This window comes from Emcibacter sp. (assembly GCF_048269205.1).
Lineage (GTDB): Bacteria > Pseudomonadota > Alphaproteobacteria > Sphingomonadales > Emcibacteraceae > Emcibacter.
This window is the reverse complement of sequence record NZ_JBLXJC010000001.1, coordinates 568,063-683,405: the sequence shown is the minus strand read 5'-3', so window position 1 is coordinate 683,405 and position 115,343 is coordinate 568,063. Positions and strand designations below refer to the sequence as shown.

General features: G+C 53.3%; 105 protein-coding genes, 1 tRNA gene and 1 pseudogene (2 of these 107 only partly in view). 30 read left to right on the top strand and 77 right to left on the bottom strand.

What is annotated here, in order from left to right:
- From ACN0YD_RS03240 to ACN0YD_RS03225, 4 genes and pseudogenes are all read right to left on the bottom strand, one after another.
- Nucleotides 1–1,864: the 5' portion of an OsmC domain/YcaO domain-containing protein gene (locus ACN0YD_RS03240; protein WP_417317205.1), read on the bottom strand. 308 nt of this gene lie to the left of the window's left edge; the window shows 1,864 of its 2,172 coding nt (coding positions 1–1,864); it begins with the start codon at nt 1,862–1,864; its stop codon lies off the left edge, out of view.
- 421 nt (nt 1,865–2,285) lie between these two features.
- Nucleotides 2,286–2,378, bottom strand: a pseudogene (locus ACN0YD_RS03235) (hypothetical protein); the annotation flags it as partial.
- A gap of 108 nt (nt 2,379–2,486) precedes the next feature.
- Complete coding sequence (locus ACN0YD_RS03230; RefSeq protein ID WP_417317204.1) at nt 2,487–3,782, bottom strand: OprO/OprP family phosphate-selective porin; 1,296 nt, start codon at nt 3,780–3,782, stop codon at nt 2,487–2,489.
- Between the two features lie 106 nt (nt 3,783–3,888).
- Nucleotides 3,889–6,042, bottom strand: a complete 2,154-nt coding sequence (locus tag ACN0YD_RS03225; protein WP_417317203.1) for a TonB-dependent siderophore receptor — start codon at nt 6,040–6,042, stop codon at nt 3,889–3,891.
- Nucleotides 6,043–6,377: 335 nt separating this feature from the next.
- Between ACN0YD_RS03225 and ACN0YD_RS03220 the strand changes: the two genes are divergently transcribed.
- Entirely contained in the window at nt 6,378–7,355 is a 978-nt protein-coding gene (locus ACN0YD_RS03220; RefSeq protein ID WP_417317202.1) for an alpha/beta hydrolase, read from the top strand.
- Nucleotides 7,356–7,361: 6 nt separating this feature from the next.
- On the opposite strand, the gene proC is transcribed toward ACN0YD_RS03220, so the two are convergent.
- From proC to ACN0YD_RS03145, 15 genes are all read right to left on the bottom strand, one after another.
- Complete coding sequence (gene proC, locus ACN0YD_RS03215; protein ID WP_417317201.1) at nt 7,362–8,210, bottom strand: pyrroline-5-carboxylate reductase; 849 nt, start codon at nt 8,208–8,210, stop codon at nt 7,362–7,364.
- Between the two features lie 32 nt (nt 8,211–8,242).
- Nucleotides 8,243–9,067 carry an AraC family transcriptional regulator gene (locus ACN0YD_RS03210; protein WP_417317200.1) on the bottom strand — a complete coding sequence of 275 codons (825 nt, stop codon included), beginning with the start codon at nt 9,065–9,067 and terminating at the stop codon, nt 8,243–8,245.
- A gap of 37 nt (nt 9,068–9,104) precedes the next feature.
- Nucleotides 9,105–10,643 carry an amino acid permease gene (locus ACN0YD_RS03205; protein ID WP_417317199.1) on the bottom strand — a complete coding sequence of 513 codons (1,539 nt, stop codon included), beginning with the start codon at nt 10,641–10,643 and terminating at the stop codon, nt 9,105–9,107.
- 26 nt (nt 10,644–10,669) lie between these two features.
- A complete protein-coding gene (locus ACN0YD_RS03200) occupies nt 10,670–11,296 on the bottom strand; it encodes an FMN-binding negative transcriptional regulator (protein ID WP_417317198.1) in 627 nt (208 codons plus the stop codon).
- Between the two features lie 146 nt (nt 11,297–11,442).
- Entirely contained in the window at nt 11,443–14,628 is a 3,186-nt protein-coding gene (locus tag ACN0YD_RS03195) for an amidohydrolase family protein (RefSeq protein ID WP_417317197.1), read from the bottom strand.
- Between the two features lie 14 nt (nt 14,629–14,642).
- The gene (locus ACN0YD_RS03190) at nt 14,643–15,875 is read right to left on the bottom strand and encodes an amidohydrolase family protein (RefSeq protein WP_417317196.1); all 1,233 of its coding nucleotides are present in this window, start codon (nt 15,873–15,875) and stop codon (nt 14,643–14,645) included.
- Nucleotides 15,868–17,250 carry an amidohydrolase gene (locus ACN0YD_RS03185; RefSeq protein ID WP_417317195.1) on the bottom strand — a complete coding sequence of 461 codons (1,383 nt, stop codon included), beginning with the start codon at nt 17,248–17,250 and terminating at the stop codon, nt 15,868–15,870. Before ACN0YD_RS03185 ends, ACN0YD_RS03190 begins: the two co-directional genes overlap by 8 nt.
- A 34-nt stretch (nt 17,251–17,284) precedes the next feature.
- Nucleotides 17,285–18,352: a PepSY-associated TM helix domain-containing protein gene (locus ACN0YD_RS03180; RefSeq protein ID WP_417317194.1), complete on the bottom strand. Its 1,068-nt coding sequence runs from the start codon at nt 18,350–18,352 to the stop codon at nt 17,285–17,287.
- A 294-nt stretch (nt 18,353–18,646) separates the two neighbouring features.
- Nucleotides 18,647–19,528, bottom strand: a complete 882-nt coding sequence (locus tag ACN0YD_RS03175) for a hypothetical protein (protein WP_417317193.1) — start codon at nt 19,526–19,528, stop codon at nt 18,647–18,649.
- 260 nt (nt 19,529–19,788) lie between these two features.
- Nucleotides 19,789–20,232 carry a hypothetical protein gene (locus ACN0YD_RS03170; RefSeq protein WP_417317192.1) on the bottom strand — a complete coding sequence of 148 codons (444 nt, stop codon included), beginning with the start codon at nt 20,230–20,232 and terminating at the stop codon, nt 19,789–19,791.
- A gap of 178 nt (nt 20,233–20,410) precedes the next feature.
- Nucleotides 20,411–21,442, bottom strand: coding sequence for a transporter (locus tag ACN0YD_RS03165; RefSeq protein ID WP_417317191.1), 1,032 nt, complete (start codon nt 21,440–21,442; stop codon nt 20,411–20,413).
- Nucleotides 21,443–21,522: 80 nt separating this feature from the next.
- Nucleotides 21,523–22,590, bottom strand: a complete 1,068-nt coding sequence (locus ACN0YD_RS03160; RefSeq protein WP_417317190.1) for a multicopper oxidase domain-containing protein — start codon at nt 22,588–22,590, stop codon at nt 21,523–21,525.
- 43 nt (nt 22,591–22,633) lie between these two features.
- A complete protein-coding gene (locus tag ACN0YD_RS03155) occupies nt 22,634–22,960 on the bottom strand; it encodes a c-type cytochrome (RefSeq protein ID WP_417317189.1) in 327 nt (108 codons plus the stop codon).
- Between the two features lie 32 nt (nt 22,961–22,992).
- A complete protein-coding gene (locus ACN0YD_RS03150) occupies nt 22,993–23,658 on the bottom strand; it encodes a c-type cytochrome (protein WP_417317188.1) in 666 nt (221 codons plus the stop codon).
- Nucleotides 23,659–23,818: 160 nt separating this feature from the next.
- A complete protein-coding gene (locus ACN0YD_RS03145) occupies nt 23,819–24,763 on the bottom strand; it encodes a multicopper oxidase domain-containing protein (RefSeq protein WP_417317187.1) in 945 nt (314 codons plus the stop codon).
- Between the two features lie 225 nt (nt 24,764–24,988).
- Between ACN0YD_RS03145 and ACN0YD_RS03140 the strand changes: the two genes are divergently transcribed.
- Nucleotides 24,989–25,426, top strand: coding sequence for an RrF2 family transcriptional regulator (locus ACN0YD_RS03140; RefSeq protein ID WP_417317186.1), 438 nt, complete (start codon nt 24,989–24,991; stop codon nt 25,424–25,426).
- A 19-nt stretch (nt 25,427–25,445) separates the two neighbouring features.
- On the opposite strand, the gene ACN0YD_RS03135 is transcribed toward ACN0YD_RS03140, so the two are convergent.
- The gene (locus ACN0YD_RS03135) at nt 25,446–25,868 is read right to left on the bottom strand and encodes a DUF488 domain-containing protein (RefSeq protein WP_417317185.1); all 423 of its coding nucleotides are present in this window, start codon (nt 25,866–25,868) and stop codon (nt 25,446–25,448) included.
- 141 nt (nt 25,869–26,009) lie between these two features.
- Between ACN0YD_RS03135 and ACN0YD_RS03130 the strand changes: the two genes are divergently transcribed.
- Nucleotides 26,010–26,393, top strand: a complete 384-nt coding sequence (locus ACN0YD_RS03130) for a group III truncated hemoglobin (RefSeq protein ID WP_417317184.1) — start codon at nt 26,010–26,012, stop codon at nt 26,391–26,393.
- A gap of 122 nt (nt 26,394–26,515) precedes the next feature.
- Here ACN0YD_RS03130 and ACN0YD_RS03125 read toward each other — a convergent pair whose 3' ends face one another.
- Nucleotides 26,516–27,529 carry an amidohydrolase family protein gene (locus ACN0YD_RS03125; RefSeq protein ID WP_417317183.1) on the bottom strand — a complete coding sequence of 338 codons (1,014 nt, stop codon included), beginning with the start codon at nt 27,527–27,529 and terminating at the stop codon, nt 26,516–26,518.
- A 39-nt stretch (nt 27,530–27,568) separates the two neighbouring features.
- Entirely contained in the window at nt 27,569–28,783 is a 1,215-nt protein-coding gene (locus tag ACN0YD_RS03120) for an NnrS family protein (protein WP_417317182.1), read from the bottom strand.
- A gap of 171 nt (nt 28,784–28,954) precedes the next feature.
- On the opposite strand from ACN0YD_RS03120, the gene ccoN reads away from it, so the two are divergent.
- The 5 genes from ccoN to ACN0YD_RS03095 all read left to right on the top strand — a co-directional run bounded on the left by ccoN (nt 28,955) and on the right by ACN0YD_RS03095 (nt 33,407).
- On the top strand, nt 28,955–30,610 hold the full coding sequence (gene ccoN, locus ACN0YD_RS03115; RefSeq protein ID WP_417317181.1) for a cytochrome-c oxidase, cbb3-type subunit I: 1,656 nt from the start codon (nt 28,955–28,957) through the stop codon (nt 30,608–30,610).
- A 6-nt stretch (nt 30,611–30,616) separates the two neighbouring features.
- The gene (ccoO, locus tag ACN0YD_RS03110; protein ID WP_417317180.1) at nt 30,617–31,354 is read left to right on the top strand and encodes a cytochrome-c oxidase, cbb3-type subunit II; all 738 of its coding nucleotides are present in this window, start codon (nt 30,617–30,619) and stop codon (nt 31,352–31,354) included.
- On the top strand, nt 31,351–31,515 hold the full coding sequence (locus ACN0YD_RS03105) for a cbb3-type cytochrome oxidase subunit 3 (protein WP_417317179.1): 165 nt from the start codon (nt 31,351–31,353) through the stop codon (nt 31,513–31,515). The genes ccoO and ACN0YD_RS03105 overlap by 4 nt, the downstream gene beginning before the upstream one ends.
- Nucleotides 31,515–32,396 carry a cytochrome-c oxidase, cbb3-type subunit III gene (gene ccoP, locus ACN0YD_RS03100; RefSeq protein WP_417317178.1) on the top strand — a complete coding sequence of 294 codons (882 nt, stop codon included), beginning with the start codon at nt 31,515–31,517 and terminating at the stop codon, nt 32,394–32,396. The genes ACN0YD_RS03105 and ccoP overlap by 1 nt, the downstream gene beginning before the upstream one ends.
- Before the next feature lie 204 nt (nt 32,397–32,600).
- Entirely contained in the window at nt 32,601–33,407 is an 807-nt protein-coding gene (locus tag ACN0YD_RS03095) for a DUF2189 domain-containing protein (RefSeq protein WP_417317177.1), read from the top strand.
- A gap of 25 nt (nt 33,408–33,432) precedes the next feature.
- On the opposite strand, the gene metB is transcribed toward ACN0YD_RS03095, so the two are convergent.
- From metB to ACN0YD_RS03075, 4 genes are all read right to left on the bottom strand, one after another.
- Nucleotides 33,433–34,602, bottom strand: coding sequence for a cystathionine gamma-synthase (gene metB / locus ACN0YD_RS03090; protein WP_417317176.1), 1,170 nt, complete (start codon nt 34,600–34,602; stop codon nt 33,433–33,435).
- The gene (locus ACN0YD_RS03085; RefSeq protein ID WP_417317175.1) at nt 34,595–36,310 is read right to left on the bottom strand and encodes an NADPH-dependent assimilatory sulfite reductase hemoprotein subunit; all 1,716 of its coding nucleotides are present in this window, start codon (nt 36,308–36,310) and stop codon (nt 34,595–34,597) included. The genes metB and ACN0YD_RS03085 overlap by 8 nt, the downstream gene beginning before the upstream one ends.
- A gap of 10 nt (nt 36,311–36,320) precedes the next feature.
- A complete protein-coding gene (locus ACN0YD_RS03080; protein ID WP_417317174.1) occupies nt 36,321–38,117 on the bottom strand; it encodes an assimilatory sulfite reductase (NADPH) flavoprotein subunit in 1,797 nt (598 codons plus the stop codon).
- A 200-nt stretch (nt 38,118–38,317) separates the two neighbouring features.
- On the bottom strand, nt 38,318–39,166 hold the full coding sequence (locus ACN0YD_RS03075) for a LysR family transcriptional regulator (RefSeq protein WP_417317173.1): 849 nt from the start codon (nt 39,164–39,166) through the stop codon (nt 38,318–38,320).
- 163 nt (nt 39,167–39,329) lie between these two features.
- On the opposite strand from ACN0YD_RS03075, the gene ACN0YD_RS03070 reads away from it, so the two are divergent.
- Complete coding sequence (locus ACN0YD_RS03070; protein WP_417317172.1) at nt 39,330–39,959, top strand: peroxiredoxin; 630 nt, start codon at nt 39,330–39,332, stop codon at nt 39,957–39,959.
- Between the two features lie 243 nt (nt 39,960–40,202).
- On the opposite strand, the gene ACN0YD_RS03065 is transcribed toward ACN0YD_RS03070, so the two are convergent.
- From ACN0YD_RS03065 to ACN0YD_RS03025, 9 genes are all read right to left on the bottom strand, one after another.
- Nucleotides 40,203–40,451, bottom strand: coding sequence for a hypothetical protein (locus ACN0YD_RS03065; RefSeq protein WP_417317171.1), 249 nt, complete (start codon nt 40,449–40,451; stop codon nt 40,203–40,205).
- Nucleotides 40,448–41,290 (bottom strand): universal stress protein, encoded by an 843-nt coding sequence (locus ACN0YD_RS03060; protein WP_417317170.1) that lies wholly within the window; start codon nt 41,288–41,290, stop codon nt 40,448–40,450. The genes ACN0YD_RS03065 and ACN0YD_RS03060 overlap by 4 nt, the downstream gene beginning before the upstream one ends.
- A gap of 157 nt (nt 41,291–41,447) precedes the next feature.
- The gene (locus tag ACN0YD_RS03055; RefSeq protein WP_417317169.1) at nt 41,448–41,834 is read right to left on the bottom strand and encodes a hypothetical protein; all 387 of its coding nucleotides are present in this window, start codon (nt 41,832–41,834) and stop codon (nt 41,448–41,450) included.
- A gap of 111 nt (nt 41,835–41,945) precedes the next feature.
- Nucleotides 41,946–43,136 carry a potassium/proton antiporter gene (locus ACN0YD_RS03050; protein WP_417317168.1) on the bottom strand — a complete coding sequence of 397 codons (1,191 nt, stop codon included), beginning with the start codon at nt 43,134–43,136 and terminating at the stop codon, nt 41,946–41,948.
- Between the two features lie 192 nt (nt 43,137–43,328).
- A tRNA-Met gene (locus ACN0YD_RS03045) sits at nt 43,329–43,405 on the bottom strand.
- A 127-nt stretch (nt 43,406–43,532) separates the two neighbouring features.
- Complete coding sequence (gene mnmA, locus ACN0YD_RS03040; protein WP_417317167.1) at nt 43,533–44,663, bottom strand: tRNA 2-thiouridine(34) synthase MnmA; 1,131 nt, start codon at nt 44,661–44,663, stop codon at nt 43,533–43,535.
- 151 nt (nt 44,664–44,814) lie between these two features.
- On the bottom strand, nt 44,815–45,738 hold the full coding sequence (locus ACN0YD_RS03035; protein ID WP_417317166.1) for a flagellin: 924 nt from the start codon (nt 45,736–45,738) through the stop codon (nt 44,815–44,817).
- 48 nt (nt 45,739–45,786) lie between these two features.
- Nucleotides 45,787–47,901: a flagellar hook-associated protein FlgK gene (flgK, locus tag ACN0YD_RS03030; RefSeq protein ID WP_417317165.1), complete on the bottom strand. Its 2,115-nt coding sequence runs from the start codon at nt 47,899–47,901 to the stop codon at nt 45,787–45,789.
- Nucleotides 47,888–48,127, bottom strand: coding sequence for a hypothetical protein (locus ACN0YD_RS03025; RefSeq protein WP_417317164.1), 240 nt, complete (start codon nt 48,125–48,127; stop codon nt 47,888–47,890). The genes flgK and ACN0YD_RS03025 overlap by 14 nt, the downstream gene beginning before the upstream one ends.
- Before the next feature lie 270 nt (nt 48,128–48,397).
- Between ACN0YD_RS03025 and ACN0YD_RS03020 the strand changes: the two genes are divergently transcribed.
- The 15 genes from ACN0YD_RS03020 to ACN0YD_RS02950 all read left to right on the top strand — a co-directional run bounded on the left by ACN0YD_RS03020 (nt 48,398) and on the right by ACN0YD_RS02950 (nt 66,229).
- Nucleotides 48,398–50,314, top strand: a complete 1,917-nt coding sequence (locus ACN0YD_RS03020; protein WP_417317163.1) for a flagellar hook-length control protein FliK — start codon at nt 48,398–48,400, stop codon at nt 50,312–50,314.
- A gap of 13 nt (nt 50,315–50,327) precedes the next feature.
- Nucleotides 50,328–51,032, top strand: coding sequence for a flagellar hook assembly protein FlgD (locus ACN0YD_RS03015; RefSeq protein WP_417317162.1), 705 nt, complete (start codon nt 50,328–50,330; stop codon nt 51,030–51,032).
- A 114-nt stretch (nt 51,033–51,146) separates the two neighbouring features.
- Nucleotides 51,147–52,505, top strand: coding sequence for a flagellar hook-basal body complex protein (locus ACN0YD_RS03010; RefSeq protein ID WP_417317161.1), 1,359 nt, complete (start codon nt 51,147–51,149; stop codon nt 52,503–52,505).
- A gap of 181 nt (nt 52,506–52,686) precedes the next feature.
- Nucleotides 52,687–52,986, top strand: coding sequence for a DUF1153 domain-containing protein (locus ACN0YD_RS03005; RefSeq protein ID WP_417317160.1), 300 nt, complete (start codon nt 52,687–52,689; stop codon nt 52,984–52,986).
- 320 nt (nt 52,987–53,306) lie between these two features.
- Nucleotides 53,307–55,037 (top strand): flagellar basal-body MS-ring/collar protein FliF, encoded by a 1,731-nt coding sequence (gene fliF / locus ACN0YD_RS03000; protein WP_417317159.1) that lies wholly within the window; start codon nt 53,307–53,309, stop codon nt 55,035–55,037.
- Nucleotides 55,038–55,052: 15 nt separating this feature from the next.
- A complete protein-coding gene (fliG, locus tag ACN0YD_RS02995; RefSeq protein WP_417318838.1) occupies nt 55,053–56,072 on the top strand; it encodes a flagellar motor switch protein FliG in 1,020 nt (339 codons plus the stop codon).
- Nucleotides 56,073–56,105: 33 nt separating this feature from the next.
- Nucleotides 56,106–56,753: a hypothetical protein gene (locus tag ACN0YD_RS02990; protein WP_417317158.1), complete on the top strand. Its 648-nt coding sequence runs from the start codon at nt 56,106–56,108 to the stop codon at nt 56,751–56,753.
- A 72-nt stretch (nt 56,754–56,825) separates the two neighbouring features.
- The gene (gene fliN, locus ACN0YD_RS02985; protein WP_417317157.1) at nt 56,826–57,164 is read left to right on the top strand and encodes a flagellar motor switch protein FliN; all 339 of its coding nucleotides are present in this window, start codon (nt 56,826–56,828) and stop codon (nt 57,162–57,164) included.
- Between the two features lie 19 nt (nt 57,165–57,183).
- The gene (locus tag ACN0YD_RS02980; RefSeq protein WP_417317156.1) at nt 57,184–57,945 is read left to right on the top strand and encodes a motility protein A; all 762 of its coding nucleotides are present in this window, start codon (nt 57,184–57,186) and stop codon (nt 57,943–57,945) included.
- A 22-nt stretch (nt 57,946–57,967) separates the two neighbouring features.
- Nucleotides 57,968–59,344 (top strand): sigma-54-dependent transcriptional regulator, encoded by a 1,377-nt coding sequence (locus ACN0YD_RS02975; protein ID WP_417317155.1) that lies wholly within the window; start codon nt 57,968–57,970, stop codon nt 59,342–59,344.
- Nucleotides 59,345–59,370: 26 nt separating this feature from the next.
- A complete protein-coding gene (gene flhA, locus ACN0YD_RS02970) occupies nt 59,371–61,470 on the top strand; it encodes a flagellar biosynthesis protein FlhA (RefSeq protein ID WP_417317154.1) in 2,100 nt (699 codons plus the stop codon).
- 113 nt (nt 61,471–61,583) lie between these two features.
- Nucleotides 61,584–62,708, top strand: coding sequence for a hypothetical protein (locus ACN0YD_RS02965; RefSeq protein ID WP_417317153.1), 1,125 nt, complete (start codon nt 61,584–61,586; stop codon nt 62,706–62,708).
- On the top strand, nt 62,705–63,472 hold the full coding sequence (locus ACN0YD_RS02960; protein ID WP_417317152.1) for a MinD/ParA family protein: 768 nt from the start codon (nt 62,705–62,707) through the stop codon (nt 63,470–63,472). The genes ACN0YD_RS02965 and ACN0YD_RS02960 overlap by 4 nt, the downstream gene beginning before the upstream one ends.
- Nucleotides 63,473–63,551: 79 nt before the next feature.
- On the top strand, nt 63,552–65,825 hold the full coding sequence (locus ACN0YD_RS02955) for a hypothetical protein (protein ID WP_417317151.1): 2,274 nt from the start codon (nt 63,552–63,554) through the stop codon (nt 65,823–65,825).
- Nucleotides 65,826–65,863: 38 nt separating this feature from the next.
- Nucleotides 65,864–66,229 (top strand): hypothetical protein, encoded by a 366-nt coding sequence (locus tag ACN0YD_RS02950; protein ID WP_417317150.1) that lies wholly within the window; start codon nt 65,864–65,866, stop codon nt 66,227–66,229.
- An 18-nt stretch (nt 66,230–66,247) separates the two neighbouring features.
- Here the strand turns inward: ACN0YD_RS02950 and ACN0YD_RS02945 are convergent, their stop codons facing one another.
- Both ACN0YD_RS02945 and fliI read right to left on the bottom strand, forming a co-directional pair.
- Nucleotides 66,248–66,676, bottom strand: coding sequence for a flagellar FliJ family protein (locus ACN0YD_RS02945; protein WP_417317149.1), 429 nt, complete (start codon nt 66,674–66,676; stop codon nt 66,248–66,250).
- Nucleotides 66,677–66,990: 314 nt separating this feature from the next.
- Nucleotides 66,991–68,337, bottom strand: a complete 1,347-nt coding sequence (fliI, locus tag ACN0YD_RS02940; RefSeq protein ID WP_417317148.1) for a flagellar protein export ATPase FliI — start codon at nt 68,335–68,337, stop codon at nt 66,991–66,993.
- Between the two features lie 345 nt (nt 68,338–68,682).
- Here fliI and ctrA point away from each other — a divergent pair, with 345 nt between their 5' ends.
- Nucleotides 68,683–69,387, top strand: coding sequence for a response regulator transcription factor CtrA (ctrA, locus tag ACN0YD_RS02935; RefSeq protein WP_139939950.1), 705 nt, complete (start codon nt 68,683–68,685; stop codon nt 69,385–69,387).
- Nucleotides 69,388–69,502: 115 nt separating this feature from the next.
- Here the strand turns inward: ctrA and ACN0YD_RS02930 are convergent, their stop codons facing one another.
- From ACN0YD_RS02930 to ACN0YD_RS02905, 6 genes are all read right to left on the bottom strand, one after another.
- Nucleotides 69,503–70,339, bottom strand: a complete 837-nt coding sequence (locus ACN0YD_RS02930) for a CheR family methyltransferase (RefSeq protein ID WP_417317147.1) — start codon at nt 70,337–70,339, stop codon at nt 69,503–69,505.
- The gene (locus tag ACN0YD_RS02925; RefSeq protein WP_417317146.1) at nt 70,336–71,424 is read right to left on the bottom strand and encodes a protein-glutamate methylesterase/protein-glutamine glutaminase; all 1,089 of its coding nucleotides are present in this window, start codon (nt 71,422–71,424) and stop codon (nt 70,336–70,338) included. Before ACN0YD_RS02925 ends, ACN0YD_RS02930 begins: the two co-directional genes overlap by 4 nt.
- An 84-nt stretch (nt 71,425–71,508) precedes the next feature.
- Nucleotides 71,509–71,874, bottom strand: a complete 366-nt coding sequence (locus tag ACN0YD_RS02920) for a response regulator (protein ID WP_321394071.1) — start codon at nt 71,872–71,874, stop codon at nt 71,509–71,511.
- A 44-nt stretch (nt 71,875–71,918) separates the two neighbouring features.
- Nucleotides 71,919–72,377: a chemotaxis protein CheW gene (locus tag ACN0YD_RS02915; RefSeq protein WP_417317145.1), complete on the bottom strand. Its 459-nt coding sequence runs from the start codon at nt 72,375–72,377 to the stop codon at nt 71,919–71,921.
- 12 nt (nt 72,378–72,389) lie between these two features.
- Entirely contained in the window at nt 72,390–75,263 is a 2,874-nt protein-coding gene (locus ACN0YD_RS02910) for a chemotaxis protein CheW (RefSeq protein ID WP_417317144.1), read from the bottom strand.
- A 151-nt stretch (nt 75,264–75,414) separates the two neighbouring features.
- On the bottom strand, nt 75,415–76,053 hold the full coding sequence (locus tag ACN0YD_RS02905; RefSeq protein ID WP_417317143.1) for a histidine phosphotransferase family protein: 639 nt from the start codon (nt 76,051–76,053) through the stop codon (nt 75,415–75,417).
- Nucleotides 76,054–76,159: 106 nt separating this feature from the next.
- On the opposite strand from ACN0YD_RS02905, the gene cysQ reads away from it, so the two are divergent.
- On the top strand, nt 76,160–76,957 hold the full coding sequence (cysQ, locus tag ACN0YD_RS02900; RefSeq protein ID WP_417317142.1) for a 3'(2'),5'-bisphosphate nucleotidase CysQ: 798 nt from the start codon (nt 76,160–76,162) through the stop codon (nt 76,955–76,957).
- Here cysQ and ACN0YD_RS02895 read toward each other — a convergent pair.
- A complete protein-coding gene (locus tag ACN0YD_RS02895; RefSeq protein ID WP_417317141.1) occupies nt 76,952–77,578 on the bottom strand; it encodes a LysE family translocator in 627 nt (208 codons plus the stop codon). The two genes, cysQ and ACN0YD_RS02895, sit on opposite strands and share 6 nt — an antisense overlap.
- Nucleotides 77,579–77,727: 149 nt before the next feature.
- On the opposite strand from ACN0YD_RS02895, the gene ACN0YD_RS02890 reads away from it, so the two are divergent.
- Nucleotides 77,728–78,069 (top strand): DUF3253 domain-containing protein, encoded by a 342-nt coding sequence (locus tag ACN0YD_RS02890; RefSeq protein ID WP_417317140.1) that lies wholly within the window; start codon nt 77,728–77,730, stop codon nt 78,067–78,069.
- Here ACN0YD_RS02890 and ACN0YD_RS02885 read toward each other — a convergent pair.
- On the bottom strand, nt 78,058–78,462 hold the full coding sequence (locus tag ACN0YD_RS02885) for a Mov34/MPN/PAD-1 family protein (protein ID WP_417317139.1): 405 nt from the start codon (nt 78,460–78,462) through the stop codon (nt 78,058–78,060). The two genes, ACN0YD_RS02890 and ACN0YD_RS02885, sit on opposite strands and share 12 nt — an antisense overlap.
- 4 nt (nt 78,463–78,466) lie before the next feature.
- Nucleotides 78,467–78,862 carry a hypothetical protein gene (locus tag ACN0YD_RS02880; protein ID WP_417317138.1) on the bottom strand — a complete coding sequence of 132 codons (396 nt, stop codon included), beginning with the start codon at nt 78,860–78,862 and terminating at the stop codon, nt 78,467–78,469.
- Here ACN0YD_RS02880 and ACN0YD_RS02875 point away from each other — a divergent pair.
- Both ACN0YD_RS02875 and rpoH read left to right on the top strand, forming a co-directional pair.
- Nucleotides 78,861–79,904 carry an RluA family pseudouridine synthase gene (locus tag ACN0YD_RS02875; protein ID WP_417317137.1) on the top strand — a complete coding sequence of 348 codons (1,044 nt, stop codon included), beginning with the start codon at nt 78,861–78,863 and terminating at the stop codon, nt 79,902–79,904. The two genes, ACN0YD_RS02880 and ACN0YD_RS02875, sit on opposite strands and share 2 nt — an antisense overlap.
- A gap of 145 nt (nt 79,905–80,049) precedes the next feature.
- Complete coding sequence (gene rpoH / locus ACN0YD_RS02870) at nt 80,050–80,952, top strand: RNA polymerase sigma factor RpoH (RefSeq protein ID WP_417317136.1); 903 nt, start codon at nt 80,050–80,052, stop codon at nt 80,950–80,952.
- Nucleotides 80,953–81,031: 79 nt separating this feature from the next.
- Here the strand turns inward: rpoH and ACN0YD_RS02865 are convergent, their stop codons facing one another.
- Nucleotides 81,032–81,604 carry a GNAT family N-acetyltransferase gene (locus tag ACN0YD_RS02865; RefSeq protein WP_417317135.1) on the bottom strand — a complete coding sequence of 191 codons (573 nt, stop codon included), beginning with the start codon at nt 81,602–81,604 and terminating at the stop codon, nt 81,032–81,034.
- 162 nt (nt 81,605–81,766) lie between these two features.
- Between ACN0YD_RS02865 and ACN0YD_RS02860 the strand changes: the two genes are divergently transcribed.
- A complete protein-coding gene (locus ACN0YD_RS02860) occupies nt 81,767–82,240 on the top strand; it encodes a DUF6265 family protein (RefSeq protein WP_417317134.1) in 474 nt (157 codons plus the stop codon).
- 134 nt (nt 82,241–82,374) lie between these two features.
- Here the strand turns inward: ACN0YD_RS02860 and ACN0YD_RS02855 are convergent, their stop codons facing one another.
- The 30 genes from ACN0YD_RS02855 to ACN0YD_RS02710 all read right to left on the bottom strand — a co-directional run.
- Nucleotides 82,375–82,821 carry an acyl-CoA thioesterase gene (locus tag ACN0YD_RS02855; RefSeq protein WP_417317133.1) on the bottom strand — a complete coding sequence of 149 codons (447 nt, stop codon included), beginning with the start codon at nt 82,819–82,821 and terminating at the stop codon, nt 82,375–82,377.
- 152 nt (nt 82,822–82,973) lie between these two features.
- A complete protein-coding gene (locus ACN0YD_RS02850; RefSeq protein WP_417317132.1) occupies nt 82,974–83,999 on the bottom strand; it encodes a hypothetical protein in 1,026 nt (341 codons plus the stop codon).
- A gap of 137 nt (nt 84,000–84,136) precedes the next feature.
- Nucleotides 84,137–85,021, bottom strand: coding sequence for an agmatinase (gene speB, locus ACN0YD_RS02845; RefSeq protein WP_417317131.1), 885 nt, complete (start codon nt 85,019–85,021; stop codon nt 84,137–84,139).
- Between the two features lie 14 nt (nt 85,022–85,035).
- Nucleotides 85,036–86,085 (bottom strand): 1,9-bis(guanidino)-5-aza-nonane synthase, encoded by a 1,050-nt coding sequence (locus ACN0YD_RS02840; RefSeq protein ID WP_417317130.1) that lies wholly within the window; start codon nt 86,083–86,085, stop codon nt 85,036–85,038.
- Complete coding sequence (locus tag ACN0YD_RS02835; RefSeq protein WP_417317129.1) at nt 86,082–87,305, bottom strand: type III PLP-dependent enzyme; 1,224 nt, start codon at nt 87,303–87,305, stop codon at nt 86,082–86,084. Before ACN0YD_RS02835 ends, ACN0YD_RS02840 begins: the two co-directional genes overlap by 4 nt.
- Nucleotides 87,306–87,527: 222 nt before the next feature.
- The gene (locus tag ACN0YD_RS02830; RefSeq protein WP_417317128.1) at nt 87,528–88,835 is read right to left on the bottom strand and encodes an adenylosuccinate synthase; all 1,308 of its coding nucleotides are present in this window, start codon (nt 88,833–88,835) and stop codon (nt 87,528–87,530) included.
- Between the two features lie 32 nt (nt 88,836–88,867).
- On the bottom strand, nt 88,868–90,019 hold the full coding sequence (locus ACN0YD_RS02825; RefSeq protein ID WP_417317127.1) for an ATP phosphoribosyltransferase regulatory subunit: 1,152 nt from the start codon (nt 90,017–90,019) through the stop codon (nt 88,868–88,870).
- 137 nt (nt 90,020–90,156) lie between these two features.
- On the bottom strand, nt 90,157–91,707 hold the full coding sequence (locus tag ACN0YD_RS02820; RefSeq protein ID WP_417317126.1) for a sensor histidine kinase: 1,551 nt from the start codon (nt 91,705–91,707) through the stop codon (nt 90,157–90,159).
- Nucleotides 91,708–91,933: 226 nt separating this feature from the next.
- Nucleotides 91,934–92,692, bottom strand: a complete 759-nt coding sequence (locus ACN0YD_RS02815; RefSeq protein WP_417317125.1) for a substrate-binding periplasmic protein — start codon at nt 92,690–92,692, stop codon at nt 91,934–91,936.
- Nucleotides 92,693–92,926: 234 nt separating this feature from the next.
- The gene (gene serA / locus ACN0YD_RS02810) at nt 92,927–94,504 is read right to left on the bottom strand and encodes a phosphoglycerate dehydrogenase (protein ID WP_417318837.1); all 1,578 of its coding nucleotides are present in this window, start codon (nt 94,502–94,504) and stop codon (nt 92,927–92,929) included.
- 82 nt (nt 94,505–94,586) lie between these two features.
- Nucleotides 94,587–95,741, bottom strand: coding sequence for a phosphoserine transaminase (locus tag ACN0YD_RS02805; RefSeq protein ID WP_417317124.1), 1,155 nt, complete (start codon nt 95,739–95,741; stop codon nt 94,587–94,589).
- A 262-nt stretch (nt 95,742–96,003) separates the two neighbouring features.
- On the bottom strand, nt 96,004–97,173 hold the full coding sequence (locus tag ACN0YD_RS02800) for a serine hydrolase domain-containing protein (protein WP_417317123.1): 1,170 nt from the start codon (nt 97,171–97,173) through the stop codon (nt 96,004–96,006).
- Nucleotides 97,174–97,238: 65 nt separating this feature from the next.
- Complete coding sequence (locus ACN0YD_RS02795) at nt 97,239–97,742, bottom strand: DUF6702 family protein (protein ID WP_417317122.1); 504 nt, start codon at nt 97,740–97,742, stop codon at nt 97,239–97,241.
- On the bottom strand, nt 97,742–100,093 hold the full coding sequence (locus ACN0YD_RS02790) for a M1 family metallopeptidase (RefSeq protein WP_417317121.1): 2,352 nt from the start codon (nt 100,091–100,093) through the stop codon (nt 97,742–97,744). Before ACN0YD_RS02790 ends, ACN0YD_RS02795 begins: the two co-directional genes overlap by 1 nt.
- A gap of 78 nt (nt 100,094–100,171) precedes the next feature.
- Nucleotides 100,172–101,017 (bottom strand): bifunctional hydroxymethylpyrimidine kinase/phosphomethylpyrimidine kinase, encoded by an 846-nt coding sequence (gene thiD / locus ACN0YD_RS02785; RefSeq protein WP_417317120.1) that lies wholly within the window; start codon nt 101,015–101,017, stop codon nt 100,172–100,174.
- 2 nt (nt 101,018–101,019) lie between these two features.
- On the bottom strand, nt 101,020–102,381 hold the full coding sequence (gene glmM / locus ACN0YD_RS02780; protein ID WP_417317119.1) for a phosphoglucosamine mutase: 1,362 nt from the start codon (nt 102,379–102,381) through the stop codon (nt 101,020–101,022).
- Between the two features lie 152 nt (nt 102,382–102,533).
- Complete coding sequence (gene folP / locus ACN0YD_RS02775; protein WP_417317118.1) at nt 102,534–103,634, bottom strand: dihydropteroate synthase; 1,101 nt, start codon at nt 103,632–103,634, stop codon at nt 102,534–102,536.
- A gap of 18 nt (nt 103,635–103,652) precedes the next feature.
- A complete protein-coding gene (ftsH, locus tag ACN0YD_RS02770) occupies nt 103,653–105,584 on the bottom strand; it encodes an ATP-dependent zinc metalloprotease FtsH (RefSeq protein ID WP_417318835.1) in 1,932 nt (643 codons plus the stop codon).
- A gap of 124 nt (nt 105,585–105,708) precedes the next feature.
- Nucleotides 105,709–107,028, bottom strand: a complete 1,320-nt coding sequence (gene tilS, locus ACN0YD_RS02765) for a tRNA lysidine(34) synthetase TilS (RefSeq protein WP_417317117.1) — start codon at nt 107,026–107,028, stop codon at nt 105,709–105,711.
- A 27-nt stretch (nt 107,029–107,055) separates the two neighbouring features.
- Nucleotides 107,056–107,922, bottom strand: a complete 867-nt coding sequence (ybgF, locus tag ACN0YD_RS02760; RefSeq protein ID WP_417317116.1) for a tol-pal system protein YbgF — start codon at nt 107,920–107,922, stop codon at nt 107,056–107,058.
- 112 nt (nt 107,923–108,034) lie between these two features.
- Nucleotides 108,035–108,580 carry a peptidoglycan-associated lipoprotein Pal gene (gene pal, locus ACN0YD_RS02755; protein ID WP_417317115.1) on the bottom strand — a complete coding sequence of 182 codons (546 nt, stop codon included), beginning with the start codon at nt 108,578–108,580 and terminating at the stop codon, nt 108,035–108,037.
- Nucleotides 108,581–108,746: 166 nt separating this feature from the next.
- Nucleotides 108,747–110,102, bottom strand: a complete 1,356-nt coding sequence (gene tolB, locus ACN0YD_RS02750) for a Tol-Pal system beta propeller repeat protein TolB (protein ID WP_417317114.1) — start codon at nt 110,100–110,102, stop codon at nt 108,747–108,749.
- Nucleotides 110,103–110,107: 5 nt separating this feature from the next.
- Nucleotides 110,108–110,947: a hypothetical protein gene (locus ACN0YD_RS02745; protein WP_417317113.1), complete on the bottom strand. Its 840-nt coding sequence runs from the start codon at nt 110,945–110,947 to the stop codon at nt 110,108–110,110.
- A gap of 12 nt (nt 110,948–110,959) precedes the next feature.
- Entirely contained in the window at nt 110,960–111,400 is a 441-nt protein-coding gene (gene tolR, locus ACN0YD_RS02740; RefSeq protein ID WP_417317112.1) for a protein TolR, read from the bottom strand.
- On the bottom strand, nt 111,400–112,116 hold the full coding sequence (gene tolQ, locus ACN0YD_RS02735) for a protein TolQ (protein WP_417317111.1): 717 nt from the start codon (nt 112,114–112,116) through the stop codon (nt 111,400–111,402). The genes tolR and tolQ overlap by 1 nt, the downstream gene beginning before the upstream one ends.
- Nucleotides 112,117–112,141: 25 nt before the next feature.
- The gene (gene ybgC, locus ACN0YD_RS02730) at nt 112,142–112,612 is read right to left on the bottom strand and encodes a tol-pal system-associated acyl-CoA thioesterase (RefSeq protein ID WP_417317110.1); all 471 of its coding nucleotides are present in this window, start codon (nt 112,610–112,612) and stop codon (nt 112,142–112,144) included.
- The gene (gene ruvB, locus ACN0YD_RS02725; protein WP_417317109.1) at nt 112,605–113,666 is read right to left on the bottom strand and encodes a Holliday junction branch migration DNA helicase RuvB; all 1,062 of its coding nucleotides are present in this window, start codon (nt 113,664–113,666) and stop codon (nt 112,605–112,607) included. The genes ybgC and ruvB overlap by 8 nt, the downstream gene beginning before the upstream one ends.
- Entirely contained in the window at nt 113,663–114,295 is a 633-nt protein-coding gene (gene ruvA, locus ACN0YD_RS02720) for a Holliday junction branch migration protein RuvA (RefSeq protein WP_417317108.1), read from the bottom strand. Before ruvA ends, ruvB begins: the two co-directional genes overlap by 4 nt.
- On the bottom strand, nt 114,292–114,879 hold the full coding sequence (ruvC, locus tag ACN0YD_RS02715; RefSeq protein WP_417317107.1) for a crossover junction endodeoxyribonuclease RuvC: 588 nt from the start codon (nt 114,877–114,879) through the stop codon (nt 114,292–114,294). Before ruvC ends, ruvA begins: the two co-directional genes overlap by 4 nt.
- Nucleotides 114,876–115,343, bottom strand: partial view of a YebC/PmpR family DNA-binding transcriptional regulator gene (locus tag ACN0YD_RS02710; RefSeq protein ID WP_417317106.1) — the 3' portion only. 282 nt of this gene lie beyond the right edge of the window; 468 of the gene's 750 nt are visible here — the last part of the coding sequence; its start codon lies off the right edge, out of view; its stop codon occupies nt 114,876–114,878. The genes ruvC and ACN0YD_RS02710 overlap by 4 nt, the downstream gene beginning before the upstream one ends.

Sequence of the window (115,343 nt, the reverse complement as noted above, 5' to 3'; positions counted from 1 at the left end):
CTTCTTCATATTGTTTGAGGGCCAGGTAAAGCATTATTTTCAGCTCCCCCACATCGAGCTTGCCCCACACGGTATTTTCATCAAAGGCGATGCCAATCAGGGTGGAGATGACCGTATAATGATCCAGCTCCGACTGTTCCAAACGCTCCAGCAGGTCCTCCAGCTCTTCATCACCCAGGGCATGGATATTGAGAATATCCTCCCTGAACATCAGGGCCTGGTTGGTATTATCCCAGATCAAATCCTCCACCGGATAAACTTCCGAATAGCCCGGCACCAGAATGCGACAGGCGGAGGCGCCAAAGTCCTCATAGGTTGCCACATAAACCTCTTTACCAAGGCCCAAGAGAATATTCATCAGGCACTCATTTTCCTCTTCGGTCGTGCCGCTGAAATCCCATTCGCAAAAGTCATAATCATGTTTTTCGCTGAAGAATTTCCAGGAGATAACACCGGTTGAATCAATGAAATGCTCGACAAAATTATGTGGCTCCGAGACGGCATGGCTGCTGAAGGTCGGCGGCGGCACATCATTCAGACCTTCAAAACTGCGGCCCTGCAACAACTCCGTGAGGGAACGTTCCAGTGCCACCTCAAAGCTTGGATGTGCGCCGAAGGACGCAAAAACGCCGCCGGTTTTGGGGTTCATCAGGGTCACGCACATGACGGGATATTTCCCGCCCAGGGAGGCATCCTTGACCACAACGGGGAAGCCTTTGTTTTCCAGCTCCTCTATACCGGCCAGAATGGCGGGATATTTGGCGAGAACCTCTTTCGGCACATCGGGCAGAATGATCTCTTCTTCGATAATCTGCCGTTTGACGGCCCGCTCAAATATTTCAGACAGGCACTGCACCTGTGCTTCATACAAATTATTGCCGGCACTCATCCCGTTGCTGACAAACAGGTTTTCGAGCAGATTGGACGGAAAATAGACGGTTTCCTGGTCCGAATGGCGGGTGAAAGGCAAGGCACAAATACCCCGGTCCACCCGTCCGGAATTGGTATCAATCAAATGGGACGCCCTGAGCTCCCCATCCGGGTTATAGAGCTTAAGGCATTTTTCATCCATCAACCCCTCCGGCAGGGCATCATCCGGGCCGGCTTCAAACCATTTTTCATTGGGGTAATGGACAAAGGGGCTGTTGGCGATTTCTTCCCCAAAATAATAATCGTTGTAAAAGAAATTACAGCTCATCCGCTCGATATATTCGCCAAGCGCCGAACAAAGGGCGCTTTCCTTCGCCGCCCCCTTGCCGTTGGTAAAACACATGGGGGATGCTGCTTCCCGGATATGCAGAGACCAGACATTTGGCACAATGTTACGCCAGGAGGCGATTTCGATTTTAATGCCCATATCAGACAGGATCGACGTCATATTGGATATGGTTTTCTCCAGCGGCAGGTCCTTGCCCACAATCATCGTATTGCCGTCGCCGCCATAGCCCTGCAGAAGTGACGTATCCTCCAGACTTTCCACGGCCTCGATTTTAAACTCCGGGGCTTCCTGAATGACTTTTTTCACGGTGCAGCGATCCGCCGCCCTTAGAATGCCGACCCGGTCCTGTTCGGAAATGCCGGGCGGCAACTCAACCTGGATCTGGAAGGTCTGGTTATAGCGGTTTTCCGGATCGATAATGTTATTTTGCGACACCCGGATATCATCTGTCGGGATACCCCGCGCCAGGCAATAAACCTTAATGAAATAGGCGGCGCACAGGGCGGACGAAGCAAGAAAATAGTCAAACGGGCTTGGCGCGGTGCCGTCGCCCTTATAGCGAACAGGCTGATCGGTCGTTATGGTAAAATCATCAAACCTGGCCTCCAGCCGAAGGTTATCCAAAAAATTTACAGTGATTTCCATATGCCCATTCTTTCCTGAAAAGGTGACTTCAATAATGCGTCATCATTCATATCCGGTATTTTGTCAAGGTGAATAGCCGTTTTGAGGTAGCCGGAAAATCTGACTTTCAGCGCCCGATAGCCCCGAGCAATGATCTGAATAATCTGAAAGATAAGATTGGTCGCGGAGGTGCGCTACCAATGGAAACCCTAAAATTCTATACACAAATGCTCCAGCAAAGGGTGTGACATTTAAGTTGGCTACGAGGACGGGATTTGCAAGAAACCTTGGAAGAATATGAACTTAATCATACAGCCCATCAACACCGGCAAGTTCGTTACATAAGTTATATTTTCTTTTTTATAATTCCCGCGAACCAAAGTAAGGAAAATTTTGAAATTTAGGCGCCATATTTGGCGCCCAAATCTCTGTCTACACGAATTTATTCACACTTGAAACTCTCTGCTTTTTCTTCAGCCCCCCCCTGATAGCGAGCTACCAGAGGGTAAGGACACAGCGGCCTTTCTATTCCAGGAAACGGACTGCGGACTTGTCTTAAAAAAGTGGACAGGACCGTGCTCTTTAGGCGGTTAATTTCTCACAGGCCGCAAGCCTTCATTGGACAATGCCAAGAAATCAAGAGCTACCAGTCCGCCTGGGCACGAAACCCAATACCCTGGCCGGACCAGGACTCTGCCCCCAGTGTTTTGAAATAGAGATAATTCACCATCAATCTTACATGATCCACAGGAATCCAGTTGATGCCGAGGGTAATGTCCTCAAGGCGCTGCCCCTGCCCTGCATCTTCAAGATCGAGATAACTGAACCTGGCCGCCAGCTCCAGGGCACCGGGACCGCCATCCTTCACATCCCGCGCAGGCACAGTCCGCCCAAAAGCGCCACTGCCGGCAGAATAAGTGCGAGGCTCACCCGTCAAGCTGTATGTTGCCGCCACTGAACCGCCCCAGAATTCCGGGTTTTCTTTGCTGCCGAGCGCCATAACATCAGCCCGGTTATATTCCCCCTGCAGGGAGGCGGGACCGGCAACCGCGGCGAATTCCAGCCCCGCCACCCTATAGGATGACATGGGAATGCGGCCACTGCCGACAATTGCGCTGTTGCCAACCTTAAGTCCTGGACCGGCGGAAAAGCTAACCGCCTTTTCGCTTTCTTCACGGTAATAATAGGAGGCGCCAAAATGGAGAACCCTCCCGCTTTCGTGAAACGGAGACCAGGTTGTCCGGGCATTCAGCCCCCATCCGTCCTCTTCTTGTGCGGTCCGGTTGGCGCTGTCCGTCATAAACCCAATGTGGAGTGTCCAGTCCGTGCCCTTTGAGAATGCGGAAATGCCGAGCTTTCCCCCGGCCCCGGCCTCGAAAGCGTTGGAGACGATGGAACGTTCCATAAAGGGCACATAAATATCGCTGGTAGCGGAATCGAGAGAATGATAGACCTTGTGCTGTCCGGCAGTGAGATCAGCGTACTTCCAGCCCTTGTAGCGAATAAAACTGTCGTCAAATTTCACCTTTTCACCGTCAGCAAAATCGAGGAGAAGCTGATAGTCAAATTCCCCGGGCAATGCCCCCAACACACCAATCCTGGACCGGCGGAAGGCCATACCGCTGTTCAGTTCCCGACTAACCTCTGTATCAAAAAATGTACCCCCGTCCACCTGCAGGCGCCCGCGAAAGCGAAGAGAGGGAGACACCTGCCCTGTTGCTGTTGCTTTCACAGAGGCAGGCTGAGTCACCTCTGGTTTTTGCAGTGCCTCGCTGGAGACAGTTTGGGATCTGGCGTTTTCCAGGGCCAGAACCCGCTTTTCAAGTATTCTGATTAGCTCTGCCTGTTCATTGATGATCCGAATAAGGTCTTCATTCTCAGCCCGGACTGGTGAAGTGACCAGGGACAAAAGAGCGAAACAAAGGAGAAATTTGCACATAAGAACCCCCCTCCCTTTCAAAATGTCAAGGGAACCTGAATGCCAAAGGTTAGAGAAAATTGCCCGGAGGGGACAATCCTCTCCAGGCTTTACAGGTTGTCAGATCCTAGAAATTATACCTGATCTTGAAGTTGAAGTTACGAGGCGCCCCGTAGGCAAGCTGATCGAAGAAACCGATCTGGCTGAAATAGGTTTCATCCAGCAGGTTCTCCACGTTAACCTGGGCGGACAGATTTTCACTGATGTCATAACGCGCCATCAGGCTGACCAGGACATAGGAATCCTGCTGCAGGCGGTCCGGCTCCCAGTCGAACGGATTTGTGGTATCGGTATAGTTTTTATCCTGCCAGTTTGCCCCGCCGCCAATGGTCAGGCCGTCCAGGGTATCCTGGAAGCTGTAGGTGGTGAACAGTTTCAGCAGCTTGCGCGGATGATCTGTGTTGACATCGCTGCCTGCGGCATCTTCCGCCGTGAACTGGGTATAGCCAAGGCTGACATTCCAACCCGGCAGAAGTTCACCAACCACTTCCAGTTCAAAGCCCTTGCTTTCCGTGCCCTTGGCCGCGGAATAGGCCTGGAAGATGGTGCCAGGAATCAATCCATCAGGCTGGGCCAGGTTATCCTGTTGAATCAGGAACAAAGTCACTGTCGTATGCAGGGCACCGTCCATATAGCTGCTTTTCAGGCCAATTTCATAGTTTTTGCCCACCAGCGGATCCAGAAGATCGCCGTTGCGATCCTGGAAATTCTGCGGATTGAAGATCTCCGTGTAGCTGGCGTAGAGGGTGTGGTTTTCCACAACATCATACAAAACACCCGCATAAGGCAGGAAAACCCCGCTGTTGCCATAGTTCAGGCTGGCACCGTAGCTGGCGCCTTCCTGGTCCCATTTGGCAATACGCCCCCCGGCGACCACTTTCAACTGATCAGTGACGTTCAGCCGTGTAGCGGCATAGAAACCTGTCTGCTTGGTTTTATATTCCGACACAATACTTGTCGGCTCATCAGACCAGGTCGGCTCCGGGAAGGACCCATCCCAGGCATTGAAATCACCAACAGTGGCAACGCCGCTGGATGAGTAGGCCGGTGTTATGGATTCCTGATCACTATACAGGGCCCCAAAAACCAGCTCGTGATCACGGCCGAACAATTCATATTTACCCTTCACCTGCAGGTCAAAACTGTCCTGTTCGCTGCTGACATTGGCCCGGTAAGGGAATGGTCCCATACCAAGACCAGACACTTGATCAGGTACACCAAAAAGGTATAGCAAGCGATAATCGGCTGAATTTTTGTTGCGGTTATAGTTGACCTTGGCGATCCAGTCTTCACTGAACTCATGCACAATGTTCACATAATAGTTTTCATTTTCAGATGCCCAGTAGGTCCAGTCCGCCGCATTGGTTTTGCTGCGGTCCCAGCTGGCCTTGCTGCCATCGGCATACCATGCTGGCAGGCCGCCCCATGTGGAAGCCGTTGGATTATTCTCCTGATAGCTGGCGCCAACACGGATCAGGGTTTGCTCTGTAATATCCGCTTCCAATACGCCATAGAGGACAAAAGTCTCATTTTCAGCCAGGTCACGGAAAGATTCCTCATCTCTGTAGCTCGCCACAAAACGTCCGCGGATCGAACCGCTCTCGTTCAGGCCGGAACTGATATCACCCATGATACCATAGCTGCTCCAGCTACCGACTTCCGCGGCGACATTGCCCGTCAGCTCTTTATCATCCGCATGCTTGCGAACCAGGTTGATGGAGGCGGACGGGTCCCCTGCGCCAGTCAAAAGACCTGTCGCCCCGCGAACAATTTCCACCCGTTCGTAAAGATAGGTGTCCAACTGGGTTTCCCCGGCATCCCCTTCCGGGCTCCAGGCCAGCGGCACACCATCCACCTGGTAATTCTGGATATCGAAACCGCGGGCGGAGAATTCCGCGCGGGAGCTGTCCAGTTCACGGGCGGAAACGCCAACCGCATTATAGACAACGGCCGCGAGGGATTCCAGGTTCTGGTCTTCGATCCGCTGAAAGGTCATTACGCTGACGGACTGTGGTGTTTCCTGCAGGGAAAGTCCAAGGCCAGTCGCCGTATCCAGGCGGTCATTAATGGTATAGGAGCCCGTTACAGTAATCTCTTCAAAAATCAGTTCTTCCGAGCTGCCTGCTTCCTCCTGTGCCTTTGCCGCTGCGGTGACCATCATGGAAACTGCGAGCACGCTGCTGCTCAATAACTGTGTCTTACGCTTGAACATCATGTTCATGTTAATCCTCCCGGCGGATTAGATTGAGGTATCTGGACCTCCCTGAACGCAGGAAGTCCGCTTATTTTATTAAGAATGATAACCGGTCTAACCGGCCGTGAATAAATCGACAGGGTCAGTTAGTTGCCGGATCAGGCCATCTTTTGATCCAGTCCCCTGGTGCAGGCGAGAGATATTTCGGTAAGGCCCGATCAAAATAGACATCGGCCCATATAGAGGAGACCCAGTCCTTTGTAAAACAGTAGATTCATCTCGATTGTTGATTCACAGGGAGCAGACTTGGGAATGCGCCCTTCCTGAAAAAAGATAGACTATTAAAACCGGGACAGACTCACATGCCTCGAGAAAGCACACCTACAGCCCGCGCCGACAGGAGCCTCAGGCCAGAAATCGAACAGTTCCTGATAAAAATGGCCGAGGCCGGTGAAAATTTACCGCCACTGACAGACGTTCCGTTCCCCGAGGCCCGCAGGCTGACCGAAGAAGCCCGCAAACCCTTTTACGAGGGTGGCCCTGATATGTGCTCAATTGAGGATAAAATCCTGCCGCTTTCATGTGGAAATGTGAGAATTCGCATCTATAGCCCTTCGACGGAAACCACTACGCCTGCCCTGTTCTATATTCACGGTGGCGGGTGGGTTCTGTTCAGCCTCGATACGCACGACAGGCTAATGCGTGAATATGCCGCCCGCACGGGCTTCCGGGTGATCGGCATCGACTATAGCCATGCGCCGGAGAAAAAATACCCGGGCCAGCTCATCGAGGTCGCAGAAACCATTCTCTGGTGTCAGCAGCATGCAGACGAGCTTGATATCGACCGCGAGCGCTTAACCCTCGGCGGCGATTCCGCTGGCGGGAACCTGACTATCGCCGCCTGCCTGAAACTCCGGGAAATGGGCCACCTTGATCTTATCAAGGCATTGGTTCTGAACTATGGCGCTTTCGACGGCCGTCGCTGTCACGCATCCTATAAAAAATTCGGCAGCGGCGAATATTTGCTGAGCGGCGAGGAAATGGACTGGTTCTGGGGATGCTACCTCGAGAGTGAAGAACAGGTCCTTGATCCGATGGCGAGCCCTATCCTGGCAAATGTGACCGGGCTGCCCCCGGTCTACATGGTTATCTCCGATTTTGACGTCCTTTATGACGAAAACATGGAGATGAAAAAGAACCTGGAGCAAGCCGGTGTCGCGGTAACTGCGAAAGTCTGCACCGGAACCACCCATAGTTTTCTTGAATCCATGATGTTCGGGGGAATCGCCGAAGAGGCTCTGGACGAAACCGGCGCCTGGCTTTTAAATACCCTTAACTAGCAGCGCTCACTCTCCGGCCAGTTGTCTCGACCTTGCTGCTGCCGCCGAAATCGCCACTTTCAGAGAATCATACAGATTCCCCTGCCCCTCCATAAGTGGCGCCAGTCCAGCAACTGTCGTCCCTTTCGGACTGGAAACCTGCCGTCGTAATTGCTCGGCTGGCAAATGCGTCTCTACCGCCATGTTCCCGGCCCCGGCGACTGTCGCCACAGCAAGTTCCCGGGCAAGCGATTCCGGAAGTCCTTCCGCTACGGCGGCGGAGGTAACGGCTTCAATAAACAGGAAAATATAGGCCGGTCCCGAACCTGCGAGCGCGGTCACCGCATGCATCTGCTCTTCTTTTTCAATCCAGAAAACACGGCCAATAGCCTGAAACAACAGTGCAGCCTGACGTCTCTGGAAGTCACGACATTCTGACGAAGCAAACAATGTACTTGCCGATTGACCGATTGAAGCCGACAGGTTCGGCATGACCCGCATAACAGCTTCCGTGTTGGGGAAAAAGCCTTTGAGGGTTTCCACAGTTACCCCGGCGGCGACAGACAATAACAGGGTGACGGGCGATATCAGCGCACCCGCCCATTGGCTGAGCTGCTCTATCAGCCCCGGCTTTACTGCCAACACAACTATGTCAGCTGGATCAAACCCCGATCCGTCGGTGCTGACATTCCTGGCCGGGATCCCGGTCCCGGGCAGACCAGCCCCTAACCCGGGATCAACAATAAAGATACTATCAGGATCAACGCCAGAGGAAAGCCAGCCATTCAGTATCGCCTTGCCCATATTGCCGCAGCCGATCAGCAATATCCTCTTGCCGGACAAACAATCCGTTTCCAGAATTGAACTATTCATCATCTTCTCGCTCGCAAAAACCCGTGATTGCCGGGTTATTGGTCCTTGAAATATTTGCTTGGCGGAACTCCGAAGGTTTTCCGGAACATGGAGGTAAAAGCGCTTGAACTGTTATAACCCACATCAAAGGCCACGGTAGTGATGGGCTCCCCTTCCGACAGGCGGGACAAGGCCTCAACCAGTCTTGCGTGTTGCCGCCAGGCGGAGAAGCTCATACTGGTCTGCTGACGAAACAGCCGGGTAAATGTCCTACGGCTCATCCCCGCATCAGAAGCGCAGCAGGTCAGGTCCTTCTCCTGTGTCGGGTCCGAAAGAAAATCCTGACAGACCTGAGCAAGCCGCTTGTCATCGGGCAAGGGGATTAGAAGGGGTTCGATCGGCATCAGCTCGATTTCATCCAGGATCAGGCGCATGATCCTTCCTTCCCGGCTGTTGTCGTCATATTTGCGGGGAATTTTCATGGCCTGAAGGATCAGGGCGCGCAGAAGCTCGGACACTTCGATAACCCGGCATTTACCGGGAAGGTTTGTCCGCACCACAGGATCGATGTACAGGGTACGCAGGGAGACATCGCTTTTACAGGTTGCCATATGGGAGATGCCGGCGGGTATCCACAAGGCCCGCTGAGGAGGGAGAACGTAACTTCCCTCTTCTGTCATGACGTTGATAACACCCTTGGCAGCATAAACCAGCTGGCATCTTTTGTGATGATGCCAGTCATCTATAAATCCTTCCGGATATTCATCTTCCAGGGCGGTGACCGGCCGGTCGATATACTCCAGGGCTGCGCTGCTTTTTGCCTTCATGTGCATCCTGTCCAAAACATGGATATCTGACGCGTAATATTGCAATCCAACCATAATCGGCTCCTCAAAACAACAGCATTCGGCACCCGGTTTAACGGGCTTCCACTTCTTCCCCTTTACCCAGGGTGGAATTCCTGTGGCCAAACGACATGTATACGTAAACCCCCAACAAGATATAGAACCCCAGGAAGATTGCGGGAATGATGTCCCCATAAAATGCTTTCAGGAAGATATCCAGAATGACCGGGCCAATCATGACCAGGCAAAGAAGTATGCCGATCATCGGTACATAGCCGAGCCATATGCCTTTGTACCAGATCCCGCCAAGCGGCACCCGGAACGGACGCTCCAGGTCCGGCTCGATAGTGCGCAGCCACATGGTGCTGAGACATACAATCGAAAAGGCAAAAGCCGTTCCCAGGCTTACAAAATCCGCCAACAGGGTAATTGGGAAAAGACCGGCGGCGACCGCCGAGATCGTACCAAGGATAATGGTCCCATACATAGGCGTTCTGAATTTTTCATGGAGCCGGGAAAAAATGGGCGGAAGAAGACCGTCCCGTGACATGGCAAAACTGATTCTGGATTGACCGTAAGCGTTGACCAACAATACAGAAGCCAGGCCGGCAATAGCACCGATCTTGATCAAAGCCGCAAATTCGGGTTTGCCCAGCCTGTCCACTACCAGAGCGATCGGATCAGGTACACCGAGTTCGCGAAATGGTACTACACCGATCATAATGACCACCACACACATGTAAATAATGGTACAGAATATCAGGGCACCGACAATGCCAAAGGGCATGTCCTTTTGAGGATTGCGTGCCTCGGAGGCCGCCGTTGAAACAGTCTCGAAACCAAGATAAGCAAAAAAGAGTGTGGAGGAGGCCCGGAGGATACCTTCCCAGCCATACTTAAACCCTCCCTCATTTTCCGGAATAAACGGAACATAGTTGGCCGGTTCCACCGCATCGAAAGCAATAATGACAAAACCAGTCAGTACACTGACCTTAATCACGACCAGGATATTGTTCACCAGGGAGGAGGTAGAAATTCCCACCACCAGAACCAAGGTAACCAGCGCAATCATTACTACTGCCAGAAAATTGAACCCTCCCGTTAACTGGAAGTCAGAAATTCCATCATGGGAAGCTGCTTGGACCGTCGCCGAAGCAAGCGATGCAGGAATGTCAAAACCAAACTGCGCACAAAGACTACTGATATAGCCGGAAAGCCCCACCGACAAAGCAGAAGCGGCGAGCCCGTACTCCAACATCAAAAGCCAGCCCAGCGACCAGGCGAATATCTCGCCGATCGAGGTATAGCAGTAGGTATAGGACGATCCCGACACCGGCAGGGTCGATGCCAGCTCAGCGTAACAAAGTGCTGTAAATCCGCAGGCCGTACCCGCAAGGACAAAGGAAAAAACAACCCCGGGTCCGGCAAAGTTTGCGGCGGCATTTCCGCTCATCACGTAAATGCCCGCACCGATGATGCATCCCACCCCGAGCAACAGAAGATTGAATTTGCCGAGATGCCTTTTCAGGCCATGGTTATTGGCTTCATGTTGAATGCGGCTTACTGACTTCCTGAGGTAGAGCCTTCCCCTGAATCCCTGATTCCCCTGCACCTGACTCTCCTTTATTTATTTAAGTCTTATTGATTACCGACGGCCATTTTCATTTTAATCATCATATTCGCCACGTGGCGTTCAGCCGGTGAGCCCTGTATAAGAGATGAAAAAACAGCTTTCCGGTCCGCATCCGTATTGGTTTGCAATAGACGAACCTGACTCTGGAAATCACTGGCCTTGATCTCAAAGCCAACAATGGCTTTCAGCAGTTTTTCTTTATATTCCTCCACCTGGGAGATATGCCACGCGCTGCCTTCCTGTTCGAGAAAACGACTAAGATCCGACACAATCTTGTCCACCCCATTGGCATCCTCAATCAATTGCGGACGTCCGGTGACGTGAACCGTGGCATAGGCCCAGGTAGGCACTCTAGGCTTGGAGGTATAGTAGGATGGTGAGATATAACTGTTCGGTCCCCAGAATATGACTATGACCTGCCCATGATCTTCCATGCGCTGCCACAAGGGGTTTGCCCGGTCCATATGACCGACAAGACAAAGGGTGCCATCGCTGTCCACCCTGGCCATGAAAGGAACAGGGCTCCCCTCGATCTTATCACCCCCAACCAGCAAGGTTCCCATGACAATCTCGTCAATCAGCAGTACCGCTGTATCAACATCTGTAAAATTAAAAGGTTCGGGCGCATACATGGGATTATCCCTTTTGGATCAATCACTGAGGATAGATATCATCCTGAGTATGCATGAAGCCTATCACCTGCGGATACGGCCCGAATTCGAAGATAGGCCAACAATTACTCCCTTTGGGCCATACCCAAAAGAATAAAAGTCTGGTTTTAATTGGCTCGCTCTGCCCTGAACCATTGTCCAACGAAAGCTTTCTGGCGGGGCCAGATTTCGTCCAGGCTTTCCCCCTTGTACAGCCGGCCGTTTTTCATCACCATGTCGATGGCCCGGGTATGCCGGATGTTCTTAAGGGGGTTCTCCGTCAACACGACCAGGTCCGCCAGTTTCCCGACTGTCAGGCTGCCGAGGTCACCGGACCGACCAATAGCCTCCGCCCCGCCCAATGTCGCGGCATTCAGGATTTCTTCTGGCGTCATGCCGCCCATAGCATATGCCTCCATTTCCCAATGGGTGCCGATACCCGGGGCCTCACCATGGGCGCCAACACCAAGCAACCCGCCAGTCCGCTGGATACGGGCAGCACTCTCTGCTGTTTGCGGAAAGCGGTACAACTCCGGCGCGAACCATTCCTTGCTGAGAAATTTCCCGTTAATCATGTCGCGGGGCCAGAAACGGTTGAGTTTCCCCTCCCCGGCCGGATTATCCCGGGTGATAAAATAATTCTGCCCTTCGTAGCTGCCGTTGGTGATCAGAAGGGTAAGCGTGTAAGCAACCCGGCTCTGGCTCATAAGCTCAACCACATCCTTGTACAGCGGGGCAGTTGGCAGGGCATGCTCATGACCGGCAAAACCATCTATCACCTGGGTCAGACCATGCTTCAGGGCAAGTCCGCCTTCACTGGTTACCATCATGTCCATTTCAGCGGCGATCTGGGCGAACCACTGGCGTACCCTGCGGTTGCCTGTTTTGTACATTTTCAGATTTCTGATGCGGTAATGGTCCCGGTAACGCTTGAATACTTCACGGATTTCATCGGGGGAGCGAAAATTATTGAAGGAAAAGATCGCGGGCCCGGTTGAATAAAGCCGTGAACCGGTAATCAAACCGGCCTCCACCAGGTCAGCATAATCCAACGGATCCAGGGTCAGGCTGGACGGATCAAACAAGGTTGTAACGCCATAGGCAAGGCTCGCAGACAATCCCCAGCTTTCGAAGTCCAGAAGGTCGCGGCGCACCTCCCCCACATGATGATGGGTATCAATCAGGCCGGGGATTATATATTTGCCCTTGAGGTCTAGAATGCGGGCATCCTTCGGAACCGCAAGACTGCCGCCGGAACCAATGGCTGCAATCTTGTTGTTCTGGATATGAATCTCCCCGTTCTCCAGCACACCCTGACGATCCATGGTCACCAGGGTCGCCCCGCGGAGCACAAGTGTGCCCTTCGGCGTGTCGCGCGGCAGCTCAACGGGCGCCTCGAATACTTCCGCCTCTCCGCCTTCAAGCGACCTGCGGTAGATGCTGGAACCAATGGACCAGATAATGCTCTGCCCACCGTCTGCCCAGTCGAAATAATCCGCCCCGACCGTGGTGAGCTTTTGCGCCGCCGTCTTTTCATCAAACAGGTCCAGCGTCATGCCAGTGGTCTTTTCCGAAACGGGCACGAGATAAAGCTGCTGGCGGCTCTGTACCAGAAGCCAGTTGCCGTCCGGATGGATTTTCATGCTATCCACCTGCGCAGATCCCTCAAGGAAATACCAGTTTGTACCAACTACATTGAGGGGCTCTTTGAGCTGCCGGCCTTCCTGGTCCAGGGCAATAAGCCCATCGTGGGTCATCAGATAGAAGGTACTTTTCTTGCTCTGAAACTGAACGCCCCCGGCAAAGTTCCCCTGGTAGATCACTTTGCTTTTTCCACTGACGAGGTCTATGCGCAGCAGGCTCGCATCCTTCAGATTGCCATACTCAAAATGGCTGAGAAGCCTATCGTTATGCGAAGTGCGCTGGACATAAATATATCTACCTTCCGGACCAAAAGCCGGATAGCGATAAACATCAGCTTGATCTGTAAGTTTGCGTGCTTTGCCTGCTCCATCCAGAGGGCGCAGCCAGACATGCCCGCCTTCCCGTGCCGACCAGGTTACATAAGCCAGCGACTTTCCGTCTTTAGACCAGACCGGATGATAGGAGGGACGAGACCGGTCCGTAAGTGCAGCCGGCCGAGCTCCGTTTTCCAGATCCATCACATAGATCGCGCCAAGGGCGGAAAAGACCAGTTTTCGGCCATCAGGCGATTGCCTCGGCGTATGAATAATGCGGACGCTCACAGGGCCTTCTTCCTGCCTTATCTCTGCAGTAAGACGGGGACCAAGACCAATCGAAACATCCGCGGTAAAAGGAATAGTGCGTTTCTCTCCGGTCTTCACATCGATTTTGACGATCCTGCCACCGTCGGTAATCAGTATCTCTTTGCCGTCCGGTGTGAAACTATACCGCGGAAGGATGTCCTGCACGTGCGTGGCCTGCAACTGGTCGTTCAGAATGGGAAAGGCCAGCCATTTTTCAGTGCCCTTCTCCATATCCCTTACCTTGAGCCCGGTCATTCCGTTATGACGGACACCGTAGGCAAGTTTTTGGCCGTCCGAGGAGACAACTGGCCTGAAATAGCTCCCGCCGTCACGATCAGCCTGCCGGGTCGATACCGCCTTGACCAGGGTTTCCTCTTCTCCCGTCTCCAGATGACGGCGGCGAATACTCCATTTGACCGGGAGGGCCAGGTCCAGTCCCTCCCCCAGATAGGCGTAATAGAGATATTTTCCATCCCGACTTTCCATGGCGCCGGTCACGCTTTGGGGATGCCCCCCCACTTTTGCCGCAGAGAGCTGCACGCCCTTACCATTGCCGGACGCAGGAAATTTCCACAGGGCATGACCATTCTGGTCCGGCCGGAACACTGAGACATAGAGATGACTGCCGTCTGCAGACCATTGCGGGGAAAAATAAGCCCGTTCGCTGTCCTGAAAGCTGACCTGCCGGGGCTCTCCTTCCCTCAGGTCCAGAACCCACAGGTTTTCCGCACCGGATCGGTCGCTGACATAGGCAATCCTCCGCCCGTCCGGAGAAAAGACCGGCTGGGTGTCAAAGGCCATGCCGGAGGTGATCCTCCTGGCCTTGCCGCCATCGGCCTTCAATTCATACAGGTCACCGAGCAAGTCAAAGACAATATTTCGGCCGTCTGGGGAGACATCCAGGGACATCCAGGTGCCTTCATTGGTCTCGAACTCCATCAAGCGGGTGGGATTTAACGGCAATGCCTCACCGGCTTGTCCCGTTACCGGCAACACCCAGGCACACCCCATCAGGATCAGGCGGCTGTATTTCTTAAGAAACGTCATTCAAACCTTCCCGATTATTTATTGCCCTGGCTTAACGGATGATATTTATCCCGCAACTGGATCTGGCGCGATTTCGCGATGAAGGGTTTACCATCCAGGAAAATCTGCTGCGGCACGGACAAGGGCTCCAGCGGATCACCCGACCAGACAACCAGATCAGCAGTTTTGCCTTCCTCCAGCGTCCCAAATCCGGCCTCAATGCCCCAAATCTCTGCAGGGTTTTTGGTCATGGCATCAAGGGCAGCTTTCCTGTCCAGCCCGTATCTCACCGCAAGCCCGGCCCCGATCCGCATGACATTCCCGGCATTATGGCTCTTGAAAATACTGTAGGTACAGAAGGCAATCTTTACACCGGCCTTATGCAGAATAGCAGCATTATCCCCGCGGGAGCCGATAGCGTCATAGCTGGACGGCAGAATGTCATAGGGATTCAGCACCACCGGAATTCCGGCTTTGGCAAGCTCCGGCGCCACCCGCCAGGCCTCAGCGCCACCGATAATGACAATGCGCACTTTTTCCCAGCGCTCTCCAAAACGTATCGCCTGCCTGATATCCGACTCCCGGTTGGTCATAATCGCCAATGGGGTCTTCCCTTCCAGGATGGATAAGAGAATATCAGGGTTGGCATGCTTCTTTTTTTTCGGACTGGCCGGATGTTCCGCGGTCTTGTCAAAGAAATGATAGAGGTCAGACCAGCTTGCCGCCCGGGACTTGCTGCCCGCCCCCAAGCCGCCGATATCAGCCACAAGGGCTATACCGGCCTTGTCAACAATATCCCCCCGGGTTTTCAGATGTAAAAGTGTTCCGGCCCCGACAAAGGGGTCTTCCCCGTCGCCACCCGGCAGGGTAACCGCACGGGCCAGCCCCTCGGAGCGGACCACATCCAGCAGGACACTGTTTTGGTTAATACCATAACTGACATCAAAATCCGGCGCATGCGCCTTTGTCTTGCCAACATGATCAACAGTTTCTTTTATGGAATGAAGTTCCAGCAGTCCGAGGTTTGTTGCCGAATTCATCAGCCCCGGCGTAACGATCCCGCCGCCGGCATCTATCACACGAGCATCTTCACCCGCTTCAAACTCGTTGCCGATACGGGCGATCCTGCCGTCCCTGATCAACAGGGAGACCACCTCCCCGGACGGAGACATATACAGGCGGGCATTGGTCACCAGGTAAGAATCCGCCATCGCCGGAAACACCTGCACCAGGCACAGGAAAATGACCAGTTGTAGCCCCCTAGTCATTACTCATATCCTCCCGCGCGGGCTGCCCGATCATAAAGTCGGAATTCCGCCAGCTGTCACCGTCCTTGATGTCATAAACCTCTACACCATCAATGAAAACCAGCTCGGCCTTGCTATAGATACTGAAGGGATCGCCGGACCATAAAACCACATCGGCATTCTTGCTCACTTCCAGGGAGCCGATCCTGTCATCCAGCCCCAGCACTTTCGCAGCATTGATGGTGATCCAGCTGAGCGCCTCGGCTTCGCTCATCTCGATACCGGCTTCTTGTCCGGCAGCAAGAGCCTTGGCCGCTTCCACATTCATCATATGCGCGAGTACCGGGAAGTCGGTATGCAATACGACGCAGGCCCCAGCCGCTTCGAGAAAAGCAGCATTTTCCTTGATTCCGTCAAAAGCTTCCAGCTTATAGCCCCACCAGTCACTCCAGACTGCACTGCAAATATTGTCCCGAACCAAAAGGTCGGAAATTTTATAAGCCTCGACAGCATGATGAAAGGCGGCAATTTGCAGGTTAAATTCCCGCGCCATATCGAGAATATTGGCCATATCGTCCGCCCGGTAACAATGAACATGCAATTTCACATCGCCCCTGAGCGCACCCGCCAGCACTTCCATGCCCAGATCCCGCTGCCGGTCGCCGTCCCGATATTCCTCCGCATAGCCCCGGGCATCAACCCAGGCCTGTCTCTGCATTGCCATATTGCCCATGCGACTGCCGGGGGCCTGCCCCTCCATACCGTAATTTTTCGGATTTTCGCCACAGGCCAATTTAAGGCCGTAGGGTGCGCCCGGAAATTTCATGGCCTGTGCCGTGACAGACGGAATATTTTTCAGCACCACGCCAAGGCCGCCAAACAGATTGCTGGACCCGGGCAGCACCTGCAGGGTGGTCACCCCACCGGATAGAGACGCCGAGAAGGATGGATCCTGGGGCCAGATCGCATGTTCCACATGTACCTCGGGCGTTTGTGCGCTGGTGCCTTCATTGACATCCCAAACGCCCACATCCCCTGTTCCGTAGGGCAGCGACGCCACCCCGAGGTGACTATGCACATCAATCAGGCCTGGTGTTACGAACTTGCCCGCGCCTTCGATGATATTGGCACCCGACGGTACGGAAAGGGCTTTACCGATCTGCTTGATTTTACCCTCTTCCAAAAGGATGTCCGTGTTTTCAAACTGACCGCCCAGACCATCCATCAGGGTCGCCTTGCGGATCAACACCGGCCCAGCGGCACGGGCTTCATACGTTCCGGGGTTCACATCAAGTGCAGGAAAGGAGCGAACCGACAGATGCTCCCAGGCCGTATAGGCCAAGCCACCAACCACCAGGCCGATCGTCAATATCGTTAACTGGGAAATATTATTCATCGTCCTCTTTACCCCTAACATCTGTTAGGCTCGATTATATAGGGTTTCGACGTTTCCACCATAAGGCTATTCCGATTACTGACATAAAAAGCAGGGCACCCCCGGTGATCAGGATCAGGATACGCATAGAAAGCCCGCCCCAGTTCCCCACATGCAGCGCGAAGAAAGAACTGAAAAGCTTGGCCTTGAACGGAGCCTTGAGCTGGTCCTGATTTCCCAAAATTTCTTTCGTCGCAGAATCCACATAAACCCTGGTATTTCCATATACCGTCCTGACTTCACCCTCCTGCAGCAAGCGGATGGCATAATAGGGTGCTGCGTCATCCGGCAGAGTCACAATGGAAATTTTTGCATCTGGATAAAGTGCGAAGGCGGTTTCCATGGCTTCAGTAAAACCGATCCCTTGCCGCAGAGGTGCGCGTCCCTCGACCGCCACTTGAGGTTCCGGCCAGGGATCACCGAATATCTGCCTGAAGTCCCCAAGATATGCGTTCAGAACCCCCGTAAAACAAAGAAAAAATGCCGGAATGACCACACAAAGCCCCACAGTCCTGTGCCAGTGATAGAACTTGATTTTGGCAGGCGCCGTGGACGGCCATTCAAAGAAACGTTTCCAGTTGCGCCTGTTCGGCCATAGGATCACAAGCCCCAGAACCAAGTTGGTGGTCAGGAAAATCCCGCTGATGCCGATCAACGCCCCACCATAGTCCTCGATCCACAGCATTTCGTGAAGTTCCGACAGCCGATTGAAGACATCATATTTCATCATCCTGTCAGCCAGGACTTCGCCGTCACCATCAATCCTGAAAGCCCGGGACCCCAGGCCATCTTCTTTCATGTTGTAAAAATAAACATCGAACCGGCTTGCCTCCGCATCCGTTGTAAAAAAATAACGCGGCTTCCAGGCCGGATATCTTTGCTCTAGTCCCGAGAGGGACTTTTCAACTGCAGGAAGGTCCAGCTTCACATGAGGTTTATAGAACAGAAGATTATTGATTTCCGGTGCAAAGAGAACAATAAAGCCCGAGGCAATCTGCAACAGCCAGATAACCACCAGCGACAGACTGATATATTTGTGAGCGGACAAAATAAACTGGCGCATGGTCTCTCCCGGGCAAAGTTACTGTCGGGAGTATAAACCTCTGCAGGGTTTTCATCCTTTCTCATACGGGTATATTTCTTTCTCTGCTGAGCCAGCAAGAGGACAAAATGCAGAAAGAACAATATAGTGACCCAAAGCCCCTCAGGAGTGTTTAGAAGTGATCCTGCAACTTATTTGGCCGGCGTCAGGACAATTATCTTCCTGTTTTCCACTTTCCTCACACATGCTGATATAAGGGATTTTGTAAAAAAAGCGCCCTGTCCTTCGGTCCCTCACAGTGATTTCTGATCGCGTTTAATTTTTCGGTCTGAGCTTCTCAATCACCTGGGCGTCCACCCAGAATATATCCACATTTTCGTACTTGTCCGAACCCATATTCCGGTTGAAAAAAAGATATTTTCCATCCGGCGTCACACTTGCAGACGCTTCCCAGGCGCCGGTGTTGACCTTGTCACCCAGATTAAGGGCCTCACCCCAGGAGCCGTCCGGCGCACGAAAACTGATATAAATATCTGAATCGCCATAACCGCCTTCCCGCTTGGCATCCCAAAGCAAATAGGATTCATCGGGTGCAATGAAGGGGTGGTTGAGCTGCGTGCCGGAGTTGATTTCCGGGCCTAAAGCTTTCGGCTCTTCATATGTACCGTCGATCCGGCGGGAATAGCGCAGGGGAAAACCCGGATTTTCCTTGTCAAAGGTATCAAAATAATAGGTGCCGCTGGCCGACGCCGAAAGCCGCATAATCCGCAAATCCTTAAAGGGGGCACCCAGGGTTTTCACCTCCGACCATCCGGCTTCGGAGCGTTCCCTATAGCGCCTGCCCAGATGCAGGGTCTTGCCGTCGGGAGAGACGACCGGCTGGCCGGCCCAGCCGGAAACGACCTGCTCATGCCAGCGATTATTTTCCTGCTTATAAACCACAAAGGTCGCGTCTTCGTATTTGCCGCCGTTCCTGAGGAGGTAGAACTCCTTCATATCGGGCGTGAAGGCGCCGCTATATTCCCAATGCTCCGTCGACACTATGCCGGGGGCGAAAGGTATTGGTGTAAGGCCGGGCGGTGTCTGTCCGAGCCAGGGACCTTCGAGGGCCGAAAATTCATCCTGGGCATGACTTCCACCCCCCACCGCCAAAACAGTAAAAAACGCAGCAACGGACGCTGTAAATCGCTTCTTCATTTTATAACTCCCCATAGACGATATTATATTTTCTTTCTGTAAGTGTGCAAAATCCCGCGGCATACGACAAAGAAATTGCGATGAACTGTTGTTTTCGAAAGGTAAACTAATTGATCTGCCAAGCCATTATGGCTTTGGCCCCGAAGCCTCGGGGAAATGCCTGGATGTTATAATGGAAGAAGGATTGGTCGCGGAGGTGCGCTACCAATGGAACCCCCTTAGTAAATAGCTCCCCTCAATTCTCGGCCAAGATTTGATTTCTAACCCTTCACAGATTTTCTTTCTCTTATGGTACACCCGCCGATAAACACCATAACTGCTTTGAAAAACTCGATAATTATGAATATGCCATGCAGGTTATCCGGGTTTCGGGGCTGACCTGCCATGACCAGTTCCGTTCGAACATCCAGTTCAGGAAAGAGCCAGAAAGTCTGCAAGCTCAATGCAAGAAATATCGATACAAGCATCCCCCATTTCCACACAGAGAACCTGCCGGCAAAGGAAAATAGAATTGCGAGAACAATCAGTCCCCATTCAATATAATTGAAAAAATGCAATGTTACCTGCCCAACTTCCAATGCAACAGGTAAAGTCAAATGCGGTGCGAGAAACTTCAAGGGAGTGGCAATGAATGACACTCCTAAAATCAGGCCAGTCCAGATAAAATAAAGTGCCGGCAGCGCATTGGATAATCTGATCTCCATTTATTTACCAACGCCTCCTTCTGTGCAGAGTTTTTAATATCGAAAAGAGCACCGGGGAAAAGGCCTCCAGGAAAATGTGTGAGAGGGGACAGTGATTTTCCTGGAGGTGAGTTCTCTCAAAAGACACTTTTGAGAAAGTAGGGAAGAGGTAATACGGACTCCAATCTGTCCATCCGCTCTAGAAAGCTTTTTGCCAACCGAGCATAAGTGAGTAATCCTTCTCCATTTGCAAGCCATTCAGGTCTCTGTATACAGGGACGCCAATCTCCACGGCCAGGCGGTGCCCTTTCAGCGCACCATCCTTCGAGAACAAATTCAGTCCGAAAGAGACGTCCACTTCATCACCGCCGGAGTTGTTTGGATCGGCCGTTGGCACCATCCGGGGCAACATTGTCCCAAGCCTTTCGTCCGCACCGTCGAGTGACCCCGTATTAGTATAATCGAGCCGAACAGAGGCGCTGGCGAAATCAGATAGGGGATGGGCTATCCAGACCACACCCTTGTAAATATCCCCTAACCTGTATCCATTATCATTTGTCCCTGTACGCACTACGGCACTGGCCTGCGCCCCCCAGGAGAATGACCGGCCATAGCCCACATATGTCAAGCCGGACAGCAGATCCCATGTGCCGGACCCCATTTGCATACCATAGGGCAACGGCTGATCCGGAAGCAGGGTATCCCCACGTTGATTAATGGAGCCGGTCGGCGCACTTACCCCAAGAGTGGCATGAATTTTGTGTCCCGCGGCCTCCCAAAGGCCAACCATCCCACTTAGTTTGATATCGCCAAAACCATCAGTCCGAGTGGTAAATTTGCGCCCTCCCATCATTGGGGATTGCCGGTGGTCCATATCTTTTTGCATATAGGGTACCATCCCCATCAGCGTAATCCGGTCTGACGGGGCATACATAAGTCCGAGCATATGCATTTGCATGGACATTTTCACCGGCGCTATAGCGTAACCCGCCTCATACAGATCACTGTCCTGCAACTGGGTCGTGCCAGAACGAAAGCCCTTCATATCCATATAACCGTAGCGATAGGAGATCATGAACTCTCCCTGCTTGTGCCTATGATCGCCCATTACCCCAATCGGGGCATGGGCATCCGGTCTTGCCGAGAAATTCATATTTTCTTCCGCACCATGGCTCCATACCAGAGACGGCGTCATACCCAGTATAATAAATGCAACTCCAATTTTCTTCATCTTTTCAAACCTTACTTTGAGGGAACCTTAAGGCCGTTCGCCGGCATCACCTCCAGCCAGCGAACGGAAGACCGGGTAAACTAGTCTGACTTCTTGCGTTTTTTCTTCCTGCGGACAGGCTCTTCAAAAGTCCCTTTGAAGGCATCGATATTGAACAGTCCATAGCCTTTCTTCAAACTTTCGCTCATATAGAAGTCCGGGTCGTATGGCTTGTTCTTCCAGACATACCAGTCGGGTTTTTCAATATCTTCATATTCCACGATCATGACAGCACCCCCAGGCGTTTTACCGTTATTGCTCACATGATGATCAATATGATCGTGATTGATCCAGAGACCCGGGTTATCCATTTTAACAATGGCGTCGATCCGGGCGCCTTCCGCAATATCAATCACGTCGGCCCAATAAGGACTCTTCAGAGGCAAGCCATCCTTGTGAGTCACCAGCATGTCGTGACCGTGCAGATGAAACGCCACATCAGTGCCGGCACCATAAAGCCTGAGACGCAGTACATCATCCTTTTTAACACGAAGAGGTTGCGTCATCGGAAAGGCACGCCCATTGATCGAAAAATAATCTTTTTTCTCTGTCGGATGTCCTCCCTGCCCGTAAGTCATGGCAACTTCGGAATTCCAGCCACTGAACATCAGAACCGCCTCTTTGGTAACCTGCTTTTCCAGTTCCGTGGGTTCCCTGGGATCGACAATCATGGCACCCCACATCCCGCGAAGCCCGACATGTTCCGGTACATTGACATGGCAGTGGTACCAGAGGCTGCCCGGCTTGTCGGCCGTGAAGCGGTAGACAAAGCTCTCACCAGGATCAATGGCTTTCTGCGTAATGTCCGGTACGCCATCCATTGTCCAGGTACCCGTCTGATAAGTGCCATGCCAGTGGATGGTATGATTAAGGGTCGTGTTATTGATCAGGGTGATTTCCACCTCGTCCCCTTCCTTCACATGCAGCAGGGGGCCAGGAACCTGGCCGTTATATGCCCAGACTTTCGACTTGAAGCCAGGGGCCACTTCGATCTCAACTTCTTCAATGGTAATGTCGAACTTTCTGAGTTCCGCATGAGCAGAAAATTGACCTGTCATCAACCCCAAAAAGGCACAAATCACCAGCCTTGCCGGCTTAACACCAAGCATCTTGTTTCTCCTAATATATAGTCATCTAAATTGAGGTTATTCCTCACTTTTCGGGGTTGGACAGAACCCGCAAGTAGGAAACCAGTGACCTGATTTCGTCATCTGATAAATTATTGCCCCAAGACGGCATCAGAACGGACTTATTAACCGCCGACCCTCCGAATTTTACCGCCTTGAACAAATCCTCGTCGGAACGAGCATTCATTTCCTTGGCTTCAGTGTGATCACGGGGCTGTACATCCATATATCCGGCATTGACGCCATACCCGTCCCCCTCAAGTCCATGACACTGGGTGCAATATGCCTTGTAAAGGACAGCCCCGGTTTTCAAATCAGAAGCATGAACATTGACCACCATCATTCCGGTCATAGTAAGAAAGAGCCCGAAAAATCCGCAATATCTCATTCTTCTTCTCCCGAGATCAGCTTGAGATAATTTACAAGCTTGTAAATTTCCTTATCTTTCAGCTCGACGTGCGGCATCAGACTGACACCATCCCACGCAACAGGATTACGAATATAGGAGACGATGAAATCCGGTTTCATCCGGCTATAAGCCGTATAGAGTTCTGGTCCGGAAACTCCCCCATATCCTTCCTCATCCTGATGGCAGGAAGAACAGCCCTTGAACTTACTGAAGTTCATCGCCCCCATTCGTTTCGAGACCGGCTTGGGTACATATTCTCCCGTCTTCACCAAATCTGATTTTGCAGTAAGTGTCATCAGAAACTCTGCTGCCAGTTTTGCATCTGCTAATGAAAGCTTTATATGGGGCAATAAAGTTGTTTCATCTATCTCATCACCTTCGTCAGTCACGATCGTATGATTACCCGAAAACATTCCGGCTGGACGGATCCCGGTCGGTTTCTGCAACCATTCTTCAAGCCATTCCCGACGATATTTAGTACCGGCATAGAAAAGAGCAGGGCCTTTTTGGGCCATTCTTTCCTCTACTGAAAATATCTTCTCGGTCAAAACATGACAGGATGAACACTGCTCCTTGACCAAATCTGCGCCAGACTGGGCCTGCGCACCGTTCGCGTATAAGAAAACCAGAGAAACGGCCATATGTCTGCAGGACCTGGATACTGAAAAATTGATCATTTCTTAATCCCATTCTACTTATGAGGGGGGAAGTGGGGTGTAAAAGGCAGGGTATAGACAGCCTTTTACACCCCGGCACCAGCCCCCGGAAACACCATGTAAAGGGGCCTGGATTCAGAGAGATCTATTCTCTTATAATCAGGTTCCCGTTTCGTCCCAGCTCTGGATTTGCCTCTTTGTAATTCATCAGAACAGTGATGGCCCCAGTCAGCGCATTCTTCATCTGATGGTCGACAATGGCATTATTCGTGGGTCTGTCAGAGGGACTTATCAAATCCAGGGTCACCGCATGAGCCGGAGGGACATCATATGTCTGAATGCCATGCATTACGTTTTTAGGATTTCCATTTTCCCACACCCTGTCCCAGATCCCGGCAATCGGATGAAAGGCCGCGCTGTCATTGATCTGGGCATTGACAAAATAAAATCTGACCCGCTCACCCGGCTTCGATTCCAGGGCAAGGCTGGCATTCTGGTCATGTACAGGATCGTAATGGAAGACTTTTCCATTAATCAAATTCGCGTATTTTCCGATGTTTTTTGTAACATCGGCCGCCACAGTGCCTTCCCTGAAGAGGTCACCCTGAACAATCACATACTCCCGGTCCGGTTCTGGGTATACCTCGCTGTAACCATCTTTCGGGTCAACAATGATGACCCCGTACATGCCACGGGAAATATGCTCTGACATGGCCTCCGCCCCGCAATGATAAATGAACACACCCGGATAGTCCGCCCGGAACTGGAATTGCTTCGACTGACCGGGATTTACAGTGGCGAATTCATTCAACACATCCAGCCGCGCCGCATGAAAATCCATTGAATGGCTTTGCTTGTTACTTTTAAGGTTTTCCAGCGTAAAATCGACAACGTCTCCCTGCGTCACCCTTACCAATGGCCCCGGAACAGTCCCGCCAAACGTCCACATGGACTGTTTGGTGCCGGCATTATCAATAACCAGCTCTTTTTCAATAACCGGAATTTCCACTTTGACGTTCTTTGCCGAAGCAAGAGCCGGAAAGCAAAAAACACTCGTAGCCAATACAGAAGCCGCTAAACGGATTTTCATATCTGATACTCCCTGATAAGACAGTGCAAAAATTAAAGATGTATTTAATATGTTTCTTTAATAGGATTATAATAGATGTATGTCAAATACTTCTTTTGTGAAATTTGATTTTAGGGAATTTGAAAGTGCCCGGAAAACTCAGTAGAACGAAATATACTGAACACTTGATTTTTCATAACCAGCACATCATATACATCTTTACACGTGGAAAATTCGGGAACAATAATGCGACTGACCTATCATACAGATTATGCCTTGCGCCTTCTCATGCTCCTTGCTGTTGAACCGGATAAGCTCCATACAATTGAAGAGATTGCAAAACGATACGACATATCAAAAAACCATATGATGAAAGTTTCACATACTCTGGTTGAAGCCGGATTTGTCCATCCCGTAAGAGGCCGCAACGGTGGATTGCGTCTGGCGATGCCAATGGACAAGATAAATTTGGGCCAGGTCATCCGCGCCACTGAAGACAATTTCAATCTTGTTGAATGTTTCGATAGTGAAAAGAACAAATGCCTTATTTCGAAAAATTGCGGGCTGAAGAATCCGCTACAAAAAGCCCTGATTTCCTTTTTAAATACTCTTGACCAATACAGCCTCAAGGATCTTGTCAACCATCCCGGAAGCCTCTCCGATCTTCAAGGTCTGTCAGGCTGAAATCTTTCTGACTCCAGCCTCACTCCCATTCCTTGTGATCAGCGAGGTAACATGGTGGCGAACTGAACCGCCCTGAATTTTCCTCATCCCCAAGCAACCCTTCCAGATATTCATGCAGGATTTCAGCCGCCTTGAAACCGGTACTGCTGACAACAGAAACTAAAACCAGTGGCTCTGCAGGTACATTTTCCAGATAACGGATAATATCCGGTCTTCTCGCGTTCAGTTCATCTATATATGTTTGCCTCAACTGTTCGATGTCCGCCCCCTTCTCCAGGCGGGCTCTGCATACTTCGTCACTTGCGCCCAATTCGCTCCACCAGGCATCAAGTAGCATACTCTCCCGGCTTTCCCCTTCCGGCCAGTTCCGGTCAATCAATACCCTGTATCCGGAACAGGGGTGATCTTTCTCATGACACCAGTTTCGGGTAACAATATCCATCACTCTACCTTTCTCGCGCCAATTCAGCCTTCACAGGATACCATCAATTGACAATCAAAAAAAACTATACAATATACCCCTATAATGATTCATTTAATATACTTCTTTTATAACATAAATGTTTCCAAATGTGAGAAGATAATGCGGGCGACAGAGATCACAGAAGAAAACATCAAACAGCTTGTTGATCTATTCTATGCCAGAATTCGGCAGGATGCAGAACTCGGGCCCATCTTTGATGTGGCAATTGGCACAGACGACCAAAGCTGGAGTCTTCATCTGCACCGCATGTATGATTTCTGGTCGTCTATTCTGCTCACTTCAGGCAGGTATCATGGTAATCCGCTCCAGAAGCACCGGGACCTGCCCCCCTTCAACCTGAACCTGTTTGACAGATGGCTTGAGCTTTTCACCGATACAGTGCGCGAAATATACACCCCGATAGCGGCGGAGAATTTTATTACCAAAAGTCAGCGTATCGCGGATAGTCTCAGACTGGGACTGGCCTCCGGGAAACGAACCTGACCACCCCATCCTTATGCTGCCTGCCATCGTATCAGTCAATCGATTGCGATCAATCCTGACACTGCCAACAAGCCATCCAGTGACGCAGAACCTGCTTTGACAATTCTGGATGACATCCTTTTCTAGAGATTCAACCGCGTGAAAAGTCGACGAACGTTTTCTTCAAACACTCCCCTGCGTTGCTCATCGGTCAACCACGGAATGCTTTCTATGACTGGCTTCAAATCGTCACAGGAACGTTTAGTATGCGGATCGACACCCCCGCTGTTACCTGGCCGTTCGGTCCCGAAACAACACCGCTCGGAACCAACGATCCTGAACAGCAATTCCAATGATTCCTTGCTTTGCAGAACCGTATCAAACCAGAATAGCTTGAGGATCCCATCAAAGGCAGTTGGCCCCTCACCATTGTATATCCTGTCTTTTCCATACTTCTGATAATGCGACCTCCAGCGACCGATTTGATAGGGAATGGCACCGCCTCCGTGACTAATCATCAATTTCAATTCAGGGAAACGCCGGAAAACCCCTGCTTTGTATATGGAACTGACGGCCAGTGTATCTTCTGCGATAAAATGCTCATCAAAGTCCACACGCCCGTTGATACAATTTCCGCTGTGGACATGGGCAGGAAGATCCATAGCGCAGAGCTTCTCATATAGAGGGTACCAGTACGGATCTCCAAGGGGCGGTGCCGAGTTCATCCCCTCCGATGTATCCGGATTTAACAGAATTCCGATAAACCCCAATTCATTTATACAGCGGTCGATTTCATCAAAGACAGTTTCAACTGGATAATCTACCTTTTGTGGTAAACAACCTATGCCTCGAAATCGACGCGGGAACATCTCCATCGCCCGGGCGATCAAATTATTATTTTCAGTCGTCCAGTCGTTAATTTCCTCCCAACACGCTTCCCCATTCAACATCAGAAACGGCCGGGGTGAGAGAATTTGAATGTCCGTACCCACACTATCCATGATTTCCAAATTCAGCATAACAGATGCTTCCAGGGCTTCATCATCGACCGGAGAAGGTATCTTATTTCCTTCCGGCCACCAGTGAGTACGGGAGTTGTAGCGTCGACTGTATATCGACGCCGGAGCTATCAGATGAGCATGTGCATCTATAATCATGATTTTTTACTCCAACAAGTCCAGTCCCTTGTCGTTTCGTCACTCAGTGCTCTTGCTCTCAGCGAAAACCAGAACCCCAAAACGACAGAGGAACAGTAAAAATGACAGAGACCAGAGGATAGCAGCCGAAATCAGGAGTGGCTGATAGCTGAGCCCTTCAAAAGAGGCAGCAACTCTTGAAAAAGCTGCAAGAAAAATCAGGATGAATATCATTGTTCCCAGGAACCCTGCCTTGAGTGGTCGGCCGGTATGTCCAAGTATCGCCCGTGTCATGACGGACAGGGTCATCATGGTCATCAGTCCAGCTGTCAAGGCATGTATCCCCGCACTCTGTCCAGACAACAGCTCCTGCACCGGCGCCAGGAGATTTACCCCAAGAAGCAGTGCCCCGACCGGTAGCCAGGCGTAGGCGACATGTAATACAAGTAGCAGGGCATTGCCGCGTATAAGCCAGAAACGCCAGCGCAGAAACCGAACCATTTGCAGAACCGCAACAAACAGCAGGAACACTCCGGTCAGTTTTTCTGCAGGCGCACAAAGCCATAATATCAGTGCCACCGCCAGCACCAGAAGCGAAATTTTATCAAAGCTACCGGTAACAGGAATAGGTGCAGGTCGTTGCAGACTGCTCAGCCAGTTCCGTGAAAAATTGGGGATAATTCGTCCCCCGATCAGTGAAACAAGCATGACCAATGTTGCAATCCCCCCCCGGACAGCAATCTCCGTATTGACCTGCCCCATGCGTTCAAGGTGGAATAAAATATTAAAAACAGCATAAAGCCCTACCACGCCGACGACGACAAAATTACGCCGGTTGCCGGCCTGCCACACTTCAAAAAACGCCACCCCGGTGATCACAACCAGAAAAGCGCTGTCAATTATGCTTCCCGCAACCCCCGGCGTCCCAGTCATGGCAACCCTGCCGGCGAGCCAGAGTATAAACAACAGCATAAGGGGATAACCTCGCCAAGGCTGCCGTTGTGTCCAGTTGGGAATTGCCGTCAAAAGAAACCCCGTCACCACTGCACTGAAATACCCGAAAAGCATTTCGTGCATATGCCATTCGACCGTCAGATTTTCGGCAAAAAATCCAGAGCCGGAAAACAAGGCCAGCAGCCATGCAGGAACGAAAGACAACGCCAGGATTGCGGCGGCGAGGAAAAAAGGCCGAAACCCGGCAGAGAAAAAAAGATCGAACCTATCTTTCAACATTTCATGTGTAACCAATTGTTTTAAATTCGTTTTTCGAACCACCTGCAGCCATCCACCGCAGCATTAACCAAGCTGATCCGGATATTGTATTGCACAATTATCAAAAAAGATATATTTAATATACCTGTTTTATACAGTAAACTCAACCTGCGTGTTTCGCGGAAGAATTTTTCTTTCTCCCGTCACGTTTCCGATAGTGGGAAATAGTCTGAAATGAGCACATCACTGACCAAGACTGAACGACAAATCGCACTGATTATCTCCCTTCTGGTAGCCTGTGCGGGCTTTACCCTTGCCGTCGCCGGACGGAATGACCTGCTGGAAATTCATGGTTTCCTCATTGTCATTGCCGGACTGGCCGCTGTTGTTCTGGTTGGAAATGGTTTCTATGCTCCCCGGCCCGGACAGGAAACACTGACGGCATATTACGACGAATCATGCAAAATTGGAATAATACTTGCCATGGCCTGGGCTGTGTTTGCCATATTCATTGGCGCCTGGGTCGCCTGGTTACTTGCCTTTCCCGAAATGACCTTCGATGCCCCCTGGGCAAGTTTCGGCCGCCTGCGACCAGTACATACGACCGGCGTTATTTTCGGTTTTGGCGGCAATGCCCTGATCGCGACTTCATTTTATGTCATGCAACGCACCTCAAGAGCGACCATGCCGGACCGGCTCAGCTCCTGGTTTGTGATTCTCGGGTATAATCTCTTCTGTATCCTGGCGGTTTCCGGGTATCTCATAGGGATAACCCAGTCAAAGGAATATGCCGAACCGGAATGGTATGCCGACATCTGGCTGGTTATTGTCTGGGTCACATATCTGACACTCTATATGCGAACCCTTGCCCGCCGCAAGGAACCTCATATTTATGTCTCTAACTGGTATTATCTGGCCTTCATTCTCGTCGTTGCCATTCTCCATATTGTCAACAATCTCGCGCTGCCAATCTCCCTGGGAAGTGCGAAGAGTTTTCCTGTTTTCTCCGGCGTACAGGACGCCATGACTCAATGGTGGTATGGACATAACGCGGTTGCCTTTTTCCTGACCGCCGGTTTCCTGGGAATGATGTATTATTTCCTGCCCAAACGAGCAGGACGGCCGATTTTTTCCTATCGTCTATCCATCGTCAGTTTCTGGGGCATTACTTTTTTCTATATGTGGGCCGGTTCCCATCATCTTCACTACACTGCTCTGCCTCACTGGGTGCAAAACCTCGGCATGACATTTTCGGCAATGCTTCTGGTGCCGTCCTGGGCGTCGGCAGGCAACGCACTCCTGACCCTCAACGGCGCGTGGGACAAGGTGAGGAGCGACCCTGCGCTCAGGTTCATAATGGTCGCGGCTATTTTTTACGGCCTGTCGACATTTGAAGGATCCTTCATGGCCATTCGCCCGGTTAATTCCCTGTCCCATTACACAGACTGGACCATCGGTCATGTTCATGCCGGCGCTCTTGGCTGGGTCGCCTTTATCACTTTTGGTTCCATCTACACTCTTGTGCCCCGGCTTTGGAACCGCCGCGATATCTATTCCAATGGTCTGGTGGAACTGCATTTCTGGCTGGCCCTGGCCGGTACCGTTATTTATGTTTTTGCCATGTGGAATTCAGGCATCATCCAGGGCCTGATGTGGAGAACCTACACCCCGAGCGATACCCTCGCCTATTCCTTCCTTGAGTCCCTGGTCGCCATGCATCCCTATTATATTGCCAGAGCCCTTGGCGGTACACTGTTCCTGCTTGGCGCAGCCATCGGTTTTTACAATATATGGAAAACGATTCAGGGCCCCTCACATGCGACAAGGACCGAAACAACCGGCCAGACAGCGGTCAACCAGAGCCGTGTCTCCAGCGCCCTTTCGGAGTAACCGGTTATGTTTCAGACACATTATAAACTTGAAAAACACCGCATCGGTTTTGCACTCGCCATCATACTGGTTGCCAGCATTGGCGGACTGTTCGAGATCGCCCCTCTGTTCACCATATCCGAAACCGTTGAAGAAGCCCCGGATATGAGGGTGTATACCCCCCTGGAACTTGCCGGGCGCAACATCTACATGCGCGAGGGATGCTATGCCTGTCATTCGCAAATGATCAGGACACTACAGGATGATGTTGACAGATATGGCCATTACTCCCTGGCTGTTGAATCCAAATATGACCACCCAATGCTCTGGGGATCAAAACGCACCGGACCGGACCTGGCACGAGTGGGAGAAAAATATTCCGACAAATGGCATGTTCAGCATCTTGTAAATCCTCGCGATGTGGTCCCTCAATCCATCATGCCGGCTTACAGGTGGCTTCTTGAAACACCCCTGAAAACGGCTACGCTAGCAAAACAACTCCGTGCCCTGCAGAGGCTTGGGGTGCCTTATACGGAGGCGATGATTGAAAATGCCGCCCGGGATACTTACTCTCAGACCCGTCCGGACGACGATGGCAGTGAAGATACTGCCGGGCGCTATGGTGAGGATACCAATATTCGCGCCTTTGACGGTGACCCGGAACGACTGACAGAAATGGACGCCCTTGTCGCCTATTTGCAGATACTTGGACAACTTACCTCAGCCAGCGAACACCCCCGCAACCCGGATGGAGAAACACCATGACCCTCTTCAGTCATGAGACGTTGGTGTATGTCTCAAAAACTTACGGGCTTTTCTATCTTATTGCCGTGTATATCTGCGTGGTTTTTTATGCTTTCCGGCCCGGAAACAAGAAAAAATTCCGGGCGGCAGCCCAAAGCATTCTAGACGATAAGGAAGAATAATGCCGAAAGAAGAAAGAGATCCATATTCGGGTTATCTGACAACCGGGCATGAATGGGACGGGATCACTGAACTTAATCGTCCGGTGCCCAGGGTAATCTGGCTGTTCCTGCTTGCCACATTTCTTTTCGCTCTTGTCTGGTGGGTGCTTATGCCTTCCTGGCCACTTGGCGAAAGCTATACCAAAGGAATCCTTAGCGAGGATCAGAAAAAACGGCTTGCTCAAGAGCTCGCCGAGACTGAGAATAAACGTGCCCAATGGCAACAACTGATTGTCGCCGGAACATATGAGAAACTTCTGGCAGACCCCCAGATCATGCCGATCACGCAGGAGACCGGCAAAGCACTTTTCGGGGATAATTGTGCCGTATGCCATGGGGTCAAGGCCAATGGGGGCCCAGGATTCCCGTCACTGACCGACCAGTCATGGATATGGGGAGGGACTGCCGAAAATATTGCGGAAACAATCCGGGTTGGTATTAATTCAGATCATGAAGACAGTCGCATGAGCCAAATGCTGGCCTTTGGCAGGGACGGCATGCTTGCACCGGCGGAAATCTCCAAAGTTATTACTTATATACTCTCCCTGCCCGATCCCCATTCTGTCCCTCCGGAGGCTGCCCCCGCAATCTCTGAAGGAGCACAGATTTTCAGCGAAAACTGCGCAAGCTGCCATGGTGAAACCGGGCAGGGCAACATCGAACTCGGCGCTCCGAACCTTATAGATGACTTCTGGATATACGGGGGGGACCGGCAGTCCATATATGAAACCATCTACCGTGGTCGAACGGGCCAGATGCCACAATGGGAACACCGCCTTTCCCCTGCCGAAAGAAAGCTTCTTGTTTTATATATACTGAACCTGGAGAAGGAAAAGCCATGAAGGGAAAATACATCATGGCAGTCTGGATTCTGACGGGAGCAGGCCTGCTCCTGATCATTATTGCCAACGTACATCTGGTCTATGTGTCCGTCACCAGCCAGCCCTCTTGTGTTGATCATTTAAAGAAAGAGAGCCCCGTTGAAAGAACGTACAGAGCCGCAAAACCTTCATGTTAATTTTCCAGAACCAGAAAGTGCCGTTATCATGACTTCACTCCCCAAAACCTTGCCCCCCCTCCCCCGGAACCACAGGTGGAAACGAGAGCTGCCGGTAAGGATCATCAATACCTGGTTACATAACGGCTGGAATGATTTCAGGAAGTCACCCGGCTCCAGCCTGCTTTATGGTTTCACAATCTATCTGGTTTCCCTGGCCATCGTGTTCGGCCTGTTCTATCTGAAACTGGATTATATACTGTTTCCGGTCTTTTCCGGTTTCCTGATTGTCGGGCCGACAATCGCCATCGGCCTGTACGAAAAGAGCCGCCGCCTGGCCAGTAAAGACCCCATAAAGTTCACCAGTCTTGTTTTTGTCAAACCCCGCTCCGGAGGACAAATTCTATTTGCCGGTGTATTGCTGGCTCTACTTATGCTTTTGTGGCTTCGCGCCGCAGTCATCCTGTATGCCCTGTTTTTTGGTCTTCTGCCGTTTCAGGGACTGAATGAAATTGCCCCGCAGCTTTTCCATACATCGGCTGGCTGGTCATTAATGGTCACCGGCTCTCTGGTCGGCGGTCTTTTTGCTGCTTTCGCCTATGCCATTAGCGTTTTTTCCCTGCCCATGCTGATGAACGAGAAAACGGATGCCCTCTCCGCCATGGGGGCAAGTCTGGCTCTTGTCTGGAACAACCTACCGGTGATGCTTGCCTGGGGGGCTGTGGTTCTTGCCCTGTTTCTGGTGAGCATCGTTAGTGGTTTCATAGGACTTATTGTTATTTTCCCGCTACTGGGTCATGCCACCTGGCATGCCTACAGGACATTCAGGCCGGAAAACGGAAACCGACCCGACTGACCCGGGAAATCCGGCTCTGAAAAGTTTAACCCGCAAGTTTCAAGGCTCTGCCCATGTCTTCGATCAGGTCCTCTGCAGACTCCAGCCCGACAGACAATCTGATCAAACTGTCACTGATACCGGCAACCTTACGTGCTTCAGGGTCCATATCCGCATGTGTCATGGTAACAGGATGCGAGACCAGACTTTCAACCCCGCCCAGCGATTCCGCCAGAGTAAACAGGCGGAGTTCCCGGACCAGAGAACGAACTTCTTTCACACCACCTTCCAGTTCAAAACTGAGCATCGCGCCATAACCCTGCTGTTGTTTTTTGGCAATGGCATGACCGGGGTGTGACAGCAATCCCGGATAATAAACGGCCCTGACATTTGCGTGATTATCCAGAAATTCTGCAATTAACCCGGCCGTTTCTTCCTGACATTTCATGCGGGGGAATAAAGTTCGCAATCCCCGCAAGGTAAGCCAGGAGTCAAACGGCGCTCCCGATGTTCCGACAATATTTGCCCAATTCTGCAAAGCAACAAACCGCTCCCGGTCTGCAGCAATTATGGCCCCTCCGATCACGTCCGAGTGACCGTTCAGATATTTTGTGGTGGAATGAAGCACAAAATCAGCACCAAGAGTGAGCGGCTTCTGTCGGGCAGGCGACAGGAATGTGTTATCAACCGCGACGAGCGCTCCAATTGCCTTTGACTTGAACGCAATATCGGAAATATCTACAATCCTCATAAGAGGATTGCTTGGTGTTTCCACAAAAACAAGTGCAGGTTCTTCCTTCAGGGCCTCCAGCAAAGCGGTCTCATTTCCCTGATCAACAAAAGCAATCCTGAAATGTCCCAGGGCGGACCGTGCCAGCAACAGGCGTCGTGTGCCGCCATAACAATCATGCGGCGCCAAAATCAGGTCGTTCGGGCCAAACTGCCCAAGCAACAGATCAACAGCTGACATGCCGCTGGAAGTAATAATGGTCCCGGCCCCCTGCTCCAGTTTTGTCAGGGCACTGGCCAAAAGCTCACGGGACGGGTTTCCGGCCCGACCGTAATCATACATGCGGGGGTGATCAAATCCCTCGAACTCGAAGGTACTGGTAAGATACAGTGGCGGCGCAACCGCACCGAATTCCTTGTCTGAGGCCACCCCCCATGTGGCCGCCATGGTTTCATCGGAGACAAGCCCGGGTTCTTTTTTAGTCATTGAAAAATCGTCCTTCTTTCACTTCCTGAACAATCTCCGCCCTGATGCAGAAATCCCCGAAACGCTCATTCTCCTGCCGTTCCCGGGCATACCGACCAAAAAGGTCGCGAAGAATTTCCAGAATGGTTTCTTCATTGATATTTTCGCGGAACATCCGGCTCAGGCGCTGGCCATGGAAGCCACCGCCCAGATACAGATTATATTTCCCCGGCGCACGTCCCGTTAGCCCAATTTCAGAGATATAGGGCCGTGAGCAGCCGTTAGGACAACCGCTCATACGAATGGTGATCGGTTCATCGGACAAATCAAAGTCACTCAAAATAGTTTCTATTTTGGAAATCAGTCCGGGTAGGTATCTTTCGCTTTCCGCCATGGCAAGACCGCAAGTCGGAAGAGCTACACAGGCGATAGAGTTCCGGCGAATTCCGGACAAACCGGAAGGTGAAACCCCAAATTCACCAAGCACAGTTTCGATCGCATCCCGGTCTTCCTGCCGCACCCCAGAAATGATCAGGTTTTGATTTGGTGTAAGTCGGAAATGCCCTTTGTGAATAGAGGCAATATCACGAAGGGCGTCAAGCAGATCGCCGGACAGTCGGCCATTCTCGATAAACAAAGTCAGATGATGAGCACCATCCTCACTCTTCGTCCATCCAATGGAGTCACCATTAGAATGGAAACTGAATGCTCTCGCCGGCTCGAAACTCATGTCCATACGGTGCTCGATTTCCGCCTTGACCCAGTCAAGGCCCTTGTCATCAATCGTATATTTGAAGCGGGCGCGCTGACGGTCCTTGCGGTTCCCGAAATCCCGCTGCAAAGACATGACGGCATCTGTACAGGCCATTAATTTACTGGCCGGCACAAACCCTATTACATCCGCCAGTCGGGGATATGTTTCGGGTTTATTATCGGTTCGCCCCATACCGCCGCCAATGGCCACATTGAACCCCGCAAGGCCGTGTTGATCACCTATCGCGATATATCCCAGATCCTGGGCATAAACATCAATGTCGTTTGACGGTGGCAAGGCGAAACCAATCTTGAACTTTCGCGGTAAATAGGTTGTCCCGTAGAAAGGCTCCTCTTCCGAACCTGGACGTGTCAGACATTCATCGCCATACCAGATTTCATGATATCCCCGTGTTTTCGGGATGACATGGTCGCTGACCATTTTCGCCATTTCCGAAACCTCCGCATGCAATGGGGAAACTTCAGGATCCACGGTGCACATAACACCGCGGCTGTCATCCCCACAGGCCGCAATAGTATCCAGAAGAACCTCATGCAGTCCCTGAAGTACCGGGCGTATATTATCCTTCAGCATCCAGTGAAACTGAAAGGTCTGTCGTGTTGTTATCCGGAGCGAACTACCGCCATGGGCCCGTGCGAGACTATCCAGCTGCAGCCATTGTTCCGGTGTACAGATGCCACCCGGCAGCCGGACACGAATCATGAACTGATATGCCGGTTCCAGCTTCTGTCGGCGGCGCTCTTCCCTGATGTCACGATCATCCTGTTGATATATGCCGTGAAACTTTAACAGTTTTACGTCGTTCTCGTTCGGGATAGCCCCTGTAATACGGTCAGACAATCCGTCCACAATTGTCCCCCGCAGGTAATTGCTTTCGGCTTTCATACGTTCATCTGGGCCGAGGCGGTCAAGCGGTTGGGAGAGATCATTCTCTCGATTAATTTTGCTTTCCATTTTCTGTCCCCTAATAAACATCCTTGTGATAACGATGGTCCGCTGTCAGCCGCCGGAGATATTCTTCTGCAATAGTCTCATTTGCCTTTGTTTCCGCTGCGATAACCTCCAGCAGAGCCTGATGCACCCCCCTGGCCATATTCTCCGCATCGCCACAGACATAAATATGTGCCCCCTTCTCGAGCCACTCGAACAATTCGCGGCTCCTCTCCCGGATACGGTGCTGGACATATATTTTTTCCACCCCGTCACGCGAAAAGGCGACATCCATGCGTCCCAGGGTTCCGTCTTTCAGCCAGCCCTGCCACTCGGTCTGATAAAGGAAGTCCGTACGAAAATTGCGTTCGCCGAAAAATAACCAGCTCTCCCCGCCTTCACCATCTGCTTCGCGCTGCTGCATGAAGGCGCGATAGGGTGCTATACCGGTACCGGCCCCAATCAAAATGATGGGGGCCTTATCCACGGGCAACCTGAAATGTCTGTTTTTTTGAATATAGACAGGCAGTTCGCTGTCCATTTCAATCCGGTCCGCAAGCATACCGGATGCGACGCCCGTACGTTCTTCACCCCCAAGACGGTAACGCACAGCTGACACCGTCAGATGAGCCTCGCCGGGAACAGCCGCCATACTGGAGGCAATGGAATAAAGCCTGGGCTGGAGAGGACGTAATATACCAATAAAGTCCTGGGGGGAAATAGTGTCACAGGGAAACTTCCGGACAATATCCACAATATGGTGCCTGCCCAGGAACGCTGCCGTGTCACAGCCATTACCCTCTTTCTGCAGCACTTCAGCAATATCTAATCCGTTTCTTTCAGCCCAGGGGGTGAGGAACCTTGGTGTTGCCGTAGTAATTTCAAGCTTGTCAGCAAAAGCCGCTTCGAGCGTGATCGTCTTGCCATTGAGTTCAACTTCAAAATCACCCGCCATTCCCAGACTGTCAAGAAGTGCCGCGACAACTTCGGGATCATTTGAAGGCCATATACCAAGGGCATCTCCCGGTTCATAAACCAAACCAGAACCTTCGATGGAAATTTCAATGTGACGCGTCTCTTTTGTTGACCCGGCGCCGGTCAGACGCAGGTTCTCGATTACCGTTGCGATAAATGGATTTTTTTTGTCAAAGTCTGTTACGGGAGAAGCCGGAAAAAGAACTGACTCCATTTTCCGACTATCCTCTGCCCCGGGCGCCTCCCCGGTTCCAAGTGTCTCCAGAACCGAAACTGACCACTCTTCAGCAGGTTTTTCGTAATCAATATCACAATCAACCCGGGGCGAAAGACGTTTTGCACCCAAGGTCTCAAACCTCTGGTCAAGACGCTTGCCGGCTTCACAAAAAAACTCATAACTGGAATCGCCAAGGCCAAGAACTGCATACCGCAGGTGATCCAGACGGGGGGCCTTACGCCCCTCGACAAATTCAAAAAACCCCACAGCCGGCTGAGGCGGATCCCCTTCCCCATAAGTACTTACCACAATCAGGAGATCTTCTTCCTTATCCAATTGGCGAAACTTGTAGTCAGCCATATCTTTCAAGTGCGGTTCAAGTCCACATTCCACTGCCCGGTTTCGCAACTGTTCCGCAATCGCGACAGCATTGCCGGTTTCAGAACCATAAAGGATAGTCAGGGACCGGGCGGCCGGCTTCTTCCCGCGTCCCCCGTTATCGGAAGATTGCAGGGCAGCGCGAAACCCTTCAAAATAGGCACTGATCCAACGTGCTTCCTCCATCCCTATCGAGGAGGAAAGCGCCTCAACAAGTTTTTTCTGATCATTGGATAAAGGGGATTGTATTACTTTTGTCACTTTCTTCTTCCGTAAGGCAAATTTTACTGTCAGCAGACCTCCGCGACCGGAGGACTGCGGTCAACTTGACCCACATGCTAAGAAAGCACAAATGAATAATAATTCTATTTTATAACAATATTTTTCATATAATTTACTGATTAACAAAGTCATCGTCAGACATACTGCACAATAGACAAGCCTCTGGCCGAAAAGATTTATCAGGAAGCAATCCTGGCCGTAGTGCGTAATCCGCTCAGGGCACGTTCCATCACCCCTTGATCTGCTTTTGTGGAATATACAGCATATGCGGAATAGGCAAATTCGGGACTATCCGGAACAATGGCAAGTCGCCCTTCCTCCAGATATGGCCGGATAAACCCTTTCCGGAAATACCCGCTTCCCCCTGTCGCCAGAATATAGTCCAGCGCCAATGGTCCGTAACTTACTGACAACACGGGATTTTGCTCATCAGGAAAAGCTGCATCATAACTCGACAAAAAATCCTCCCCCCAATCGACCAGGACATGATCATCAACGTTCAGGGGATGCTCCGTAGGCGTCGTCCTGGCCATAACCAGTTGTTCTTCAAACAGTAACTCGGCAATTATTCCCTGCCGGCGCGGAGCTCCATATAATATAGCAATATCCATTGAGCCTTCCTGCACCTGCTCCATAAGACGCTCCGCATTGTCAATCACAACCCGGATTGCAACATCCGGGCATTCACGGCGCATCCAGATCAGCCAATGCCGCAACAAGGGACTCCAGAGACTGATCTCCGCGCCTATAACAACAATCGAATCCCGGCCAGGAGGAAGCGCCACCGACTGTTTTGCCCGGTCCCATACCTGCACCAACGTAGTTGCAAATCTGAAAAAACGCTCCCCAGCCGGCGTCAAACGCGAACCCGCTTTATTGCGCACAAACACAGGTCGCCCAAGTTGCTCTTCCAGAGAACGAATTCGTGCACTGACGGCAGTCTGTGTAAGATTCAAATTCGCTGCAGCATTTACAAAACTACCCGTTTTCACAACTTCCAGAAACGTATGGGCCACGTTAATGTCCATGTCCGCTCACCCCTCCTGATAAAATCCATGCCGGCAGATCTGCCAAACTGACAATCCACAGCATGGTTCATACATCAATTATTTTGTTATTAAAACAATATAATATTCGTTTGTTTGCCCTTTAAATTTGTTCCACTATGCCGTTTTAACAAGGAGAAAACATATGACAATTCAGCTCGGTCAAATAGCACCAGACTTTGAACAGGCAAGCACACAGGGCCCGATCCGCTTTCATGAATGGCTCGGCAGTTCCTGGGGCATTCTCTTCAGTCACCCCAAAAATTTCACCCCTGTCTGCACCACTGAGCTCGGCGAAGTAGCCCGCCTGAAGCAAGAGTGGGAAAAGCGCAATACCAAGGTCGTTGGGCTTTCTGTCGACCCGGTAGAATCGCACCATAAATGGGAAGCTGACATTGAGGAAACACAAGGACAGGCAATTAATTACCCGATAATTGCGGATGCCGACCGGAAAGTGTCAGAACTCTATGGCATGATTCAGCCACAATGCGACCCGACCATAACCGTACGCTCCGTATTTGTGATAGATCCGGATAAAAAGATCAGGCTGATCCTGACATATCCGCCAAGTACCGGCCGGAATTTCGATGAGTTGATCCGCGCCCTCGACAGTTTGCAATTGACGGACAGAAACAGCATCGCCACGCCGGTGAACTGGATGCCCGGAGATAAAGTTGTCGTCTCCCCCAAACTGTCTGATGAAGAGGCCCAGCGCATGTTCCCCCAAGGGTTTGAAACCCTGAAACCTTATTTGAGAATGGTCCAGCTGGACTGAATCATATCTGACCCGGTAAAACCTTTCACACGACTGGAAAGGTTTTACCGTTTTCAAACATTTTTGAGCAGTACATGCCACCTGCTGAACCATCGGCACCCTTAACTTAAACGGTAGGTTCAAACCCTGCCCGGGATTTGCACTTACCCCTTGCCCAGTTTTCTTAAGTCTTGCCGCATAAATAGTCCAACTGGAAAATCTATTGGAAGGGCTCAGGATGCCTGTCGGCTTCTCCCTTAAAGTTTATTCCGCCTTCTCTTTAACTGTGTCAGTTAGTAAGGAAAATTCTACTCGATAGACATGAAGAAAAAACTTTATCCAAAACCAGAAAATTCCCAGCGATAGGATTCCGTCAATTACAAATTCCGGCACTCCCTCAGTAATTACAGAGACAATGACAGATGAAATCAATGCAATCTCTGTGACAATAAATGAGGAAACAATAAGCGCACTCAGGATAGCTGCGAGATGTATTCTGGTGATGGACTTCATTTTACCACCTCCCGAGAAAAAAGAATGTCGCATGAGACTCTATATAACAGGTCGCATATATTGTTATTGATTTCAGAGGCACTTGAGAAAGCAAGCTTATTATCTATCACAATGACCTCTGATTTCTCTTGCTCAATTTGTATTGCGAGAGTTGCCACATCAAAATTACGAACCTGAGAAGTGGTTATATCAGTCTCCGGCATATTCAAGTCAATTGATGCAAGTTTGATAAACCTTCTGCAAACCGCACCATAAAACAGCTCGCATAACTTCAGAATAAATCGTGGCATTTCAGGCTTCTCCGGAGCTCTCAATAACAGGGTTGGTTTTGGAGTAGTTCCGAGCGCACGAATGGTACGCATCATTCTTGCTGGGTAGTGGAAAATATTCGCCATAACCAGGAAGTGCTTATACGTTTCTGCCACAACATTGCCTACAACAAGCACCTGTGATGAAGCTTGTGAAACAACACGCTCGCCGATAGAAAATGCCAACTTGGTTGAATTTTGCGGATGCCCCCCACGACCGATGACAATAACATCCACTGACAACCTCCGAGCATATTCATTTATTCGATCGTAAACTCTCCCTCTGTCAGCTATGTGTATTTCATAATTCAACGTCTTTTCCCCTGAATATTCTTCGATACAATCGACAATATTCTTTCTTATCTTGTCATGATTTTCTCCAGTCTTGTTCACGAGACTAGAAATAAAAGGCTGGAAGGTCACATGCAGAACATTCAGCTTCGCGCCTGCAATTTGCGCAATCTGAACGGCTCTCCTGAAAGCATTGTTGCTTTGGCTGGTAAGATCAGTAGCGATCAGTATATTTTTCATCGATATTTTCCCGTCAGGCGAACAAAAACCACATGCACATATTTTGATGAGCACCTCTGTTAATCGTTGCCAATTTCTTTTAGATAAAATCAGGATCTTGGTGGCACCTCTTCACCCCAGAAAAACCGAGGGGACACCCCTTGAACCTAAAACTAGATTATGAGTACTCGACATTAGAAACGGGAGGTGCCCTGGGCTGGAAAGCTTCCTGCACTGAAGACTTTTCGAACCGACGGGAGGCGCCAGATTTTGTCGTGATATTCCCAGGAAGTGTAAGTGAATAAACTGATGCTAAAGCAACATTTCCACAGAAATCGCCATTCCACTCAGCTATGCTGGTGTCCACGATTTTATTGCCATATTGATGGCGTACAACTGCATTGGTGGAATTATGACGTTCAAAGAGTGGGTGGTTTACTGGCTTTGCAGGATGAATTGCATCTTTAAGTTCGAGGGACGAGGAATAAGGGGAAACGCCATTCAATGAAAGGGCGGCTGTTAGAACGAGTACCAGCAGAGAAAATACAAAATTTAGTCTTTTCATGGGGTATTCCTCAGACGCACCCAGGTTTATCTATCCCTTACTCTCAATTTATCCGCAGTAGCGTAACACCATAATCAATGCCGAGGAAATTACGCTTGATTGCGCCGCCCCTCATATCGGCTCCTTCTGTTCTACTGCAAGAATTTTAGCAGCTATTCTTACTGTCCAGCCTTGCAAAAACAAGGAACAAAACACAATAATAAAAGCAATGTTGAAATAATCACCTTCCAGTCCGAACATAACCGGAATAATGGCAAGGTAAATGGGGATCGCGCCACGTAGCCCTACCCAGGATATAAAAAGCTTTTCCCGCCAGGTAAAATCATTAAATATAAGACATATAAAGACAGCTACAGGACGCGCCAGAAAAATAAGCACACCTGCGATAATCATAGCGGTTGGAATATCCTGAATGAGCTTAGAGGGTGTTACCAGCAAACCAAGAATTAGCAACATTCCGAGTTGGGATAACCAAGCCAGTCCATCCATAAATTGGCGAACCAGTTGTTTTGTCTTGTAATCATGATTGCCGAGACGTAACCCCGCGAGATACACGGCCAAAAAACCGCTCCCGCCCAACAGGTTTGTCGAACCAAAGAGTAACAAGCTCCCGGCAAGGGCAAAAATAGGATACAAACCCGACGCAAGTTCCAGGCGATCACAGAGCCAGATAAGTATACGGCCTCCGGCATATCCAAGAGCGGCCCCTATTCCTGCCTGGCGGACAAATTCTCCTCCAATTTCAAATGTATTTAACTCACCATCCTGAAGCAAAAGGAGTTGAACGAAGATGAGGGTTAGAAAAATCGCCATCGGGTCATTTATTCCGGATTCCACCTCCAGAGTACTGGACATATGGGGTTTCAGCAAAATTCCCCGTTGACGCAAGAGAAGAAAAACAGCCGCTGCATCGGTTGAACCTACAATTGCACCGTACAATAATGCCTGGAAAACACCGACATCCAAAAAGTACAAGACACCAACAGCAACGACTCCCGTCGTAACTAAAACACCAAGCGTTGCTAATAGCAGAGCCGGCCCAAGCGACTGCTTAAAGTTCTTCAGCGGTGTGTGTATGCCTCCATCAAAAAGAATGATGGCCAAAGCAAGAGAACAAACGGAATAACTGAGAGACATATCATTGAAAACGATACCTCCCGGGCCATCCTCACCAAACAACACTCCCACCGCCAGGAAAGCCAATAGCAATGGCGCTCCTGTTCGATTGGAAGCAATTCCGGCAAGAATGGCGAGGCACAGTAGCAAGCCACTAAAGAAGATAAATTGATTTGTGAATTCCATCAAAACGGCCAGATATTTAGATACTGTTATAATTGTAGGAATTGAGTCTAACAGTACAATACCAAAGTGAAAATATTTAGACTATTTGTACGCCTCCTACAGACCTTCAAAGATATTCTCAATTTTGCGGAAGGCAAAGAACCACACCAAAATGGACCAGACTTTCGTTATGACAACAAAGTGGGAGACAATTGGTAGCGGAGGAGGGACTTGAACCCCCGACACGCGGATTATGATTCCGCTGCTCTAACCGACTGAGCTACTCCGCCCCCGAAAAGAAAAGGACCGCTCCGACCCTATAACATGAGCCCGAACAGGGAGCGGTATATCGCCTGCTCCGGCCTTAGTCAATCGTCTTTTTGCCCCGAAACCGGTTTTTTGGCTCCCTCATTGAGGTCAGGCCGCTTCCTGCTCCCAGTTGGCAAGGGCCCGCGTGATCCAGCCCCCGCCCAGCACCCGCTCCCCGTCATAAAAGACGCAGGCCTGGCCGGCCGATACCCCCGCCTCGGGCTCGATCAGGTCAATACGGGCAATGCCGTCTTTTACCGGATAAAGCCGGGCCGCCACCGGCGGGCGGGTGGAACGGACCTTGGCCCGGATCTCAATACCATCTTCCGGGATATCCCCGGCACCGATCCAGTTTACTTCCCTGAGTTCCAGCCGGGTGATTTCCAGGGCTTCCCTGGGGCCGACAATAACCCGGGCGCCCTCCGGATCAAGCTTGATCACATAGAGCGGATCGCCGCCGCCAATGCCGATTCCCCGGCGCTGGCCGATGGTGTAATGGATGATGCCCTTGTGTTCGCCCAGCACCCGGCCGTCCATATGAACAATCTCGCCAGGCTCCGAAGCGCCGGGCCGCAAGCGTTCAATCACACTGACATAACTGCCGTCGGGCACAAAACAAATGTCCTGACTGTCAGGCTTGGCCGCCACTTCCAGGCCGTATTTGGCCGCAAGCCTGCGCACCTCGTCCTTTTCCATGCCGCCGAGCGGAAAACGGATGAAATCAAGCTGCGCTTGCGTAGTGGCAAAGAGGAAATAGCTCTGGTCCCGCCCCTGGTCCACCGCCCGTTCCAGCGTCACCTGGCCGCCTTCAACCTTTTGGCGCACATAGTGACCGGTGGCCATGACATCAGCGCCCAGGTCCCGGGCCGTGTCCAGCAAATCCTTGAATTTCACTTCCTGGTTACAGCGCACGCAGGGGATCGGGGTTTCGCCGCGGATATAGCTGTCGGCGAATTCTTCCATGACGCTGTCGCGGAAGCGGCTTTCATAGTCCAGCACATAATGCGGAATATCGATGGCCTCCGCCACCCGGCGGGCATCATGAATGTCCTGCCCGGCACAGCAGGCGCCCTTTTTCTGCACCGCCACCCCGTGATCGTAAAGCTGCAGGGTAATGCCGACCACATCATAACCTTCTTCCTTCAGAAGAGCAGCCACCACCGAACTGTCCACCCCGCCGGACATGGCCACCACCACCCGGGTTTCTGCCACGGGTTTGGCCACGCCCAACGAATTCACAGGGGAATTCACAGGCGTGTCACACGGGGCATTAGCCCCGGGAAGATATGTTTCGGACAGTGTGTTCATAAAGGGCAGATATATCATCCCCCGCCCGACTTCAAGGAGAAAGCGGCAAAAAGGACCGCTGGCGGCCCTTTTCCGGTGGAAATCAGATATAATTCAACAGCGAAAGCTGCGACAACTGGCTTGTGATCTGATAGGAGGCCTGGAGCGCCACCTGGTTGTTTTCCAGATTGGTAATGGCCTCGGCAATATCCGCATCCTCGATATCGGAAATGAAAACCTTGAGAAAGGCTTCTCCCTCCAGATGCTGGTTCATGGTATTTTCCAGTGACTGCTGCCGGTTGCCGTTCCGGGCGATGACAAGCTGAATCGTGTCAATGGCACTCTCCAGTGTGGAGAGCTCTCCTTCAAGGAAAGTGCGCTGGACCGGGGTGAGTTGTCCGTCAATGGGCCCGAAAGCCCCGGCGTCGAAATCCGCCAGGTTTTTCATGGCGGTAAAGATGTCCCCCGCCACGTCATCGGCCAGAATGCCATACTCCATTTCCGTATTCTGGCCGATCTTGGCCGTGGGAATCCGGTTGTCGTTTTCGAAAAGATCCGTTGCAGCAGCGGCGGCGACCAGATCCGTAAGATCACTGGCGTTTACCGGCGGCACATCCGTCCTGGCCCCACTGAAAATATAGACCCCGCCGATCCTGGTATTCAGGGCGCTGATCATGGAGGTAAAGGCGTCATTCAGGGCCTCCTCGAGAGAGAAAGTTTCCTCCATGGCAATGGCGTTAAGCACCGTGTCACGCACATTTTCCGCGTTGGTAAACAAAGCGTCAAGCTGAATATCATTGGTGGAAAGCTGCCGCTCCACATAATCGGTTGAATTCAGATAACTCTGGGTACGCAAAAGCGTATTTTTTGCCCCGAGCAGGGTATCGACTTCGGAAGCAAGGCCGCTGTAATGCAGCTCTTTCTTGCCGGTGGTCACGGTCATCTGATTGTCAAAAACCTTTTCCTGGTTTCTGAGCAGACTGGAAAGCATCACTTGCTGATGGCCGAAACTGGAAACTCTGGTCATATCCTATAGTCCATTCATAAATGCAGCATTTTTACCGACAGCATTCCTCTAGCGGAACGCTCCCAGCAGTGAATCATAAAGGTCCTGAGCCGACTGCATGATCCTTGCCGCCGCACTGTAGGCATTCTGGTAAATGATCATGTTGCTCAGTTCCTCGTCCAGGTTAACCCCTGATACATCCGTGTTTTTCTGGTGAAGCTGATCGGCCAGCGCCTGAGTGTCACTGGCATATCCCTCCGTCAGGCTGGCACGCAAACCGATGTCCGCCAGGATCGAAGAGGCATACTGCCCCAGGTTCACGTCCATAGTCGCCAGGCCGCCGGCCTGGGTGAAATGCACGACTGTCTCCTGCAGGTCCTGAAGGGCCAGCACGCCTTCCTGATCGCCAATGCTGAGGGCGTTAGCCCCGACAACGGCTGTCTGGTCCAGCCGAGCCGTGGCAAACAGGGCCGAATCAATATCAATATGATCCTTGATTTTCATCGCCAGCGCCGCATCGGCAACAAACTCGTCCCCGATCCCGAAAAACTGGGACAGCGAGATGCCGGTGGCGCCGCGCGACGTACTGTCGCTCTTCACATGCATGGACAATTCACCGAACGCCGAGAAGGGCGTCATGAGAAGCTCTCCCTCCGGGGAGAAGGAAAAGGTGGCATAAGTGCCCAGCGGACTTGCATTCAGGTCGGTCAACAGATCGTTATAACTGGTTCCGCCGATGGTCAGTGTATAATCGGCAAGCGGAAGACCGTTTTCATTGCTTAGTTCAATGAATATGGTTCCGCCGGGCGTAAAACCATGGTTATCTGTCCCGACGATACCGGTCTCGAAATGCGCAGGCACATCGGCCTCCACCAGGTCATTGAGCCCGAAATAATGGGAAAACCCTCTCCCCGCGCGTTCACTGGGGTCAGCCGCCACCTGGGAGATGGAGACCCCTTCACCGGGCACGGCTGCCGTAAAACTCATCACCCCGTTGGTGATGGCCAGTGTTGCCGCCCCGCCCAGACCGGCATTCACGGCCGTAATCACATCATTTATGGTGCCGCCGGCCAAGGCATCGAAATCAATGGTGACGCTGTTCACCAGATTGCCGTCGGCATCCGTAATGGCAAAAACCGCATCCCCGGTAAAACCGTGAGGATCGGTCCCCAGCAGGCCCACATTGTTGCCGGTCAGCACGGCCGGTGCGGGCACGGCGACATTTTCATTGTGGATCCGGTTAACCTCGTCAACAAACTCGGCGCCCAGCCTGCCGAGCTGTTCGGCAATTTCAGGCAATTCCTTGTCCCGGAGGTTCAGAAGCCCCTTGATGGAACCGCCCTGGATATCGTCGTTCAATTTGACGCTCGAGGCCGACAGTTCTCCGGTCAGCTTGTTGATCTTGTGCACGGTAATGGCTTCAAAGGTCGAACTGGATGTCACAAGGCCCGGCTGATTGTAAACAAGCCGGTAACCTGTCTGCCCGACCAGACTGACGCCTGTCGAGGTGGTGACGGAAATAACCCCGTTCCCTGCATCGGTAATGGTAATGTCAACCAGATCAGACAGCTCCGAAAGAGCCTGGGCACGTTGTTCGAGAAGAGAGCCCGCATCTCCGTTGCTGACAACTTCCCGGGTAATCAGTGGATTGAGGCTATCAATACGCTCGAGCAGAGCATTGACCTTGTTGACAGACTCCGCAATCTGGTTACTGGCATCCTGCCGCAACTCCTGAATTGTGGTCGCCAGGGTATTCAGGTCTGTACCAAAGCGGTTGATGGACGAAAGAACATCTTCTCTCAGGATGGAAGACAACGGATTGAGCGCCAGTTCCGAAATGGCCTCGAAGACATCCCCAATATCACCAGCCAGGGAATTGTTTTGATCAGGCCGCCCCAGAAAGGACTGGAGACGCTCCTGAAATACATTTTCCACTTCATAGCGCCCATATTGGGAATTGGCATTATAAGTCGCACGGACCAGAAACTGGTCCACAACGCGCTCGATGCCGGAGATCTTGACGCCGCCGGCCTTTGTGCCGGTCACAAAGGCTTCCTGATGCACAACCTGCCGCGCATAACCCGGCGTATTGACGTTGGCCACATTGTTCGACGTTGTCGCCAGGGCAGACTGGTTTACATAAAGTCCTGTCAGTGCCGTGTTCAGAATACTATTGATTGACATTCAGCACCTCCATTTCAAAAGAAAAATAACGGTAAGAGTAGGAAAAGCTTTCCTGGTCAGGGCATTTTTTCCCTGTGGAAATCTCTGCAGCCATCCGACGACAGCCTTTTTCCATATCAATATCTTCTTTTTTAACCATTTGATTTTTCTTGCTTTTTCCACTTTTATGCCGGTTCATCTGTCCGTTCGGGACCTGCATACACAATCTGCCGGAACCAGCTTTCATAAAATTACCATGCAAGGATGGGGCCAGTTTTCCACGTCGCGCCCTCACCAGGCCATTTCAACGAAGCAAAACCTCGGCACCGGGCAGAAGCTGCCTCCGGGCGGCAAGAGGGAAAAAAGTTACTCCACAATCGGGAATCTTTTGCCTCCCGCAGCAAAGACACATGCGGCACAAAAATAAAAATACTTAAAAATCAATATCTTATTTCAACATCAAAAACTGGCCCGCTTCTTGCTTGGTTGTTGAACGGAAAATTTTGACAGGCAAACTATGACCACAGGTACTGACATATATAACGCCTATATGGCTCCGGGTTCGGGAACCGCGACTTCAGGTAAAGTCGCTAGCTCTTCCTCTTCCGGCACAGATCAGGGAACAAAAGACCTGTTCGGAAAATATCTTTCCGAGGAAGCAGGTCAGTCTTCCCCGGCACCTGCGTCTAAAAACACGCCAACCGGAGAAAAAGCCAAACAGAAGAACGCCGGATCGGAAACAGAGGCCACAGACACGTCACAGTCTGGTGAAGAGGCCACAGGGACCACGGCGGAAAAAACATCTTCTGGTCAGAATGAAACGACACAGGCCGAGGGCTCTTCCGAGCAGCCGGAGAATGAAACATCCCCGGCAGAAACTGGCGAAGAGACTGCGACCACAGACCAGGAAGCAGAATCCGGCACAGATGTTGCCGCCCTGCTCGCAGAACATGCCGGAGAGAAAAACCCTGACGCCCTGGATAAAAAAGGACAGGATCCCCTGGCCTCGCCCCAGGGTATAGAAGATACTCCGCTGATGGACGGTGACGAAATATCACCCGAAGATGCTGACACTGCCGCAACCGGCAAAGACGGTAACAAGTCCGCCAGTGCCGAAACAACCCCGGCCAATGGACAGGCTAACCAGACAGGCGCCGCCGCGGCTGCGGCGGAATCCACTACCGCACAGGACGTGTCCACACAAGCGGAGACTGCCAAAAACTCAACAGTTACGGCTGAAACCTCAACCGTCTCCAAAGAGGCCACGACAACTGCGGAACAAGAAACTATTGTTGCCCGGGACGGTACCGACACAGGTGCAAAAGACAATCCTCAGCCAGGTGAGAAATCCTCCGACGGAGATAAAAGCGTAATCTCCGGCAGCAACACGGAACCGGCCGACAAAGACGCCGGTGGCGATTCTTCAGGACAGCAGTTTGCACAAGACGGTAAATCATCAGCCGATGACGGTCCGGCGTCTCCCGAAAAGGGTCCTGCTGAAAGCGCCGAAACTGCTGCGAAAGCAGATGCCACAACCACTGCGGCAGCCGCCGCACCGCAACAGAACGCAGCAGCGGATACAGGCCCGGATCAGGCCGTTTCGGCAAAAGAGAATGCAGGCCAGACCGCCCCGCTGCAATCGGCTGACAATCGCGGTAACCGCGACAGTAACCCCCGTGAAAACGGGCGGGACGAAAAGCGCAATGCCGCAATTGCCGACGGAGAGGATAAGTCAACCGCCAGCCGTGAACATAATGCCCGGGGCGACAAGGTTGCCGCAAACGATAGCAGCCCGGCAGCAGGCCGGAATGATTCCGCCGTCAAGAATGCTGGCGAACAATTCACCCTGCTGCAAAAAATGCCGCTGGACGCCCTCAATTCACGGACGGATTTCTCTACCCTGAACCTGAACATGGGACAAAACCTGGTGATCGGCACCCAGGGACTTGCCTTGCAGGAAGCCGGTACCACCGATATCCTGACCACAGGAACACTGGCAAAAAATTCAACCGTTTCCTCCCAGGCCGCCAGTGAGCAGATCATTGCTGCTATCAACCGCCACACAGGGGCCGGCAAGAGCACCTTCACCGTGAAGCTTCACCCTGCCGAACTGGGGCAGGTTGACGTCAAGATGGATTTCGGTTCCGACGGAAAAATGATAACGACGCTTACCGTAGATAATGAGAAAACACTCGCCCTGCTGCAAAGAGATCAGGGCAGCCTGAGCAAAATGCTGGAAAACGCAGGCTTTGACATGAACCAGGGCAACCTGAATTTCAATCTGAGGCAGCAGGCCGGAGACCATCAGGGTAAGGGCTTTGCCGGAACAGATACCGACCATCTGCCGGATGGTGACATGTCTGGTGAAGAAACTGTACCCGCCGAAATTGTCGCCATGAATATTGCCGACAACGGCCTGGATATCAGCATATAAAGGAAACTGGTAAATGTCTGAAGTAGGCTCCGCAACATCAACACCTTCCGTTGCACAGAATGCAAGCGACAAGCTTGCCTCGGATTTTGACGATTTCCTGGCTCTGCTGACCACGCAGTTGCAGTATCAGGACCCGTTGGACCCCATGGATTCCAATGAATTCACCCAGCAGTTGGTCTCCTTTACCGGCGTTGAACAGCAGATTGCGGCCAACAAAAACCTGGAAACCCTGATCAGCCAGATGTCCAGTGAGAGCGTAAGCAATGCGGTCAACAGCTATCTCGGCAAGGAAATTACCGTGGAAACCGACAAGGCAGGTCTCAATGACGGCAAACTCAAGTGGGAATACACCGTCGACAGCACGGCCGAAACCACCAAGATTACCATTACCAGCGATAAGACCGGAGAAGTGGTTTATCAGGGATATGGCGAGACCGAAATGGGACTGCATCAGTTTGAATGGAATGCTCCCGATGACCTTGAAGACGGCATTTACACGCTTTCTGTGCAGCCTGCCACTGCAGAAGGCACTGCAATCGCCACCAACATCTATTCCGTGGGCAAGGTAACCAGTATTGAAACCATAAACGGCCTGCCCTACCTGGCCTCCAACGGCATCATTCTCGCGCCGGACCAGGTATTGGCCGTCAAGGAAATCCCGTCATCAGATACAACTGATGACAACACGGGAGGTGATACTCCTCCCGAAGAAACCTAGGGACATAAATAACCCGACCTCTGGTGAAGAATACATCAGGATGAAACGCGTGAAACGCATCACTCGAAAAGATGAACCCGCTGCCGGTGGCAGCACATAAAAAGGAGTAATGGCATGAGTCTTTACGCTTCACTCTACTCCGGAGTTTCCGGCCTGACTGCATACAGCAGCGCCATGGGCATGATTTCGGATAATATTGTTAACGTGAACACGGTTGGGTACAAGGAGACCCGCGCCAGCTTCACCACCCTGGTAACAGAGTCCCGTTCAACCACCTCTTACTCTCCCGGTGGTGTCCAGTCTCTGCCGAGGAGCCTGATCAGTCGCCAGGGACTACTGCAGTCCTCGGCCTCCGCCACGGATCTCAGCATCGACGGCGCAGGATTCTTTGTCGTTGGCAACTCGCCCACCGTTATTCAGGAGGAAGGCCCTATCGCTTTCACCCGGGCCGGGTCCTTTGCCCCCGATGAAGCGGGCTTCCTGAAAAACACAGCCGGTCTCTATCTTCTGGGTTTCCCGATCCAGTCTGACGGCACCATCACCCAGAACCGTGAAATTTCGGCCCTTGAGCCCATCAACGTTTCCGGCCTGACCGGTACGGCGGAATCCACCACTTCCGTCCGCTTCAGGGCCAACCTGCAATCCACCCAGGATGTGAACCCGGCTGAAGCCACTTATACCGGCCTTGCCGGTTTCTCCATGGCGGACGGCAGCATTGATTCCGATTTCCAGCGGGATATCACCATATATGACTCCCTGGGTACGGCACACACCGTCACCATTGCCGCGCTGAAGAGTACGACAGCCAACGAATGGCACGTGGAAATGTTTATCGATCCAGCAAGTGAGATTACCACAACCGCCCCGCTGCACTCTGGCCAGATTGCCACAGGAACACTGGCCTTCAACTCGGACGGCACCATCGATATCCCCAACACCAGCGCTTCTCTTCTGGCACCGGTAGGTATCACCTGGACAGTTTCTGCCGCCAATGCCGCCCTGGCGACCCCGAGTACCATTACTTTTGACTTCGGAACCGATGGCGTGGGTGATGGTTTCACCCAGTTCGACAGTCTCTCCACCCTGATTTCCTCCTCTGTTGACGGCGCCGTATTCGGCAATGTGACCGGCGTGGAGATCTCGGTAGACGGAACGGTCACCGCCCTGTTCGACAACGGCCTGACGCGAGAGGTCTATCAGCTGCCGGTGGCTGTATTCCAGAACCCGGACGGCCTGACCCGTAGACAGGGCAACAGTTACACCCTGTCAGACGATTCCGGTGAGTTTGCCCTGCAAATCGGCGGAACGGGCGGCGCCGGTTTTGTGGCCCCGTCTACACTGGAGGCCTCGACTGTGGACCTCTCGAACGAGTTTACCCAGTTGATTACAACCCAGAGAGCCTTCTCCGCCAGTACCAAGATCATCACAACAGCAGACGAAATGTTGAGTGAGCTTAACAACGTTAAGCGTTAGTTTTCAATCAGTTAAATAAAGCCGCCCCAATTTCGGGGCGGCTTTATTTGTTTCATTCAGATCAGTTCCGTAAAATTTTATTTATTATTTCCCCCAAATTAACCGAATTCATTAGGCATTTTTTAAAGAGCTTTTCGTATCCTCCGAACTGTGAATAACGTTACCGGAGATTCGTGTTATAATGAGAAATAAAGACAAGATCCAACCGGCCTCTATTATGGGACCGACAGGCGAACCTCTGACGCTGGACGATCTTCCCCCCTCCAACACCAAGCGCTGGGTGGTCCGGCGCAAAGCCGAGGTGGTAGCTGCGGTCAGAGGAGGACTGTTGTCCCTCGAGGATGCCTGCAAAAAATATACCCTGTCGGTAGAAGAATTTCTCTCCTGGCAGAGAGCGATCGATAACGACGGCCTCATGGGCCTCAGGGTAACGCGGGTACAGGATTATCGGTCAAACGGCTCCTCAACCGCCAATCGCTAAAGTTTCTGAAAATTTTTAAATTAACCATGGGACCTGATTCTCATGGTTAATTTTTTTGGCTTAGCCTTTTTCACACCCCGTTGCTTCCAATACCACATCTTGTGGTATTTTTTTTTGGTCATACAATAAATTGGAAGACCTCGGAAACTCTTTAATATAAGACCTTACTGATGCATTAGAAAAATGACTAGGCAATTTTTGCCTAGCATTAACTTCTTATTTACTTAAAAATATGTAAACTGTGTTTCAAATCGAAACAGAAACTTTGGAAATACACTCAGTTTGAAACTCTAGAGGGCTGGCTAGCAGGAAGTGAAATTGTGAATAGTTTATCCGTATTTTTCAGAACACTCGGCCCTGCCCGCCTTGCAGCGATGGGCACAGTTGCGGCTATTATAATCGGCTTTTTCATTTACCTGACCATGCGCCTTTCAACACCGACCATGGGCTTGCTCTACAGCGGTCTTGATCTGGGCGATGCCAACAATATAGTCCAGCAGCTGGAAAGCCAGGCCGTTCCCTACCAGATTGCCGGTGACGGCGGCACCATTCTGGTGCCGGAAGACCAGGTTCACCGCCTGCGTATGATGGTTGCCGGCCAGGGCCTGAACAGCGGCGGCAGTGTAGGCTACGATATTTTTGACCGCCAGGATTCACTGGGCACCACAAGTTTTGTACAGAATATCAATCACCTGCGCGCGCTGGAGGGCGAACTTGCCCGCACCATCCAGACTTTGGAAAAAGTCAGCAGCGCCCGGGTTCACCTTGTCATGCCGGAGCGCCGGCTGTTCAGTAACGAGAGCCGCGAGGCAACCGCCTCTATTTTCGTGAAAACAGGAAATGACAGACTGTCCCGCGCCCAGGTCATTTCCATTCAAAACCTGGTTGCCGCAGCCGTGCCGGATCTCAGCCCTGAAAGAATTTCCATCGTCGACCAGAAGGGTTCTCTTCTGGCCCGCGGCAACTCTGACGATGCCACTTCCGTGCTGGCATCTTCCCTGGAAGAAAAGAAACTTTCCACAGAAAGCCGGCTGCGCCGTCAGATCGAGGAACTACTGGAAAAAACAGTCGGCATCGGCAAGGTCCGGGCAGAGGTCACTGCAGAACTGGATCTGAACCGGATCACCAGCAATTCGGAAATCTATGATCCCGACGGTCAGGTGGTTCTGTCGTCACAAACCCGTGAATCCACAAATACGGAACAGGAAAATGCCGATGAGGCCCAGGTTTCCGTCGCCAATAACCTGCCTGACCAGGAAGTAACCGACACCGGCGAACCGACCGTCAAAAACCAGGCTTCCGGCAGCACACTGGAAGAAACGGTCAATTACAAGATTTCCAAGACCATCAGAACCCAGATCCACGAGGCCGGAACTATTAAACGCATCTCCGTAGCCGTTCTGGTGGATGGCACCTATGCGGCCCAGGGAGAGGGTGAACCGACAATTTACCAGCCGCGCGACGCCGACGAACTGGCCCAGCTGGAAAATCTGGTAAAGTCAGCCATTGGCTATGACGAAGAACGCGGTGACATTGTTAGTATTGTCAATATGCAGTTCGCCGAAGTGGATTATGGCGACTCTCTTCCGGAAGAAGGCATGTTCAGCTTCGGCAAAGGCGATATCCTGTGGCTGATTGAGCTGGGTGTGCTGCTTGTCGGTTTCCTTGCTGTCACGTTTTTCGGACTTCGCCCGCTTATTAAATATATTACGGCTGACGGGGACGGCGTCCTCCGTTATGCCCTTGCAGGCGGCGAACATATACAACTGCCGCCCGGGCAACACCCCGAACAGGCCGCACTTGCCCCACCCCAGCCGGAAGGCAAGGTCATACATACTGATGAGGGCGGTACCGTAGTTGTTCCCGTGGATGAAAGCGGGAAAAAGCTCAGCGCCCGCGAAGTTGCCAAGCAACAGGGTCTTGAGGCCGGGATTGATATAGCTTCCGTGGAGGGAAAAATCGAGGCGACTGCCATCAGAAAAGTTGGTGAACTTGTGGAAAAATATCCGGAAGAATCGGCAGCCGTCATCAGAAATTGGCTTTACGGTTGATAACAATACAAGGGAATAGCAATGGTACTGGCCAATATAAGTGATTTGAGCGAGAGTGACAAAGCGGCGGCCCTGATGATGGCCCTCGGTGAGGAACATGGTCGTCTGATCTGGAACCTTCTTGATGATGAAGAAGTCAAGGAACTTTCTCTGGCCATGTCTTCTCTCGGTACGGTTGCGGCCGAGGTGATTGAGGAGATTTTCCTGGAATTTGCCAACGGTGTGAGCTCTGTCGGCTCCATGACCGGTAACTTCGACAATACAGAACGTTTGCTTCAGAAAATGCTGCCCGGCGACCGGGTTGCCCAGATTATGGATGAAATCCGTGGTCCCGCCGGACGCACCATGTGGGACAAGCTGGGTAATGTGAACGAGGTGGTGCTGGCCACCTACCTGAAAAATGAATATCCCCAGACCGTGGCAGTGGTCATGTCCAAAATCAAGCCGGAACATGCGGCTTCCGTCCTTAGTGTGCTGCCCGATGATTTCGCCATGGAAGTGGTCATGCGCATGCTGCGTATGGAGCCGGTGCAAAAGGAAATTCTCGACCGGGTGGAACAGACCCTGCGTATTGAATTCATGAACAACCTGGCCCGCACCAGCCGCAAGGACAGCCATGAAACCATCGCCGAGATATTCAACTATCTGGATCGCAGCTCGGAGACCCGTTTCCTGACCACCCTTGAAGATCGCAACAGAGAAAGTGCGGAGCGTATCCGTGCCCTTATGTTCACCTTCGAAGACCTGCAGAAACTGGATGCTACTGGTGTTCAGACACTTCTGCGCGGCATTGACAAGGATCGTCTGGGACTGGCCCTCAAAGGTTCTTCCGACAAGATCCGGGATATGTTCTTCAGCAATATGTCCGAACGTGCGGCCAAAATCCTCAAAGAGGATATGGAAGCCATGGGCCCCGTAAGGCTCAAGGATGTGGACGAGGCCCAGATGGAAATCGTCAATGTGGCGAAAGACCTTGCAGATGCCGGCGAAATTGTGCTGGCGGACAGCAAGGGCGAAGACGAACTGGTTTACTAGGATGTGCAATATACTTTGGAACAAGGCAAGTAGATGACCGCAGTCAAATATACCTTTGACAATAACTTCGAAGATGAACTCGGGCCGCGTTCGAAAGCGAAAGTCGAAGAACTGGAAAAAGCGGCCTATGAAAAGGGACTTGCCGAAGGACGCGAGGAAATCCTGGGCGGCATCGAACAGCAGACCCAGTTTTTGCTACAGAACATCCTGACTGCCATGCAAACACTGGAAAACCGCCATGAAGAACAGCTGACCATGATGCACAAGGAAGCCGCCCTTCTGGCGCACAGTATCATCGGTAAGCTGGCCCCGGCACTGGTCGTCAATACGCCGCTTCCGGAAATTGAGGCCCTGGTCGTGCAATGCCTGAAAAACAGCCCGCTGGAACCGCGTATCGTCATTCGTGTGGATGAACAAATTATGCCCCAACTGGAACAGGAAGTCGCTCGTCTCAAGGAAAGCGCCGGTTACGCGGGACAGATCGTGCTCCTGGCCGAACCCATGCGGCATATCAGTGATTGCAAGGTGGAATGGGCTGACGGCGGTGCGGAACGGAATTTCGAAGCCTTGAAGGCCACCATTGACCGGACAGTACAGTTGTTTATCGAGGCGCCGACCCCGGGACATCCGTCCGGGGATGACATGACGGTGGAAGTGACTGAATCACTGGAAGAACTCTGAAGTTACAGGAAACACAACCGGTTAGGGAAAAGTGTAACCGTTTGAAAAGAAATTATTAAGGACGATAAGGTAATGTCTGATACAGAAAATATGGACTGGGAGGAACTTGAAGGAACCTCATCCGATGCAGATACCGGGGCGGAAGTGGATACTGAAAATGTCAGTACCGGCGACCTGGAAGCTGTATTTGACGTTCCCGTGCGAGTTTCCGCGGTTCTGGGTAAAACCAACCTTGCGGTCAGCAAGCTTCTCAGGCTCGGTCCGGGCGCTGTAGTGGAACTTGATCGGAAGGTCGGTGAGGCCATAGACATTTATGTAAACAACCGCCTTGTCGCTCGTGGGGAGGTCGTTCTGGTTGACGAGAAGCTTGGCATAACCATGACGGAGATCATCAAGGGCGAAGAGAGTTGAACCCTGGAGGTTATAGATAGTGATTACACTTATCGGAATAGTCATCGGTTTCGCCCTGATCATCTCAGCCATGATCATTGGCGGTACGCCAACTGCTTTTATTGACCTGCCGTCAATCCTGATTGTACTCGGGGGTACGGTCGCCATCACTATCGTGAGTTTTTCCCTCAAGGATCTTGGACAGATCCCCGGCGCCTTGTGGCGCCTGATGGCCTATACGCCACATGACCCGAGGGACGTAGGCGTCACCATGATCCAGATTTCCGAACGGGCGCGCAAACAGGGCCTGATTTCCCTGGAAAAAATCATCCCAACCCTGGGCGATGAGCCATTCCTGCAAAAGGCGCTCAGTCTGACCATTGACGGTGCCGAAGTCCACGAAATTGAACAGATACTGCAGAAGGAAATTCATTATACGGCGAATATTCAGTCCAAAAGTGTCGATCTTCTGCGCCGTGCCGCCGAAGTAGCACCGGCTATGGGCCTGATCGGCACCTTGGTGGGGCTTGTCCAGATGCTTGGCAATCTCAGTGATCCCAGCACCATCGGGCCGGCCATGTCGGTAGCGCTTCTGACCACTTTCTATGGCGCCATCCTGGCCCATATGGTACTGATGCCGCTGGCGACAAAGGCCGAACGAAATTCCCACAATGAATCCATCCTCAATTCACTTTACCTGGCCGGTGCCGTTTCTATCGGCCGCGAGGAAAATCCGAGACGACTGGAAATGCAGCTCAATGCCATGCTGCCCCAGTCCCATCGCATCAGTTATTTTGAATAGATACCCGGAGTTCTGAAAGAAAATGCGGTTAATTATTGTCGGCTCATTACAGGGACAGCTAAGCGCAGCGTCCCAGATCGCCATTAAACAGGGCGCCCAGGTCCTGCATGTGGACGATGAAAACGCCGCGTTAAATCTTATCCGTTCAAAAGGCGCCGACTTGTTGATGCTGGATGTCAAACTGGACATCAAGGGACTTCTGGAACAACTCAAATCCGAACGGATATCAATACCGGCTGTTGCCTGCGGTATCGGCAATGATTCAGACGCCGCCGTCAGGGCCATTCGGGCCGGTGCGAAGGAATATATTCCCCTGCCGCCGGATCCGGATCTCATCGCTGCGGTGCTTACGGCCGTTGCAGATGACGAACATGACTTCATCTACCGCGACCGGAACATGATGCAGGTGGTTTCTCTTGCCGACCAGGTTGCCAAAAGCGAAGCAAGCATCATGATTACCGGGGAAAGCGGTACCGGTAAGGAAGTCATGGCCCGTTACGTGCACAGTAAAAGCCGCCGGGCCAACAAACCCTACGTCAGCGTCAACTGCGCCGCCATTCCGGAAAATCTTCTCGAAAGCGAGCTTTTCGGCCATGAAAAAGGCGCCTTCACCGGCGCCGTGGCCCGCCGGATTGGTAAATTCGAGGAAGCCAACGGCGGCACCCTGCTGCTGGACGAGATCACCGAAATGGATATCCGGCTGCAGTCAAAGCTTCTGCGGGCCATCCAGGAACGAGAGGTCGACAGGGTCGGTGGCAGCGGCGGACCGGTCAAGGTCGATATTCGTATTATCGCAACGTCCAACCGTGACTTGCAGGAAGAGGTTAAGAAAGGCACCTTCCGCGAAGACCTGCTGTTCCGGCTGAATGTTGTCAACCTCAATATTCCTTCACTCAGGGAACGCCCTGAAGACACCCGCGCCCTGTGCAAACATTTCGCCCAGAAATATGCGGAATTCAATGCCCTGGACCCGAAACCGATTTCGGCGGAGGCCATGGAGGTTCTGATCAACCACGACTGGCCCGGAAATGTACGCGAACTGGAAAACACCATGCACCGGGCCGTACTCCTTGCCGCCGGTGACAAAATCGGCAAACAGGATATCGTTCTGCCTGACGGCAAACCCCATGTGGCGATCCAGAGCCGTGCGGGAACAGCGTCCGAAGACGCGGACGAAGACCAGGCGCCTTTCGCCACCGGGGCGCAGATCGGGCGCACCGTCGCAGACGTCGAGCGCGACCTGATTATCGATACGTTGAAACATTGCCTGGGGAACCGGACGCATGCGGCCAATGTCCTTGGCATCTCCATCCGTACCCTGCGTAACAAGCTTAACCAGTATATGGCCGAGGGACGCAGTGTTCCCAGCCCGGGGGAACCCGGGCAGCATGCCCCCTGATCCGCTAAGGACCCGGAACAAACAAAATGAGCGAGACTAGCACACAAACAACGCAGTCAGGCCTAATGGGCCAGTTGTCACGACGCAGCGACATTCTCATGGCGCTGGTCGTGGTCGCCATTCTTGTCGTGCTTTTCCTGCCCATGCCGCCGTGGCTTCTGGACATTAGCCTGACCCTTTCCATTACCTTCTCGGTGATGATCCTGATGACAGGGCTGTTTATTGAACGTCCGCTGGATTTCAATTCCTTTCCCACGGTTCTCCTGATTGCCACCATGCTGCGACTGGCGCTCAATGTGGCATCGACGCGGCTGATCCTGAGCGAAGGCCATACAGGCCCCTCGGCAGCGGGCCATGTGATTGAGGCCTTCGGCTCATTTGTCATGGGTGGCAATTTCGTCATTGGCATCATTGTGTTCATCGTCCTGCTGATTGTAAACTTCATGGTCATCACCAAAGGTTCCGGCAGGATCGCCGAAGTGGCGGCCCGCTTTAGCCTGGACGCCATGCCGGGCAAGCAGATGGCCATTGATGCGGATCTGTCCTCCGGGCTGATCAATGAAGACCAGGCCCGGACACGCCGCAAGGACCTCGAAGACGAAAGCACCTTTTTTGGCTCCATGGACGGTGCTGCCAAATATGTGCGCGGTGACGCCGTTGCCGGTCTGCTGATCACCTTCATCAATATCATCGCCGGCATGATCATCGGCGTGGCTCAGAAAGGCATGAGTTTTGCTGATGCCGCCAACACCTATACCCTGCTTACTGTCGGTGACGGCCTGGTTAGCCAGATACCGGCACTGATCGTTTCCACAGCCGCCGGTCTTCTGGTCACCAAATCCGGGGTATCGGGCAAGACCGACAAGGCCCTGTTCAGCCAGTTCAGCACCTATCCGCGCGCCATTGGCGTTACCTCCTTTCTTTTGCTGTGCCTGTCCTTTCTGCCAGGCATTCCCTTCCTGCCTTTTGCCAGCGTTGCCGCCATTCTCGGCCTCACCGCCTGGTCGCTGATCCAGGCTCAGGAAGAAAAGGCAGAGGTCGAGAAGCTGATGATCGAGGAGAAAGAGGAAGCGGAAAACGCCCAGCCCATGGAAGAGCCTATCACCACCGCACTGGCCATTGACCCGGTCCGTCTGGAGCTGGGATACGGCCTGTTGCCGCTGATCAATGACGAGACAGGCATCCGCCTGACCGACCAGATCAAGGCCCTGCGTCGCCAGCTTGCTGCGGAAATGGGGTTTGTCATGCCCTCCGTACGCATCCTGGACAATATGCAGCTTCCGGCCAATACCTATGTGCTGCGCCTGAAGGAATCAGAAGTGGGGCGCGGCGACATCAGGCCCAATATGCTGATGGTCATGGATCCCAGGGGCGAAGCCGTCGCCATCCCGGGCGAGGAAACCCGCGAACCTGCCTTCGGCCTGCCGGCAGTCTGGGTGGAAAAGAGCATGAAAGAAGAAGCCTCTTTCCGCGGCTATACCGTCGTGGATGCTGCAACCGTCATCACGACCCATATCACCGAAGTGATTAAGGACAACATGTCAGAGCTTATGTCCTATGCAGAGGTCCAGAAACTTCTTGACGATCTGCCCCAGGAACACCAGAAGCTGGTGGCCGACCTTATCCCCACCCTGATCACCCAGAGCGGCGTGCAGCGTATCCTGCAGAATCTTCTCAATGAGCGGATCAGCATCCGCGACCTGCCCACAATACTGGAAGGCATTGCCGAAGCCTGCGGCTATACCCAGAATGTGGTGATGATCACCGAACATGTCCGCACCCGGCTTGCCCGGCAGATCAGCCATGACAATGCGGATGCAGACAACGTGATCCCCCTGGTCAACCTGTCGCCCCAGTGGGAACAGGCCTTCATGGATTCCCTGATTGGCGGCGGTGAGGAAAAACAGCTGGCCATGGCCCCGAGCCAGCTTCAGGAATTTATCGGCCTTGTGCGGATGACTTTCGAAGATCAGGCACACGCCGGCGAACTGCCCGTGCTTCTGACCAGCCCCATGACACGGCCCTATGTGCGGTCCATTATTGAACGCTTCAGGCCGGCAACGGTGGTGATGTCACAGAATGAAGTTCATCCGAAGGTGAAAATCAGAACACTTGGGCAGATCTAGCGGCAGATCTAGCGGCAAATCCAGGGACAAATATAAGTAAAATACAGGTTAACCATAAAGCCAGAGTGGACTATTATCTGCCCGAACCGATTTTAACTTTCTGACCGGAAACCATGCGACTAAAAATATTCAGCGCCAGAACAATGCAGGATGCCCTTTCCCAAATCAGGGAGAAGCTGGGCGATAATGCCGTTATTCTGGACACCGAGGAAGAAGACGGCATGGTCAAGGTGACCGCCGCCATCGAGGCGCCTGCGGCCCGGGTAAACCCGCAAAAAGCACCACCACCGGCACCTGCGCCCTCACCAGTCAAGAAATCACTGAAAGAGCTTGATATCGAGCAGAAGGTGGAGGAATTCGACCTCGACTATTTCCTCAGCCATCACGGCCTGCCTGACAGCCTGAAACTACGGCTTCTTGACCTTGCCAACTCTATGGATCGGGAAAGCCGCCTGTTGTCCCTGGCCAGTGCGCTTGACAGCCAGTTCAAGTTCGAGCCCCTTACCGGCCAGCAGAACAAACCGATCCTCCTGGTGGGACCTCCGGGTGTGGGCAAGACGGTAACGACCGCCAAACTTGCCAGTCAGGCCCTCATGGAACGAATTCCCGTCCGTCTGGTCAGTACTGACATCCTGAGGACCGGCGGTCTCGCCCAGTTGGAAGGATATGCGGACCGGCTTAAAATTCCCGTCACAGAGGTTACTTCACCGGAACAGCTTGCCATGGCTGTAAAACCCCTTGGCGAACAGCAGGAACTGGTTCTGGTTGATACCGGCGGTTACAATCCCTTTTCCGCCGAGGAGCTCGATCAGTTGCATAAATATATCACGGCGGCAGATGTGGAGCCTGTTCTGGTCGCCTCCGCCGGAGCGGACCCGATTGAGGCCCGGGAAATTGCCGAAATCTATGCGGCACTGGGGGTCCGCCGTTTTATCGCCACCCGGCTTGACGTTTCCCGCCGCTATGCCAGTCTGATGGTGACGGTCGACAGCGGCGGCCTGACCTTTGCCGGCGTCGGGATAACGCCCTATCTGGCAGACGGTATCCAGCCGCTGGACGCCCTGCATCTGGCCAAACTTCTGACCAGAATTCCCGAACGGCAGAAACTAGACCGCCTGAAACAACCCAACGGGAAGGAAAAGCAGGGCGCATCCGATATCCAGGAGCTTCTACGACCGCTGACTGACCAGACCGATGAAGATACGACAGAAACCCCCGAAGAAAGCGTTCAGAAATGACCACAAGCGCCTCTGACAATCACAGACTGATCACCATCGCCTCGGGCAAGGGCGGTGTCGGCAAGACCTGGCTTTCAGCCACCCTTGCCCAGACACTGGCGCGAAAGGGCCGGAATGTGCTGCTTTTCGATGGCGATCTGGGTCTGGCCAATATTGATATTCAGTTGGGGCTGACCCCCGAAAAAGACCTGTCCATGTTTTTTGCCGGAAGGATCACGCTGGACGAGGCCATCACGGGCTACCGCGACCCCGGCAACAGCAAAATTTCCTTTGATGTGATTTCCGGTCAGTCCGGTTCAGGCGCACTTGCCTCCATCAAACCGGAAAGCCTGCAAAACCTGGGCCGTGAACTCCTCAGGCTCAAGCAGTCCTATGACTACACCCTTCTTGATCTGGGTGCGGGGGTTGAGACGTCCGTCACCGCTTTCTCCTCCATCTCCGGCCATATTGTCGTGGTGGTAACCGGCGATCCCACATCGCTCACCGATGCCTATGCCTTTATCAAAATTACCCGGATGCGCAATCCGGACAGCCGCATTTCGATCGTGGTCAATATGGTGAAGGACCGGCATGCCGGCAAGCGGGTCTATGAAACCCTGAAAAAGGCCTGTGAAAATTTCCTGAAATTCACACCGGACTATCTTGGTGCAGTGCGCCAGGACGACCATGTTGTCTCCGCCATCCGTCATCAGCAGCCCCTCCTGTCGAGGCATCCTGACTGCCCGGCAGGCGATGATGTGGCGGAAATTGCCAAAAAACTATAGTTTACTGTCAAAAAAGTGTAGAATCATCCCGGTTCATGGACGGAACGCTCTGTTCCGTTCATGTCAGTGGAAAGCATGAATGAGCGAAATTGGCAGTACACAGAAACCGGACTTCAGCCAGCAGGACTCCCCGAGCCGGGTGACCCCGACCTCTACGACATCTGACCAGGGGACCCATCAGCAGACGCCGCGGGGCGAGAGCGCACCTCCGGAAAAAGGCGGCGAAACCTCGAAACAGACCAATCATCACGACCCCGCCGTCGCTCTTTCCGCCTCCCTTCTGCATCTGCAGGCCGGCAGTAATTTCGTCGCCCAGGTGGAAGGACGGGACGGCGAAGGGCGGCCGATCATTACTACCGAGAAAGGCACCTATGTGGTACAGGCGCTCCCGGAACAGGAAGAGATCCTGTCCCGGTTGCCGCCACATATCCAGGCCACCGTGCAAATCACCTCGGTGGACAAGGAAATCACCGCCACCCTGACACCAATCCGGACGGAGAAACACGCAAGCCTGGAAGGAAAAACCTTTCTGCCGCGCGACGTAACCCTGACGCTTATCGGTGTTGCGGCAAATATACTCCCCGGCGCCGGCGCAGCGCCCCCTGGGCTTGCCACAGGAACAGACGCCCAGTACCAGGCCAGCAACCTGTATAAGGCCGAACAGATCGCAAAGAGCATTTCAGGATCACTGGACCAGATCCCCCTGCCCACAGTAACGCATAGCTACACCCTTTTTAATGCCGGCAGCACCGGCACAAAAGACAGTACAGGGATCGGCAGGACCGACATTACCGGGAAAACCAGTCGCGGCTTGTCCGCCACCCTTATCAATTCTCCGGTAATCGCCCAGGAAACGGCCACGCCCGCAGCAGCGGGCCGGACCAGAATTCAGCAAGCCGGTCTTGAGACACTTTTGCACAAGCCGGTCTTTGCCACTGTTATCAAGACTTACCCCAAGCCGGATATCCCCCTGCCGGCTTTTGTCCAAAAGGAAATCCCTCCGGAGTCTCCTCTTGATACTTTGCCAAAAGGCAGCGGTTTTACCCTGTCCGTCCAGTCTGTCGCCATTCCCAACCAGATTGATGCAGGCGAGGTGCCAAAAGCCGTTGTTCCGCCCGGGGAACCGCCCGTTGCTGCGACAGTCACAGGACAGGTGCTCCCTGCTCCCGCCACTGCCGCACCACAGGAAACACCACCGTCATCGACCGCGCTGACCCAGACCATATCCGGCATCGTGGTCGATCCCGGAAAATCCACGCCGCCCGGCCAGACGGGCCCCGAAGCGATTTCCGCTCAGAAACAACCGGTGCCGAAAACGACTGCCTATAATGCAAGCAAGGCCGCCCCGACCCTGAATACCCATTATCTGGCAACACCGGCCTCAGTGATAAAATTCGAAAGCGGTACGGAACTGCCGCCGGGCACCATCGTCACCTTCTCCGTCGACGTTCCGGCTGCACCAGCAGGCGGTGTAGCCGCGGCTGCGACCGGAGAACCGGCAAAAGACAGCCGTTCTCCCTCGCAAGCTGTTGCCACCACCGCCCCGATATCACCTCCTATGGAGACAACGGCAGGTTCACCGCCTGCGACAGAGGTCCCCGGGGCGCAAGTACCGGGGCCCGCACCACAGCCCCTCTACGACATGCTGAACAACTGGCAATCCCTCAGCCTCGCCCTTTCGGTCCTGGCCGCACAGCAGACGACGTCCGTGGCGGCATTGGGCGGCAGACTGCCGGATATCCAGACCCCAGGGCAAATGACCAGCGGAATTTTGTTTTTCATGGCGGCCCTCGGCGCCCCCAATCCGGCCCGGGTCTGGCTCGGGCAGGATGTGATACATCAGCTGCAGCGCGCCGGTCAGGACAAACTGATCCAGCAACTGGACACGGATATGCGGCGAATTGCCACCCTGCGCAGGGATACGCCGCCAGGGGACTGGCGCCCGGTGTTACTGCCGCTTCAGACCGGACCGGAGGTGACAGCGATCCCTGTCCTGGTCCGGCATATTCAGGAGGAAAGCCGTGAACGTCCCGCCGAAGGCAGTGAAGAAGACAATACAGGGGATAAGGACAAAGCCACGCGATTCATCCTCGAACTTGACCTGAAAAACACCGGCAATCTGATCCTGGACGGCATGCTGAGAAAAATGCGCCTTGATATCATCCTGAAAACGGAAAGAAAATTGCCCGAACCGCTCAGGGAACATCTGGCCGGACTATTTGGCGCGTCCCTGCAAAACAACGGATTTGACGGCGAACTTGTTTTTCAGGATGGTAAAAAACCGGATTTTTCCGTAAAAAAACTTGTGGAAACAAAAATCCACTTCGCCGACAGGTCGTCACAACATATCTGACGAAACAAACGGCGGAAAACAGGCTGAAAGGACCCTGCGTGAAGGAAACACTGAAAGCGGCCGGTAATCCGGACAAACTTCGTGAATATGTCATAGAGCTGCACAAGGCCCTGGAATTCGACCGGGAGACCTATTCCATCACCCTGAAGTATGTCGCCGACAAGCTTGTTCTGGTCCACGATACCTTTGCTGACTATCTTGACCAGTGTCAGGTGCAGGAATGGAATACACCCGAGGGGCTGGCTTCCAATATTATGGAGGACTGCATGGATGTGCTGATCCCTAAATGGATCAGAATACAGATTTTTTATATAGATGAAGAAGGCGGCCTGCAGGCAAATGTCTATATCGAGGATCGCCAGCCCAGCTGGGACAATGACGCGCTGATTTCCCGCAGTTACTGATTGCACCGCCTGGCGATATCAGCTGGCCCGCATTTTGTTGCGACGATGCATCTGGATGGCTAGCTCGTCCAGATCCGCCTGTTGGCGACGGTTTTCCTTTGCCATCTGGCGTTCGCGCTCACGCTGCTCGACGACTTCGTATTTCTTGAGTTCCTTGAAAGATTCAGAGACCTGGTCTTTCATTTCCTCGATCGAGGCTTCGATCTCTGCCAGACTACCCATCAGATTTTCCTGACGCTGGGCAACCGCTGTCGCGAAACTGGCATATGAAATATTGACGACCTGGGAACTGGCAACCTTTTCCTGCTCGGCGACAAGCTGTTTTGCCAGATCTTCCTTTCTGGCAAGAAGATCGTCCCGCATTGTTTCCAATTCGGTCAGCTGCCTTCTTTTCTCGTCAAGCTGCCACTTGTGCAACCTGATCATCCCGTCGATTCCCTTCGTCATGTCCACCTCAATAAACGGATCGCAAACCTGTTATTTTATTTCCTCAGGACCGGTCTTTCTGACCCTGGAGGCTTGTGTCCTGATCCCGGCAGACTGTTCGTCTGCCGACCATCCGAATTATGCAACAGGACTTCTTCCCGTTCCACCGATATTTTCAGATTCATCCCGATTGAAGACCCGGGTATTGTTGCTGAATCACTGTCGGGACTCAGTATAGCTCGCAAAGTATTTACGGACTGTAACCAAAAGAACAGAGTCAGGGGCATTTCGAATTTTTTTGCAAAATGCGATACAGAGACCGGCACCGGGTTTCTTTACGCTTCTCCCGCGGCGGTACCGGATGACTGCCTGTTGAGTATATCCGCCAGGCTGCCATATCCCTGTTCGAGCGTGCTTTTTTCGTCCTTGGACTGGGCCATGAATTCCTCGAGCGCCGGGTGATAGAATATGGCCTCGTCCACTTCCGCATTCGCTCCTGGACGATAGGCGCCAAGCCGGATCATTTCTTCCATGTCATTGTAATCTGCCAGATATTTCCGGGCCTGCTTCAAAAGTTCGTTTTCCTCGGGCGAATTGCAGCCGGGAAGCGTTCTGGACACGGACCGCAGGATATTAACTGCAGGGAACCTGCCCCGCTCGGCAATGGAACGATCCAGAACAATATGTCCGTCAAGTATCCCGCGCACTGCATCTGAGACAGGTTCATTATGGTCATCCCCTTCGACAAGAACCGTAAATAGCCCGGTGATGCTCCCGCCCCGGCCTTCTTCCCCGGGACCGGCCCGTTCCAAAAGCCGCGGCAGTTCGGAAAAGACCGTTGGCGTATAGCCCTTGCTGGCCGGCGGTTCCCCGCCGGCAAGGCCGATTTCGCGCTGGGCCATGGCAAAACGGGTTACACTGTCCATCAGGGTCAGAACATCCTGCCCCCGATCCCGGAAATATTCACTGATGGTCATGGTCATATAGGCGGCTTGCCTGCGCATCAGGGCGGTCTCGTCCGATGTCGCCACCACAACCACGCTGCGCTTCAGCCCCTCTTCTCCCAGATCATCCTCCAGGAATTCCTGAACCTCGCGGCCCCTTTCCCCAATCAGGCCAATTACGGAAACATTGGATGCCGCATATCTGGCGAACATGGAGAGCAAAACAGACTTACCCACACCGGACCCGGCAAAGATGCCCATCCTCTGGCCCTTGCAACAGGTTACGAAAGTATTCAGGGACCGGACACCAAGATCGATCTTGTCCCCCACACGGGAACGCAGATGGGCCGCCAGGGGCTGGGCCCGGAGCGGATAGGCCTCTGACCCCGCCTGCAACGGCCCCTTGCCATCAATGGGTTCGCCCATGGCGTTTACCACACGACCAAGCCAGGCGTCGCAGGGATGAACCAGCGCCACCTCCCCTTCAACAAAGGACTGACACCCCACACCAACACCTTCCAGCATCTGGTAAGGCATCAAGAGTGCCCGGTCGGACCTGAAGCCCACAACTTCGCTTGGAATGATTTTGTTCTGACGGGACAGGATATTCACACGGGAACCGATGCTGAGCGAACGCTGGGCGCCGGCGACTTCCACCAGAAGCCCCTGAATTCCAACAACCCGCCCATAAAATTTCCAGGGCTGTATCCGGTCAATTTCCGTCGTTAGCGTATACACCTGTTGAATCAACCTTTCTCGTGTAATTTGTAGTGAGTATAGGCGAGTTTTTCAGCCAAACACAGAATATTCTTAATATTGAAAAAAAATTAACTCAAATTATCAGCATCGATATAATTATATACAACTATCAGAATAGTACTTATTTTTCAATATGTTATATATAAAAATTTTTCAGAAAACAATTAATCTTGATTAATATCTCCTTACGAACAGATGGGAAAAAAATGTTTTGGTTACGATTTGTTAACCAATTCTGTTAAGAATAGTTAATGTGAAGGGGCTGGCGGTGGAAAATTTAACAGTTAGCCGGAAATCAAAATAGATACAAAGGGTTTGAAAATAATGCGGGTGCTACTCATAGAAGATGATCCATCAACATCCAAAAGCATCGAACTGATGCTGTCAGCAGAAGGCTTTAATATTTATAGCACAGATTTGGGAGAGGAAGGCATAGACCTCGGCAAACTGTATGATTATGATATCATCCTGCTTGATCTGAACCTGCCCGACATGCACGGGTATGACGTTCTGAAAAAACTTCGTCTTTCCAAAGTCAATACACCAATCCTGATCCTGTCCGGCATGGCCGAACTGGAAAACAAGGTAAAGGGCCTTGGTTTCGGCGCCGACGACTATCTGACCAAACCTTTCTACAAGGAAGAACTGGTCGCCCGTATCCAGGCTATTATCCGTCGCTCCAAAGGCCACGCTGAATCCATCATCCGGACCGGCAAGCTTGCCGTCAATCTGGACACCAAGACCGTCGAGGTCGAAGGTCAGCGTGTTCACCTGACCGGCAAGGAATACGCCATGCTCGAGCTTTTGTCCCTGCGTAAAGGTACAACGCTCACCAAGGAGATGTTCCTGAACCACCTTTATGGCGGCATGGACGAGCCGGAACTGAAAATCATTGACGTTTTCATCTGCAAACTGCGCAAGAAACTTGCCGCCATCAGCGGTGAAAACTACATCGAAACCGTCTGGGGCCGCGGCTATGTGCTGCGCGATCCGAACGAGAGCGATCAGAATATCGCCGAAGCGAGTTAAGATGACGACAAAATATCTCCGGTAAATTTAACACGTTTACCAAAAACTGAAGGGCCGGGCTCCTGTTGGGAAGCCGGCCCTCTCTTTATTTTGCCTCGAGCGAGTAAGAAGTTATCTAGCCCGCAGCCAGCATGGCACCGCCCTCGGCCGTCACATACATGCCGCGATGGCCCGCAACAGGTTTGAACTTGTCGGTAACCCCCAGAACTGTCTCTGCAGCGCCAAGGAACAATGTCCCGTCATCGGCGATCTGGTTGCGCATCCGGTCAAGAACCTCTGTCTTGGTTGCCTGATCAAAATAAATCAATACGTTACGACAGAAAATAATATCAAAACTTCCCAGCATGGAGAAACTTTCCAGCAGGTTGAAAGGACGATAGCTGACCATTTTTCTCAGATCTTCATTCAGCTGCCACATTTCGCCGACCTGGGAAAAATACTTGATCAGCAGCTTAATGGGCAAGCCTCTTTGCACCTCGAACTGGGAGTAAAGACCGGCCTTTGCCTTTTCCAGAACCTGGTTGGACAGGTCGGTACCGATAATCTCCACGTTCCAGCCCTGAATTTTGGCTTCCATTTCCTTGAGGATCATGGCGATGGAATAGGGTTCCTGTCCGGTAGATGCCGCAGCACACCAGATCCTGATCCGGCGCATGTTCGCACGACGCTCGATCAGTTCAGGCATAACCTTGTCACGAAGATGATCAAAAGGTGTGTTATCGCGGAAGAAAAATGACTCGTTGGTTGTCATGGCCTCCGTGATTTCGTCCAGCAGCGCTTCGTTGCTTGATTTCCGGGCTTCGCCAATGAGGTCATCAAGGCTTTCCATGCCTTTCTGACGTGCAATCGGTGTCAGGCGGCTTTCCAGAAGATACACCTTGTCTTCCGTGAGAACGAGGCCGGATCTGTCCTTAAGGATACCGCTTATGAGCTGAAAATCTTCTGATCTCACAGTGCTTCTCCCTTGGTAATATCAATAACTTTTTCGCCGATCTCATCAAGCGGCAAAACTGCGCTGCACAACCCGGCCTGACTTACTGCGCCGGGCATTCCCCAGACAATGCTGGTTGCCTCATCCTGTGCGATCACTGTTCCTCCTGCATTAACAATTTCCTGAGCTCCCTTCAGACCATCATGCCCCATGCCGGTCAAGACAACACCCAGTGTTGCCGATCCAAACAGCTTGGCAAGACTCCTGAAAAGCGGGTCGACGGCAGGACGACAGAAATTCTCCGGGTCATCCTGATTAATTCTGATGACCTTTTGACCATCTCTGTTTTCCACAATCATGTGATAATCACCGGGTGCCACATAGACATGTCCTGTCTGAATCACATCACCATCTTCCGCCTGCTTGCAGGGCAGGCCGGTGGCACGACCAAGATGCTCCGCCAGAATATTGGTAAAAGCGGGCGGCATGTGCTGGGTCACGAGTACCGGCAACCTGAGTTCATCCTTCATGGAGTTTAGAAACTTCAAAAGTGCCTGAGGGCCCCCGGTGGAACTGCCGACACCTATAATTTTCGGCATTGCAGAGGACATCTTGCGTTTGGAAATCACCCCCCGGCTCGAAACCTGAGGCAGAATATCCTCGTTCAGAGTGCTGGCTTTGCCCCCTTTGAAAACCTTTCCACCACTCTGCAGCCGACGTGCCGCAGCCAGATTGACAACCTTCCCTACCAGTTCCTGCTGGAAGCTCAGGGAGGTTGTCACTTCACGGGTGCTTTCCGGTTTTGAGACATAGTCCGCCGCCCCCATAGAAAGGGCGCGCATGCTAATCTCCGCATTTCGCGTTGTCAGTGTGGAGGACATCAAGACCTGTATTTCATTGCTATGTTCAAGAATTTTGGGAAGTGCCGTCAGACCATCCATAACCGGCATCTCGATATCCAGAACCACAATTTCCGGATCGGCGCTGGCCAGGTTTTTCAGAGCCATATCCCCATTGCTGGCGGTGGCAACAACCTCAACAGCGGGGTCATCCCCCAACCATTTGGCGACGAGTCCCCTGACAACGGCAGAATCATCCACTACCATAACGCGATACGGACCGGTTCTGCGCTTATTACCCCCTGGCACATCTTGACTTAAGACAGGTGAACTCACTGTATGGACTTCCTATTAAATTAAACCTACCTGAGAAAATTTTGATTCAATAATTTCACGGTCGAAGGGTTTCATAATATATTCGTCGGCTCCGGCAGAAATAGCGGCGCTGATATGGCTCATGTCATTTTCCGTGGTACAGAAAACAACAACCGGACCATCTCCACCATCAGTGCTCCGCAGCGCCTTCAGGTAGTCAAGACCGTTCATGACGGGCATATTCCAGTCCAGCAGGACCACATCCGGCATTGAACGTTTGCATGCGTCAAGCGCATCCTGTCCATCTACAGCTTCAACCACTTCAAAGCTGAGTTCCTCCAGGATTCTTCGCGCAACCTTCCTGATAACTTTTGAGTCATCCACAACAAGACAGGATTTCATTTTTTTAATTCTCCAGACTCTCTTTAAATACTTGATCTGCTGCCTTATGCTGCGGCAGCTTGATCAGCCCCGTAATTCAGTAGTTTTTGAACATCCAGAATAACCAGAAGTTCATTTTCAAGACGATAGATCCCACCGGAAACTTCCTGCCAGCATGAATCAAGTGTTACTGGATTGCGCTCATAGGCTTCCTCAGGAAGAGAAAGCACGTCCCCTATTTTGTCAATCAGTAGACTATACGGCTCGCCTTCATATTCAACTACCACACTCATTTTTTGACTCTCGTCATCCGCTTCCGGCAACCCCAGCCGTTTGCGCAGATTGATCGCAGTCACGATACGTCCCCTCAGGTTCAGCACACCGGCCACAGAGTCGGGCGCCAGGGGAATTCTTGTTATCTTCTGGGAAGACAGTACATCATGCACAGTGAGAACCGGAATGCCGCACAGTTGTCCGGCAAGACGTATGGTTACAAAATCATTGTTGTTTACACTCGTTGTCATAACCAGTACTCCCTAAGCTGCTGTCACTTTGGTGCCGAGCTGCTGGGTAATGGTTTCCAGCAGCATTTCACGGTCCAGTTTTGTTACATAATCATTGAAACCGGCTTCACGTCCGCGTTCAAAATCCTGCGGTGTTGAACGGGATGACAGGGCCACCAGTGGTGTATCCTGCCAGGAACCGTCCTTGCGCACCTTCTCGGCAAAGGCGAAGCCGTCAATTTCAGGCATTTCAATGTCGCTGATAATTACGTCATATTGACGTCCCTTGTCCCTCAGCGCCAGAGCTTCCGCTGCCGTGCTGACCGCCGTGATATTGTACCCGGCTGCGCTGAGCAGCGGACGGATCATATTCAGGAAGAACGGACTGTCATCAACCAGCAGGATCTGCTGACGATTCTCGACTTTTTCTTTCTCGCCGGTACCACCAACCTTGCCGAAGGCCTTCTCAATATAGAAGGCAACATCGATAACTTCGGTAGCCTTGCCGTTGATCACGGCCGTACCGATCTGGCCAGGGATCTTGGAAGACAGCTCGACTTCGATGCGGTCTTCAAGAATATCCACAATCTCGTCAACGGTCAGCCCCATGGTCCTGCCACCATCGGTAAAGACCAGGACCGCCTGACGGCCAGTTTCACGAATCTGCATATTCTCAAACGGCTTTACCAGCGGCATCAGCTGACCGCGATACTGCACAACCGGCTGACCGTCAGAGGTTTCGATTTTTTCTGCATCAACTTCCTCGAGACGGGCAACAAGCGACAGGGGCACGGCCCGCTGCACATTATCGCCGGCCCGGAACAGCAGAATAGCCTCTTTCTCGTTAAAGACATTGGCGATGGAAACACCTTCGTCATCAACGCCATCGGCGTCGGACAGGTCGGACAGGGCATCGCCGGTCTCGGAGGCAATACCGTTCGGATCCAGGATCATGATCACACTGCCGTCACCGAGGATGGTGTTACCGGAGTAGATATTCAGATCACGCAGGATCGGCGCAACAGGTTTAACCACAATCTCTTCTGTATCGAAGACCTGGTCAACCACAATCCCGAAAGTAAAGGCCCCGACCTGGGTAATGACAATAAAGTCTTCTTTTCTATCTGCTTCTTCGTCACCGTTCTGTACATCAGTTACCTGGTCGCCAGTGGCCGGTTCATCAGTCGTCGTTTTGTCAGTAACCACTTTGTCATCAACAGCCTTCTCAGAAACTGCTTTGTCTTTCCCCGGTTCGTCAGCAACCGGGTTACCGAAGCCGAGAATTTTCTCAAGATAGACAAGCGGCAGAAGACGATCACGCAGCCGCAGAACAGGCGTTTCATTGATATATTCTATGCGATGCTCTGAATCATCGGACGTCCGGACCAGCTCCAGTACGCTGATCTGCGGAATGGCAAAGCGCTCTTCCCGAGATTTAACAATCAGGGCGGAGACAATCGCCAGGGTCAGCGGAATCTTGATGGAGAAGCTGGTGCCCTTGCCTTCGATCGATTTGAGGTCAATGGTACCGCCGATTTTTTCAATATTACTGCGCACCACATCCATGCCGACGCCACGACCGGATACACTTGTCACTTTCTCGGCAGTGGAGAACCCGGCATGGAAAATAAACTTCTGAATCTGCTGATCGGACATTTCAGCCAGTTCAGCCTCAGTGGCCAGTTCGTTTTTCAACGCCTTGGCTTTCAATTTATCAACTGGCAGGCCGGCGCCGTCATCAGTAATATCAATGATGATATGTCCGCCCTCATGGAAAGCGTTCAGACGGATGGTACCGGTTTCCTTCTTGCCATTTGCCTTACGATCCGCAGGCATCTCAATACCGTGGTCGGCAGAGTTCCTGACCATATGGGTCAGCGGATCCTTGATCAGTTCAAGTACCTGACGATCAAGTTCTGTATCAGCGCCAAGCATCTGCAGGTCAATTTTCTTGCCCAGTTCCACCTGCAGGTCGCGAATGATACGGGGCAGTTTGGCCCAGGCATTACCAATAGGCTGCATGCGGGTTTTCATAACCCCTTCCTGCAGTTCCGTGGTGCACTGGCTCAGACGTTGCAATGGTATGGAGAATTCTGTGTCACCTGAACGGCGCAGAATCTGCATCAGCTGGTTCCTGGTCAGTACAAGTTCACTAACCATATTCATCAGATCTTCAAGCAAATGCACGTTCACGCGAATGCTTTGATTGGCCACACTGGGTTCGTTGCTCGTTTTCTTTGCGGCAACTTCCTTGGCCTCTTCTTCCTTCGCAGGCGCTTCTGCTTCGACAGCAACAGGTTCTTCTGCTACAGGCTCTTCAGCAGGGGCTTCCGCAACGGCGGCTTCAGCCGGCTCTTCCTCCTCGGGACCCGGGGCAGCCAGAAATGCAGCTTCAAGTTCCTCAAGTGTAACCTCGCCCGGCACCTTGCCGACCGAAGAAACGATTTCGCGCTCCAGCACGGGTTCAGGTTCCGGCTCAGGCTCAGGCTCCGGTTCGGGAGCCGCAACGGCGGCAGCCGCCGGTGCAGCCTCACCTGAGGCCATGGCATTCAATTTTGAGATAATCTCGCTGTCATCCCCGGCAGGTTCTTCCTCGGTGGCTTCCAGTCCGGCAAGGATTTCCTTAATACGGTCGAGAGAGGCAAGGATAAGGGTAACGGCGTCGGGTGTTACCTGGATTTCACCATCGCGGAACTTGCCGAGAACGTTTTCAGCAGCGTGGGCAACAGATTCAAGCCGGGGCAGGCCCAGAAAACCACAGGTGCCCTTAATCGTGTGTACAAGCCTGAAAATATTATCCAGAACGGATTTATTGTTCGGGTCCTGCTCCAGGGTGACCAGTTCGACGTCTACAACATCAATACTTTCCGCTGTTTCCGTCAGAAACTCGTTTAACAGATCATCCATACTCTCAACCTTCTTCCTTGGGGATAAAGATACTTTTAGTTTTCACTAAGATGAGAGAAATTGGTTAAAAAGCTGTAAAGTCTTTTGGCTTTTCTGGAACTATTTGATCTTTTGCTGAAATAAAAGGGAATACGCGGCCTTCAGGGCGAACTTAACGTTTTGTCGCATAGGAAGCAGAAAGGGAGAAACTCTGTTCGTTATGGACTGTTTTACTGATGCCGGCACCAATTTTCTCCGCCACATTCCGGGCCAGAAAGGCTGGTGCGGTTTTGGGTTCAATATTTTCATCCGACACATTGCCGAGCAGCACATCACTGATCTTGTCCTGGAAAATAACCTTGTCACCGGCAACAGTTATGTTAATCAGTACATTATCGCCGAGGTCCTCGATCTGCACAGTCATCTGTCCGCCACGAATTAGGCTTTCCCCGGCGAGAAGCAACATGTTCAGCATCAGTTTTATGGCATCCTTGTTCAGAACACCGATCTGAGGTTGCCAGTCCACCTCAACATTCGCAGCGGCAAACAGGGCGCGGGCGGCCTTTTCCGCCTCGTCCAGCGGCACTTCCTCGCCAAACCCGCCGGCGGCCCCAAAGGCCAACCTGAAAAACTGAAGCCGGTTCGAGGTCTGGGAAGCGCTGCGGTCCAGAAGTTTCAGAACTTCCTCGCGCATGACTTCATCGTCTTCATCCGCCAGGATTTCAATGCCGTTGGCGATGGCCCCCACCGGGCTGATCAGGTCGTGGCAAAGTCTGGAACATAACAGGGCGGCGAATTCGATATCTTTCATCTGTACGCTTTTCTCTCAAGATAGGTGACAGCCGGATTTACAGGCATATAATGGGACATAAATTAACGACATTAGCCATTCGCAGTAAAGAAGAAAGTTTCAATTTATGACCGACCAGCCCATTGATTTTCAAAAACTTGCAGAGGTACTCGTGCCCACCGCCATAGAGGCAGGAAAGAAAATTATGGAAATTTACGCTCAGGATTTCGAGGTGGTCTTCAAGGATGACACCTCGCCTGTTACCGTTGCAGATGAAGCCGCGGAAAAGATCATCCTGGCCGATCTCGTGCCCCTGACCCCGGATATCCCGGTTGTGGCCGAGGAAAGCGCCGCAGCCGGAAACATTCCTGATGTGGACAATCGGTTCTGGCTGGTGGACCCGCTGGACGGCACCAAGGAATTCATCAAGAAGGGTTCCGACTTTACAGTCAACATCGCCCTGGTGGAAAACCGGCTGCCGGTCTTCGGCATTGTCTACGCCCCGGCCCTGAACAAGCTCTATCTGGCCAAGTCGGCCGATGAAGCCCTGATCATGGATGTGGACAACAATGGCGCCACCTCCAATATCACCCCCATACGGGTACGGGATGTCCCCGCCAGCGGCATCGTTGGTGTCGCCAGCAAGTCTCACCGGGACGAGGCCACCAACGAATTCCTCGACAGGTACGGCATCAGCGACACCACATCCGTTGGCAGTTCGCTGAAATTCTGTCTGGTCGCCAGTGCAGAGGCGGATATCTATCCGCGCTTTGGTCCGACAATGGAATGGGATACCGGCGCCGGCCACGCGGTCCTCAGGGCAGCCGGAGGGGAAGTGGTCAATCCGGACGGCACGCCTTTCCTGTACGGCAAGCCAGATTTTCGCAACGGCGCGTTTATCGCCAACGGAAAAGTTAATCTATAATAATAGCGGGATATTCTTGCCCAGGGCCCACAGGCCGAAACCGATGACAACGAGACCACAGGCGCGGTTGATCCACAACAGGTGATCGTCGGTCAGTTTCTTTTTCATGTGGGCCACCCCCTCGGTCAGCACAAACCACCAGAGCGCCGAGCCGAGAAGAACGCCCACCACCAGCATCAGGCCGTTAAGAGGTGTTTTGGCCATATTGCCAAGACCGAGACCGGCAAAGATAGCGACAAAACCGAGGATGGTCATGGGATTGGTGATGGTCAGCAGGAAAGCGCCGACCGAGGCCTTGATCCGGTCGCTGGCATCATCCCGGGCATCGGTCAGATGCGGGTGACTGTTCCAGATCCTGAGCCCCACCGCCAGCAGGATCACGCCGCCAATCAGCTCCACCCACAGGCTGTAGCTATTCAGCAGATGGGTCACCCCGGCCAGGCCGAAGGCGGCAATGGCGCCGAAGATGGTGTCGGCAAAAGCGGCCCCCATACCGATGATGAAACCGTTCATGGGGCCGTGGGTCAGGGTGCGACGGATACAAAGGATATTGACGGGTCCCATGGGCGCCGCCACGATAATTCCGATCAGGACTCCCCATATAATATATACTGGCGACATTTACTGGTCCGGTTTTTGGTTTTGCCTATATATAGCCCATGAACCGGCCCTGAAAAGCCCGAAGGGGGATTTTTCTGTCATTTCATGGAAAAGAAATATAGCGGCAAGGAAAAATTCATGTTAGAGCGCGGGAAGCAAAGGATACGGATATGAACACTGCAAACGACCTGTCACCGGAAGAAAGAGAAAAGACCGAGGACTATGTCATCAGCTATATCATGGAAGCGATTGAAGACGGCAAAACCGCCTCGCCCCGGGATATCGCCATCATGATTTCAAATGACCGCGCGCCGAAAGAGGCGCCGCAGGATTACTGGCGCAAATATATGCTGGCGGTCAAGCAACAGGCCAAGCATCTGGCGCGCAAGGGCAGGATCAGCATCCTGCGCCGGGGGGAACCCATCGATCCGGAAAAAATGAAGGGTCTGGTAAAATTTTCCGCGCCTGTCGAAGGTGTGAGCTTCCCGAAGCGGGAAAAATCAGAAGACTGAGACTTCAAGGGGCGTAAAGTCGCCCCTTTCTGCCCGATAGAAATTGATTTTCCCTGTCCCGTCCCGCGTGACCGACAGGATCGCCCAAATCTGCCCCTCCTCAAAGATACGCGCCCGGTCCCGCTCTGACGGTGCAGCCGGGTGGTCGGGATGGCTATGGTAAGACCCGAGAATATGCTGGTCCGACCCGCGCAGCTTTTTCTGCCAGTCAATGAGGGTCTGGGGATCGACCTCGAAAGCCTTTTTCGGGGTGTGGCAGATATTCTTCGCCGGCACCACCTCCGTGACTTCCCCTTCACAACCTATCAGGAGACCACAGGCCTCATCAGGATAGGCCTCTTCCGCATGTCGCCTCAGGCTCTGAAGACATTGCCGGGGGACGCGCAGGGTCATGACCTTATTCAGGTTGGGTGATGGTGAACCGGCTGCGCAGGGTGCCGTCCGGGCTGACGAGCAAAAGGCCGGTGGTCTCGCCGCCCCGTTCAATGGTCAGCAGCAGTCCCTGCGGCACCATCTGGACGGAGGCCACATTCTCGCCCGCTTCAAGCGGCACAGCCACTTCAGCCGGGAAAAGCAGACCGCCGGTCATGGCCCAGGCCGGCTCTACAGGCATTGGACGCTCGATCATAGCTTCCTGCTGCAGACGCTCCGCTTCCTTCTTCTCCGCCATGTTGCTTAGCCGGCTGGCGATGGTCAGGATAATCCCCCCGAGGCCGAGGATGATTAAAATTCCCAAAATAATCACAATCCACTTGAGTACGCGGGGATTAACTGGCATCTGTGGTTCTGACATGACGAACAATGATCCTGAAATATATGAGCTGAGTGTTGAAGACGGGGACAAGGGCCTGCGTCTCGATAAATTCCTGGCTACACACCTGCCGGACATCAGCCGCTCACGCCTGAAGCAACTGATCACCGAAGGACAGGTCTATACCGGCCCGGAAAACAATCAGCAGACAATAGACGACCCGTCCCACCGGGTCAAACCGGATGAGCAGTTTCGGGTGAAAATTCCCGACCTGACCGAACCGGACCCGGAGGGTGAGGATATCCCCCTGGATATCGTCTATGAAGACGACGACCTGATCGTGCTGAACAAAAGGGCAGGCATGGTGGTCCATCCGGCGCCCGGCAGCTGGAGCGGCACCCTGGTCAACGCCCTGATTCATCACTGCGGCGACAGCCTGTCCGGCATCAACGGCGTCAAGCGCCCGGGCATCGTCCACCGCATCGACAAGGACACCAGCGGCCTGATGGTGGTGGCCAAATCGGACAAGGCCCATAAAAAACTGGCCAAACAATTCGCCAACCACTCGATGGAGCGGGCCTATCTTGCCGTGGTCTGGGGCGTTCCCAACCCCGCAGACGGCTTTATCGAGGAAAATATCGGCCGCGATCCCCATAACCGCCTGCGCATGGGCGTGGTCAAGGAAGGCGGCAAACATGCACTGACCAATTACCGGGTCGTGCGCAGGCTGGAACCGCCGCGCCAGGTCCAGAAAACCGGCGGCGGCAAGAAAATCAGGGCCGCTGCCCTACCGCCCAGCGTCTCGCTTGTGGAATGCGAGCTGGAGACCGGCAGGACCCATCAGGTGCGGGTGCATATGGCCGCCGCCGGACATCCTCTGATCGGGGATCCTCTCTATGGCCGCCGCAGCCCGCCCCTGAAGAATTTTTCGGAAAAAGCCCGCGAAGCCGTCGGCAATTTCCACCGCCAGGCTCTTCACGCATATGTGATCGGATTCAAACATCCTGTGACCGGCGAACACTTGAAATTCGAGGCAGACCTCCCAAATGACATGAAACGCCTTATTGCCGCCTTAGAAAATTGATACCTTATAACAATAATGGGCGCACACAGAAGGCAACGGCGACCGTAATGACCGATCGGGTTTAATCAATCCGATTTGACTCCGGGATCGCAAAAAAAGTAAAATGCAGTAGAAAGCAGCACTGCTGCAAGGTGGAGAAGAGCTTATGGCCAGTAGAGACTTACCCGTATTAACGCCGGAAGGCAGCCTGACAAGATACCTGCAGGAAATCCGCAAGTTTCCAATGTTGAAACCGGAAGAGGAATTCATGCTGGCCAAATCCTGGCGGGAACAGGGCGACCGGGATGCCGCCCACCAGCTTGTCACCTCTCACCTGCGGCTTGTGGCCAAGATCGCCATGGGCTATCGCGGTTACGGCCTGCCCATCGGCGAACTGATTTCCGAAGGCAACGTGGGCATGATGCAGGCGGTCAAGCGCTTTGACCCGGACCGGGGTTTCCGGCTCGCGACCTATGCCATGTGGTGGATCCGGGCCAGCATCCAGGAATATATCCTGCGTTCCTGGTCACTGGTGAAAATCGGCACCACCGCCGCCCAGAAAAAACTTTTCTTCAATCTGCGTCGCCTCAAGGGCCAGCTGGAGGCCGTCGATGAAGGCGACCTGCACCCGGACCAGGTGACGGAGATCGCCACCCGGCTGGATGTGTCGGAAAATGACGTGGTTCAGATGAACCGGCGCATGGCCGGTGCCGACCACAGCCTGAATGCCCCCATGCGCGCCGACGCGGAAGGCGAATGGATGGACTGGCTGGTGGACGAGGACAGTGTCGACCAGGAAACCGCCTATGCGGAAAGCGAGGAACTGGATTACCGCCGGACCCTGATGGCCGACGCCATGAAGGGTCTGAACGAACGTGAACAGCATATCCTCACCGAACGGCGCCTGAAAGACAGCCCGTCGACGCTGGAGGAGCTTTCCCAGATTTACAACATCAGCCGCGAAAGGGTTCGCCAGATCGAGGTCCGGGCGTTTGAAAAACTTCAGAAAGCCATGACCGAAGCGGCAAAGGCCCAACAGCCCGCCGCCCTCGCCCATAATGCGGATTAGGATCACATACCTTCCTACAGCATGGCCCCGGTGGAAATACCGGGGCTTTTTTTTTGGGGGGGGCTTTTTTATGGCGCCACTATTCCCGCCAGTATTCCGGTTTGCTGAGCGCCTCACAACAGATGATGCGGTCATGGAAGCCCTTGGGCAGCCTGACATCGCCAAGCTTCTCAACCATCCAGGCGTCGGCATTTTCCGCCGGGATTGGATAGGGGGCGTCAAAGCCCTGCTTTCCGGCGGGCGAAAAGCCGAAACGGGGATAATAACCGGGATGGCCCAACACAAAGACCAGCCCCACCCCGGCGGCGGCCAGAACCTCGAGGGAACAGCGGATCAGATCGCCGCCCACACCCTGCCCCTGCACCTCGGGAAGCACACCCAGGGGGGCAAGAATGGACAGGGACAACGGCAGGTTTTCACTATGCCGGTCGAGCCCGTCAAACCGCACATTGCTGAACAGAATATGGCCGACCGGTTCACCGTCCCGTTCCGCCAGAAGGGAAAGCACCGGCCGGGCCGTGGGATCGGCCAGGATATCGCGGGTGAGGTTTGCCACCACTTCCCCCTCACCGCCGAAGGCGCGGCGATGAATATCCATGATTACCGAAAGATCGGCTTTTTCCGTTTCCCTGATGTCGATGATTGCACTCATATTTCCACCCCAATTACACGCCCTGTCAGTGACCGGCAAACAATAGGCGGGAACTCTAACAGTTTTTTGACAGAGGTGAATATTTTTTTGTCTTTTCAGATAGATAAGGACATTCGAACAAAAATATGCCACCATAAGAGGGATAAAAAACGGGGAAAAATCATGCCTTTCAGAACCACATCCGTCCTGTGCCTGCTGCTCTCCTTAGTCCTTACCGCTACGGCGCGGGCGGAGGGACCGCCCTGCCCCCTTGAAGCTCTCGACTGGCTGACCGGCAACTGGGCCGTTGGCGATGACAAAAGCCGCACCACAGAGGTCTGGGAGCGGACCGGTGAGAAAAGCTTCAAAGGCTTCGGCCAGACCGTCACTAAGGATAGTGGCGAAGTGACCTTCGAGGAACGCATGCTGCTGGAGGAAAAGGACGGCGGCATTTTCTATACCGTCATGGCCAGCCAGAATGAAGAACCGGTGGCGTTCCGGCTTACCACCTGCAGTGAACAGGAAGCGGTGTTCGAAAACCCGGATCATGATTTCCCGACAAGGCTTCATTACCGGCTCCGGGACGGTCAGCTTGAGGCCGACGTGCGCGGCCCCGACGGCCGCGGCTTTACGGTCATTTTCGGCCGGGATGAGTGAGGGCTCGAGTGGCCCGAATACAGACCCCTCCACCGTCACCCCGGCGAAAGCCGGGGTCCATTGATACGCTTGAGTGTGTTTGAAACCGCGCTATGGATTCCCGTTTTCACGGGAATGACGGGGAAGACAAGCTTCTAAAGCTCTTCGAAATCTTCGGTCTTTTCCAGCGCATCGAGGATTGCCGCCATGGGCGCGGGGGAGCGGATCGCCCGGCGTAAATTCAAATCCATCCACACGAACTGGGTGCGGATTTCAGCCCGCATCTCCCCGTCCTCGCCGATAAACTGGTTAACGATGATATAGCGGCTTTTTTTCGCGTTCATACCGGCGCAGAGGAAATTGACCGTGAATTTCTCCAGGAATTTCATTTCCTTGTGATAACGGATCGTCTCGTTAAGCGCCGCCGGGCCAAGGCCCGCCGCCTCAAACTCCTCGGGTCCGAAACCATGTTCGGCAAAGAACAGAAACCGGGTCTGGGCGGCATAGGAAAAATAGGCGATGTTGCCCATATGGCGGTTATAGTCCAGATCCGCCCAGGCCACCTGGAACGGCGCGGAAAAATGAATGGGGCTGTCGGTCATAATGTAGTCCCTGAATGAGTATAGGAGGAGTTTATCGGAGAGGGCGCAAAAGAGACAAGGGGGAAAGTGTGAATGGGGGGTATAGGCCGCAATAAAAACATAGTTCAACAAGTAGAACTGAAGTATGTGAAAAGTGGATAGGTTATAAAAACTTAGGAAGGAATATATTTATTCGGAATATCGTCACCTGTGAGATAATCCATAGAATTATTATCCAACATTATGAGATAAGAAAATTTCCCAAACTCCTTTAATGAAATTTCCGCCCTTTGCTTAGTGGTTCTTTTGGCCAAATTCCTAGCGGCAAAATATGCGTGAACATCAGCCAATTCCAAACACGGGTGACTTCCAGGAGCAACAAAATTGGGGGCGTTTATGTCATTACTATGAGAGAGAAATGCGTTTGCTAGAAAACACCTCGATCCATTATAGGTGTCATAAGACCATCCTTCTAAGTGCGGGTCATTTATTATTGGTCTACTTGCGTCCAATGTAAACATTGGACGCAATTCTTTTTTTGTTGATCGATGGATGGCATAGGAGAGTAAAGCTTGATGAACTGTTATTCGTCCATCTTTGAGGTATGTTCTGCGTTTACGTTTATTACTGGGAGACTTTAGAAAGCCAATTGAACAAATATTCCAACTGAACTCTTCGTTTTTTCTAAAAATATTAGTACAGCCCTCAAAGAAAGGGATTATTTTTTTGGAGCTTATATGTTTATAAACACCGTGCTGGATACGCTTTTTGCTATCCATCATTTCAGTAGTATGAATGCGCCAACTTTCCGGATCTATATCTGGAAGGACTTCACACTTTAATGCCCGTACATCTTCTTCAATTTGTTGAATTTGACCACTAGTACCCCCTATAAGAGAATAAACCAGTAGATCATAATTCCTAACTTGGCGTTCTGCTTCGTCTCCATAGAAATGGATAAAATGCTTTAGCCTTTTTGCCTCAATATCAAAGGAAGTTTTTGCACCACAACCGCAGGAAGTGGTTGCAGAAATTTGAATAAATGCCCCTTTTTCTCCTTTGGTGCCATCTGGGTAAATAGGTATAAAAGGCCCGTCAAACTCAGACCAAAAATTTGGCCTGACTATTTTACCACAACTGTCACAAAGTTTATGGATATTGGCAATTTCTTCAGGTAGGAACGGCGGTCTTTTTGGCACTACCCCCTCTTTCAAAAATTGAAACACCCTAAAAAAATACACTAAAAACAGGAAAAAGAAAACGCGGCTAGGAAACCTGCTCGCGTTTTACAATTGTGGACTGGATTCCTGCCTTCGCAGGAGTGACGCGCCGGGAATTATTTCCCCAGCGCGTAGTTGAGGATTTTATAGGCCAGTTTGGCGGCGATGAAGTCGCAGCCGTGCAGGCCCTCGCGGGGGGCGAGTTCATTGACGTCGGCGCCGACAATGGTGCCGATTTCCGAGGCGGCGCGGATAATCTCCATACATTCCTGCCAGAACAGGCCGCCGGGCTCCGGCGTGCCGGTGGCGGGCATCAGGCTGGCATCGAACCCGTCCACATCAAAGGTGACATAAATGGGCCTGTCTTTAAGCGGGGCGACGATGTCGGCCACGTCATAGCGCGCCCGGTCCCGGCCCCAGTGGATATGGATGCGGTTGCGGTTGGCCTCCAGGAACGGGATTTCACTGGCCGAAATATTGCGGATGCCGACGGACACCAGCTCGATATGCTCGAAATCCAGGCATCTGCGGAGTGCTGCCGCATGGCTGTAATGTTCGCCTTCATAGCCGTCGCGCAGGTCGGCATGGGCGTCGAAATGCAGGATGGTCAGGTCCGGATATTTGCGGGCAAAGGGCCGGATGGTGCCGGCGGTGATGCTGTGTTCGCCGCCGAAGGTCATGGGGAAACGGCCGGCGTCCATGACTTCCTGCACGGTCGCTTCCAGCCGGTTGAGTTCGGCCGCGATATCTTCCCCGATTTTTGGTTCCCTGAGCGTAGCCACACCGTATTTTTCAAACGGTTCGCACCAGAGCTCCTCATCGAACAGCTCCACCTGGTGGCTGGCGGTAATCATCGCCTGCGGGCCCAGACGGGTGCCGCCCTCATAGGAGACGGAACCCTCGAGCCCGAAGGGAATGATCACGGCCCGGGCTTCCTCCGGCTTGCCCGCCTGTTCGGCTTCGAGCCCGAGGAAACCTTCTTCCGGGGAAAGATAATCCATTTTACGTTCCTGGCTTACTTCTCAAAAAGCTTCGCGAAATGACGGCGTTCGCGGCCTTTCCAATGTTCCCGGTGCCAGGCGTCAGAGGCCAGCAGCGGCAGCACGGAGCCTGCCTCGGCAAAGACCATCTGTTCCTTGACCACATCGACCTTGCCCCAGCTGCAGGCTTCCTTCAGGGTGGAGGAAGAGCAGGCACCGTCGCGCACGTCGGCAACGGTGATCTGGATGGCATATTTATGCATGTCCGCTTCCTTGCCCATGATCTCCGCACAAACCACGGTGTCCTGGGTGAAGTTTTTGGGCACGCCGCCGCCGATCATCAGAAGGCCGGTCTGGCCCGCTTCGATCTTGATCTCGGTGAGCTCGCGGAAGTCGGCGATGCTGTCCAGGGTCATGTGATTGCCCGGGTTTTCCACCTGATGCACCACCAGGCCGAAACCGGCGCTTGAATCGGTGAAGGCCGGGCAGAAAATCGGCACGTTATTCTCGTAAGCGGTCTGGATCAGGCTGCCTTCCTTCTTGGCGTTTTTGGTCAGCCATTTACCCATTTCCCAGATGAACTCGCGGGAGCTGTAGGCGCGTTTTTCCAGGCCGTTGGCGATTTCCTTGATGGTGTGGTCGCAATTCTGCAGCTCTTCCTCATCGATGTAGGTATCATAGATCCGGTCGATATAGAGATCGCGCAGGTCACGGTCATCCACGTCAGACTGGGCCTGATAATGCTTGAAGCCCAGGGCCTCGAAAAAGTCCATGTCAACGATGCTGGCGCCGGTGGCGACAATGGCGTCAACCATGTTGTATTTCACCAGGTCGGCATAAAGGTCCATGCAGCCTCCGGCAGAGGTGGAGCCGGCAATGGTCAGGATCACGGAGCAATCACGGTCCGCCAGCATCTCGTTAAAGATGCCGGTGGCCCGGGCCAGATCCCGGGAGGTGAAGGACATTTTGCCCATGCTGTCGATGATCGGCCGCGCATCGAAGCCGGTGATGTCGATATGCTCGACGACCTTGCTGAGCAGTTCGGCTTTTTTGTTGCTGTTGTCAGTCATAATCTTGTCTTTCATTCGCTTAATTGTGCTTCCAGGGCGAGGTCGTCATTGGCGGCCTCCTGCTCCTGATCGAAAATGTACATAGAATGCATGGGCTCATCGCCCACGATCACTTCGGGACCCTCATGGAATCCGTTAAAGGCAGTACGCATGCTCTGGCCGTAAGCGCCGAGCATGCCCACCTCCACATAGTCGCCGATGCCGATGTCTTCCGGCAGCATGAAGGGCCCGGGCATATAGTCGATACTATCACAGGTCGGGCCATAGAAGGAAAAGCCTGTCAGTTTCGCCTGTTTGCCGCCGTCTTCCACAGCGACCTCGCCATTACGGATCATTTTCACCGGAAAACGGAACTTCAGGTGCGCCGCGTCAAACAGCGCGCCATAGGCGCCCTCGGTGAGGTACAGGTAATTATCCTTGCGCAGGGTCACGGAGGTGATCAGTGATCCGCTCTCGGCACATAAGGCGCGGCCGGGCTCACAAATCAGGCGGCTGTTTTCGGACGCCAGGGAGTCTTCAAAGGCCTCGTGAATCACATCGGTATAATGGACCAGGTCCAGCGGCTGCACCCCCGGATAGGCGGACGGGAAACCGCCGCCCACATCCAGGGTATCCACCAGCACACCGGCGCGCACGATCGCCTGGTTGGCAAGCGTAATGGCCTGACGGTAGGCTTCAGGGTCCATGCACTGGCTGCCCACATGGAAACAGACGCCAAGGCGGGCCGCATTCAAACGGGCGGCCATCAGCAGCTCGGCACTGTCCAGAAGCGGCACACCATATTTGCGGTCCAGCGGCAGCATGCTGCTGTTGTTATTAACCGCAAGGCGCACAAAGATATTCAGGTCTTTTGCGTGACCTGTGGCTTCGAGCACTTTTTCCAGTTCTGCCATGCAATCCACAGAGAAATCCCGCACGCCATACTCGAAATAGGAAATCGCGATATGGCGGGGATGCTTCACCGGGTTCATGTTGTAGAAGCGGGCGTCCTTAAAGGAGGACACCCTTTCGAGCTCCTTTGGGGAGGCTACGTCGAAGTGACGTACTCCCGCTTCATACAAGGCATCAAGGATCACCGGCGAAGGATTGGCCTTCACCGCATAGAGCACATCGCCCTGAAAATTATCTAGAAACCATTTGGCTGCCCGGCGCGCCGCATGGGGCCGGTGGCAGAAAACAGGTTCTACTGGCTCAAGGTTTGCCAGAACCCCGTTCACACTATGGTAGTAGTCCATTCATGAGACCTCCACAACATTCCATCAGAATCATCCACAAGTTCAAGTATGAATAAAAAAGCTGCCGACGTTGCGAAGGCCCGATTCGGCAAGAGGCGTTTTGTTTAGGGCCAAAGCCCCCCCTTGTCAATCCAATAAAATCATCTGTCATAAAGGGTTCAAAAAAACAAAGCGCCCCGGCAGGAAAACCGGGACGCTTGTCCTAATGCTATGCGTCGAAACTTACCCCTCGAACGGGTCGGTGACCAGAATCGTATCGTCACGCTCGGGGCTGGTGGACAGCAGCGCCACCGGAGTCTCGATCAATTCCTCGATGCGGCGGATATATTTGATCGCCGTTGCCGGCAGATCCTTCCAGCTTCTGGCGCCGAAGGTGCTGTCTGACCAGCCTTCGAGCGTCTCATAGACCGGCGTGACCTTGGCCTGATCCTCGGTGGAGGCCGGGAAATAGTCGATCTGCTTGCCGTCCAGTTCGTAACCAATGCAGACCTTGAGTTCGTCCATGCCGTCCAGCACGTCAAGCTTGGTCAGCGCAATACCGGTAATCCCACCGATCTTGGCGGCCTGTCGCACCATCACGGCATCGAACCAGCCACAACGGCGGCTGCGCCCGGTGACGGTGCCGAATTCATGACCGCGTTCGCCGAGTCCACGGCCCACTTCATCGGTCAGCTCGGTCGGGAACGGTCCCTCGCCCACGCGGGTGGTATAGGCCTTGGTGATGCCGAGCACGTAATCGAGCGTACCCGGCCCGGTGCCGCTGCCGCCCGCCGCCGTACCGGCAATGGTGTTGGAAGAGGTCACGAACGGATAGGTGCCGTGATCGATGTCCAGCATGGTGCCCTGTGCGCCCTCGAACAGGATGCGCTTGCGGCTGTGTTTCGCGTCATCCAGCACCCGCCAGCTGGCCTGAACAAAGGGGATAATCTTGGGGGCGATTTCCTTGATCTGTTTGATCAGCTCGTCCCGGTCCACTTCGGCCACGCCAAGACCGCGACGCAGCGGATTGTGATGGGACAGCAGCACATCGACGCGCCTTTCAATGGCGGCGTCCGATTTCAGGTCACAGGCGCGAAGCGCCCGGCGGGCCACCTTGTCCTCATAGGCCGGGCCAATACCGCGGCGGGTGGTGCCGATTTTCGGACCGCCCTTGGAGGACTTGTTGGTGGCATCTTCGCGGATGGCGTCCAGTTCGCCGTGCAGCGGCAGGATCAGCGGGGCATTTTCCGCCAGAATCAGGTTATGGGGGCCCACATCGACACCCTGGTCGCGCAAACGGTCCATTTCAGACACAAGCGCCCAGGGATCAACCACTACACCGTTACCGATCACCGACTGCTTGCCGCCGCGGACGATGCCGGAAGGCAGCAGGCTCAGCTTGTAAACCTTACCTTCCACCACAAGTGTATGACCAGCATTGTGACCACCCTGGAAGCGGACCACCACATCGGCCCGTTCAGATAACCAGTCGACAATCTTGCCCTTGCCTTCGTCGCCCCACTGGGACCCGATCACCACAACATTCGCCACGTCTTAACCTTTCATGTCTTCAATTTAATTTTTCAGGCCAGCTTCTCAGCCGCGCCGTTCCGCCACAGACGCCGGCATCCGAGACGCCTGGCTTCTGCCTCTGCATCCCCGGCGGGCTCAAGCCCCTGCACTGTCCGGTAGCCTTCCGCCCTCAGCGGCGGCAGTTCCGCCAGATCAGTGCCGAACGGTACATAGATTGTCTCCGGCTCCGGTGCTTCCGGCAACGCCCGCATCAGGCTGTCGAGATAAAGGGAGAAACCGGTGGCGGCCTCGCCCTCATCCAGTTCCGCATTGACTTCGTACCGGCCACCGCGGCCCAGCTCGCCGCGCACGCCCTTGGCAAAAAACGTAAAACCGATGCCGGTCTGAAATTCAAAACCCTGATATTCACCGGGATCAACTGTCACCTGCAGGCCCGGCGCCACATCAGCGAGAATGCTCACTACCTGGGCCAGTTCGTCACACATCTGGCGGGCTTTTTCCGGCAGCTTCAGGCCGTCCAGAGTTTCCAGCGCCTTGTCGGCGCGCCCGGCGGCAGAGAGAAGCTTGCGGGCAATGTCACCGATTTCTCCCTCGATATTTTCCAGTTCGCCCACATCCCGGGCATTGAGCGCTTCGCGTACCTGATGAGCGGTGCCTTCCTCAATGGAGAGGCCCTCGCAAATGGCCGGCACCAGCAGCGGCAGACTCAGGTCCAGGCTCAATTTTTCCACCCCAACAGAGGTCAGTGCCTCATGGGCCAGCAGAATGACTTCTACATAGGCCTGGAAACTGTCAGAGCCGATCAGTTCCACACCGGTCTGCACGAACTGGCGTTCCGGACGCAGCATGGTGCCCTTGATGCGCAGCACTTGTCCCGCATAGGAAAGGCGCAACGGACGCGGGGCTTTTTTCAGACGGGTGCGGGCAATACGGGCGACCTGGCCGGTAATATCGGTGCGCACCCCCATCATATGCTGGGAAGCGGGATCCATCACCCGGAACATATGCCTGGACTGGGCAGCGCCGGGTCCGCTGAGCAGACTTTCCTCGAATTCTACAAGCGGTGGTTCCACCCGGGTATAGCCCTGTGCAGCAAAGCTTTCCAGCAACCGGTTTACGGTTTCCGCTTCATATTCCGCTTCATTGGCGAGGGTATCGTGCAGCCCCTCTGGCAAAAGGGCCTTGTCATTCGGTTCAAGCATATGCGTAATCCATGAGTATTCTTTCTGGACGCAAGCAAACGTCCCGGGGCACCGCCGTGCTTATATCACCCTGTTTTTGGAATCTAAAGAGGAAAATCCACGGAACCTCCGAAGGCCTGCTGCCTCGCGATGCCGCTTCAGCTCATTTCCGAAAGCCCGACAACCCGCCTTTCCGGCAGACGAACGAAAACCGAGGTGCCGGCGCCCTGCTCGCTTTCAATCCAGACCTTGCCGCCATGCAGCTTGATCAACAGATTAGAGAGAGACAGGCCAAGGCCAGCGCCCTGGAAGGTTTTGTTATATTTGATTTCCGCCTGCATGAACGGCTCCAGCATCTGGGGAATTCTATCGCCGGGAATTCCAACGCCGAAATCCCGTAACAGCACCACAATCGAGCCATCCTCATCGCGGCTGACGGACAGGCGTATTTCACCGCCAGTATGGGAAAATTTTATAGCGTTGGAGATCAGATTGTCCAGAACCTGAAGAAGACGGCGCCTGTCAGCCTGGATTTCACCAATATTCTCATCAACTTCGATGGTCAGGCTGAGCCGCTTTTCATCAAGGTCGGACTGGAACATCTGCAGACTGCTCTCGATCAGGTCATCCAGGCGAAACACACTTTCCTGCAGTTTCAGTTCCCCGGATTCTATGAGCGACAAATCAAGCAACTGCCCCAGAAGATCTGTCAGATTAGTGCCGGCATCCTCGATATCTTTCAAATACTCTAAATAATCCTTATTGCCGACAGGCCCCTTGGCCTCACTGGACATGAGAGAGGCAAAACCGATGATGGCATTAAGCGGGGTGCGCAGTTCGTGACTCATATTGGCTAGAAAACTCGATTTGGCCCGATTGGCATTATCCGCCTGCAGCCGCATCTCCATCAGATGTTCTGCGGTTTCCTTGTGCGCTTCCAGTTCCTTGATCAATTCATCGCGGGCAAAGCACAATTCGTCCTGGGTTTTCTTAAGCTTGCTAAACTGCCTGACAATCTCGTTTGAAAAGCCGTTAAACGACCTGGCCAGCCAGCCAAGTTCGTCATTTTCGTGGGACTTCGGAATCTCGACCGGGTTCTCACCCGGATTTTCGGAATCAAGGGAGGAAATCCTGCGCACAAAAAGGTTTAACGGTTTAGTAACAATGTAATAATAGGCGAGGTAAAGCAGGAAAACGAGCAACATGTTCCGGATAAGACCGGTGAAAAAGACAAGGATAGCCCGGTCATAAAAACCGGCAAGGGCGATATCCCGATTGATCAGGATCTCAATACGGCCGGACCCTACCGTTGCATCACTCACAATTTCCAAGGTCTTGGAATAGACGTCATTTACCCGTGAAAGTCTGCTGGTCAGCCACTGGGTTGAACTCTCGCTTCCCTGTCTCGATTTGCTCGCCAGCACCTGGCCGAGATCGTCAGTGATGGTCGCTTCCTGCACAAACTCGTAGACAAAAAGACCATCCAGAACATGGATCGCCAATGCCGGATCAATAATATAGACAGCCCGGGCTGCTGGCTTTTCCGCAACATAGAGAATGTCCTCCATGCGTTGTTCGATGTATCTGTCCTCATCCAGATAATCCATATAAACCTGGATGCCGGACAACACTACCCCAACCAGGAAAGCGAGTAACACACCTATTTTTGCCAGCCTGAACGACAGGCTTTTTGTCGGCAACGGTCTCATGAATAACGCTCCTTGAAGTCAAGTGTCCCTTTTTATCTGCCTGACTTCATGCTTACCTGGGAAAAATAGAGACCGCCTCTCACCCCAATATTTCCCATTCTTGAGAGTTATTCTATCATAGAATATTATCTTTTCAACTTCCGGCATTTCCAGAAACCCTTTTAAAACAACCATCAAGCTGTTCCAGAGATTAAACTGCCAATAATGTGTGAAAGCCGCGATCGCTTTAATGGGGTGACTTTTTATTTGCCTCATGCAAGCAACTGGACTGAACCGAGTGAAAATATTTTTCGGCCAGCTCAAGAAATTCGCCGGTTTTCTGCATCTCCCTGATCGTGGCAGAAATCCTGTCCGTATGTTTTCCGAGTGGTGATCTATCGGAAACGACAAAGGCAATATTTGCTTCAACGAGTTCCAGCGGATTTCCAAGCTTTGCCCAAAAATCATCGGGCATACGATGGGAGGCAGAAACATTCGTCTGATAGGCTTCCATCAACTGATCGCTGACAATAAAAGCGTCCGCCCGTCCCCGTGAAGCAAGCTCCAGAATGGACTCTGCGGAACTGACAGGAATGGGGTCGATGTTCATGTGTTGAACATAGTGCCGGTCGAAATATCCGCCGGGCGGGAAAAGCACCGACTTTCCGTTCAGGTCACTGACGGTCTCAATTCCGCTGTTCGCCATAGGCACAGCAACCAGACGGGTACAGGTCACATTTCCAATACTTCTGTATCCGGAAATCGTATCGGGATAGGAATAAAAAATGGAAAAATCAGCCTTGCCCACCTCAAGGGATTTGAGATTACGCCCAAAAGGCTGCAGAACAATTTCATAATCTACACCCGATTTTTGGCGGATCCGTTTGGCGACATCAACCAGAAAGCCCCGGGGCCGGCCTTTCTCCCACCAGCCATAGGGGAATACATCCATCAACACCATGACATAACGCTGTGACGGCTCCTTCGATCCGGCGGTGGAATGCAAAGAGAAGCCTGCCATAAGCAAGAAGAGGGTGGCAAGTACCCCGGATATATACACGTGGCGATACATGATCATACAAATACAACTTAATTAAAATTTTATACGACCCGACAAAAGAAAGAAAGCATTTCCTCCCTGTCACATCCTCTCAGCAAAATAGTCTGATAAAAAAGGGAGGCCAAAATATGGCCTCCCAGTCTATGGATACAGGTTAAATTAACCCGTGTTGTAAAACTCTTAGAATTTCAGTGCCTTGACCTGTCGAACATGTGGCAGCGCCTGGACTTTGTCCAGCACATCATCGGAGGCCGGCTGATCAACGGATACCAGCGCAATGGCTTCCCCGCCCTCGGCCGCACGGCCCAGGCTAAAGGTGGCAATATTCAGTCCTGCATCGCCAAGCACCGTTCCCAGCGCGCCGATAAAGCCCGGCATATCTTCGTTGGTCACATACAGCATGTCCTCGGACAGCTCAGCTTCCAGACGGATGTCCTTAACCTCGACAATACGGGGGCGACGGTCGGCAAACAGGGTGCCGGCCACGCACCGGCTCTGTTTGTCGGTGGTCACACTGACCTTGATCAAGGTGTGATAATCGCCTTCACCCTCGTTCTTGCTTTCGATGATCTCGATATCCCGTTCCTTGGCAATGGCCATGGCGTTCACCATATTGACGCTGTCCATCAGCGGCTGCAGCAGGCCTTCTACCACAATGGCGGTGAGCGGACGAATATTCAGTTCAGTCACGTCACCCTGATATTCAATCTGGATTTTCTGCAGGGCATTTTCCGTCAGCTGTCCGGCAAAACTGCCGAGTTCGCCGGCAAGTTTCATATAGGGGTTGAGGCGTACGGCCTCTTCCGCTGTTACGGACGGCATATTAAGCGCGTTTGTCACCGCCCCGTCGAGAAGATAATCGGCCATCTGTTCGGCAACCTGAACCGCCACATTGACCTGGGCCTCCGTGGTGGACGCACCCAGATGCGGAGTTGCCACAACCTTGTCATTGCCAAACAAAGCGTTTTCCTTCGCTGGCTCTTCGGCGAATACGTCAAGAGCGGCACCGGCAACCTTGCCGCTATCCAGTGCTTCCTTCAGAGCGTCCTCGTCAATCAGCCCGCCACGGGCACAGTTGATGATGCGCACGCCGTCTTTCATTTTGGCAAAGGCATCCTTGCCCAGAATACCGCGGGTGCTATCGGTCAGCGGTGTATGCAGGGTAATGAAGTCGGCACGGCCAAGAAGCTCGTCCAGTTCCACCTTCTCTACACCGATTTCCTCTGCACGATCTTCAGACAGGAAGGGGTCAAAGGCCACCACTTTCATTTTCAGGCCGAGGGCCCGGTCGGCAGCAATGGCGCCGATATTACCGCAGCCGATCACACCAAGGGTCTTGGAAGTCAGCTCCACACCCATGAATTTGGATTTTTCCCATTTGCCGGCGTGGGTGGATTCATTGGCCTGCGGAATCTGCCGGGCCACGGCAAACATCATGGCAATGGCATGTTCGGCCGTAGTGATACTGTTGCCGAAGGGGGTGTTCATCACCACCACACCGTTGGCTGTCGCCGCTTTGATGTCCACATTGTCCACACCGATACCGGCGCGGCCGACCACTTTCAGGTTTTCAGCCGCAGCCAGAACTTCCGGCGTCACCTTGGTGGCGGAGCGAATGGCGAGACCATCATACTCCGGAATTTTAGCAATCAGTTCTTCCGGCGTCATGCCGACGATCTGATCGGCCTGGATACCGCGCTGTTCAAAAATTTCCTTGGCAAGGGGGCTCAGTTTGTCTGAAATCAGGACCTTAACCATCATCAATACCTTTCAAAAAATCTATCTGTTCGGAGAATGCGGGCGAACGCCGGTCAATCCGGCATCCGCCTCTTCAGCTGTATCAGGCCTGGGAAGCCTTGACTTCCTCAAGCGCCCATTCCACCCAGGGAACGAGCTTTTCAAGATCGTCCGTCTCGATGGTGGAGCCTGCCCAGATGCGCAGACCTGCCGGAGCGTCACGATAGGCGCCGATATCATAGGCGGCACCTTCCTCGTCCAGCAGTCCGACCACCTTCTTGGCAGCAACAGCCTGATCATCTTCTGACAGCGCCGCAAACCAAGGCGCCGTAATCATCAGACAGACGGAGGTATTGGACACCGTGGCCGGGTCCTTTGCCAGAAAGGCCACATTGTCTGATTTTTCAACCCAGTTGCTGAGCACAGCAAGATTGGCTTCGGACCGTTTGATCATGCCCTGAAGGCCGCCAACACTTTCCGCCCAGCCCAGCGCATCCAGGTAATCCTCGACACAAAGCATGGATGGCGTGTTGATGGTGGCACCGGTGAAGATGCCGTCAATCAGCTTGCCGCCCTTGGTCAGGCGGAAGATTTTTGGCAGCGGCCGGTTGGGGACAAAGTTTTCCAGACGCTCCACAGCGCGCGGAGACAGGATGATCACCCCGTGGGCGCCCTCTCCGCCAAGCACTTTCTGCCAGCTGAATGTCACCACATCCAGTTTTTTCCAGGGCAGGTCCATGGCAAATGCCGCAGAGGTTGCATCGCAGATGGTCAACCCGGCACGGTCGTCGGAAATCCAGTCGCCGTTGGGAACCTTGACACCGGAGGTGGTGCCGTTCCAGGTAAAGACGACGTCACGAGCAGGATCAACTTTGCTGAGATCCGGCAGTTCGCCATAAGGCGCTTCCAGGATCCGGACATCGTCCAGTTTAAGCTGTTTGGTCACATCGGTGACCCAACCGGAACCGAAACTTTCCCAGGCCAGCATGTCAACGCCGCGGGCGCCGAGCATGGACCAGAGCGCCATCTCTACGGCACCGGTATCGGAGCCGGGCACGATGCCGACACGATAACCTTCCGGCACACCGAGAATCTCAGCGGTACGGTCAATGGCTTCTTTCAGTTTGGATTTGCCGATTTTGGCGCGGTGAGAACGTCCCAAAGGGGCGTCCTTGAGGTCTTCCAACGTCCAGCCCGGGCGTTTCGCGCAGGGGCCTGACGAAAACAGCGGGTTCGCTGGTTTCACTTCCGGTTTCATAATATGTCTCCTATTCCTTCCAGAATAGCTGTCCCTCGTTGGGGAGGGATAGCCCACAGCGGAATATAGAGACGGAAAGTTCATCGTCAAGGGAAGAATTTGCGACAGGCTCTCAACATACCGCAGAAAATTCGCCCCTCACATGGAAAATGGCTGTTTTCTGTCAGTAAGTTACAATGAACCACCACAAAAAAAATTACCAAAAGAGAGCTGGACGGCAGTTTATTGTTCTGGACATCCGGACTGTTCGAAAGACTCGGCCTTAAATCGGATCTTTCATTATCTCTGCCCAGAAGCGGGTGCTGAGCCGGTTGATCACGTTGGATTCCGCATTCAGCAGGATCACCAGCCCCACATCCCGGTCCCGGGAGAAGGCCACGTCAGCCCGGAAACCGGCCACCCAGCCGCCGTGATAAATGAGCTGTTCCTTGCCGAATTGATAGATACGCCAGCCCAGACCATAGTAGGCGTCCTTCAGATACCTGCGCCAGTCCCGGCGCCTGAGCTCCTTTTTAGTGCGGATCTGTTTTTTGGTCAGGCTGTCCAGAACTTCCGGCGGCATGACATCCGGCCGGTGGCCGAGCTGGGCCATCAACCAGCTGGCCATGTCGGAAACGCTGGCATTCACCCCGGCTGCAGGCAGCACCTCGTAATAGGACGGCTTGACTTTGGTCTTGAGCCAGCCTTTCCGGGTTTTTACATGGGGGGCCGCGCGATTTTCACTGTGCAAAAAAGCCTCGTAGCCCACAGAGGCATTTTCCATCTCCAGCGGTTTGAAAATCATGTCGTTGATCAGGTCTTCATAGGTGTGCAGTGTGGTCTTTTCGATCACCGGGCCGATCATGGCATAAAGCACATTCTGATAGCCGTAGCAGTCCCCGGGATCACACATGGGATCCACTTTCTGAAAGCTGGTGATAATTTTCGGCAGGGGAACGTTAGCCTCCAGCATATTATCATAGGCGTTGGGCATGACCCCGGCAGAATGACTGAGCAAATGTCGGAGCTGAAGCTGATCCGCCAGATGGTTGGTCTTGAACCGGAACTCGGGTACATAGGCAACCAGCCGGTCTTCGAGGGAGAATTTGTGGTCCTGCACCAGTTTCATGCTGAGGCCAGCGGCAAAGGTCTTGGATACGGACGCCAGGCGAAACACCGTATGTTTGTCAACCGGGTCACTGCCGCCCATTTCCCGCACCCCATAGCCGCGGATGCTGATGACCTGGTCCCCTTTTACAATGGCGTAGGCACCACCCGGCACATTTGCCTTTGCCAGTTCCTGCTGAAACAGGGCATCAAAGGACCGGGCAAATTCGGACAGGCTTGAGTGCTGAAAAACAACCGGCTTGTCCCTCGGTACCGGCGCCGCCTCACCAACTGAGGCGAATCCGATCATAAACAGGACCCAAAGGATCACTCCACCCTTTTGCATCTACACTTCCTTGCCTTGGATGCCCCGCCCTGCCCCTGAGGCGGCGGGTGCTTTTTATTGTTCTTTTATTTGCCATCAAACCCGACAATTTTAAGGCCGTCCCCTTTCCGGAAAACCAGGGTATGGACCTTGTTGTCCTTTTCTACATTTACCCGATTTACCTGGTCCGGAAAAGTCTCGGTCAGTATCCTGTCGATAACGCCCAGTTTCTCAAGCCGTCCGGGCAACGGCGCCTCCTGATAGACATGGATATCCTCAACTGAATATTCATAGCCCACCCAGGCAAGATCGATCTGGTTGCCATCACCGTCATAAAGGGCAAATTTTCCCCCGACATAGTCCTTGAGAAAGGCCGAAATATGCTTGTCGGAAAGCTCGCCGCTGACATTTCCATGGGTGCGGATCAGATCCTCTACATCGTGGGTAAACAACCGGTGGGTCACCTGCAGGGCATTTTTGTCCATACGGATATCAACCACCGTGAAGGACGCCGCAAAACGGTGCGCCAGTGCAGGACCACTCAAGCCAAGCAGACAGGACAGAACCAGAAAAAGGGACAGTTTGCGCACTATTTTTTCTCTTTACCCGTTTCAACCAGCGGCTCGCGCATTTCCTTCATCATGTCGCGTTTTTTCTTGGTTTTGAAGAGATCAAAACGGCTGTCCTCGTCAATCCTGCGAGGGAAATGATTGTTAGCCATATCCACATCTGCCGTTTCCAGATGAGGGTCAAGCTCCACCGCCACGATGGGCTTGTCGGTGAGGATCATCTTGCTGATCTTCTTGCCGTTCTGTTTCCATATCTCGGCAGCCCAGCGGAATTCTTCCGTCATGCCGTCCGCATAGGTCACCTTCACATAAACGGGCATGACAAGACCGCCCTTGTTGGCGAGATCAAGCATATATATATGGGACTTGTTCCCAAGCAGACCCCGCTCGTAATCCTCCAACTCCTCAAGCAGGGCCCGATAACTGTTGCGCTGGGCGTTGGTGACGGTGAATTTATCATATTCGTTATAAAAATCCTTCAATTCCTTGTAACGATCGATCCTTTTGGGCAGGTCCCTGTTGCGCTTTTCACCCATGGTTTCAGGCCGCTTTTCATCCTGCTTCCTGAGCCATTCCTGCTCTATTTCCGGGTTTTTGGTATCAAGATGCATATGGCGCACATTGTCGAGCGAAATATCCACATGATCCGTGGTATAGAACCAGCCGCGCCAGAACCAGTCCAGGTCAACGCCGGAAGCATCCTCCAGCGTCCGGAACAGGTCGGCCGGGGTCGGCCGTTTGAACTGCCAGCGACGGGAATATTCCCTGAAGGCAAAATCAAATAGCTCCCGTCCCATGATGGATTCCCTGAGAATATTGAGCGCCGTCGCCGGCTTGGCATAGGCGTTATTGCCGAATTGCAGCAGGGATTCCGAATTGGTCATGATCGGCACCTGTTTGTCGCTTTTCATGAAATCGACAATCTTGTAGGGCTCGCCGCGGCGGGAAGGATAATCCTCTTCCCATTCCTGCTCGGCCAGATATTGCAGGAAAGTGTTCAGCCCCTCGTCCATCCAGGTCCACTGCCGCTCGTCGGAATTCACGATCATGGGGAAATAATTGTGCCCCACTTCATGGATCACCACGCTGATCAGGCCATATTTTGTCCGCCTTTCGTAGGTCCGCGTCCCGTTGTCATGCTTTGTCGGCCGGTAGCCGTTAAAGCTGATCATGGGATATTCCATGCCGCCGGTTACCGCCCCGTGAACGGAAATGGCCACAGGATAGGGATAAACCAGGGCATATTTGTTATAGACCTCCAGCGTATGGGCAACAGCCTGGGTGGAATAAAGCCCCCACAGCGGATTGGCTTCCTCGGGATAGAAGGACATGGCCATGACCGTCTGCTTGTTTTCCTTCTGATATACCCCCATGGCATCCCAGATAAACTTGCGCGAGCTGGCAAAGGCAAAATCGCGAACATTTTCAGCGCGGAACCGCCAGGTCTTTTTCTTACCGGCCGCTTTGGCCTGATTAGCCAGGGCTTCATCCGGAGTGACGATGTGAACGGGCTTGTCCGATTTCCTTGCCTTTTCAAGGCGTTTCCTCTGCAGCTCACTCAACACATCACCGGCATTCTGCAGGACCCCGGTCGCTGTCACGATGTGATCGGCCGGTACCGTAATGTCAACTTCGTAATTGCCAAATTCCAGGGTAAATTCGCCCCGGCCAATAAACTGTTTATTGTGCCAGCCGTCGTAATCGCTATAGGCGGCAAGACGCGGAAACCACCGGGAAACCTCATAGATATAGTTGCCGTCTTCCTTGAAAAATTCATAACCGCCCCGGGACTTGATAATGGTGCCGTCGACAATGCGGTAGGACCAGGCGATATCAAATTCATATTTCTGACCGGGCTTCAGGGGCGTCGGCAGGTCCACCCGCATCATGGTTTCCACAATGGTGAAGGGCAGGTTATTTCCAGCGCTGTCGCGGACGAATTCTACCTTATGGCCGCCGCTAAATCTCTTTTCATGCAGTTCTTTCCGGAACGCCTTGAAGTTTGACTTGCGTTCATCCGCCGCGGTCCGGGTCTGCTGATCCATGGAACCCCGTGCGAAACGATTCTGATCAAGCTGCAGCCAGAGATAGCGCAATGTGTCCGGTGAATTATTGTGATAGGTGATCTTTTCCCGGCCCGTGAGGGTCTGGTCCTTATCATTCAGCTCTACGGTGATGCGGTAATCCACCTGCTGCTGCCAATAATCGTGACCGGGTGCACCGGAAGCGGTGCGATATGTGTTGGCTGTCGGCAGATATTCGTCCAGCTGCCGAAAAGAATCCTGAAGCTGTTCCATGGTCTGTGCATTAGAGTAAGTGGCAACAAGAACCCAGGCAAAAAACGGGGCCAGAAAAAAACGTCCAAATTTCATAAAAAACACCGTGTTGCAGTTAATCCCCACATTAATTTCCGGAAGATACCGTGTCTTCCTCTTTTTGTTACATTATTCCTACCCTTTTACGGGCGGCGAGACAAGATGGTTCAATGGCCCGTGGCCGCCACCGAAGCCGGGAGCCTTCAGAATGGCCAGATGAACATAATCCCGGGCACGTTCGACAGCGGCCTCCAGCGACATGCCCTGGGCAAGGCCCGCAGCAATGGCAGAAGCCAGCGTACAACCGGTGCCGTGGGTGTGGGGCGTGTCAATGCGACGGCTTTCAAAAGTGATTGTCTTCTTCGCCGTGACCAAAAGGTCAACAAGCCGGTCTTGGGCCCCGTGACCGCCCTTGACAAGCACTGCCCGCGCTCCCATCGACAGTATTTTCTCACCCGCCTTCTGCATTTCCTCCGTGGTATTGATGGTGGACATGCCGGTCAGGGCCCGGGCCTCTGGAATATTCGGGGTAACAAGGCTTGCAAGGGGAAGAAGCTTGCCAATCAGCGCGCTCTGCGCCTGGTCTTCCAGCAATGCGTGACCACTTGTGGACACCATCACCGGGTCCAGGACATAGGGAATATTCCGGCCCACCATGCCAAGCACGTCGGCGACAATAGAAATGATTGTTTCGTCAAACAGCATGCCGCTCTTGATCGCGTCCGCCCCGATATCCTCCAGGCAGGCGAGAATCTGGTCGCGGACAATATCCGCTTCCACTGGCACCGCCCGGCTGACACCGAGCGTATTCTGAACAGTCAGGGAAGTAATGGCCGCCATGGCATAGGCACCCATGGCGGAAATGGCTTTGATGTCCGCCTGTATGCCGGCACCACCGCTGGGGTCTGAACCGGCAATGGTCAACACCCGGCCGCATATGGATTGTCGGGGTGAAGTATTATCGTCCGCTGTGTCTTGCAATATCAGGCCGCAGTTTCTTCCGCAGAATTTTCAACTGTGCTTACAATATCATCTACAACGTTGGAGACAAGTTTTTCGTCTTCGCCCTCGGCCATAACGCGGATCACCGGCTCGGTACCGGATTTGCGGATCACAACCCGGCCGGTGCCGTTCAGGCGTTCCTCGCCCTCCCGGATGGCTTCCTTGACCCGGGAAGTTTCCAGCGGGTTTGTACCATCTACGTAGCGGGCATTTTTCAGAAGCTGGGGATAGGGCTCAAAAAGATTGCAGATTTCGCTGACCGGTTTGCCGTTTTTCACCAGCACCGCCAGAATCTGTAACGCGGCGATCAGGCCGTCCCCTGTGGTATTGAAATCGCTAAGGACAATATGTCCGGACTGCTCCCCACCAAGATTCAGGCCACGGTTTTTCATAGCCTCCACCACATAGCGGTCACCCACTTTGGTGCGCACTAGTTCAAGACCAATGCGGTCGAGATATTTTTCAAGGCCCAGGTTGGACATGATGGTGGCCACCACCGCGCCACCGCGCAGCTTGTCCGCCACCTGCCAGTACTGGGCAATAGTGGCAAGCAGCTGGTCACCGTCAATAATCTGCCCATGTTCATCGCAAAGGATCAGACGGTCTGCATCCCCGTCCAGGGCAATGCCGATATCGGCACCATGAGTCACCACCTGCTCGCACATCAGCTGTGGGGCCGTGGAGCCGCATTTTTCATTGATATTGGTGCCATTGGGAGTTACCCCCACGGCAATCACTTCCGCACCCAGTTCCCAGAGTACGCTGGGAGCCGAGCGATAGGCTGCGCCGTTGGCACAGTCAACAACGATCTTCAGACCGTCCAGGCGCAGGTTTTTCGGGAAAGTATTCTTGGCAAATTCGATATAGCGGCCGACGGCATTTTCCAGCCGCTGGGCCCGGCCCAGCTTTTCCGACGGCACCAGATGGTCGGCATAACCGTTATCCATCCGTCGCTCAATCTCCATTTCGATTTCATCAGACAGTTTGTGGCCATCGGGACCGAAGAGCTTCAGGCCATTGTCCTGATAAGGGTTGTGAGAAGCGGAAATCATCACGCCAAGATCGGCCCGTAATGACCGTGTCATCATGGCGACCGCCGGGGTTGGCATCGGGCCGACCATGATCACATCCATGCCCATGGACAGGAAACCAGAAGCAAGAGCAGGTTCAAGCATATAACCGGACAGGCGCGTGTCCTTCCCGATTACCACACGGTGCTTGTGATTTCCTCTTGTAAAATGTTTACCGGCAGCCATCCCTACCCGGGTTGCCACCTCCGCCGTCATGTGCCCCTCATTCGCTCTCCCGCGAATGCCGTCTGTGCCGAAATATTTGCGTGCCATGTTTCTTTTCTTCTGTCTGGTAAAACACTTATTTCCAAGCAGTACCATGTAATAGTTAATACAAGCTCAACAAGGAATTATTAACCATAATAAATAAGATTAAAATAAGACAAAGCAACTAATTCCGTATCTTACGCCTTTGAACTCAGGTTTTACATACTACCTATGTATGACCATACATCACACATTTGTACTGTTTCAGGTACGTCATGCACCCTGACAATCTGTATGTCGTTTTCCCAGGCCAGTTGCGCCACAGATAACGATCCGCCCAGACGTCTGTCCGCCCTGCCCTGCCGGGACATGGCCTCGATAAACCTTTTACGCGACGCACCAAGCAGGATCGGCACGCCGAGCCCATGGAACAGGGCAAGCCCCTGCAACAGGGCCGCGTTATGATCCACCGTCTTGCCAAAGCCGATACCCGGATCAACAATCAGCCTGTCCCGGGCAATACCGTTCTGCTGACAAAATTCGAGCCGCTGCTCCAGATAATCATATACATCCAGCAGGACATCATCATAAACAGGATCCCGCTGCATGGTCTGGGGCGTTCCCTGCGCATGCATCAGGATCACCGGCGCGGCACATTCCTGCAATACTGAGACAGCTTCTTCATCATGGGCAAGAGCGCTGACATCATTGATAATCTGTGCCCCGGCCTCCAATCCCTGACGCATGACGGCCGCATTCCGGGTGTCCAGCGACGCAATCGCTCCAGTACCGGCAAGTTTTTTGATGACCGGCAGCACACGTTCCAGTTCCTCATCAATGGATACCGCTTCGGCGCCGGGCCTTGTGCTCTCGCCGCCGATATCGATGATATCCGCCCCTTGCGCCATCATCTCGCGGGCATGGTCCAGGGCACGGTCCGGGCTATTGTGCAGCCCGCCATCGGAAAAACTGTCCGGCGTCACATTGAGTATTCCCTGGATCAATGGACGATCCCAGTCAATCAGCCTGCCGTCCGGCAACTGCAGGGCAGGACGGGCAGATGTGATCCTTTCCCTGAGGGCGCGCAACTCCCCGGCGATTTCCGGGGGCAAATTGCCGAGAAAGGCGTCAAACGCCCCGACCGGCATCACAGATTGGCGAACCGGGCCATTCATTTCGCGTTCCCTAAAGAGAAAGGCGGTAAAGGCTCCGGGGCCACCCACCAGCGGCAACGCTGTGCCTGCCTCGACGGCTTCGGATGCAAATGAGCCCCTGAGAAATCCCAGGGGCTGCAGATAATATTTTCCGGATGTCATCATCCCTCCCTGAAAGCCGGATCAGCCTTCGGGCACCGGATCGGCGTCAATGGGACCGTCACCACCCTTTTTCTCGGCACTGCCGGTAGAGGGCACGGAACCGCCAGCGGAAGCACCCGGACCGGATTCATCAGTAAATTCCTCACGATGAATGTCCTTGCCGGCCAGCAGATCCTTGATCTCGTCACCGGACAGGGTCTCATATTCCAGAAGCGCCTTGGCCAGGGTATGAAGATCATCAATATTATCGGTCAGAATCTTGGTGGCCTTCTCATGAGATTCATCCACAATCCGGCGGATTTCCTCATCAATGATCTGAGCTGTCGCACTGGACACATTCTGGGTCTGGGCCACAGAATGGCCAAGAAAGACCTCTTCCTGGTTTTCCCCATATTCCAGTGGTCCAAGCTTGTCGCTCATGCCCCATTTGGTCACCATGGCCCGGGCCATTTTAGTGGCATAGGAAATATCGGAAGAAGCTCCGGACGTCACCTTATCATAGCCAAAAATCAGTTCCTCGGCCACGCGCCCCCCCATGGCGACTGCCAGGTCGGCATGCATCTTCTCACGGCTCATGGACAACTGGTCCCGCTCCGGCAGACGCATGACCATACCCAGCGCCCGTCCCCGGGGAATAATCGTCGCCTTGTGAATGGGATCGGACGCCGGACTATGCAGCGCCACCAGGGCATGACCGCCCTCGTGATAGGCCGTCAGCTTTTTCTCATCCTCTGACATAACCATGGAGCGGCGTTCCGCTCCCATCATCACCTTATCCTTGGCAAATTCGAAATCTGCCATGGAAACCACGCGCTTGCCTTTACGCGCGGCAAGCAGGGCTGCCTCATTGACCAGGTTGGCGAGATCCGCACCGGAAAAGCCGGGCGTCCCGCGGGCGATAACCCGGGTATCCACATCAGCGGCCAACGGCACCTTGCGCATATGAACTTTCAGAATCTTCTCTCGGCCCAGAATATCCGGATTCGGCACCACCACCTGGCGGTCAAAACGACCCGGGCGCAACAGCGCCGGATCAAGCACATCAGGCCGGTTGGTCGCTGCAATCAGGATGACACCTTCATTGGCCTCAAAGCCGTCCATTTCCACCAGCAACTGGTTGAGGGTCTGTTCCCGTTCGTCGTTACCGCCACCGAGTCCGGCGCCGCGATGGCGACCGACGGCATCAATTTCGTCGATAAAGATAATACAGGGGGCATTTTTCTTGGCCTGTTCGAACATATCGCGAACCCGGCTTGCACCAACACCGACGAACATTTCCACAAAGTCGGAACCGGAGATGGTGAAGAAAGGTACATTGGCTTCGCCGGCAATGGCGCGGGCAAGCAATGTCTTACCGGTACCCGGAGGTCCCACAAGCAGCGCACCTTTGGGGATGGTACCGCCAAGACGCTGAAATTTCTGGGGATCTTTCAGGAACTCGACAATTTCCTCAAGTTCTTCCTTGGCCTCGTCAATGCCGGCCACATCATCGAAGGTCACCCGGCCCTGCCGTTCGGTCAGAAGCTTGGCTTTTGATTTGCCGAAGCCCATGGCCTTGCCGCTGTTACCCTGCATCTGGCGCATGAAGAAAATCCATACCCCGATCAGAATGATCATCGGCAACCAGCTCAGAACGATACTCCAGAAGGGGCTTCCCTCTTCCGGCTCGGCCACGATCCTGACTCCCTGATTGCGGAGTTTCTCAACCAGGTTCGGATCATTGGGTGCATAAGTATAGAACGTCGCCCCGCCCGAATCCATGCCCTTGATGGCACGTCCCTGAATGACCACCTGCTGGACCTGTCCTGCCTCGACACTGTCAAGAAAATCGGAAAATGCCATCTCGGTTGAGCGATTCTGCATGCCCGCACCGGGATTGAATGCATTATATAAAACCATGAGCAGGATCAGGATAATTGCCCAAAATGCCAGATTACGTGCCATATTTTCTATGTATCACTTTCCAGTTAAAGAATGGCGCCGAAGCGCCTTTGAAAATCCGTCATGACCTAAGATAAGCGCGAATGTGGCCAAGACAAGTCATGACAGCCGCATTTTCATCAGAATAAGCTGTTTTTTATTTCTTTTCAGTAAAATTGTCTCCGGGAACGCGAAAAACAGCCCGGAACGTTTTTTTTTCCTCGCCCGGCAAAACATCGGGCCGTATTTTCTCGCCCGCCCTGGTCTGCAAGCACGGCAGGGCCGGTATAGCATGTTTCAGGGCAGAATTCTGCTTCAGTTCCGGCCTTTCGCGGGAAAGCTCCCGCCATCCCGTCTGCCCCAGCTTGCAAATCCGGCCCTCTTCCGGCACGTCCAGTCGGAATCGGCCATCCCAAAGGACTTTCTCGCCGGCAGTCACATCCCTTTCCCCGGCGACTGCGGCTTCCTCCCGAACCACCAGAAGAAGCTCCGGCTGCATCAGAATAACCCGGCATCCGCCGATAGTCTGGTCCACCTTTTCACCCGTCGCAAGGCGTTCATGGAGATTTCGGGTTTTCTCGAACCTGGGGGGAAATTCCGATCCGGAAACCAGTTTCAACACCCGGGCCAGAAGCCTGAAGGCAATTTCCTGTTCAGCCGCCAGAAGTGCGGACATTGTAACTTCGGCATAACCCTGGGGATGGATATTTACACCAAGCTGATAGAGATCATCCGTCAGCCGGTCCAGCAGGTTCTGGACCGCCTGCATGCGTTTTGCCGTATCCGCCAGGCGGGCGGTAGTGAGGCCGGTGATGGTGGTATGAGCCAGGAATTCCCTCACCTGGACCCTGTTATGTTTCATATCCTGGTTGCTGGGATCCTCGATCCAGTCCTGACCGCATGACGCCAAATAGGCCACAAGCTGTTTCTTGTTGCAATCCAGAAGCGGGCGGCAAAGCACAGGCAGCCGGTCTTCCATTACATCTTCGGGCCGCAGCGGAAAAGCCGCTGTCCGGCGCATGGCCGCCAGACCATCCACGCCGCTGCCCCGGGCCAGACGCAACAGGAAAGTTTCCGCCTGATCATCCTGATGATGGGCCAGAAACAGATATTTGATCCCCAGCTCGGCACAGCGCCGCCCAAGCAGTTCATATCTTATGCGGCGGGCACCCTCCTGAATGCTGCTTGTGGGGGTGGCCTGCCGCCAGGTCAGCGTTTCCTGCGGGATATCCAGGGCGGCCAGCCAGGTCCGCACCTGTTCACACTCCCGGCCCGCCTCGGGCCTGAGCCCGTGATTTACCGTCAGAGCCAGAAGATCAACTTTCCGCTTCCGGCACCAGTCATCAAGCATAAGGGCAAGCGCCATGCTGTCCGCACCGCCGGATACAGCGACCGCAATTGTGCCGCCCGACAGGTCCGCCACCGGCAGATCCCGCATCAAAAGATCAAAGTTTTCTGCAGTAAGGGGCTGGTCCATCCGGCCTCCAGGTGTTAATGCCGGAAGTTACTGGCAGCCGGCCTTTTTCTCCTCCGCAGGACGACGGGTCTTGTTTTCCGTACTGTCGGGATAGCGTGCAGTCAGTTCGCGATAGGCTTCGCAGGCATCCGCCTTTTCCCCCATCGCGGCAAGAGACATGCCGATTTTCAACAGGAAACCCGGACCTTTCTGGCTTTCGGGATAATTCTGATAGCCTTCCAGGAAAGTACGGGTCGCTTCGGTATACATGCCGCGTACATAATAGGTCTGACCGAGCCAGTATTTGGCATTTCCGGCCAGTTCGTGATCCGGGTGCTGCTTGAGAAAGGCCTGCAGGGTCCGTTCCGCACGGGTATAATCCCCTTTGGTCACAAGGCCGTAAGCATAGTCATACTGCTGTTTTTCAGTCCCCATGGGCAGCGCCGGTTCGTCAGTGGCTGCAGCAGCGCCAGTCGTTTCCACAGCTTTCGCGGACTCTGCCGCCGGAACAGCGGCTCCCCCGCCTTTTTCCAGTTCGGCAAGCCGGAATTCATAATCCTTGACCAGGGTTTCCAGCCTGTCGGCCAACTGGGTCAGGCGATAGTTTGTCTCCTCCACCTGGCCGGTCAATTGACGCATCTGGGTTTCAATCTGGCTGACCCTGGCTTCCATATCGGCAAGAAGCATCCCTCCCTGGGGAGCAGGCGCTCCGGCCTGGGCACCGGATGCATCACCACCTTCAAAATAGCTGCCCGGCGTAAAAACCTTGCGCTGGACGGCGCGCAGCTGTTTTTCCAGGACTTCCACTTTCTTTTCCAGGCTTTGTGCCCGGACAGGAGAGGCAATGAACGCACCCGCAATCAAAACCGCTGAAACCAGTCCGATCCCCGTTATTTTCCTTGCTTGCCTGTTCATTATCTTCTCCCGCCGGCCTCCGGATGCCGCTAAAAAATACAAAGGTGACAATACAAAAATACCCGCGCAGACCCTGAAAGAGACCGCGCGGGTACGATTTACATCAAAACTGTTATTCTACGCGTGTGTATCCGCGACGGTTCTGGGCCCATACAGCCTCACCTGAACCGCTTACAGCCGGGCGTTCCTTGCCATAGCTGACAGTGCGGATTTTGGAAGCGTTCACCCCAAGAGCCACCAGATAGTTTTTCACGGCAGTTGCACGCCGGTCACCCAGAGCAAGGTTGTACTCGCGGGTACCGCGTTCGTCACAATGTCCTTCGATTGTCACTGACGCATTGGTGTCCATGATCCAGCGAGCCTGGGTCTGAAGCGTAGACCGGGCATCCGCAGTCAGGTCATAACGGTCAAACCCGAAATAAACCAGTGCACCAGCAGTCTGGTCCAGATCATCCTGTGATCCCGGTACCGGGCCCACATCTTCCGGCTCTACATCAACTCCCTCGGTCGGGGCACTGTCAACGGAAGGCTGTTCCTGCCCCATTCCCGTATCCCCAGTACCATCGACAGGCTGTTCCTCTTTACCGGCGCAAGCGCTGACCAGCAGCACTGCCCCAATAACCATCCAGTATTTTGCGCCAATTAATTTTTCCAGCATCTAGTGGTCCTTCCACGCTTATATTAAAATTTTTTCACCAACCAATTTATTGCCGATCCCCAATTATATCAAGAACTAGCACAGTCTAAAACTTCTTTATTTTATTTATATTTCTGTCTTTAACATACGTTCTATAGCCAAAATATGGCAACTATACCAGACCCGTTCATCTAATCAAGGGGGACCATGCAGGGTCAGAGGCATCCAGAGGCGTTATAATCTGCCGTTCATTGTAGCCTGTAAGGTCAACAGACCATATCTGGGTTTCTCCTCCCGTGCCATTTTTATCATAGGGCTGTTGCCTGAAAAACATCAATACACGGCCGTTGGGCGACCAGGTCGGCCCTTCATCCAGGAAACTTTCGGTCAGAAGCCTCTCTCCAGAGCCATCCGGACGCATGACGCCAATATAGAATCGTCCCTGGTAAATCTTTGTAAAAGCTATTAAATCCCCTCTCGGCGACCAGACCGGCGTCCCGTAGCGGCCCTTGCCAAAACTGATCCGGCGGATATTCTTGCCATTGGAATTCATGACATAAATCTGCTGGCTGCCGCCCCGGTCCGAGTTGAAGGTAATATTCCGCCCGTCCGGAGAATAGCTGGGAGAGGTATCAATGGCCGAATGGCTGGTCAGGCGTGTGACTTTACGGGTCCTTAATTCCATCACATAAATGTCGGAATTACCCCTTTGCGCCTGTGACATAATGACTTTGTTGCCGTCAGGTGAAAAGCGCGGCGCAAAGGTCATACCCGGAAAATCCCCCAGAAGTTCCTGCTTTCCGGTATCGATATTATAGAGATAAACCCGCGGATTATCATTGAAATAGGAAAGATAGGTGATTTCCTGCGCGGTCGGCGAAAACCGTGGAGTCAGCGCCATGTGCCTGCCGTCGGTAAGGAATTTATGATTATGGCCGTCCTGGTCCATGATCGCCAGCCGTTTGGTCCGGTTGGTCTGCAATCCGCTTTCGGACACATAGACGATCCGGGTATCGAAATAGCCGCTTTCCCCGGTCAGGCGCTTGTAAATAGCGTCAGCCATCATATGGGCGATGCGGCGCCAGTTCTGCGGTGTAGTATAATAGCGCAGGCCAATCATCTGTCCGCTGGACAAGACATCCCAGAGGCGGAATTCCACCTTGACCCGGCCGTCTTCCTGCAATGTCAGCTGCCCGGTCACCAGCGCCTGGGCGCCAATGGAACGCCAGTTGGGGAACTTTGGCCGGCTGCCCGGCACTTCCTTGAAAAAGGCGGCCCTATCAATGGTTCTAAACAGGCCGGACCGTTCCAGGTCGGCGCTGACCACCCGGGCAATGTTGCGGCCGATATCATCAACCGTCCCGCCGGTATTGAGCTGACGGCCGTCCCCCGCCAGATCCTTGATCGCAATGGGAAGCGGGTCGGCATGCCCCTGGGTAATATCCACCCTGAGCACCGCGTGGGCGCTGCTGATGGCCAGAAAGAGGCTGAATACAGACAGAAGTACCAATTTAACAAGCTTCACGCGATTTTCTCCATTCATTTCCTTCAACTGGTCAAAAACTCTTTGGGATCGAAATAAAGTTCCATTTCCCTCCAGAGTTCATATTTTTCCTTGGGCAGCTCGTAAGGCACACACTTGCGCACCGCCCTGAGGGCACTTTCCGCCGCCGTGCGGTAAAATTCCTGTCCGGGCTGGTTCATCCGTCCCTCGTCCCTGACTTCCGGCGGTCTTGCCATGGTGCCGTCAGGCCTAAGCCAAACCTGCACCACAATCAACAAATTCTCCGCATCCCTGGCGCCGGCCGGCACATTCCAGCACTTACGATCGTAAATCTGCTTGGCGACGGCCTGTGCCAGGGTCATCATCTGCTGCTCGACCTCGATCCGGTTCACCGGCTGCGGCTGGTCATATCCCTTTTCCTCCAGGATATCGCCAATGGATTTTTCCTCTTCCTGCCGTTTGTCCAGCAGGGCGGCGACCCGGTCGACCTGGAACCGGCTCGGCGGCCGCGGTTTAGACTTGGGCGTTACCGTCGGCGTTGTTACCGCAGCCACCTGCGGATCCGGTTTCTTTTCCGGCTTTTTTTCCACCGGCTTTTCCTTCACGTCGGGCAAGGGCATGTCGGAAGCCAGTTTCGGCGGTTCCGGCGGCATTTCCACCTTGCGCGTCGGCTTCTTCTCTTCCGGTTCCTTTTCCTCGGCCTTCTTTTCCACCTTGGGCGGTTCCGATTTCAGCTTCTGCACGTCGCCGATCTTGACCACTTCCACGGGGATCACGGACATTTCGGTTTCCGTATCATCCGGGAATAGCACCGGCACTCCCACAATCCCTACAACAATGGCAAGGAGATGGGCCACACCGGATATGATCAAAGCCTTGCGCACGATAGCTCCCGTTTACCGATCGACCGTGTCGGTCACCAGAGCCACCCGGGAATAACCGGCCGCGTTCATCACGCCCATTACCTTCATTACCGCACCATAATCCACCGCCTGATCGCCATGAACATAGATCCGGTCATCGGTGCGGTTCTCGAACACCACCTTGAGCCGAGGCACCAGCTCGCTAATACGGACTTCCTCGTCCTGGAGATAGATTTTACCAGCCTTGTCGATGGTGATGGACAGGGGCTTGGTATTTTCAGGCAGCGGTTTGGCTTCGGAATTGGGCAGATCGATGGGCACCCCCACCGTCAACAGCGGGGCAGCCACCATAAAGACCACCAGAAGCACCAGCATCACATCCACAAAGGGGGTGACGTTAATTTCGCTCATGGCCCTGTGGCGACGGCGAAAGCCGCTGCGATGGTGATGCGGCTGGTTTACCGGACCGGCCATCAGTGGCTCTCCTCGTCAATCTGGCGGGACAGGATGGTGCCGAATTCGTCGGCGAAACTGTCGAGCCGGTTGGCGTAACGTCCCAGGTCATTGGAAATCTTGTTATATCCCACCACCGCCGGGATCGCGGCCACAAGCCCCATGGCCGTGGCAAACAGGGCCTCGGCAATGCCGGGCGCCACCACGGCGAGAGAGGAGTTATGGGTGATGGCGATGGACTGGAATGAGTTCATAATGCCCCAGACGGTGCCGAACAGGCCAACGAAGGGGGCCGTAGCACCGACCGTGGCAAGAAAACTGAGATAACTTTCCAGGCCTTCCATTTCCCGGCTGACGGTCACCCGCATGACCCGGTACAGGCGATCCTGCACACCCATAGCAATCTTGCCGGTGCCAGAGACGGATCGCTGCCATTCCTTCATAGCCGCCACAAACAGCATGGCCATGGGATGGTCCGGATTACGGCGCATTCTCTCAAACAGCTCCTCAAGCGAGTTACCGGACCAGAATTCCGCATCGAACTGGTCCGCCTGGGCGCTGATGCGGCGAATACGGCGCACCTTGTCGACGATAATGGCCCAGCACCAGACGGAGGATAAAAGCAGGATGATCATGACCGCCTGAACGATCCAGTCAGCCTGGGCAAACATGCCCCATAGGGAAAAATCAGGAATATTGCCGCCCAGTTCCACCGCTTCTACTGCATTCTGTTCCATACTTTTGTCCTAACCCCGGAATAAATTAAATATTTTCAATCAGTTTCCTGATTCTGCCAGGCATACGCACCGGCTTGCCCGTCTTACCCAATATGCCCGCCTTGATCAGCGCGGAAACCAGAAGCTCTTCGCCCCGGTAGATATTCTGCCTCATGACCAGTGTTGCGCCTGCGGCCTTCTCGATTTCAGTCCTGACAAGAAGTACCTCATCCAGCCGGGCCGGGCTGATATAGTCCACCTCCGCCCGTCGGACTACAAACTGGACATCATCGTCCTGTTCAAAGGCCAGCATACCCATCTGGTCCACCCCAAGGAGACGCAACATGTCCGAGCGGCCCCGCTCCAGATATTTCAGGTAATTGGCGTAATAGACGATCCCTCCCGCATCGGTATCTTCGTAATAAACCCGGACCGGCAGAATATGGACGCCCTGTTCCAGCGTTCCGGCCAGATGTTCAGGCAGAATATTTACCAAATGTGGCGAAATTTCAGTCATCGCCGCCCTCTTCCTCTATGTCCGGCAAGCTAAACTGAGCCGTTCCCGCGATTTTCGGCGCATCAAGGCCGATGTGAGAGAAGGCGGCCGGCGCCAGCATGCGTCCCCGCGGCGTTCTTTGCACGAAACCAATCTGGATCAGATAGGGCTCGATGATCTCCTCAATGGCGTCCCTTGGTTCAGACAAAGCAGCCGCCAGAGTCTCGATTCCCACCGGCCCGCCACTATAGTTAACCCCAATACAGTTAAGATAACGATGGTCCATGGCGTCCAGCCCGACAGAATCAACCTCCATTCGGTTAAGCGCCTGGTCCGCGATCTTCTCATCCACCACGCCGCTTCCGGCCACCAGGGCGAAATCCCGCACCCGGCGCAGCAGCCGTCCGGCAATACGCGGTGTCCCGCGGGCCCGTTTCGCCACTTCTAGCGCGCCCTCTATGGTCATCTCCACCCCAAGGACACGGGCAGCACGGCTGACGATCTTTTCCAGATCCTCGGGGCCGTAAAATTCCAGACGGGTGGGAATGCCGAAACGATCCCTGAGCGGCGTAGTCAGAAGCCCGGACCGGGTTGTGGCGCCCACCAGCGTAAAAGGCGGCAGGTCGATACGCACGGAACGGGCCGCCGGGCCCTCGCCGATGATCAGGTCGAGGTGGTAATCCTCCATGGCCGGATAGAGAATTTCCTCCACCGCCGGATTAAGCCGGTGAATTTCATCAATGAAAAGAATGTCGTTTTCTTCCAGATTGGTCAGCAAAGCCGCCAAATCCCCGGCCTTGGAAATCACAGGTCCGGCTGTGGCCCGGAAATTAACCCCGAGCTCCCGCGCCATGATCTGGGCCAGCGTAGTCTTGCCGAGCCCCGGCGGGCCGTAGAACAGCACGTGATCCAGCGCATCGCCCCGGGTTCGCGCCGCCTGAATGAAAATTTCCAGATTTTCACAGGCCTTGCGCTGGCCGATAAACTCCGCCAGCCGGGTCGGCCGGATGGTGCTGTCAAATTCGTCTTCCGTTCGGGCCGCGCCGCCAAGCAGCCTGCCCTCACCTTCGCTCATATACTCAACTCCTTAAGGCCGAGGCGGATCAGTTTTTTCACATCAGCCTCCTCGCCCAGCTCGCGCGCAACTGTGCTGACCGCCACATAGGCGTCCGCCTGTTTATAGCCCAGATGCACAAGCGCCGAAACCGCATCCTGGATATCACCGGCGGCTTCGGACGGCGCTGCGGCTGCGGCGGCAACACCATCCCCTTTGGCGCCAAGTTGCACCGGCGCCATGGCAAATTTAGCCACCTTGTCCTTCAGTTCGTTAACGATGCGGGTTGCCACTTTGGGGCCCACACCACTGGCGCGCGAGACGGTTGTTTTGTCCTGGGCGGCAATGGATTGGGTCAGCTCGTCCGGGCCGGCAACAGACTGAATAGCCAGCGCCACCTTGGCACCCACCCCCTGTACGGTCTGCAGCAGCCGGAACCAGTCCCGCTCCAGTTCGCTGACAAAACCGTAAAGATGAATATGATCCTCCCGCACATGGGTATCGATCAGCAGGGAGACAGTCTCGCCCATGGTCGCCAGATGATTGAGGGTGCGCGAGGAACAAAAGACCAGATAGCCGACCCCGTTCACATCAATAACACACCAGTCTTCCCCTGAACTGTCCAGAATTCCCCTAAGTTTGGCTATCACCTCTGCCGTCTCCCCGGTACGATAATCTGTGCGCCGGGCGGGGCCGCCAGGGCCTCCTCCAGCGGGTTTTTTCTCTTTGTCATTGTTGAATGCAGTGTCGCATGCCCGCCGCCATTGTGGGCATGACAGATGGCCACGGACAAGGCATCTCCCGCATCCTCGCCATTGATTTCGATCCCCGGCAATAGCACCCCAAGCATGGCCAGAACCTGCTGTTTGGCGGCATGACCGGAACCGACCACTGATTTCTTGATATGGTTTGGCGTATATTCCGCCACCGGAATGCCCGCCATGGCCGGCACCAGAAGTACCACCCCCCTGGCCTGACCCAGTTTCAGGGTCGAGGTCGGGTTCTTGTTGACAAAAGTTTCCTCGACAGCGGCAGACTGAGGTTCCCAGTCGGCAATGACTGACGTCAGGCCGTCATAAAGCTGCACCAGCCGTTCCGCAAGGGTCGAGGAGGCGTCTGAATGCACAATGCCGTTGGCCACATGGGTCAGGCGGCTGCCCTCCACATCAATAATGCCCCAGCCGGTCTTGCGCAATCCGGGATCAAACCCGATCAGACGTTGCCTTTTTGTCACCCGTTCAGCTTCTCCAGAATTTCATCGGAAATTTCATAGTTGCCATAGACATTCTGAACGTCGTCCAGATCGTCCATCACATCCAGCATTTTCATCAGCTTCTCGGCGTCTTCCTCGCTCACCTCGATGGTGTTCTGGGGTTTCCAGATCAGCTTGGAGGATTTCGGCTCGCTGCCCACAGCTTCCTCAAGCGCCGTGCTGACCGTGTTCAGGTCTTCCATGGCGCAATAGATTTCATGGGTTTCATCGTCGGAGGCCACATCTTCAGCCCCGGCTTCCAGGGCCGCCTCAAACATGGCGTCCGCATCCATGACAGAGGCCTCGAAAATGATCTCGCCGACCTTGTCGAACTGGTAGGACACGCTACCGCTTTCGCCCATGTTGCCGCCGTTCTTGGCAAAGGCGGTGCGGATTTCACTGGCCGCCCGGTTGCGGTTATCGGTCAGGGCCTCGACAATGATGGC

Bases quoted from the DNA above. Each gene is read 5' to 3' on its own strand.
- ACN0YD_RS03230 (WP_417317204.1), bottom strand. From the start codon at position 3,782: ATGTGCAAATTTCTCCTTTGTTTCGCTCTTTTGTCCCTGGTCACTTCA.
- ACN0YD_RS03225 (WP_417317203.1), bottom strand. From the start codon at position 6,042: ATGAACATGATGTTCAAGCGTAAGACACAGTTATTGAGCAGCAGCGTG.
- ACN0YD_RS03220 (WP_417317202.1), top strand. From the start codon at position 6,378: ATGCCTCGAGAAAGCACACCTACAGCCCGCGCCGACAGGAGCCTCAGG.
- proC (WP_417317201.1), bottom strand. From the start codon at position 8,210: ATGATGAATAGTTCAATTCTGGAAACGGATTGTTTGTCCGGCAAGAGG.
- ACN0YD_RS03210 (WP_417317200.1), bottom strand. From the start codon at position 9,067: ATGGTTGGATTGCAATATTACGCGTCAGATATCCATGTTTTGGACAGG.
- ACN0YD_RS03200 (WP_417317198.1), bottom strand. From the start codon at position 11,296: ATGTATGCGCCCGAACCTTTTAATTTTACAGATGTTGATACAGCGGTA.
- ACN0YD_RS03195 (WP_417317197.1), bottom strand. From the start codon at position 14,628: ATGACGTTTCTTAAGAAATACAGCCGCCTGATCCTGATGGGGTGTGCC.
- ACN0YD_RS03190 (WP_417317196.1), bottom strand. From the start codon at position 15,875: ATGACTAGGGGGCTACAACTGGTCATTTTCCTGTGCCTGGTGCAGGTG.
- ACN0YD_RS03185 (WP_417317195.1), bottom strand. From the start codon at position 17,250: ATGAATAATATTTCCCAGTTAACGATATTGACGATCGGCCTGGTGGTT.
- ACN0YD_RS03180 (WP_417317194.1), bottom strand. From the start codon at position 18,352: ATGCGCCAGTTTATTTTGTCCGCTCACAAATATATCAGTCTGTCGCTG.
- ACN0YD_RS03175 (WP_417317193.1), bottom strand. From the start codon at position 19,528: ATGAAGAAGCGATTTACAGCGTCCGTTGCTGCGTTTTTTACTGTTTTG.
- ACN0YD_RS03170 (WP_417317192.1), bottom strand. From the start codon at position 20,232: ATGGAGATCAGATTATCCAATGCGCTGCCGGCACTTTATTTTATCTGG.
- ACN0YD_RS03165 (WP_417317191.1), bottom strand. From the start codon at position 21,442: ATGAAGAAAATTGGAGTTGCATTTATTATACTGGGTATGACGCCGTCT.
- ACN0YD_RS03160 (WP_417317190.1), bottom strand. From the start codon at position 22,590: ATGCTTGGTGTTAAGCCGGCAAGGCTGGTGATTTGTGCCTTTTTGGGG.
- ACN0YD_RS03155 (WP_417317189.1), bottom strand. From the start codon at position 22,960: ATGACCGGAATGATGGTGGTCAATGTTCATGCTTCTGATTTGAAAACC.
- ACN0YD_RS03150 (WP_417317188.1), bottom strand. From the start codon at position 23,658: ATGGCCGTTTCTCTGGTTTTCTTATACGCGAACGGTGCGCAGGCCCAG.
- ACN0YD_RS03145 (WP_417317187.1), bottom strand. From the start codon at position 24,763: ATGAAAATCCGTTTAGCGGCTTCTGTATTGGCTACGAGTGTTTTTTGC.
- ACN0YD_RS03140 (WP_417317186.1), top strand. From the start codon at position 24,989: ATGCGACTGACCTATCATACAGATTATGCCTTGCGCCTTCTCATGCTC.
- ACN0YD_RS03135 (WP_417317185.1), bottom strand. From the start codon at position 25,868: ATGGATATTGTTACCCGAAACTGGTGTCATGAGAAAGATCACCCCTGT.
- ACN0YD_RS03130 (WP_417317184.1), top strand. From the start codon at position 26,010: ATGCGGGCGACAGAGATCACAGAAGAAAACATCAAACAGCTTGTTGAT.
- ACN0YD_RS03125 (WP_417317183.1), bottom strand. From the start codon at position 27,529: ATGATTATAGATGCACATGCTCATCTGATAGCTCCGGCGTCGATATAC.
- ccoN (WP_417317181.1), top strand. From the start codon at position 28,955: ATGAGCACATCACTGACCAAGACTGAACGACAAATCGCACTGATTATC.
- ccoO (WP_417317180.1), top strand. From the start codon at position 30,617: ATGTTTCAGACACATTATAAACTTGAAAAACACCGCATCGGTTTTGCA.
- ACN0YD_RS03105 (WP_417317179.1), top strand. From the start codon at position 31,351: ATGACCCTCTTCAGTCATGAGACGTTGGTGTATGTCTCAAAAACTTAC.
- ccoP (WP_417317178.1), top strand. From the start codon at position 31,515: ATGCCGAAAGAAGAAAGAGATCCATATTCGGGTTATCTGACAACCGGG.
- ACN0YD_RS03095 (WP_417317177.1), top strand. From the start codon at position 32,601: ATGACTTCACTCCCCAAAACCTTGCCCCCCCTCCCCCGGAACCACAGG.
- metB (WP_417317176.1), bottom strand. From the start codon at position 34,602: ATGACTAAAAAAGAACCCGGGCTTGTCTCCGATGAAACCATGGCGGCC.
- ACN0YD_RS03085 (WP_417317175.1), bottom strand. From the start codon at position 36,310: ATGGAAAGCAAAATTAATCGAGAGAATGATCTCTCCCAACCGCTTGAC.
- ACN0YD_RS03075 (WP_417317173.1), bottom strand. From the start codon at position 39,166: ATGGACATTAACGTGGCCCATACGTTTCTGGAAGTTGTGAAAACGGGT.
- ACN0YD_RS03070 (WP_417317172.1), top strand. From the start codon at position 39,330: ATGACAATTCAGCTCGGTCAAATAGCACCAGACTTTGAACAGGCAAGC.
- ACN0YD_RS03065 (WP_417317171.1), bottom strand. From the start codon at position 40,451: ATGAAGTCCATCACCAGAATACATCTCGCAGCTATCCTGAGTGCGCTT.
- ACN0YD_RS03060 (WP_417317170.1), bottom strand. From the start codon at position 41,290: ATGAAAAATATACTGATCGCTACTGATCTTACCAGCCAAAGCAACAAT.
- ACN0YD_RS03055 (WP_417317169.1), bottom strand. From the start codon at position 41,834: ATGAAAAGACTAAATTTTGTATTTTCTCTGCTGGTACTCGTTCTAACA.
- ACN0YD_RS03050 (WP_417317168.1), bottom strand. From the start codon at position 43,136: ATGGAATTCACAAATCAATTTATCTTCTTTAGTGGCTTGCTACTGTGC.
- ACN0YD_RS03035 (WP_417317166.1), bottom strand. From the start codon at position 45,738: ATGACCAGAGTTTCCAGTTTCGGCCATCAGCAAGTGATGCTTTCCAGT.
- flgK (WP_417317165.1), bottom strand. From the start codon at position 47,901: ATGTCAATCAATAGTATTCTGAACACGGCACTGACAGGACTTTATGTA.
- ACN0YD_RS03025 (WP_417317164.1), bottom strand. From the start codon at position 48,127: ATGAAAGCTGGTTCCGGCAGATTGTGTATGCAGGTCCCGAACGGACAG.
- ACN0YD_RS03020 (WP_417317163.1), top strand. From the start codon at position 48,398: ATGACCACAGGTACTGACATATATAACGCCTATATGGCTCCGGGTTCG.
- ACN0YD_RS03015 (WP_417317162.1), top strand. From the start codon at position 50,328: ATGTCTGAAGTAGGCTCCGCAACATCAACACCTTCCGTTGCACAGAAT.
- ACN0YD_RS03010 (WP_417317161.1), top strand. From the start codon at position 51,147: ATGAGTCTTTACGCTTCACTCTACTCCGGAGTTTCCGGCCTGACTGCA.
- ACN0YD_RS03005 (WP_417317160.1), top strand. From the start codon at position 52,687: ATGAGAAATAAAGACAAGATCCAACCGGCCTCTATTATGGGACCGACA.
- ACN0YD_RS02990 (WP_417317158.1), top strand. From the start codon at position 56,106: ATGACCGCAGTCAAATATACCTTTGACAATAACTTCGAAGATGAACTC.
- fliN (WP_417317157.1), top strand. From the start codon at position 56,826: ATGTCTGATACAGAAAATATGGACTGGGAGGAACTTGAAGGAACCTCA.
- ACN0YD_RS02975 (WP_417317155.1), top strand. From the start codon at position 57,968: ATGCGGTTAATTATTGTCGGCTCATTACAGGGACAGCTAAGCGCAGCG.
- flhA (WP_417317154.1), top strand. From the start codon at position 59,371: ATGAGCGAGACTAGCACACAAACAACGCAGTCAGGCCTAATGGGCCAG.
- ACN0YD_RS02965 (WP_417317153.1), top strand. From the start codon at position 61,584: ATGCGACTAAAAATATTCAGCGCCAGAACAATGCAGGATGCCCTTTCC.
- ACN0YD_RS02960 (WP_417317152.1), top strand. From the start codon at position 62,705: ATGACCACAAGCGCCTCTGACAATCACAGACTGATCACCATCGCCTCG.
- ACN0YD_RS02955 (WP_417317151.1), top strand. From the start codon at position 63,552: ATGAGCGAAATTGGCAGTACACAGAAACCGGACTTCAGCCAGCAGGAC.
- ACN0YD_RS02945 (WP_417317149.1), bottom strand. From the start codon at position 66,676: ATGACGAAGGGAATCGACGGGATGATCAGGTTGCACAAGTGGCAGCTT.
- ctrA (WP_139939950.1), top strand. From the start codon at position 68,683: ATGCGGGTGCTACTCATAGAAGATGATCCATCAACATCCAAAAGCATC.
- ACN0YD_RS02925 (WP_417317146.1), bottom strand. From the start codon at position 71,424: ATGGTAGTGGATGATTCTGCCGTTGTCAGGGGACTCGTCGCCAAATGG.
- ACN0YD_RS02920 (WP_321394071.1), bottom strand. From the start codon at position 71,874: ATGAAATCCTGTCTTGTTGTGGATGACTCAAAAGTTATCAGGAAGGTT.
- ACN0YD_RS02915 (WP_417317145.1), bottom strand. From the start codon at position 72,377: ATGACAACGAGTGTAAACAACAATGATTTTGTAACCATACGTCTTGCC.
- ACN0YD_RS02910 (WP_417317144.1), bottom strand. From the start codon at position 75,263: ATGGATGATCTGTTAAACGAGTTTCTGACGGAAACAGCGGAAAGTATT.
- ACN0YD_RS02905 (WP_417317143.1), bottom strand. From the start codon at position 76,053: ATGAAAGATATCGAATTCGCCGCCCTGTTATGTTCCAGACTTTGCCAC.
- cysQ (WP_417317142.1), top strand. From the start codon at position 76,160: ATGACCGACCAGCCCATTGATTTTCAAAAACTTGCAGAGGTACTCGTG.
- ACN0YD_RS02895 (WP_417317141.1), bottom strand. From the start codon at position 77,578: ATGTCGCCAGTATATATTATATGGGGAGTCCTGATCGGAATTATCGTG.
- ACN0YD_RS02890 (WP_417317140.1), top strand. From the start codon at position 77,728: ATGAACACTGCAAACGACCTGTCACCGGAAGAAAGAGAAAAGACCGAG.
- ACN0YD_RS02885 (WP_417317139.1), bottom strand. From the start codon at position 78,462: ATGACCCTGCGCGTCCCCCGGCAATGTCTTCAGAGCCTGAGGCGACAT.
- ACN0YD_RS02875 (WP_417317137.1), top strand. From the start codon at position 78,861: ATGACGAACAATGATCCTGAAATATATGAGCTGAGTGTTGAAGACGGG.
- ACN0YD_RS02880 (WP_417317138.1), bottom strand. From the start codon at position 78,862: ATGTCAGAACCACAGATGCCAGTTAATCCCCGCGTACTCAAGTGGATT.
- rpoH (WP_417317136.1), top strand. From the start codon at position 80,050: ATGGCCAGTAGAGACTTACCCGTATTAACGCCGGAAGGCAGCCTGACA.
- ACN0YD_RS02865 (WP_417317135.1), bottom strand. From the start codon at position 81,604: ATGAGTGCAATCATCGACATCAGGGAAACGGAAAAAGCCGATCTTTCG.
- ACN0YD_RS02860 (WP_417317134.1), top strand. From the start codon at position 81,767: ATGCCTTTCAGAACCACATCCGTCCTGTGCCTGCTGCTCTCCTTAGTC.
- ACN0YD_RS02855 (WP_417317133.1), bottom strand. From the start codon at position 82,821: ATGACCGACAGCCCCATTCATTTTTCCGCGCCGTTCCAGGTGGCCTGG.
- speB (WP_417317131.1), bottom strand. From the start codon at position 85,021: ATGGATTATCTTTCCCCGGAAGAAGGTTTCCTCGGGCTCGAAGCCGAA.
- ACN0YD_RS02840 (WP_417317130.1), bottom strand. From the start codon at position 86,085: ATGAAAGACAAGATTATGACTGACAACAGCAACAAAAAAGCCGAACTG.
- ACN0YD_RS02835 (WP_417317129.1), bottom strand. From the start codon at position 87,305: ATGGACTACTACCATAGTGTGAACGGGGTTCTGGCAAACCTTGAGCCA.
- ACN0YD_RS02825 (WP_417317127.1), bottom strand. From the start codon at position 90,019: ATGCTTGAACCGAATGACAAGGCCCTTTTGCCAGAGGGGCTGCACGAT.
- ACN0YD_RS02820 (WP_417317126.1), bottom strand. From the start codon at position 91,707: ATGAGACCGTTGCCGACAAAAAGCCTGTCGTTCAGGCTGGCAAAAATA.
- serA (WP_417318837.1), bottom strand. From the start codon at position 94,504: ATGGTTAAGGTCCTGATTTCAGACAAACTGAGCCCCCTTGCCAAGGAA.
- ACN0YD_RS02805 (WP_417317124.1), bottom strand. From the start codon at position 95,741: ATGAAACCGGAAGTGAAACCAGCGAACCCGCTGTTTTCGTCAGGCCCC.
- ACN0YD_RS02800 (WP_417317123.1), bottom strand. From the start codon at position 97,173: ATGCAAAAGGGTGGAGTGATCCTTTGGGTCCTGTTTATGATCGGATTC.
- ACN0YD_RS02790 (WP_417317121.1), bottom strand. From the start codon at position 100,093: ATGAAATTTGGACGTTTTTTTCTGGCCCCGTTTTTTGCCTGGGTTCTT.
- glmM (WP_417317119.1), bottom strand. From the start codon at position 102,381: ATGGCACGCAAATATTTCGGCACAGACGGCATTCGCGGGAGAGCGAAT.
- folP (WP_417317118.1), bottom strand. From the start codon at position 103,634: ATGATGACATCCGGAAAATATTATCTGCAGCCCCTGGGATTTCTCAGG.
- tilS (WP_417317117.1), bottom strand. From the start codon at position 107,028: ATGGACCAGCCCCTTACTGCAGAAAACTTTGATCTTTTGATGCGGGAT.
- ybgF (WP_417317116.1), bottom strand. From the start codon at position 107,922: ATGAACAGGCAAGCAAGGAAAATAACGGGGATCGGACTGGTTTCAGCG.
- pal (WP_417317115.1), bottom strand. From the start codon at position 108,580: ATGCTGGAAAAATTAATTGGCGCAAAATACTGGATGGTTATTGGGGCA.
- tolB (WP_417317114.1), bottom strand. From the start codon at position 110,102: ATGAATGGAGAAAATCGCGTGAAGCTTGTTAAATTGGTACTTCTGTCT.
- tolR (WP_417317112.1), bottom strand. From the start codon at position 111,400: ATGGCCGGTCCGGTAAACCAGCCGCATCACCATCGCAGCGGCTTTCGC.
- tolQ (WP_417317111.1), bottom strand. From the start codon at position 112,116: ATGGAACAGAATGCAGTAGAAGCGGTGGAACTGGGCGGCAATATTCCT.
- ybgC (WP_417317110.1), bottom strand. From the start codon at position 112,612: ATGACTGAAATTTCGCCACATTTGGTAAATATTCTGCCTGAACATCTG.
- ruvB (WP_417317109.1), bottom strand. From the start codon at position 113,666: ATGAGCGAAGGTGAGGGCAGGCTGCTTGGCGGCGCGGCCCGAACGGAA.